This window comes from Streptomyces sp. NPDC033180 (genome assembly GCF_055577645.1).
Genome location: NZ_JBVIPU010000003.1, coordinates 341,555 through 442,506 on the forward strand (window position 1 = coordinate 341,555; position 100,952 = coordinate 442,506).

At 70.3% G+C, this 100,952-nt stretch carries 93 protein-coding genes, 1 tRNA gene and 5 pseudogenes; 50 read left to right on the forward strand and 49 right to left on the reverse strand.

The genetic code is table 11. The features are described 5' to 3' along the window. Positions 1–31: 31 nt before the first annotated feature. The gene (locus ACZ5WE_RS12285) at positions 32–1,339 is read left to right on the forward strand and encodes an MFS transporter (RefSeq protein WP_467685692.1); all 1,308 of its coding nucleotides are present in this window, start codon (positions 32–34) and stop codon (positions 1,337–1,339) included. A 20-nt stretch (positions 1,340–1,359) separates the two neighbouring features. Here the strand turns inward: ACZ5WE_RS12285 and ACZ5WE_RS12290 are convergent, their stop codons facing one another. After that, a complete protein-coding gene (locus ACZ5WE_RS12290; RefSeq protein ID WP_467685694.1) occupies positions 1,360–2,184 on the reverse strand; it encodes a maleylpyruvate isomerase family mycothiol-dependent enzyme in 825 nt (274 codons plus the stop codon). 136 nt (positions 2,185–2,320) lie between these two features. On the opposite strand from ACZ5WE_RS12290, the gene ACZ5WE_RS12295 reads away from it, so the two are divergent. After that, positions 2,321–3,124: a carbon-nitrogen family hydrolase gene (locus tag ACZ5WE_RS12295; RefSeq protein ID WP_467685696.1), complete on the forward strand. Its 804-nt coding sequence runs from the start codon at positions 2,321–2,323 to the stop codon at positions 3,122–3,124. Between the two features lie 107 nt (positions 3,125–3,231). On the opposite strand, the gene ACZ5WE_RS12300 is transcribed toward ACZ5WE_RS12295, so the two are convergent. The 6 genes from ACZ5WE_RS12300 to ACZ5WE_RS12325 form a co-directional block, all read right to left on the reverse strand. Further along, positions 3,232–3,726: an LURP-one-related/scramblase family protein gene (locus ACZ5WE_RS12300; RefSeq protein ID WP_467685698.1), complete on the reverse strand. Its 495-nt coding sequence runs from the start codon at positions 3,724–3,726 to the stop codon at positions 3,232–3,234. Positions 3,727–3,848: 122 nt separating this feature from the next. Next, the gene (locus ACZ5WE_RS12305) at positions 3,849–4,490 is read right to left on the reverse strand and encodes a DUF4232 domain-containing protein (protein WP_467685700.1); all 642 of its coding nucleotides are present in this window, start codon (positions 4,488–4,490) and stop codon (positions 3,849–3,851) included. Positions 4,491–4,604: 114 nt separating this feature from the next. After that, the gene (locus ACZ5WE_RS12310) at positions 4,605–6,773 is read right to left on the reverse strand and encodes an AfsR/SARP family transcriptional regulator (RefSeq protein WP_467685701.1); all 2,169 of its coding nucleotides are present in this window, start codon (positions 6,771–6,773) and stop codon (positions 4,605–4,607) included. A 155-nt stretch (positions 6,774–6,928) separates the two neighbouring features. Further along, complete coding sequence (locus tag ACZ5WE_RS12315) at positions 6,929–7,150, reverse strand: DUF6458 family protein (protein ID WP_367043799.1); 222 nt, start codon at positions 7,148–7,150, stop codon at positions 6,929–6,931. Positions 7,151–7,224: 74 nt separating this feature from the next. Next, entirely contained in the window at positions 7,225–8,529 is a 1,305-nt protein-coding gene (locus ACZ5WE_RS12320; protein WP_467685702.1) for a M18 family aminopeptidase, read from the reverse strand. Positions 8,530–9,301: 772 nt separating this feature from the next. After that, positions 9,302–11,128: an acyl-CoA dehydrogenase gene (locus tag ACZ5WE_RS12325; RefSeq protein WP_467685703.1), complete on the reverse strand. Its 1,827-nt coding sequence runs from the start codon at positions 11,126–11,128 to the stop codon at positions 9,302–9,304. A gap of 145 nt (positions 11,129–11,273) precedes the next feature. Here ACZ5WE_RS12325 and ACZ5WE_RS12330 point away from each other — a divergent pair, with 145 nt between their 5' ends. From ACZ5WE_RS12330 to ACZ5WE_RS12340, 3 genes are all read left to right on the forward strand, one after another. After that, entirely contained in the window at positions 11,274–11,762 is a 489-nt protein-coding gene (locus ACZ5WE_RS12330; protein WP_453396867.1) for an SseB family protein, read from the forward strand. 126 nt (positions 11,763–11,888) lie between these two features. Next, positions 11,889–12,845 carry a pirin family protein gene (locus ACZ5WE_RS12335; protein WP_467685705.1) on the forward strand — a complete coding sequence of 319 codons (957 nt, stop codon included), beginning with the start codon at positions 11,889–11,891 and terminating at the stop codon, positions 12,843–12,845. Positions 12,846–12,926: 81 nt separating this feature from the next. Further along, positions 12,927–14,012: an AI-2E family transporter gene (locus ACZ5WE_RS12340; protein WP_467685707.1), complete on the forward strand. Its 1,086-nt coding sequence runs from the start codon at positions 12,927–12,929 to the stop codon at positions 14,010–14,012. On the opposite strand, the gene ACZ5WE_RS12345 is transcribed toward ACZ5WE_RS12340, so the two are convergent. Beyond that, entirely contained in the window at positions 13,946–16,150 is a 2,205-nt protein-coding gene (locus ACZ5WE_RS12345; protein WP_467685709.1) for a SpoIIE family protein phosphatase, read from the reverse strand. The genes ACZ5WE_RS12340 and ACZ5WE_RS12345 overlap by 67 nt on opposite strands. A gap of 163 nt (positions 16,151–16,313) precedes the next feature. On the opposite strand from ACZ5WE_RS12345, the gene aspS reads away from it, so the two are divergent. Continuing rightward, complete coding sequence (gene aspS / locus ACZ5WE_RS12350) at positions 16,314–18,098, forward strand: aspartate--tRNA ligase (RefSeq protein ID WP_467685711.1); 1,785 nt, start codon at positions 16,314–16,316, stop codon at positions 18,096–18,098. A 154-nt stretch (positions 18,099–18,252) separates the two neighbouring features. After that, positions 18,253–19,173 (forward strand): intradiol ring-cleavage dioxygenase, encoded by a 921-nt coding sequence (locus ACZ5WE_RS12355; protein ID WP_467685713.1) that lies wholly within the window; start codon positions 18,253–18,255, stop codon positions 19,171–19,173. Between the two features lie 52 nt (positions 19,174–19,225). Here ACZ5WE_RS12355 and ACZ5WE_RS12360 read toward each other — a convergent pair whose 3' ends face one another. Beyond that, positions 19,226–19,567, reverse strand: a complete 342-nt coding sequence (locus tag ACZ5WE_RS12360) for a hypothetical protein (protein WP_467685715.1) — start codon at positions 19,565–19,567, stop codon at positions 19,226–19,228. 208 nt (positions 19,568–19,775) lie between these two features. Then, positions 19,776–20,477 carry a nitroreductase gene (locus tag ACZ5WE_RS12365; protein WP_467685717.1) on the reverse strand — a complete coding sequence of 234 codons (702 nt, stop codon included), beginning with the start codon at positions 20,475–20,477 and terminating at the stop codon, positions 19,776–19,778. Between the two features lie 100 nt (positions 20,478–20,577). Here ACZ5WE_RS12365 and ACZ5WE_RS12370 point away from each other — a divergent pair, with 100 nt between their 5' ends. Both ACZ5WE_RS12370 and ACZ5WE_RS12375 read left to right on the forward strand, forming a co-directional pair. After that, positions 20,578–21,171: a TetR/AcrR family transcriptional regulator gene (locus ACZ5WE_RS12370; protein ID WP_467685719.1), complete on the forward strand. Its 594-nt coding sequence runs from the start codon at positions 20,578–20,580 to the stop codon at positions 21,169–21,171. A 60-nt stretch (positions 21,172–21,231) separates the two neighbouring features. Continuing rightward, a pseudogene (locus ACZ5WE_RS12375) lies at positions 21,232–21,429 on the forward strand (PDDEXK family nuclease); the annotation flags it as partial. Between the two features lie 68 nt (positions 21,430–21,497). Here ACZ5WE_RS12375 and ACZ5WE_RS12380 read toward each other — a convergent pair. From ACZ5WE_RS12380 to ACZ5WE_RS12390, 3 genes and pseudogenes are all read right to left on the reverse strand, one after another. Next, on the reverse strand, positions 21,498–22,064 hold the full coding sequence (locus ACZ5WE_RS12380; protein WP_467685721.1) for a DinB family protein: 567 nt from the start codon (positions 22,062–22,064) through the stop codon (positions 21,498–21,500). Positions 22,065–22,100: 36 nt separating this feature from the next. Continuing rightward, positions 22,101–22,289, reverse strand: a pseudogene (locus ACZ5WE_RS12385) (MerR family transcriptional regulator); the annotation flags it as partial. 638 nt (positions 22,290–22,927) lie between these two features. Beyond that, positions 22,928–23,026, reverse strand: a complete 99-nt coding sequence (locus tag ACZ5WE_RS12390) for a hypothetical protein (protein WP_467685723.1) — start codon at positions 23,024–23,026, stop codon at positions 22,928–22,930. Between ACZ5WE_RS12390 and ACZ5WE_RS12395 the strand changes: the two genes are divergently transcribed. After that, positions 22,988–23,554, forward strand: coding sequence for an LmrA/YxaF family transcription factor (locus ACZ5WE_RS12395; protein ID WP_467685725.1), 567 nt, complete (start codon positions 22,988–22,990; stop codon positions 23,552–23,554). The genes ACZ5WE_RS12390 and ACZ5WE_RS12395 overlap by 39 nt on opposite strands. 27 nt (positions 23,555–23,581) lie before the next feature. Here the strand turns inward: ACZ5WE_RS12395 and ACZ5WE_RS12400 are convergent, their stop codons facing one another. The 3 genes from ACZ5WE_RS12400 to ACZ5WE_RS12410 form a co-directional block, all read right to left on the reverse strand. Further along, entirely contained in the window at positions 23,582–23,767 is a 186-nt protein-coding gene (locus ACZ5WE_RS12400; RefSeq protein ID WP_467685727.1) for a hypothetical protein, read from the reverse strand. 237 nt (positions 23,768–24,004) lie between these two features. Beyond that, entirely contained in the window at positions 24,005–25,639 is a 1,635-nt protein-coding gene (gene metG, locus ACZ5WE_RS12405) for a methionine--tRNA ligase (protein ID WP_467685729.1), read from the reverse strand. An 80-nt stretch (positions 25,640–25,719) separates the two neighbouring features. After that, complete coding sequence (locus tag ACZ5WE_RS12410; protein WP_467685731.1) at positions 25,720–26,448, reverse strand: VWA domain-containing protein; 729 nt, start codon at positions 26,446–26,448, stop codon at positions 25,720–25,722. 882 nt (positions 26,449–27,330) lie between these two features. On the opposite strand from ACZ5WE_RS12410, the gene ACZ5WE_RS12415 reads away from it, so the two are divergent. Next, positions 27,331–29,421 carry a PhoX family protein gene (locus ACZ5WE_RS12415; RefSeq protein WP_467685733.1) on the forward strand — a complete coding sequence of 697 codons (2,091 nt, stop codon included), beginning with the start codon at positions 27,331–27,333 and terminating at the stop codon, positions 29,419–29,421. Between the two features lie 68 nt (positions 29,422–29,489). Here the strand turns inward: ACZ5WE_RS12415 and ACZ5WE_RS12420 are convergent, their stop codons facing one another. Beyond that, positions 29,490–30,761, reverse strand: a complete 1,272-nt coding sequence (locus tag ACZ5WE_RS12420) for a hypothetical protein (RefSeq protein WP_467685735.1) — start codon at positions 30,759–30,761, stop codon at positions 29,490–29,492. Between the two features lie 259 nt (positions 30,762–31,020). Beyond that, positions 31,021–31,959 (reverse strand): LysR family transcriptional regulator, encoded by a 939-nt coding sequence (locus ACZ5WE_RS12425; protein ID WP_467685737.1) that lies wholly within the window; start codon positions 31,957–31,959, stop codon positions 31,021–31,023. A gap of 220 nt (positions 31,960–32,179) precedes the next feature. Between ACZ5WE_RS12425 and snpA the strand changes: the two genes are divergently transcribed. After that, positions 32,180–32,857 (forward strand): snapalysin, encoded by a 678-nt coding sequence (gene snpA / locus ACZ5WE_RS12430; RefSeq protein ID WP_467685738.1) that lies wholly within the window; start codon positions 32,180–32,182, stop codon positions 32,855–32,857. 98 nt (positions 32,858–32,955) lie between these two features. On the opposite strand, the gene ACZ5WE_RS12435 is transcribed toward snpA, so the two are convergent. Together ACZ5WE_RS12435 and ACZ5WE_RS12440 are read right to left on the reverse strand one after the other, a co-directional pair. Next, the gene (locus ACZ5WE_RS12435) at positions 32,956–33,348 is read right to left on the reverse strand and encodes a hypothetical protein (RefSeq protein WP_467685740.1); all 393 of its coding nucleotides are present in this window, start codon (positions 33,346–33,348) and stop codon (positions 32,956–32,958) included. Between the two features lie 108 nt (positions 33,349–33,456). Next, positions 33,457–33,900, reverse strand: a complete 444-nt coding sequence (locus ACZ5WE_RS12440; RefSeq protein ID WP_467685742.1) for an SH3 domain-containing protein — start codon at positions 33,898–33,900, stop codon at positions 33,457–33,459. Positions 33,901–34,053: 153 nt separating this feature from the next. Between ACZ5WE_RS12440 and ACZ5WE_RS12445 the strand changes: the two genes are divergently transcribed. From ACZ5WE_RS12445 to ACZ5WE_RS12475, 7 genes and pseudogenes are all read left to right on the forward strand, one after another. Next, positions 34,054–35,052, forward strand: coding sequence for an ATP-binding cassette domain-containing protein (locus ACZ5WE_RS12445; RefSeq protein ID WP_467685744.1), 999 nt, complete (start codon positions 34,054–34,056; stop codon positions 35,050–35,052). Next, positions 35,049–35,900 (forward strand): ABC transporter permease, encoded by an 852-nt coding sequence (locus ACZ5WE_RS12450; protein WP_467685746.1) that lies wholly within the window; start codon positions 35,049–35,051, stop codon positions 35,898–35,900. The genes ACZ5WE_RS12445 and ACZ5WE_RS12450 overlap by 4 nt, the downstream gene beginning before the upstream one ends. Positions 35,901–36,003: 103 nt before the next feature. Further along, positions 36,004–36,873 (forward strand): hypothetical protein, encoded by an 870-nt coding sequence (locus ACZ5WE_RS12455; protein WP_467685748.1) that lies wholly within the window; start codon positions 36,004–36,006, stop codon positions 36,871–36,873. A 179-nt stretch (positions 36,874–37,052) separates the two neighbouring features. Further along, positions 37,053–38,087 (forward strand): endonuclease/exonuclease/phosphatase family protein, encoded by a 1,035-nt coding sequence (locus ACZ5WE_RS12460; protein WP_467685749.1) that lies wholly within the window; start codon positions 37,053–37,055, stop codon positions 38,085–38,087. Positions 38,088–38,146: 59 nt separating this feature from the next. Beyond that, the gene (locus ACZ5WE_RS12465; protein WP_467685751.1) at positions 38,147–40,111 is read left to right on the forward strand and encodes an FUSC family protein; all 1,965 of its coding nucleotides are present in this window, start codon (positions 38,147–38,149) and stop codon (positions 40,109–40,111) included. A 106-nt stretch (positions 40,112–40,217) separates the two neighbouring features. Beyond that, positions 40,218–40,556, forward strand: a pseudogene (locus ACZ5WE_RS12470) (LysR substrate-binding domain-containing protein); the annotation flags it as partial. Positions 40,557–40,662: 106 nt separating this feature from the next. Next, positions 40,663–40,815: a hypothetical protein gene (locus ACZ5WE_RS12475; RefSeq protein WP_467686267.1), complete on the forward strand. Its 153-nt coding sequence runs from the start codon at positions 40,663–40,665 to the stop codon at positions 40,813–40,815. On the opposite strand, the gene ACZ5WE_RS12480 is transcribed toward ACZ5WE_RS12475, so the two are convergent. Both ACZ5WE_RS12480 and ACZ5WE_RS12485 read right to left on the reverse strand, forming a co-directional pair. Further along, on the reverse strand, positions 40,783–42,045 hold the full coding sequence (locus ACZ5WE_RS12480; protein ID WP_467685753.1) for an ion channel protein: 1,263 nt from the start codon (positions 42,043–42,045) through the stop codon (positions 40,783–40,785). The genes ACZ5WE_RS12475 and ACZ5WE_RS12480 overlap by 33 nt on opposite strands. Before the next feature lie 209 nt (positions 42,046–42,254). Further along, positions 42,255–42,650: pseudogene (locus ACZ5WE_RS12485) on the reverse strand (DUF7144 family membrane protein); the annotation flags it as partial. Positions 42,651–42,770: 120 nt separating this feature from the next. Between ACZ5WE_RS12485 and ACZ5WE_RS12490 the strand changes: the two are divergent. Beyond that, positions 42,771–43,620 (forward strand): annotated as a pseudogene (locus ACZ5WE_RS12490) (helix-turn-helix domain-containing protein). Then, the gene (locus ACZ5WE_RS12495) at positions 43,580–43,864 is read left to right on the forward strand and encodes a DUF397 domain-containing protein (RefSeq protein WP_467685755.1); all 285 of its coding nucleotides are present in this window, start codon (positions 43,580–43,582) and stop codon (positions 43,862–43,864) included. Before ACZ5WE_RS12490 ends, ACZ5WE_RS12495 begins: the two are co-directional and overlap by 41 nt. Before the next feature lie 103 nt (positions 43,865–43,967). Here the strand turns inward: ACZ5WE_RS12495 and ACZ5WE_RS12500 are convergent, their stop codons facing one another. After that, a complete protein-coding gene (locus tag ACZ5WE_RS12500) occupies positions 43,968–44,939 on the reverse strand; it encodes an SGNH/GDSL hydrolase family protein (RefSeq protein ID WP_467685757.1) in 972 nt (323 codons plus the stop codon). Between the two features lie 177 nt (positions 44,940–45,116). On the opposite strand from ACZ5WE_RS12500, the gene ACZ5WE_RS12505 reads away from it, so the two are divergent. Continuing rightward, positions 45,117–45,500 (forward strand): nuclear transport factor 2 family protein, encoded by a 384-nt coding sequence (locus ACZ5WE_RS12505; RefSeq protein ID WP_467685759.1) that lies wholly within the window; start codon positions 45,117–45,119, stop codon positions 45,498–45,500. A gap of 34 nt (positions 45,501–45,534) precedes the next feature. On the opposite strand, the gene ACZ5WE_RS12510 is transcribed toward ACZ5WE_RS12505, so the two are convergent. After that, positions 45,535–45,900 (reverse strand): PH domain-containing protein, encoded by a 366-nt coding sequence (locus ACZ5WE_RS12510; RefSeq protein WP_160506205.1) that lies wholly within the window; start codon positions 45,898–45,900, stop codon positions 45,535–45,537. 176 nt (positions 45,901–46,076) lie between these two features. On the opposite strand from ACZ5WE_RS12510, the gene ACZ5WE_RS12515 reads away from it, so the two are divergent. Both ACZ5WE_RS12515 and ACZ5WE_RS12520 read left to right on the forward strand, forming a co-directional pair. Next, positions 46,077–46,550 carry a carboxymuconolactone decarboxylase family protein gene (locus ACZ5WE_RS12515; RefSeq protein WP_467685761.1) on the forward strand — a complete coding sequence of 158 codons (474 nt, stop codon included), beginning with the start codon at positions 46,077–46,079 and terminating at the stop codon, positions 46,548–46,550. Between the two features lie 82 nt (positions 46,551–46,632). Continuing rightward, positions 46,633–47,298, forward strand: coding sequence for a TetR/AcrR family transcriptional regulator (locus ACZ5WE_RS12520; protein ID WP_467685763.1), 666 nt, complete (start codon positions 46,633–46,635; stop codon positions 47,296–47,298). Here ACZ5WE_RS12520 and ACZ5WE_RS12525 read toward each other — a convergent pair. Next, positions 47,295–47,594 (reverse strand): hypothetical protein, encoded by a 300-nt coding sequence (locus ACZ5WE_RS12525; RefSeq protein WP_467685765.1) that lies wholly within the window; start codon positions 47,592–47,594, stop codon positions 47,295–47,297. The genes ACZ5WE_RS12520 and ACZ5WE_RS12525 overlap by 4 nt on opposite strands. Positions 47,595–47,713: 119 nt before the next feature. Beyond that, positions 47,714–47,787, reverse strand: a tRNA-Gly gene (locus tag ACZ5WE_RS12530). 514 nt (positions 47,788–48,301) lie between these two features. Here ACZ5WE_RS12530 and dcd point away from each other — a divergent pair. Together dcd and ACZ5WE_RS12540 are read left to right on the forward strand one after the other, a co-directional pair. Beyond that, positions 48,302–48,877: a dCTP deaminase gene (gene dcd, locus ACZ5WE_RS12535; protein ID WP_467685767.1), complete on the forward strand. Its 576-nt coding sequence runs from the start codon at positions 48,302–48,304 to the stop codon at positions 48,875–48,877. A gap of 8 nt (positions 48,878–48,885) precedes the next feature. After that, a complete protein-coding gene (locus ACZ5WE_RS12540; protein WP_467685769.1) occupies positions 48,886–49,383 on the forward strand; it encodes a phosphoribosyltransferase in 498 nt (165 codons plus the stop codon). A 63-nt stretch (positions 49,384–49,446) separates the two neighbouring features. On the opposite strand, the gene ACZ5WE_RS12545 is transcribed toward ACZ5WE_RS12540, so the two are convergent. From ACZ5WE_RS12545 to ACZ5WE_RS12570, 6 genes are all read right to left on the reverse strand, one after another. After that, positions 49,447–50,427, reverse strand: a complete 981-nt coding sequence (locus ACZ5WE_RS12545) for a Yip1 family protein (RefSeq protein ID WP_467685771.1) — start codon at positions 50,425–50,427, stop codon at positions 49,447–49,449. A gap of 144 nt (positions 50,428–50,571) precedes the next feature. Next, the gene (locus ACZ5WE_RS12550) at positions 50,572–52,053 is read right to left on the reverse strand and encodes an FG-GAP repeat protein (protein ID WP_467685773.1); all 1,482 of its coding nucleotides are present in this window, start codon (positions 52,051–52,053) and stop codon (positions 50,572–50,574) included. A gap of 285 nt (positions 52,054–52,338) precedes the next feature. Continuing rightward, positions 52,339–53,808, reverse strand: coding sequence for a VCBS repeat-containing protein (locus tag ACZ5WE_RS12555; protein WP_467685775.1), 1,470 nt, complete (start codon positions 53,806–53,808; stop codon positions 52,339–52,341). 118 nt (positions 53,809–53,926) lie between these two features. Continuing rightward, positions 53,927–55,300 (reverse strand): FG-GAP-like repeat-containing protein, encoded by a 1,374-nt coding sequence (locus ACZ5WE_RS12560; protein WP_467685777.1) that lies wholly within the window; start codon positions 55,298–55,300, stop codon positions 53,927–53,929. Positions 55,301–55,461: 161 nt separating this feature from the next. Beyond that, positions 55,462–56,859, reverse strand: coding sequence for an FG-GAP repeat domain-containing protein (locus ACZ5WE_RS12565; RefSeq protein WP_467685779.1), 1,398 nt, complete (start codon positions 56,857–56,859; stop codon positions 55,462–55,464). Between the two features lie 126 nt (positions 56,860–56,985). Further along, the gene (locus tag ACZ5WE_RS12570) at positions 56,986–59,268 is read right to left on the reverse strand and encodes a (Fe-S)-binding protein (protein ID WP_467685781.1); all 2,283 of its coding nucleotides are present in this window, start codon (positions 59,266–59,268) and stop codon (positions 56,986–56,988) included. 344 nt (positions 59,269–59,612) lie between these two features. Between ACZ5WE_RS12570 and dnaK the strand changes: the two genes are divergently transcribed. From dnaK to ACZ5WE_RS12600, 6 genes are all read left to right on the forward strand, one after another. Beyond that, positions 59,613–61,481 carry a molecular chaperone DnaK gene (gene dnaK / locus ACZ5WE_RS12575; protein ID WP_467685783.1) on the forward strand — a complete coding sequence of 623 codons (1,869 nt, stop codon included), beginning with the start codon at positions 59,613–59,615 and terminating at the stop codon, positions 61,479–61,481. After that, a complete protein-coding gene (gene grpE / locus ACZ5WE_RS12580) occupies positions 61,478–62,203 on the forward strand; it encodes a nucleotide exchange factor GrpE (protein ID WP_467685785.1) in 726 nt (241 codons plus the stop codon). The genes dnaK and grpE overlap by 4 nt, the downstream gene beginning before the upstream one ends. A 41-nt stretch (positions 62,204–62,244) precedes the next feature. After that, entirely contained in the window at positions 62,245–63,450 is a 1,206-nt protein-coding gene (dnaJ, locus tag ACZ5WE_RS12585; RefSeq protein WP_467685787.1) for a molecular chaperone DnaJ, read from the forward strand. A gap of 1 nt (position 63,451) precedes the next feature. Then, positions 63,452–63,916 (forward strand): heat shock protein transcriptional repressor HspR, encoded by a 465-nt coding sequence (locus ACZ5WE_RS12590; RefSeq protein ID WP_367043844.1) that lies wholly within the window; start codon positions 63,452–63,454, stop codon positions 63,914–63,916. 90 nt (positions 63,917–64,006) lie between these two features. Further along, positions 64,007–64,510 carry a hypothetical protein gene (locus ACZ5WE_RS12595; RefSeq protein WP_467685789.1) on the forward strand — a complete coding sequence of 168 codons (504 nt, stop codon included), beginning with the start codon at positions 64,007–64,009 and terminating at the stop codon, positions 64,508–64,510. Next, positions 64,510–64,986 (forward strand): nucleoside deaminase, encoded by a 477-nt coding sequence (locus ACZ5WE_RS12600; protein ID WP_467686241.1) that lies wholly within the window; start codon positions 64,510–64,512, stop codon positions 64,984–64,986. Before ACZ5WE_RS12595 ends, ACZ5WE_RS12600 begins: the two co-directional genes overlap by 1 nt. 5 nt (positions 64,987–64,991) lie before the next feature. On the opposite strand, the gene ACZ5WE_RS12605 is transcribed toward ACZ5WE_RS12600, so the two are convergent. The 4 genes from ACZ5WE_RS12605 to ACZ5WE_RS12620 form a co-directional block, all read right to left on the reverse strand. Then, positions 64,992–65,174: a hypothetical protein gene (locus tag ACZ5WE_RS12605; protein ID WP_467685791.1), complete on the reverse strand. Its 183-nt coding sequence runs from the start codon at positions 65,172–65,174 to the stop codon at positions 64,992–64,994. Between the two features lie 331 nt (positions 65,175–65,505). Next, on the reverse strand, positions 65,506–65,727 hold the full coding sequence (locus ACZ5WE_RS12610; RefSeq protein ID WP_467685793.1) for a helix-turn-helix domain-containing protein: 222 nt from the start codon (positions 65,725–65,727) through the stop codon (positions 65,506–65,508). Positions 65,728–66,006: 279 nt separating this feature from the next. Then, positions 66,007–66,225 carry a hypothetical protein gene (locus ACZ5WE_RS12615; protein WP_467685795.1) on the reverse strand — a complete coding sequence of 73 codons (219 nt, stop codon included), beginning with the start codon at positions 66,223–66,225 and terminating at the stop codon, positions 66,007–66,009. An 82-nt stretch (positions 66,226–66,307) separates the two neighbouring features. Continuing rightward, complete coding sequence (locus tag ACZ5WE_RS12620; RefSeq protein WP_467685797.1) at positions 66,308–67,291, reverse strand: helix-turn-helix transcriptional regulator; 984 nt, start codon at positions 67,289–67,291, stop codon at positions 66,308–66,310. 310 nt (positions 67,292–67,601) lie between these two features. Here ACZ5WE_RS12620 and ACZ5WE_RS12625 point away from each other — a divergent pair, with 310 nt between their 5' ends. Beyond that, complete coding sequence (locus ACZ5WE_RS12625; protein ID WP_467685799.1) at positions 67,602–67,985, forward strand: hypothetical protein; 384 nt, start codon at positions 67,602–67,604, stop codon at positions 67,983–67,985. 122 nt (positions 67,986–68,107) lie between these two features. Here ACZ5WE_RS12625 and ACZ5WE_RS12630 read toward each other — a convergent pair whose 3' ends face one another. Next, the gene (locus ACZ5WE_RS12630) at positions 68,108–68,536 is read right to left on the reverse strand and encodes a pyridoxamine 5'-phosphate oxidase family protein (RefSeq protein ID WP_467685801.1); all 429 of its coding nucleotides are present in this window, start codon (positions 68,534–68,536) and stop codon (positions 68,108–68,110) included. A 169-nt stretch (positions 68,537–68,705) separates the two neighbouring features. On the opposite strand from ACZ5WE_RS12630, the gene clpB reads away from it, so the two are divergent. Next, on the forward strand, positions 68,706–71,303 hold the full coding sequence (clpB, locus tag ACZ5WE_RS12635; protein WP_467685803.1) for an ATP-dependent chaperone ClpB: 2,598 nt from the start codon (positions 68,706–68,708) through the stop codon (positions 71,301–71,303). 83 nt (positions 71,304–71,386) lie between these two features. Beyond that, positions 71,387–71,929, forward strand: a complete 543-nt coding sequence (locus tag ACZ5WE_RS12640) for a YbjN domain-containing protein (RefSeq protein WP_467685805.1) — start codon at positions 71,387–71,389, stop codon at positions 71,927–71,929. Positions 71,930–72,002: 73 nt separating this feature from the next. Here the strand turns inward: ACZ5WE_RS12640 and ACZ5WE_RS12645 are convergent, their stop codons facing one another. Beyond that, complete coding sequence (locus ACZ5WE_RS12645) at positions 72,003–73,211, reverse strand: pyridoxal phosphate-dependent aminotransferase (protein ID WP_467685807.1); 1,209 nt, start codon at positions 73,209–73,211, stop codon at positions 72,003–72,005. Between the two features lie 146 nt (positions 73,212–73,357). On the opposite strand from ACZ5WE_RS12645, the gene ACZ5WE_RS12650 reads away from it, so the two are divergent. From ACZ5WE_RS12650 to ACZ5WE_RS12700, 11 genes are all read left to right on the forward strand, one after another. Further along, positions 73,358–73,624: a hypothetical protein gene (locus ACZ5WE_RS12650; protein WP_467685809.1), complete on the forward strand. Its 267-nt coding sequence runs from the start codon at positions 73,358–73,360 to the stop codon at positions 73,622–73,624. 309 nt (positions 73,625–73,933) lie between these two features. Continuing rightward, positions 73,934–74,452: a DUF2617 family protein gene (locus tag ACZ5WE_RS12655; RefSeq protein WP_467685811.1), complete on the forward strand. Its 519-nt coding sequence runs from the start codon at positions 73,934–73,936 to the stop codon at positions 74,450–74,452. A 107-nt stretch (positions 74,453–74,559) separates the two neighbouring features. Further along, complete coding sequence (locus tag ACZ5WE_RS12660; RefSeq protein WP_467685813.1) at positions 74,560–76,128, forward strand: polyamine aminopropyltransferase; 1,569 nt, start codon at positions 74,560–74,562, stop codon at positions 76,126–76,128. 46 nt (positions 76,129–76,174) lie between these two features. Beyond that, a complete protein-coding gene (locus tag ACZ5WE_RS12665) occupies positions 76,175–76,936 on the forward strand; it encodes an SRPBCC family protein (protein ID WP_467685814.1) in 762 nt (253 codons plus the stop codon). A gap of 145 nt (positions 76,937–77,081) precedes the next feature. Continuing rightward, positions 77,082–77,870, forward strand: coding sequence for an aldose epimerase family protein (locus ACZ5WE_RS12670; RefSeq protein ID WP_467685816.1), 789 nt, complete (start codon positions 77,082–77,084; stop codon positions 77,868–77,870). A gap of 30 nt (positions 77,871–77,900) precedes the next feature. Then, the gene (gene pyrE / locus ACZ5WE_RS12675) at positions 77,901–78,455 is read left to right on the forward strand and encodes an orotate phosphoribosyltransferase (RefSeq protein WP_249588748.1); all 555 of its coding nucleotides are present in this window, start codon (positions 77,901–77,903) and stop codon (positions 78,453–78,455) included. Positions 78,456–78,569: 114 nt separating this feature from the next. Continuing rightward, on the forward strand, positions 78,570–79,601 hold the full coding sequence (gene fbaA / locus ACZ5WE_RS12680; protein WP_467685818.1) for a class II fructose-bisphosphate aldolase: 1,032 nt from the start codon (positions 78,570–78,572) through the stop codon (positions 79,599–79,601). Positions 79,602–79,677: 76 nt separating this feature from the next. Then, entirely contained in the window at positions 79,678–80,091 is a 414-nt protein-coding gene (locus tag ACZ5WE_RS12685; protein ID WP_467685820.1) for a DUF3151 domain-containing protein, read from the forward strand. 158 nt (positions 80,092–80,249) lie between these two features. Continuing rightward, the gene (locus ACZ5WE_RS12690) at positions 80,250–81,071 is read left to right on the forward strand and encodes a tryptophan 2,3-dioxygenase family protein (protein WP_467685822.1); all 822 of its coding nucleotides are present in this window, start codon (positions 80,250–80,252) and stop codon (positions 81,069–81,071) included. Beyond that, the gene (gene kynU, locus ACZ5WE_RS12695) at positions 81,064–82,314 is read left to right on the forward strand and encodes a kynureninase (RefSeq protein ID WP_467685824.1); all 1,251 of its coding nucleotides are present in this window, start codon (positions 81,064–81,066) and stop codon (positions 82,312–82,314) included. Before ACZ5WE_RS12690 ends, kynU begins: the two co-directional genes overlap by 8 nt. Before the next feature lie 150 nt (positions 82,315–82,464). Further along, positions 82,465–83,343, forward strand: coding sequence for an alpha/beta hydrolase (locus ACZ5WE_RS12700; protein WP_467685826.1), 879 nt, complete (start codon positions 82,465–82,467; stop codon positions 83,341–83,343). A 13-nt stretch (positions 83,344–83,356) separates the two neighbouring features. Here ACZ5WE_RS12700 and ACZ5WE_RS12705 read toward each other — a convergent pair whose 3' ends face one another. The 5 genes from ACZ5WE_RS12705 to ACZ5WE_RS12725 all read right to left on the reverse strand — a co-directional run bounded on the left by ACZ5WE_RS12705 (position 83,357) and on the right by ACZ5WE_RS12725 (position 89,836). Beyond that, positions 83,357–84,583 (reverse strand): cytochrome P450, encoded by a 1,227-nt coding sequence (locus ACZ5WE_RS12705; protein ID WP_467685828.1) that lies wholly within the window; start codon positions 84,581–84,583, stop codon positions 83,357–83,359. Between the two features lie 40 nt (positions 84,584–84,623). Then, positions 84,624–85,286, reverse strand: a complete 663-nt coding sequence (locus ACZ5WE_RS12710) for a response regulator (RefSeq protein WP_467685830.1) — start codon at positions 85,284–85,286, stop codon at positions 84,624–84,626. After that, positions 85,283–86,611 carry a sensor histidine kinase gene (locus ACZ5WE_RS12715; RefSeq protein ID WP_467685832.1) on the reverse strand — a complete coding sequence of 443 codons (1,329 nt, stop codon included), beginning with the start codon at positions 86,609–86,611 and terminating at the stop codon, positions 85,283–85,285. The genes ACZ5WE_RS12710 and ACZ5WE_RS12715 overlap by 4 nt, the downstream gene beginning before the upstream one ends. Before the next feature lie 685 nt (positions 86,612–87,296). Continuing rightward, positions 87,297–88,910, reverse strand: coding sequence for an ABC transporter permease (locus ACZ5WE_RS12720; RefSeq protein ID WP_467685834.1), 1,614 nt, complete (start codon positions 88,908–88,910; stop codon positions 87,297–87,299). After that, complete coding sequence (locus ACZ5WE_RS12725) at positions 88,907–89,836, reverse strand: ABC transporter ATP-binding protein (protein ID WP_467685836.1); 930 nt, start codon at positions 89,834–89,836, stop codon at positions 88,907–88,909. The genes ACZ5WE_RS12720 and ACZ5WE_RS12725 overlap by 4 nt, the downstream gene beginning before the upstream one ends. A gap of 124 nt (positions 89,837–89,960) precedes the next feature. Here ACZ5WE_RS12725 and ACZ5WE_RS12730 point away from each other — a divergent pair, with 124 nt between their 5' ends. Continuing rightward, complete coding sequence (locus tag ACZ5WE_RS12730) at positions 89,961–90,458, forward strand: GbsR/MarR family transcriptional regulator (protein WP_467685838.1); 498 nt, start codon at positions 89,961–89,963, stop codon at positions 90,456–90,458. A 21-nt stretch (positions 90,459–90,479) separates the two neighbouring features. On the opposite strand, the gene ACZ5WE_RS12735 is transcribed toward ACZ5WE_RS12730, so the two are convergent. Then, positions 90,480–91,361 (reverse strand): diacylglycerol kinase family protein, encoded by an 882-nt coding sequence (locus tag ACZ5WE_RS12735; protein ID WP_467685840.1) that lies wholly within the window; start codon positions 91,359–91,361, stop codon positions 90,480–90,482. A 131-nt stretch (positions 91,362–91,492) separates the two neighbouring features. Between ACZ5WE_RS12735 and ACZ5WE_RS12740 the strand changes: the two genes are divergently transcribed. Continuing rightward, entirely contained in the window at positions 91,493–92,776 is a 1,284-nt protein-coding gene (locus ACZ5WE_RS12740) for an adenylosuccinate synthase (RefSeq protein ID WP_249588735.1), read from the forward strand. A 34-nt stretch (positions 92,777–92,810) separates the two neighbouring features. On the opposite strand, the gene ACZ5WE_RS12745 is transcribed toward ACZ5WE_RS12740, so the two are convergent. The 4 genes from ACZ5WE_RS12745 to ACZ5WE_RS12760 all read right to left on the reverse strand — a co-directional run bounded on the left by ACZ5WE_RS12745 (position 92,811) and on the right by ACZ5WE_RS12760 (position 97,626). Continuing rightward, positions 92,811–94,358: a substrate-binding domain-containing protein gene (locus ACZ5WE_RS12745; protein WP_467685842.1), complete on the reverse strand. Its 1,548-nt coding sequence runs from the start codon at positions 94,356–94,358 to the stop codon at positions 92,811–92,813. 121 nt (positions 94,359–94,479) lie between these two features. After that, complete coding sequence (locus ACZ5WE_RS12750) at positions 94,480–96,450, reverse strand: serine/threonine-protein kinase (protein ID WP_467685844.1); 1,971 nt, start codon at positions 96,448–96,450, stop codon at positions 94,480–94,482. 79 nt (positions 96,451–96,529) lie between these two features. Further along, positions 96,530–97,033: a MarR family winged helix-turn-helix transcriptional regulator gene (locus ACZ5WE_RS12755; protein ID WP_467685846.1), complete on the reverse strand. Its 504-nt coding sequence runs from the start codon at positions 97,031–97,033 to the stop codon at positions 96,530–96,532. Next, complete coding sequence (locus ACZ5WE_RS12760; RefSeq protein WP_467685848.1) at positions 97,030–97,626, reverse strand: DJ-1/PfpI family protein; 597 nt, start codon at positions 97,624–97,626, stop codon at positions 97,030–97,032. Before ACZ5WE_RS12760 ends, ACZ5WE_RS12755 begins: the two co-directional genes overlap by 4 nt. A 150-nt stretch (positions 97,627–97,776) precedes the next feature. Between ACZ5WE_RS12760 and ACZ5WE_RS12765 the strand changes: the two genes are divergently transcribed. Then, the gene (locus tag ACZ5WE_RS12765; RefSeq protein WP_467685850.1) at positions 97,777–98,442 is read left to right on the forward strand and encodes a DUF4956 domain-containing protein; all 666 of its coding nucleotides are present in this window, start codon (positions 97,777–97,779) and stop codon (positions 98,440–98,442) included. Then, complete coding sequence (locus tag ACZ5WE_RS12770) at positions 98,439–99,257, forward strand: VTC domain-containing protein (protein ID WP_467685852.1); 819 nt, start codon at positions 98,439–98,441, stop codon at positions 99,255–99,257. Before ACZ5WE_RS12765 ends, ACZ5WE_RS12770 begins: the two co-directional genes overlap by 4 nt. On the opposite strand, the gene ACZ5WE_RS12775 is transcribed toward ACZ5WE_RS12770, so the two are convergent. Beyond that, complete coding sequence (locus ACZ5WE_RS12775) at positions 99,184–100,542, reverse strand: sensor histidine kinase (protein WP_467685854.1); 1,359 nt, start codon at positions 100,540–100,542, stop codon at positions 99,184–99,186. The two genes, ACZ5WE_RS12770 and ACZ5WE_RS12775, sit on opposite strands and share 74 nt — an antisense overlap. Positions 100,543–100,952: the final 410 nt, after the last annotated feature.

The following is a 100,952-nucleotide window of genomic DNA, read 5'->3' on the forward strand; positions in this document are numbered from 1 at the left end:
CCCTGCCACCCACCCGGCACCGGAGGTCCCGATGAGTTCCGCCTCCGCACCCCGCTCCCTCCCCGGCGATCCCCCCGGCGGCAGGAAGGCCATGCTCGTCTGGGGCATCGGCGTCGCCGTCTACTTCGTCGCCGTCATCTTCCGGACCTCCCTCGGCGTCGCCGGACTCGACGCCGCCGACCGGTTCCACGTCAACGCGTCCGCGCTCTCGACCTTCTCGATCCTCCAACTGCTCGTCTACGCGGGCATGCAGATACCCGTCGGCCTGATGGTCGACCGGCTCGGCACCAAGCGCGTGCTGACCATCGGAGTCGTGCTCTTCACGCTCGGCCAGCTCGGCTTCGCCTTCTCACCCTCGTACGGAATGGCGCTCGCGTCCCGCGCGCTGCTCGGCTGCGGTGACGCGCTGACCTTCATCAGCGTGCTGCGCCTGGGCACCCGCTGGTTCCCGGCCCGCCGCGGCCCGCTGGTCGCCCAGCTCGCCGGCCTGGTCGGCATGGCGGGCAACCTCGTCTCCACCCTCGTCATCGCCCGGCTGCTGCACTCCGTCGGCTGGACCGCGGCCTTCGCGGGCAGCGCGCTGTGCGGAGTCGTCGTCCTCGTACTGATGACGCTGTTCCTCAAGGACCACCCCGAGGGGCACGAGCCGGAGCCGGTGCGGCACACCGGTGGCGCCTTCGTGCGCAAGCAGATCGCCCTGAGCTGGCGCGAGCCCGGCACCCGGCTCGGTCTGTGGGTGCACTTCACCACGCAGTTCCCGGCGATGGTGTTCCTGCTCCTGTGGGGCCTGCCGTTCCTCGTCGAGGCGCAGGGGCTCTCGCGGGGGACGGCCGGGGCGCTGCTCACCCTCGTCGTGCTGTCCAACATGGTGGTGGGCCTGATCTACGGGCAGATCGTCGCCCGGCACCACGCGGCCCGCACACCGCTGGCCATCGGCACCGTGGCGGTGACGGCCGCGATGTGGGCGACCACGGTCCACTACCCCGGCGACCACGCCCCGATGGGGCTGCTCATCGCGCTGTGCGCCGTGCTCGGCGCCTGCGGCCCCGCGTCCATGATCGGCTTCGACTTCGCGCGGCCCGCGAACCCGCCGGAGCGGCAGGGCACCGCGTCCGGCATCGTGAACATGGGCGGCTTCGTCGCCTCCATGACGACCCTGCTCGCCATCGGCGTGCTCCTGGACGCGACCGGCGACAACTACCGCATCGCCTTCTCCGCCGTCTTCGTCCTCGAAGCGGTCGGCCTCAGCCAGATCCTGCGGCTGCGCACGCGCGCGGTGCGCAGGGAGAAGGAGCGCCTTGTCGCAAGCCGCGTCGAGGCGGTCCACGTCCCTGTCTGAGTCGGAAGTCGGCCCCAGGGCTACGGCGTGACCGCGAACTCCCGCAGGATCGCCTCGCCCAGACCGTGATCGCCCTCGACCTTGATCCGGTCGGCGACCGAGGCGTGCGACACACGGCCGCACGCCAGGCGGAAGTACGTCTCCCAGTCCAGGCTCAGCGTGGCGAGCGGGCCCAGCGAGGGGGTGCTGTCGACCGTGGCACGGCCGTCGGCGTCGACACGGACCGTGCGCAGGAACTCGACGGGGCCGCTCACGTCGAAGACGACCGCCGAATTCGCCGGAGCGGCGGCCTTCTTGGCGACGACCTTGGGCAGTCCGTGCAGCAGGAGGTCCCGCGCCACGAGCGCCCCCTGGGAGTCCAGGTTGCCGGGCTTCTTCAGCGTCGTACGCAGATCCTGCTCGTGCACCCAGACGTCGAACGCCCGCATGCGCGTGGCCAGTTCGAGTGTCTGCTCGGTGCCGAGCGGGCCGCGGATCTTGTGGGAGGGGTCGCGCGACTCGTTCCGCAGCTGCCGCGAGCGGCGGATGATCGTGTACTCCAGCTCGGAGGTCATCTCGGGCGCGGTGTGGTGGCGCCGGACGTCGACCTGCACCTCCATGTAGCGCTGACCCTCGGTCTGTACGTGGTACAGGTCGCGGGGCAGGGTGTGGATGGGGCGCGGGTCGCCCAGCATCTCGCAGTCCAGGCCTATGACGTGGGAGACGACATCCCGGACCGACCAGCCGGGGCAGGGCGTGGCCCAGTTCCACTCTCCCTCGGCGAGCGGTGACACCAGCTCGGATATGGCTGATACGGATTGGGTCCAGGCGTCGGCATAGGTTTGCAGGCTGGGATGGAGACTCACGGGACCCCTCGACGGTCGTACGCGGGCGGTGGGTGTCTGAGACGTTAAGTTACGCTGCCCGCAGGCACCCCGGCAGTGCTTTCGTGTGACGATCGTAGGCCTGCATTGACGGCTCGAATGCCAGGACGGTGGTAGTGTGCGCGCCTCCCTCATCCAGATCGCCGTAGACGAGGGCGAATCGGTCAATGCCCGCCGGTCGCGGGTCTCTTCGCTGGTACGTGAGGTAGCCGAGCGTGAGCGGCCGGATCTCGTCGTTCTTCCCGAACTGTGGACAACGGGTGCTTTCGCGTACCACTCGTTCGCGAGCGAGGCGGAGTCCGTCGACGGACCGACCCGCGAGGCGATGGCCAAGGCCGCGAGTGACGCGGGCGTCTGGCTGCACGCGGGGTCCATTGCGGAGCGGGACGCGTCGGGGGGCCTCTACAACACCTCGCTCGTCTTCTCGCCCGAGGGCGAACTCGCCGCCTCGTACCGGAAGATCCACCGGTTCGGCTTCGACAAGGGCGAGGCCGTGCTGATGGGCGCGGGCAGTGAGCTGGTCACGGTGCGCACGCCTTCCGCGGCGATCGGGCTCGCCACTTGCTACGACCTGCGCTTCCCCGAGCTTTTCCGGGGGCTCGTCGACGCGGGCGCCGAGATGTTCGTCGTCCCCGCGGGGTGGCCGGCGCGGCGGCGCGAGCACTGGACGCTGTTCGCCCGTGCGCGGGCCGTCGAGGATCAGGTGTACGTCCTCGCCTGTGGCACCGGCGGTACGCACGCCGGGGTGCCCCAGGCCGGGCACAGCGTCGTCGTCGACCCGTGGGGCGAGGTGCTCGCCGAGGCGGGGGACGGCGAGGAGGTCCTCACCGTCGACCTCGATCCTGCCAAGGTGGCAGCCACGCGGGAGCAGTTCCCAGCGTTGAAGGACCGGCTGCTTGGTATGGACACCCCGCGGCGCTGAGGGGGCGCGGCCTTGGTGGGCCCCTTGTTCCGCGGCGCCCCGCGGCGTTGGGCTGTGCCCGCCCGTTCCGCCCTGCGGAACGCCTGCCCACAGCGGGGGCGGCTCGCTCAGTCGTCGTCCCTCTCCTTCTCCGCGAGGCGGATCACGCAGACCGTGATGGCCAGGAGGAGTGCCGCGTCGGCGTCATCGCGGGTGACGTGCAGGCCGTACGTCTCGCGGACGCGGAACCAGCGGCGGGAGATGTCGGCCAGGAGTTCGCCGTCGTACTCGATGGCGAACTCGCGGTCCAGGATCTTGCCGCTCACGTCGAGCTCGGTGCCGTCGACCAGGTCCACGCGGTAGTGGTTGCGCAGGAGCGAGAGGCGTTTGCGCTTGACCGTGGCCAGCGTCTCGCCGTCCCGTTCGATCACCATCGTGTCGCGCAGCGCCAGCATCTTGGCGCGGATGTCGATGAGGACGCGGCCCTGCATGTCCTTGAGCTCGAAGGTCTCGCGCAGGCGCATCGCCTTGCCGTCGACGAGGAAGACCTTCTGACCCTGGTCGTCCTCGATCCAGTAGTCGTCACCGATGCCGAGCAGCCGGTCGCGTACGAGAAGTTTCATGGGCCGATGTCTACCCCGTGGCGCGCGTGACACAGCCGGCCCGTGCCACTTGGGGGAAGTGAGGACACGGACCGGCTGTGGATCGGGGGAGGACGCGCAGTCTTTACGACGTTGTGTCGTCGTTACGACATGGCGTCCTCGGGAGTGTGCTGCCAGTACGTGACCCGTGAGTCCGCGTTCAGCAGCAGGCCCGCGGCGCCGGGGGAGCCCACCGTGACCCGGCCGGCCGTGCCCTCGCCGTCCTTGGTGGCGAGCGTGACGCCGAGGGTCTTGGCGCGGTGGGTCCTGTCGGCGTCGATGCCCGCGAGGTTGATCGTGGCGTACGCGGCGTCGGCCGGCTCGACGCGGATGACCGACTGGGGGCGGGTGTTCTCGGCCACCGGGAGGTTCTTGCCCGCCGTCGGGTCGCTGACGAGGGGGGCGCCGAAGACCGAGCAGGCCTTGCCGCCGTTGTTGGTGATCTTGAGCAGGACGACGGTCGCGGTGCCGCCGGCCTCGTCGAGCGTGATCTTCGAGGAGGTCAGCGTGCAGTCACCACTGGCGGCCTTCGCCACGGGGTCCGACCCGGAATTCGCAACGGTGTCCGGGGCGGAGTCCGCGCCACCCGTCGCGGCGGCCGCCTTGCCGCCGTCGCTCCCGCCGTCTCCTTCGCCTCCGCCTCCGCCGTTGCAGGCGGTGAGTGAGAGGGAGAGCGCCGCGAGGGCCGCAACGGCGAGCGCCGCCTTCTCACGGGCGACGCGAGCGGTACGAGCGGTGGTGCGCATGGCGGTGACTCCCCCGTGAGCGGCGGTCGTTCGGGCTGTGCTCCGCTGAGCCTGCCGCTCACCACTGGCGTTCCGCTAACACCTGGCTAATGGCTCGTCAGCACTGGCCCGGGGTCACGTGGAGGAGTTCGGAACGGACCGCCGCAGCTCCTCGGGGCGGGGTCGGCGGAGCGTCGTGGTCACGGGTCCGTCCAGGACGCGGGCGAACAGCCGCACCAGATCGGGCAGGACGTAGCGCCCCGCCCCCTCCTCCTGGATCAGATGGACCGCGGCGAGGCGGTCGAGGCCCTCGCGTGCGGTGGACACGTTCATGCCCGCGAGTGCCGCCGCCGTGGGCGCGTCCACCTCCGGAGCGGTTGCCCGGGTCAGCGAGGAGAGCAACCAGGCGTCGCTGCCGGGAAGTTGGGCCACCGAAGTGCGCAGGGCGGCCGCGACGCCGGTGTCCTCGGCGGAGAGCAGGGCCAGCCTCTGCTCCTCGTCGGCGAGTTCCGCGGCGAGCCCGGCCACCGTCCGCTGGGGGCGCCCGATGAGCCTGGCGGCGGCGATGCGCAGGGCGAGCGGGAGGCCGTCGCAGAGGCGGGCGACCTGGCGTACGTCCTCGGGGTCGGTGGCGGCGTCGGCACTCTGCCCCAGGGCGCGCAGGAACAGTTCGGCGCCGTCGCTCTCACTGAGCGGGTCGATGTGCACCGGGCGTGCGCAGTCGGACGCGACGAGGCCGTCGAGACGGACGCGGCTGGTGATGAGGGTGGTGCAGCGGGTCGCGCCGGGCAGGAGGGGGCGGACCTGGGCGGAGTCGTGGGCGTTGTCGAGTACGACGAGGAGACGCCGCTCGGCGAGGAGCGAGCGGTACAGGGCCGACGCCGGTTCGATGCCGGCCGGCACGTCCTGTGACCGCACTCCCAGGGCGATGAGGAACTCGCGCAGGATGCGTTCGGGGTGGGCGGGGGCGCCGCCGCTGAAGCCGCGGAGGTCCGCGAAGAGGTGGCCCTCCGGGTGGAGGGCCGCGTGCTGGTGCGCCCAGTGCAGCGCGAGGGCGGTCTTTCCCACGCCCGCGGCGCCGGTGAGGACGACGATGGGCGCTTCCGTCTCCTCGGCGAGTACGGCTTCCAGGGCGGCGAGTTGTTCCTCGCGGGCGGCGAAGGCGCGGGGCGCTCTCGGCAGGAGGCGGGGGATTGTGGGGCCGTGGGCTGGTGCGGAGGCGGAGGCGGAGGCATCGGGAGCCCCGGGTGCTGCCGGCGAGGCGGGTGTGGTGGACGCGGCGGACATGGCGGGGGTGACGCCCTTGCCTTCGGCGCCCGGCACCGAGGGCCGCGCCTGCCCGCCGCCGGACTCGCTCTCCCCGGCCGGGGCAGCCCCCACCCGCTGCCGGCTTGCCTCGGGGCGTGCGGAGGGTGCGGCGGGTCCGGAGGGGGCCGCGGGGGCTCCGACCCCGGAGGGCGTCGCGGGTGCCGCGGGGGCAGCCTTCGCGCCGCCGAGGCCCAGGTCGTACTGCCCACGGGGGCGTGGCGCGGGAGCGCCCAGCATCGGGTGGGCTCCGGTGTCGGGTTCACCGGCGAGGATCTCCTCGTACGCCCGGCGCAGCTTCTTGCCGGGGTCCACGCCCAGCTCCTCGGCAAGGAGCTCGCGCGTCCGGTGGTAGTACTCCAGCGCTTCGGACTGCCGGCCGCACCGCTGCAGCGCCCGCATCAGGGCCGCCACCAGGGCTTCCCGCAACGGGTGTTGGACGGACTCCGCGCGCAGCAGGCCCACGGCCTGGCCGTGCGAGCCGAGCCGCCCGTACGCGTCGGCGAGCTGCTCGACGGTGACGAGGCGGCTCTCCTCCAGGCCACGCGCGGCGGCCAGCATCGGCTCCGTGGCGACCGTGCCGGTCAGCGCGGGCCCGTTCCACAGCGCGAGCGCCTCGCGCAGCATGAGTGCCGCGTCCGAGGCCTCCCGCTGCCGGCCGGCCAGTTTGACGAGGTCCTCGAAGCGGCTGACGTCGAGCAGGGACTCCGGGAACTGGAGGGCGTAGGCGCCGCCCTGCGTGGTGAGTTCCACGCCGTACGCGTCAAGGCCGGCCTCGACGAGCAGAGCGCGCAGCCGGGAGACGTGCCCCTGGATGACGGTGCGCGCGTGCAGCGGCGGTTCGCCGTCCCACAGGGTCTCGGTCAGGGCGTCCACCGAGACCGGCGTGCCCGCCCGCAGCAGCAGCGCAGCGAGCAGACTGCGGCGCTTGGCGGGGCCGAGGGGGACGGATCCGCTGCCTCCGGCGACGCTCACCGGTCCGAGCAGCTGGAACTCCACCTGGCCTCAACTCCTCTGCCGCGCCTGCGCCGCACACTTCGAATCACGCTTCGAACAAGGCCCAAGAGTATCGCCGGGCCAGGCAGCCACGGAGCTGGCTGCCTGGCCCGGCGATGAAAGCGGCTGAAACCGTACGCCCGTGAGCGGTCAGGACGTCAGTAGCGGTGGTGGTGGTCGTCTTCCGTCTCGACCACGGTAGCGCCCGGGGGTACGACCGTCTTGCGGCGTGCGTTGGTGAACGCGGCGACGCCGATCACGCCCACGGCCATCATGATCAGACCGGTGACTGTGAGGTTGATGCCTTCCATCTCCCAGTCGGTGGCGAACGCGAGGATGGCGCCCGCGGCGATCAATATGATGCATCCGCCCAGGCCCATGAGGACCGCCTCCCTAAGTCGTGGCAGAGCACCCGGGTACCCGGACCCGGCACGGCCACACGGAGAAGCGGAAATCAGCCTTCCAGGAACGCCACCAACGCGTTGGCCAGCAGGTGCGGGTCGTCCGCCCCGCACAGCTCGCGCACGCTGTGCATGGAGAGGATCGCGACGCCGATGTCGACCGTCTTGATGCCGTGCCGGGCCGCGGTGATCGGCCCGATCGTCGTGCCGCAGGGCATCGCGTTGTTCGAGACGAAGCTCTGGAAGGGCACGTCGGCCTTCTCGCACGCGGCGGCGAACACGGCACGTCCCGCGCCGTCCGTGGCGTATCGGTTGTTGACGTTGACCTTGAGGATCGGGCCGCCGTTGGCGCGCGGGTGGTGCGTCGGGTCGTGCCGCTCCGCGTAGTTGGGGTGCACGGCGTGGCCCGTGTCGGAGGAGAGGCAGACGGTGCCGGCGAAGGCGCGGGCCCTGTCCTCGTACGTGCCGCCGCGCGCGAAGACGGAGCGTTCGAGCACCGAGCCGAGGAGCGGGCCGTCCGCGCCCGTGTCGGACTGGGAGCCGTTCTCCTCGTGGTCGAAGGCGGCGAGCACCGGGATGTAGGGCAGAGAGCCGGCGTCGTCCGCGGTGGCGACGGCGGCGAGCGCTGCCGTACAGGCGTGCACGGACAGGAGGTTGTCCATCCGCGGGCCCGCGATGAGGTCGCGGTCGCGGCCGAGGTAGGAGGGCGCCTCGATGGGGTGCGTCATCAGGTCCCAGCCGGTGACGTCGCCGGGGGTGAGCCCCGACTCCTCCTCCAGGAAGCCGATGAGGTCGCCCTCGTGCACGTCGTCGCCGAGGCCCCAGATGGGCTGCATGTGTTTTTGCTTGTCGAGCTTGAGACCGTCGGCGACGACTCCGCGGTCCATGTGGATCGCCAGCTGCGGGACGCGCAGCAGCGCCCGGTCGATGTTCACCAGGCGGGTCGAGCCGTCCCGCAGCGAGAGCCGGCCCGCGAGGCCGAGGTCGCGGTCGAGCCAGGAGTTGAGCAGCGGCCCGCCGTAGATCTCGACGGCGACCTGCCGCCAGCCGTGCGCGCCCGCGTCCGGCTTCGGCTTGACGCGGAGGTTCGGGGAGTCGGTGTGGGCGCCGACGATGCGGTACGGGGCGTGTGCGGGGGCGCCTTCGGGGACGTACCAGGCGACGATCGCGCCGCCGCGCTGCACATATTTCCCGCCGGTCGACCCGTCCCAGGCGTCGGTCTCCTCGACCTGCCGGAATCCGGCCTTCTCCAGCCGCTGCGCGGCGCTCGCCACCGCGTGGTACGGCGAGGGGCTCGCCGCCAGGAAGGACATGAGGTCGTCGGAGTGGCCGCGGTCGAAGCGGGCAGCTGTGCTCATGGCTTCCAGCCTAGCTAGGGGGCGCCCCCTGACGCGGGCGGCCTTTTCCGGGAGGTTCTGTACCGGATGTGCCCGTATCCGGGGCCGGAGTACCGCGCTCCGCGCGGCTCCTCCCGTTCCGCCGCCGCGCGCTGCCCCTCCCGGCCCGGCCGTCGGTCGCCCGCGGCGCCGCCACCTGGCCCGGCCGTCGGTCGCCTGCGGCGCCGCCACCTGGCCCGGCCGTCGGTCGCCTGCGGCGCCGCCACCTGGCCCGGCCGTCGGTCGCCCGCGGCGCCGTCGCCACCTGGCCCGGCGCTCCGCGGCGGATGTTTCCCACCCACCCACCCGATCACCCGGCATCCGCCCTGTCAGGGGCCGGGGGAGAGAGATCGCGCAGGGGCGGGGCGGGGTGGGGGAGAGACTGCAGGGGTGGGGCAGGGTGGGAGAGACCGTGCAGGGGTGGGGCGGAGTGGGAGAGAGATCGCGCAGGAGCGGGGCAGGGTGGGAGAGACTGCGCAGGAGCGGGGCAGGGCGGGAAAGACTGCGCAGGAGCGGGGCAGGGGTGGGAGAGAGATCCCGCAGGGGTGGGAGAGACCGCGCAGGGGTGGGAGAGGCCGCGCAGGGGTGGGAGAGGCCGCGCAGGGGTGGGGAGAGACCGCGCAGGGGTGGGGAGAGACCGCACAGGGGTGGGCGAGATCGCGCAGGGGTGGGCGAGATCGCGCAGGGGTGGGAGAGACCGCAGCGGCCCGCCCCCCACCCGGGGAGCGGGCCGCCCTGGAAGTGCTCCGTCAGGCTAGAACGCAGCCTCGTCCAGCTCCATCAGGTCCAGGTCCACGCCCTCGGCGAGCTTCCGCTCGGCCGCGACGCCCGGCAGGACGTTCGTGGCGAAGAACTTGGCCGCGGCGATCTTGCCCTCGTAGAAGGCCTTGTCCTTGGCGGAAGCCGTCGGCAGCTTCTCCGCGGCGACAGCGGCGCCCCGAAGCAGCAGGTAACCGACGACCACGTCGCCCGAGACCATCAGGAGGCGGGTCGTGTTGAGGCCCACCTTGTAGATGGACTTGACGTCCGACTCCGTGGCCGCGAGGTCCGTCAGCATGACGCCGACGATGGCCTCCAGCTCGACCGCGGCCTTGGCCAGCTCCTCGCGGGCCCCGGCCAGGCTCTCGCCGCCCGTGCCGACCGCGAGGAACTTCTTGATCTCCTCGGCGAGGCCGTTCAGCGCGGCGCCCTGGTTGCGGACGATCTTCCGGAAGAAGTAGTCCTGGCCCTGGATCGCCGTCGTGCCCTCGTAGAGGGTGTCGATCTTGGCGTCACGGATGTACTGCTCGATGGGGTACTCCTGGAGGTACCCCGAGCCGCCGAACGTCTGGAGCGACTGCGCCAGCTGCTCGTACGACTTCTCCGAGCCGTAGCCCTTGACGATCGGCAGGAGCAGGTCGTTGAGCGCGATCAGCGCCGACGCGTCCTCGCCCGCCGCCTCCTTGACCTGGATGTCGTCCTGGACGGCCGCGGTGTGCAGGACCAGGGCGCGCATGCCCTCCGCGTACGCCTTCTGCGTCATCAGCGAGCGGCGTACGTCCGGGTGGTGCGTGATGGTGACCTTCGGCGCCGTCTTGTCCATGAACTGGGCCAGGTCCGGGCCCTGCACGCGCTCCTTGGCGTACTCCAGGGCGTTGAGGTAACCGGTGGAGAGCGTCGCGATGGCCTTCGTGCCGACCATCATGCGGGCGAACTCGATGATCATGAACATCTGGCGGATGCCGTCGTGCTTGTCGCCGATCAGCCAGCCCTTGGCGGGGTGCTGGTCGCCGAACGTCATCTCGCACGTGTTGGACGCCTTGAGGCCCATCTTGTGCTCGACGTTCGTCGCGTACACGCCGTTGCGCTCGCCGAGCTCGCCGGTCTCCCAGTCGAACTCGTACTTCGGGACCAGGAAGAGCGAGAGGCCCTTCGTGCCGGGGCCGTGGCCCTCGGGGCGGGCGAGGACGTAGTGGAGGATGTTCTCCGACATGTCGTGCTCACCGGACGTGATGAAGCGCTTCACGCCCTCGATGTGCCAGGAGCCGTCCTCCTGCAGAGTCGCCTTGGTGCGGCCGGCGCCGACGTCCGAACCGGCGTCGGGCTCGGTCAGGACCATCGTCGAGCCCCACTGCTTCTCGACGGCGATCGCGGCGACCTTCTTCTGCGCGTCGTTGCCCTCGTCGTGCAGGATGCCCGCGAACGCCGGACCGGAGGAGTACATCCACACGGCCGGGTTGGCGCCGAGCAGCAGCTCCGCGTAGCCCCAGATCAGGGAGCGGGGCGCGGTCGTGCCGCCGATGCCCTCGGGCAGGCCGAGGCGCCAGTACTCGGAGTCCATGAAGGCCTGGTAGCTCTTCTTGAAGGACGCCGGGACGGGCGCGGTGTTGGTGGCCGGGTCGAAGACCGGCGGGTTGCGGTCGGCGTCCTCGAAGGACTCGGCCAGCTCGTTCTCGGCGAGGCGGCGCAGCTCCTCGAGGATGCTCTTGGCGGTGTCGACGTCCATCTCCGCGAACGGGCCGGTGCCGTACAGCTTGTCGCGGCCGAGCACCTCGAAGAGGTTGAACTCGATGTCGCGGAGATTCGACTTGTAGTGCCCCATGGCGACGGCTCCGTAAGCAGAAAAGGGATCAACAGGATCAGTACCAGCTGGTAGCTACGATGATGCTACCCGCCAGTAATAAGAAGCAACCCCTAATAGGTCATCTGTGACTCAGTACTCTCCCGGGCTCAGTACGCTTGCGGGCATGTACGGCTACGACCAGAGCCCAGGCGCCCAGCAGCAGTACGCCCCACCCGGAGCCCAGCCGCCGCCGCAGCAGATGGCGGGCGGCGCGGGCGGGTACGCCCAGCAGCCTCCGCTCTACCCCGAGCCGTCGCCCCCGTCCCTGGCGGACGCGGTGCGCGCCTTCACCACGGGTTCGATGTCCGCCGAGGACTTCCAGCAGGCCTTCGCCACCTCGAAGGTCTACTGCCCGCGCGGCGACAACCCCGGCTTCCTCGCCCTGCACAACACCCAGCAGCCGGTGATCCCGATGTTCACCTCGCTCAAGGAGCTGCGCCGGTACGCGGGCAAGGAGTCCAAGTACTTCGTGATCACGGGCGCCGAGGTCATCGACCTCCTCCCCACCGGTTACGGCTTCGTCCTCGACATGGAGGGCGAGCACCGCATGGTCTTCGACGCCAAGGCCGTCGAACAGATGGTCGACTTCGCCATGCGCCGGATGTACGGCTAGCCGTACATCCGCGAAATCAGGCCACCCGGGACGCCCGGAGGGAATTCCCTCCGGGCGTCCCGCGTTCCTGGTGGCAAGAAGTTCTACGTTCAACTAAAGTGAGCGTACGAAGAAGGAGGCACCGACATGCCCGCTGTGACCGTCGAGAACCCGCTGACCCTGCCCCGTGTGGCCGCGTCCGCCGACGCCGTGGCCCGCCCCGTGCTCGCCGTGACGACCGCGCCGAGCGGTTTCGAGGGCGAGGGCTTCCCGGTGCGCCGGGCGTTCGCGGGGATCAACTACAAGTACCTCGACCCGTTCATCATGATGGACCAGATGGGCGAGGTGGAGTACGGCGCCGGGGAGCCCAAGGGCACGCCCTGGCACCCCCACCGCGGCTTCGAGACGGTCACGTACCTGATCGACGGGACGTTCGTGCACCAGGACTCGAACGGTGGTGGCGGCACCATCCAGAACGGCGACACGCAGTGGATGACCGCCGGCAGCGGCCTCCTGCACATCGAGGCGCCGCCGGAGTCCCTCGTCCAGTCCGGCGGCCTCTTCCACGGCCTCCAGCTGTGGGTGAACCTGCCCGCGCGGGACAAGATGATGGACCCCCGCTACCAGGACATCCGCGGCGGCCAGGTGCAGCTCCTGACCACCCCCGACGGCGGCGCGCTCCTGCGCGTCATCGCCGGTGAGCTCGACGGGCACGAAGGACCCGGCATCACGCACACGCCGATCACGATGATCCACGCGACGGTGCGCCCCGGCGCCGAGGTCACACTGCCCTGGCGCGAGGACTTCAACGGCCTCGCGTACGTCCTCGCCGGGCGCGGCACGGTCGGCGGTGAGCGCCGCCCGGTGCACATGGGCCAGACGGCCGTCTTCGGCGCGGGCTCCTCGCTGACCGTCCGCGCGGACGAGAAGCAGGACGGGAACACCCCCGATCTGGAGGTCGTGCTGCTCGGCGGCCGGCCGATCCGTGAGCCGATGGCGCACTACGGCCCGTTCGTGATGAACAGTCAGGCCGAGCTCCAGCAGGCGTTCGAGGACTTCCAGAAGGGCCTGCTCGGCAAGGTCCCGGCCGTGCACGGCATGTAGGCACTGGCTGTTCGGCGTACCCGGCGTGCTGTTCGGCGCACACGACGTGCGGGGCCGCGCGGCCCGTGCTCGGGTAGGAGGGTGAGCACCCTTCTGCCCGAGCCCGTACGTCGCGCCGCCGCCTGGTGCGTCGTCCTCCTGCTCGTCGCCGGCGTGGCCGCCGTGGCGATCTGGCTCTTCGTCACCTTCAAGACGGCCGTCACTCCGGTGCTCCTCGCGCTCCTCGGCACAGCGCTTCTCGGGCCCGTCTACCGCTGGCTCCTGAGGATGAAGGTGCAGCGGTCGCTGGCAGCCGGGCTCACCTGCGCGGTCATCGTCGCGGTCGTCGGCGGCGCCCTGTACATCGTGGTCAAGGCCCTGATCGACACCGGCGACCAGATCGTCGCCTCCCTGAAACAGGCCGCGGCCGACCTCACCGAGCACTTCGGTGCCGCGGGTACCTCCCTGGACGACATGGCGTCCAACGCCAAGGACCTGCTCGGCAAGTTCGGCGGCTCCGCCGCCTCCGGAGTGATCAGCGGGCTCAGCGTCGTCGGCGAGATGATCGCCATGGCCGTCCTCGCGCTGCTGCTCGTCTTCTTCTTCCTGCGCGACTCCGACCGGGCGCTCGGCTCCATGCGCTCGCTGGCGCCGCGCGGCACCGCCGACACCGTCGAGGCGATGGGCCGGCGCGCTTTCGGGGCCGTCGAGGGCTTCATGCGCGGCACCACGTTCATCGCCCTGATCGACGCCATCTGCATCACCGCAGGGCTGCTGATCCTGCGGGTGCCGGGGGCGTGGGGGCTCGGCGCGCTCGTGTTCATCGGCGCCTACATCCCCTACCTGGGCGCGTTCATCTCCGGCGCCGTCGCCGTCCTCGTCGCGCTCGCCGACCGGGGCTTCGTCATCGCGCTGTGGGCGCTGGGTGTCGTACTCGCCGTGCAGGTCCTTGAGGGGCACGTGCTCCAACCGGTGATCCAGTCGCGGACCGTGCAGATGCATCCGGCGGTCGTCATGCTGGCGATCACCGCCGGCGCGTCCGTGGCCGGAATCCTCGGGATGCTGCTCGCCGTGCCGGTGACGGCGGCGGCGTTCGGGGTGCTCTCCGAGCTGCGGAACGGCTATTCGGGCACGGGAACGGGCACGGGTACGGGCGCGGAATCACCGGGGTCCGCGGCCCCCTCGTAAAGCTCGAACCAGATGCTCTTGCCCTCGCCCCTGGGGTCCACCCCCCACTCGTCGGCGAGCAGCTCCATCAGGACCAACCCCCGCCCCGACGAGGCCAGTTCACCGGGGTGGCGCTTGTGCGGCAGGTCGTCGCTGCCGTCCGAGACCTCGGCCCGCAGCCGGCGCGAGCCCGGCTCCCCGATGACCTCGGCGACCAGCAGGGCGTCGCCGTCCGTGTGGACCAGTACGTTCGTGATCATCTCGGAGACCATCAGGACCGCCGAGTCGACCTGATCGGCCACGGCCCAGTCGTGCAGCAGCTCCCGCACATGGCGCCGCGCCCCCGCGATGCGCTCCGGCTCGGCCTGCGCGACCGTCAGGACGGTGCGGCGGGCGGGCGTGCGATGGGCGGGGTGGGCGGCCCTGCGCAGCAGCAGGACGGCTATGTCGTCCTCGCGGCGGTCCACGAGCGGACCCGTGTTCTGGTGCGACGAGGGCCCGTGCACGGCCTGCACGAGGGTGTCGGCCAGCTCTTCGAGGCCGTCGTCGCCACCGCCGCCATCCTCCTCCAGGATCTTGCGGATCCGCTTCCAGCCGCTGTCCAGGTCGTGGCCGCCGGTCTCGATGAGGCCGTCGGTGCAGACCAGCATGGTCTCGCCGGACTCCAGGACGAGGCGGGTCGTGGGGTAGTCCGCGTCCGGGTCGATGCCCAGCGGCAGGCCACCCGCCGTGGGGCGCAGCAGGACCGTCCCGTCGCTCATCCGTATCGCGGGCTCCGGGTGGCCCGCGCGGGCGATCTCCAGGACGCCGGTTGCCGGGTCGGCCTCCACGTAGAGGCAGGTCGCGAAGCGCGGGTCGGTGGGGTCACCGCCGGCGTCGCCGTCCGATCCGATCGTGATGCCGTCCGTGATCCCCGACAGGAAGCGGGTCGCCCGGGAGAGCACAGCGTCCGGCCGGTGGCCCTCGGACGCGTACGCGCGCAGGGCGATCCGCAGCTGCCCCATCAGGCCCGCGGCCCGTACGTCATGGCCCTGGACGTCGCCGATGACGAAGGCGATGCGGCCGTTGGGCAGCGGGATCATGTCGTACCAGTCGCCGCCCACCTGGAGCCCGCCGCCGGTCGGCACATACCGCGCGGCCACGCTCATCCCCGGGATGCGCGGCCCGAGCAGCGGCAGCATCGAGCGCTGCAGGCCCTCCGTCAACTCACGCTCCGACTCCGCGACCCCGGCCCGCGACAGGGCCTGGGCCAGCATCCGGGCCACCGTGGTCAGGACGGAGCGCTCGTCCGGCGTGAACGAGACGGGGTAGGCGAAGGCCGCGAGCCACGCGCCCATCGTGCGGCCCGCGACGGTCAGCGGCAGGAAGGCCCAGGACTGCCGGTCGAAGGGCTGGGCCAGCGGCCAGGTCGCGGGGTAGCGGCGGTGGTACTCCTCGGGCGAGGAGAGATAGACCGCGCGGCCCGTGCGGACCACCTCGGCGGCCGGATAGTCCGTGTCCAGGGTCATCGCCGAGAAGGGCAGGTCGTCCCCCGGCTGGTGCCCGTAATGCCCGATGACCTTGAGCCGGTCGCCCTCGACCCCGAAGACACCGAGCCCGTCCGGCGAGAACCCCGGCATGGAGAGCCCGCTGGCGACCCGGAGCACCTCCTCCGTCGACCGCGCCTCGGCGAGCGCGCGCCCCGCGTCGAGCAGGAACGCCTCGCGGGAGCGCCGCCAGTCACCGGTGACCGGGCTGCGGGCGGCGGCGCCCGGCGGGGGCTCGGTGACCTCTTGCAGGGTGCCGATGAGCTCGTACGAATGCGTGGCCTCGTCGACGATCGGCTTGGAGCGGCTGCGCACGATGCGCAGCACACGGCGGCCCTGTGCGTCCATGATCCGCAGCCGGGCCTCGGCGAGGGTGCCCTCGGCGACGGCGAGCTGGACGATGCCGTCGATCTCGTTCCAGTCGACGGGGTGGAAGCGGGAGCGCACGCCCGCCTCGGTGAGGGTCTGGGCGCGCGGGGGGAGCCCGAGGAGCCGGGCCGCCTCCGCGTCGAGGGTGACGGTGCCGGCTGAGTTGTCCCAGCGCCACAGGCCGGTGGCGATGGCGGCCAGGACGTCCCGTACGGGAGGCAGGGGTTCGTCCCCTGCCTGTTGCAAGGGATCGTCGGTGCGCATTGACCCACTTTAGGAAGATCGATGGACAAGTCGCCACCGCCGGGGGTGGCGATGAGCGCTCCGGAGTGATCCGCGAAGTAATCCGGAAAGCGATCTCCGCCCGGACGGTAGCCTTAAGGCTTGTCTGCTCTCTCCCCTATTCGCGAAGACTGGATGAACGAAGATGCATCGGTACAGGTCCCACACCTGCGGCGAGCTCCGCGCCTCTGACGTCGGCTCCGACGTCCGGCTGAGCGGCTGGCTGCACAATCGCCGAGACCTGGGCGGCATCCTCTTCATCGATCTGCGCGACCACTACGGCATCACGCAGCTGGTGGCCCGCCCCGGCACGGCCGCCGCCGAGACGCTCGACAAGCTCTCCAAGGAGACGGTCGTCCGTATCGACGGCAAGGTCGTCTCGCGCGGCGCGGAGAACGTCAACCCCGAGCTGCCCACCGGCGAGGTCGAGATCGAGGCCGCCGAGGTCGAGGTGCTCGGCGCGGCCCAGCAGATCCCGTTCACGATCAACGCGGACGACGGCGTGAACGAGGAGCGTCGCCTGGAGTACCGCTTCCTGGACCTGCGCCGCGAGCGCATGCACCGCAACATCATGCTGCGCTCGTCCGTCATCGCCTCCATCCGCTCGAAGATGGTGGCCCTCGGCTTCAACGAGATGGCGACGCCGATCCTCGCCGCGACGTCCCCCGAGGGCGCCCGCGACTTCGTCGTGCCGTCCCGCCTGAACCCGGGCAAGTTCTACGCGCTGCCGCAGGCCCCCCAGCAGTTCAAGCAGCTCCTGATGATCTCGGGCTTCGACCGCTACTTCCAGATCGCGCCGTGCTTCCGCGACGAGGACGCGCGCGCGGACCGCTCGCCGGGTGAGTTCTACCAGCTCGATGTCGAGATGAGCTTCGTGGAGCAGGAAGACGTCTTCCAGCCCATCGAGAAGCTGATGACGGAGATCTTCACCGAGTACGGGGGCGGCCGCGAGGTGACCTCCCCCTTCCCGCGCATCCCGTTCCGCGAGTCGATGCTGAAGTACGGCAACGACAAGCCGGACCTGCGCGCGAAGCTCGAACTGTCCGACATCACGGACATCTTCGCGGACTCCGAGTTCAAGGCGTTCGCGGGCAAGCACGTCCGCGCCCTCCCCGTCCCCGACACGGCGTCGCAGTCCCGCAAGTTCTTCGACGGCCTCGGTGACTACGCGGTCGAGCAGGGCGCGAAGGGCCTGGCCTGGGTGCGCGTGGCCGAGGACGGCTCGCTGACGGGCCCGATCGCGAAGTTCCTGACGGAGGCGAACGTAGAGGAGCTCACCAAGCGCCTCTCCCTGGCCCCCGGCCACGCGGTGTTCTTCGGCGCGGGCGAGTACGACGAGGTCTCGAAGATCATGTCCGCCGTCCGCGTCGAGGCGGCCAAGCGTGCGGGCCACTTCGAAGAGGGCGTCTTCCGCTTCTGCTGGATCGTCGACTTCCCGATGTACGAGAAGGACGAGGACACCGGGAAGATCGACTTCTCCCACAACCCCTTCTCGATGCCCCAGGGCGGCATGAAGGACCTTCAGGAGAAGGACCCCCTCGACATCCTCGCCTGGCAGTACGACATCGTCTGCAACGGCATCGAGCTGTCCTCCGGCGCCATCCGCAACCACGAGCCCGAGGTCATGCTCAAGGCCTTCGCGATCGCGGGCTACGAAGCGGAGACCGTGGAGCGGGAGTTCGCGGGCATGCTCCGTGCCTTCCGCCTCGGCGCCCCGCCGCACGGCGGCATCGCCCCCGGCGTCGACCGCATCGTCATGCTCCTCGCGGACGAGCCGAACATCCGCGAGACGATCGCGTTCCCGCTGAACGGCAACGCACAGGACCTGATGATGGGCGCCCCCTCCGAACTGGAGGAGTCCCGCCTGCGCGAACTGAACATCCAACTCCGCAAGCCGGTGGCCTCCGGCAAGGGTGACGCGGACAAGTAGCCCTGCGGCAGGACGAGTTGAGGGCCCGGAACTGAAAGGTTCCGGGCCCTTTCCCGTACTCGCGTACCCGTACCCGTACCCGTATTCCGTTCCTGTGCGGACACACAGCCGCCGCACACGTCCGTGACAGGTGAGGTCTCTAGCGTCCCGGCGCATGACAGAAAAGAACAACGAGCAGCCAACCGTCAGCCAACTCCCCCAACTCCCCTCCCCCAAACGGGACGTGACGCGGCGCAAGATGCTGCTGGCGGGCGGGGCCGCGGTGGCGGCGGTGGGGGTCGGCGGCACGGTGGCGACAACGGCTTCCGCGGAGGGAACGGACGCCGCGTCGTCCGGGGCTTCGTCCGCCGAGACGTGCTACCGCCTGACCGGCGAGACGACCGAGGGCCCGTACTACATAGACGCGGACAAGATCCGGAAGGGCATCACGGAGGACAGGGAGGGCATCCCCTTCACCCTGCGCCTCAAGGTGATCGACTCCGACACGTGCAAGCCCCTGAAGCGGGCGGCGGTGGACATCTGGCACTGCGACGCGCTGGGGATCTACTCGGGGTACGAGTCGATGGGCGACGGGGGCGGTGGCACCCCGCCGACCGGAGCACCCACCGGAACCCCGACCGGCACCCCACCCTCCGGAGGCCCCGGGGGCGGCGGCCACCAGGAGCCCACGGACGACGAGCGCTACCTGCGAGGCACGCAGCTGACGGACAAGCACGGCTACGTGGAGTTCAAGACGATCTTCCCCGGCTGGTACCAGGGCCGTGCCGTGCACATCCACACCAAGGTCCACGTGGACGGCAAGCTGACGGACGCCGGCTACGAGGGCGGCCACGCCTGCCACACGGGCCAGTTCTTCTTCGCGGAGACGGCGGTGCTCGCCTCGGCGGAGGTGACCCCGTACTCGACGAGCACGACGGAGCGTACGACGCTGGACGAGGACAGGATCTACGGCGGAGGCGGCACACAGGACGGCCTCCTGAAGCTGAGGTACCGCAAGGGCCACATCGCGAAAGGCGTCATCGGCTCGATCACGATGGGGGTGGACCCGGACGAGACGCGGGACGGGACGCGGTAGCGGGCCGAGCGAAGCGACGAGGCCCGGGACGTACCGGTCCCGGGCCCCTGCGTCAGCCCTCTTCCGGGACGAACAGGCACTCGGCGTCGGCGACGGTGACGGCCCGGACGAGCCAGTGGTCGAGCGTCTCCAGGTCGGTGCAGGCGTTGATCCGGTCGCGTGTGCTGTCCGGGTCCGGGATGCCGCGCACGTGCAGGAGGAGCAAGAGTGACTCAGCTTTCCCCTCGACCTTGCCCTCGGCTACACCCTGGGCCTTGCCCTCGGCTTCCCCCTGGGCCTTGCCTTCGAGGTACTTCTCCTCGGCGAGGGTTCCTTGACCGGGAAAGTGGATCGTCACGCCCATCACGTCCCTCCACATTGCTCTGGCCGGGGTCTTGTCGGGGCCTACGACCATCGGATGCACGCTGAGGGCGGTCCAGCCCGGTGCGAGGCCTCGTGTTGCGATGTGACCATGTGGGAAACCTAGGTGGATCAAGGCCCAGCGTTCCGGACAGCGGATGGCGATCACTCTTTCGAGTACGGACGAAACGTTCACGCCGCTTCAGTGAGCTCGCACCAGAGAACTTGCCGCTTCCGCGGGCCAGCATGGGCGCGCTCACGCGCTAACAGCGGAAGGTCGTGGTCGCGTCGAGGGCGGCCCTGTCGGTCGTGATGTGGTTGACCGGCGCGCTCGCGTCGGCGTAACCAAAGGAGATCCCTACCAGTAGCTTGCCGCGGTCCAAGCCGAGTTCGCCGCGAACGGTGTCGGCGTAGAAGCTCAGCAGTCCCTGCGGGCAGCTGGCCAAGCCGTACTCGGTCATGGCCAGGAGCAGCGTCTGGGTGTAGATCCCGACATCCGCGGCCACTCGTGCCCCGGCGTCTTTGGCGTCTTTGGCGGTGAAGAGGAACGCGACGTGCGGGGCGCCGTAGAAGCGCAGGCTCTGGGCGTCGAACGCCGCGCGGGCCTCGTGGTCGTTCCGGCCGATGCCCAGCGCGCCGTAGAGCACTGAGCCGAACGCGGCGCGTCGATGCTGCTGCGCCATCGAGTACATGTCCTCGCGGTAGGGGAAGTCGACCGTGGTGCGCTGCTCGGCGTGGGCCGACTGGAGCGCGTCGGCGAGACGGTCCCGAAGCGATCCGCTCACCACCTCGACCTGCCAGGGCTGCGTGTTCGAGCTGGACGGTGCGGCGCCGGCGAGTGCGAAGACCGCGCGCAAGGTCTCCTCGGGCACCGGGTCGGGCCGGAATGCGCGGGTCGCGCGGCGGCCTCGGATCAGCTTTTCCGCGTAGCTACTCAGCAGCTCGGTCGGGTGGGACGGGCTCATGGTGGTACTCCTCAGACACCTTAGGTAGACGAAGGCGTATACCTAAGCCCGACCGTAACAATGGCCCTGTCTAAAGTAAACGTCTGCGTATACTTGCGTCATGGATGCGACGACCACGAAGGCCCGACGCCGAGGGCGCGGTGGGCGTGAACGGATCCTGGGCGCAGCCGCCCTGCTGTTCGCGAACCAGGGGATCAACGCAACGGGTATGGAGCAGGTCGCGGGGGCGGCGCCGGTATCCAAACGCACGCTCTACTCGCATTTCCCGGCCAAGAGCGATTTGGTGATCGCCCACCTGCAGGAGCTGGCCGCATCCGGGCAAACCCTGGAGAGCGCGCTCACCCGCGAGGATCTCGACCCCCGGGAGCGGATTCTCCGGCTGTTCGACCTCCCGGCACCGGACGCGTCCCCGGTGCGCGGGTGCCCGTTCATCGACGCCGCGGCCGAGTTCCCCGACCCGCAAAGCGCGATCCACACGTACGCACGCGGGCAGAAGCTGCTGATGGCGCAGCTCGTCACCGAGCTGGCGGCGGAGCTGGGCGCTGCCGAGCCCGCCGCGCTCGCCGAGCAGCTGGTCACGCTCGCCGACGGCGCGGCCAGCCGCGCGATGGTGCTGGATCAGCCGGACTACGGTCGGCACGCGCGCGCCGCCGCGGAAATCCTCCTCGACCAGGCCCTCACGCCGATGAGTTGAGAAGGTTACGGGACCAGCCACGGCTTCCGTGGCGACGACCGTCCCGCGGATGACGCGTGTGCGGACTGGCCCGCACAGATCGCGCCGGCCGTGGTCGAGACCGTTGCCACCACCCGCACGGCCATCAAGCGCGACTACGAGGACAAGCGCGAGCGCTACGCCGGAGTCGGTATCCCGGTCTACCTGATCGTCGACCCGAACGACGCCCCGTGGCACCTCCTGGAACTCGACGGTCGGTGCTACGTCGAGACGGGCTAGGGCATCTTCGGTCATACCCGGCGGACAAGGCCCGCTAGCCCGGCGTCGGAGCCGTCCTGCTCCCTACATCACATCCCCGTCGCCCCGTCGATCCGCTCCCTCAGCAGATCCGCGTGCCCGTTGTGCCGCGCGTACTCCTCGATCATGTTGATCAGGACCCTGCGGAGAGAGATCGGGTCACCCGTGGATCTGCGGGTGCCCGTCACGTCCAGTGACTCCGCCGCCGCGACGATCCGGCGCGAGCGCTCGCACTCCTCGCGCCACACCGCGAACGCCTCATCCGCGTCGCCCGCCAGGTCGCCGAAGTCCTGGTCCGGGTCCTCGTCGGAGTAGTGCAGCAACGGGACGTCCTCGCCCGTCAGTTGGATGCGGAACCACCAGCGCTCGACCCCCGCCAAGTGGCGTACGAGGCCGTGCAGCGACATCCCGGACGGCTCCACCGAGCGCTCGGACAGCTGCTCCTGGGTCAGGCCCGCGCACTTGAGCTCGAAGGTCGACCGCTGCCAGTCCAGTGATGTCGTCAGCGCCTCCCGCTCGCCGCCTGTGTTCGGCGGGAGCTCGCGGGTGTCGTGGGCCCAACGGGGTGCGAAATGCCGCGGAGTTGGCGAGACCTGATCGCTTCCGGTGTCAGTCATGTGCGCGAGTCTGGCAGTCCGCACCGACAGTCGCCGTCAGCTCGCGGTGGTGGGGTGTGCCGGGCCGGCGGTGCGGCGGTCTTCGGCGTTGATCCGCTGGGCTTCCTCGAGCCGGTCTTCGAGGATGACGATGCGGCAGGCGGCGATGGGGGTGCCCTGGTCGACGAGTTCCCTGGCGCGGGCGGCGATGCGCAGCTGGTGGTGCGAGTAACGGTACGGATCTCCAGGGGGCCCTGGAGATCTCTACGGAACGCGTGGAGGGGCCCGGGTGCTGTGTGGCACCCGGGCCCCGAAGGAACTGCTACACCATCTGCCGGCCCTGACACTGCGCCGGCTTTCTGTTTCCGCTGACCCGGCCTGGAAGTCGCCGGGATTGCGGGGATCGCGGTTGCTTGACCGGAGACCACCTCACTATCGATGTCCTGCGGTACCCGGGCTCAAGACGTCCGCCCGGGCGATCCTGATGGCGTCTTCCTCCGCTCTTCCCTCTTGGATCACTTGCTCTCTTACGGGAACTGCGTACTGCACTTGCGTCGTACTGCGGTCCTGCTCGCGGCGCCCCTGATCACTGCGGGCCACCCGGTCCGGTCGTCAGTCCCGTCGCCGTCCTGCAACAGCCCTGGCTTCAGAACTCCACCACCGCACCGTCCTGCGAACTGCGCTTGCGGGTACTTCTGCCCGGCAGTTCGTCTCTGCCGGGCCCTGCTCGATCTCGGCTACGAGAGAAACCATAGCCACACCACGGGCCAATGTCTACTCCGGCCAACATAGATTTCCGCATGCTCGGCAGTGAGGTAGTCGACCTCCCACGCAGAGGACGGTCCACGTCGGTCCACGTGACGCCACGTCGCGGTGTCGAGGCGTCAGCTGTTGCGAGACGGCACACCCAGCAGCTCCACGATGCTGGAGAAGCTGTCCGTCGCGTGCCCCACGTCCATCCCGCGCCGGAACAGGTCGGCCACCGCCGACGGCAGAGCGGCGTCCACGCCCGCGTCCGTGTGGGTGCGCTCGGCTCCGTCTACCACTTCTTCCCCGGCGGGAAGGAGGCCGTCGCGGTGGCCGCGATCACCCACAGCGGCGAGGAGTTCGCCGTGGTGTTGAGCGACGCGCTGACCGCGGTCGACGACCCCGGCGCCGCGATCGAGGCCTGCGCGGCGGAACTGGCCGTGGGGCTGCGGGAGTCGGGCTGGATCGACGGCTGCCCCGTCACCGCCGCGGCCCTGGAGACGCTGGGCACGGACTCGGAGATCCAGCGGGTGTGCGCGGCCGCGCTGGGGAGTTGGGAGCGGCTGGTGGAGGAGAAGCTGCTCGGGTCCGGCTTCGCGGCGCGCGAGGCGCGGGAGTTGGCGACCACCGTGATCAGCGCCCTGGAGGGCGCGGAGGTGACCGCCCAGGTCAACCGCAGCGAGGAGCCGCTACGGGCCGTGGGGCGTCAACTGGCGCGGCTCGTGGGGTCGTACGAGACCGAATCGGTGACCCGGGGGCGGTAGTTCAGGCGGCTGGTTCGCGTCGTCCGTTCATACCGCCGGTGAAGGCGACGCCGCTGAAGCCGTCGCCTCGGCCCACTCCGCTACGAGCTTCTCGTACTCAAGGTGCTGCTCGGGACGGAGATAGCCGCCGGTGCGCAGCCAGAGCGCACGTATCTCCTCGTTCACCTCGGCCGCTGAGCGCGGCCGGTCGGGGGTGTCGGGAGTCGTGGTCATACAGTGAAGCGTACGTACGAAGATGTGAAGACGGCGTGAGTTCTGGTCGAATGTGATCGGTATCGCTATTGGACCCGCATAAATCAGCCAAGTTGGGCAAGAAGAAGGGGCCCGCGAGGTGAATCACGAGCCCCTTCACAGCAGTTCAGGACAGTTCGGGAGAGTTCCGAGCGGTCGGTCTGACCGGTTACAGCCGCTTGTGACTGCTTACGACTGCTTACGACTGCTTACGACTGGTTAGGACTGCTTCGGCTCCTCCAGGCGCGGGAACAGCACCGCGCCCTTCGTCACCGTCGTACCCACCGGCAGCTGCCCCCACGTACCCGCGTCCTGGACCTTCTGCTCGGCGAGCGCGCCCAGCGAGGCCTCCGCGCCGAGCGAGTCCCACAGCTTCTGCGAGGTCTCCGGCATGATCGAGTTCAGCAGGACCGCCACCGCGCGCAGCGAATCCGCCGCCGTGTAGAGGATCGTCGCCAGGCGGGCCCGGCCCTCATCGGACTCGTCCTTGGCCACCTTCCACGGCTCCTGCTCCGTGATGTAGCCGTTGACCTGCTTGACGAAGGCGAACACCGCCAGGATGCCGGCCTGGAAGTCCAGCTCCTCGCCGATCTTCAGGTCGGCCGTCGCGACGGCCTTGGCCAGACCTTCCTGGACCGCCTGCTCAGCGGCGCCGACCGCTGTCGCCTCGGGGAGCGCGCCGCCGAAGTACTTGCCGACCATGGCCGCCACGCGCGAGGCGAGGTTTCCGTAGTCGTTCGCGAGTTCGCTCGTGTAGCGGGCGGTGAAGTCCTCCCACGAGAACGAGCCGTCCTGGCCGAACGCGATGGCGCGAAGGAAGTACCAGCGGTACGCGTCCACACCGAAGTGGGAGGTGAGGTCCTGCGGCTTGATGCCCGTGAGGTTCGACTTCGACATCTTCTCGCCGCCGACCATCAGCCAGCCGTTCGCCGCGATGCGGCCCGGCAGCGGCAGACCCTGCGCCATCAGCATCGCGGGCCAGATGACCGCGTGGAAGCGGAGGATGTCCTTGCCGACGAGGTGCACGTCGGCGGGGAAGGTTGACTTGAACTTTTCCTCGTCCGCGCCGTAGCCGACGGCCGTGGCGTAGTTGAGGAGGGCGTCGACCCAGACGTAGATGACGTGCTTGTCGTCCCACGGGACCTTGACGCCCCAGTCGAACGTCGAGCGCGAGATGGAGAGGTCCTGGAGGCCCTGCTTGACGAAGTTCACGACTTCGTTGCGGGCCGACTCTGGCTGGATGAAGTCCGGGTTCGCCTCGTAGTGGGCGAGGAGCCTCGGGCCGTACTCGCTCAGCTTGAAGAAGTAGTTCTCCTCCTTGAGGAGCTCCACCGGCTTCTTGTGGATGGGGCAGAGCTTCTGCCCCGCGAACTCGCCGTCGTCGGCGCCGTCGACGAGGTCGCCGGGGAGCTTGTACTCCTCGCAGCCCACGCAGTACGGGCCCTCGTAGCCGCCCTTGTAGATCTCGCCCTTCTCGTAGAGATCCTGGACGAACTCCTGGACGCGGTCCGTGTGGCGCTTCTCCGTGGTGCGGATGAAGTCGTCGTTCCCGATGTTCAGGTGCTCCCAGAGAGGCCGCCAGGCCTCGTCCACGAGCTTGTCGCACCACGCCTGGGGCGTGACGTTGTTCGCCTCGGCAGTGCGCATGATCTTCTGACCGTGCTCGTCCGTGCCGGTGAGGTACCACACCTTCTCGCCGCGCTGACGGTGCCAGCGCGTGAGCACGTCCCCTGCAACGGTCGTGTAGGCGTGGCCCAGGTGAGGAGCGTCGTTTACGTAGTAGATAGGGGTCGAGACGTAGAACGCCTTCGCGTTCTCGCCCGCTCCCTGCTTCTCGGATCCAGTGGCCGCCATGGTCGAAATCCTAACGGCCCCGGAGCGGGCGGTTCACCTCGATTCCAGGGGGTGGACCCCGAAGGGCCCACCCCTTGGGGTTACGGGCGCCAGGCCGCCAGCAGGCCTTCGTACAGCTCCGCGTCCGTGAGCTCGCGGGGGGTGGGGCCCGCGTGGAAGAAGGCGGCGTTCTCCGCCTTCAGCTTGCGGAGGTAGTCGAAGCCCTTCGCCTCGTGCTCGCCGAACGCGACGAACTGGAAGAAGAGGGGGTGCTTGGCCGCGTCCGCGAGGGCCTGGTTGGCGGGGCCCTTCGCGTCCGGGGGGCCGTCCGTCTGGAACACGACGAGGGCGGGGCTGCCCTTGTGCTCCGACTTCTCGTAGTGGGACACGACCTCTTCGATCGCGGCGTGGTAGCTGGTGCGGCCCATGCGGCCCGCTGCCGCGTGCAGCTCGTCGATACGGCCCTCGTGCTCGGGGAGGGTGAGGGTGCCGGTGCCGTCGATCTCGGTCGAGAAGAGGACGACGTGTACGGAGGGGCCGGTGGCTTCGGGGTCGGTGTGCGCCGCGAGCGCGAGGACCTGTTCGCCCAGGCTCTGGGCGGAGCCGTCCTTGTAGTACGAGCGCATGGAGCCGGAGCGGTCCAGTACGAGGTACACGGGGGCGCGGACCCCCGTGAGCTCCCTCTTCTGGAGGGCTTCGGCGGCTGCCTTGTACGCGGCGGCGAGGGCTGGCTGCGCCAGGGCTTCGGCGGTTTCCCCGCCTCCCGAAGCTTCGGGCTCCGCCGGGGCGGGTTCCTCCACCACCGAAGCTTCGGGCTCCGCCGGGGTCACGTGTACTTCCGCCGCTTCATCGGCACCCGGCGTCAAGGGCTGTGCCCACCCGTCCCGCCCAGCGGGACGATTGCCCACAGCGGCGGACGACTCTTCCTGCTCGGCTTCGGGCGAGGCCTCCGTTTCCGCTGCCGGCTCAGGCTCTGTGGGGGTCGCCTGTTGTGGGCATTCGTCCCGCTGGGCGGGACGGGTGGGCACAACTGACGGTTCCTGTTCAGCGGCTTCAGCATCAGCTTCCGCCGGCTCCGGGGCCGTGGCCTCGGGCTCCGGAGCCAGGTCCGGTTCCGGCGAAGGTGAAGGTACCGACACCCGGTCGCGGTCGAACGCCGCGGCGACGAGATCGTCCACCGTCGACGGCGAAGGCTCGGACGAAGGCGCCGGAACCGTAGCCTTCGGCTCAGCCGCCGGAGGCACCCGCTCGGACGAGGGCGCCGGGACCGTCGCAGAGGTGGCAGAGGTGGCAGAGGCGGCAGCCTCCGGGGGCTCCGCGGACTCCGGGGCCTCTGGGAGCACCGCCTGAGGCTCCGGAGCCTGATCCCCCTTGCGTGACGACCGTCCGAACGCATTCCGCAGGACACTCAGAATGCCCATGGGTGCACCCCTTCGCGTGAGTTGATTCCCGATAACCCCTGGCCAGGGCGGACACGTAAGGTTAGCCGCCGCAATCCGTGATCTTCGTGAGGGTCGCCCAAGCATCCCTCCCCCGTCACCCTTACCGCGCACACGCAGCTCAACTGCCCTATGTGCGCTCCCGGTTCACCTCCCGTTCACTCTCAGGCCGTCGCCCTGCCGACCTCCGCGCCTAGCGTCTCGGCGGAATCAAGCCACGCCAGGCACACGCCAGACAACACGCCAGACACACGCCACACAACGGAGGAACCCGTGCGCAAGCTGCTGCCGATCATCACCTCGCACCAGGGGAGCGGCAACCGTTCCGCCCTGACCTGCCGGTTCCGTTGTGGTGACGCCTGCTTCCACGAGGTGCCCAACACCAGCGACAACGAGTACGTCGGCGACGTCATAGCGGGTGCCCTCAGCCGCCGTTCCATGATGCGAGCCGCCGCGGTCGTGACCGTGGCGACCGCCGCGGGCAGCGCCGTCGTCGCGGGCCCCGCAGCCCCGGAAGCGGCGGCCGCACCCCAGAAACCGGCGTCGCACAAAAGCAAAAAGGGGGCGCGCGGTCTCCGCTTCACGCCCGTCGCGCCCAACACCACCGACTCCGTGACGATCCCGGACGGCTACGCCCAGAACGTCGTCATCCGCTGGGGCGAGCCCATCCTCCGCGGCGCCCCGGCCTTCGACGCGGACAAGCAGACCGCGAAGGCGCAGGCCGGCCAGTTCGGCTACAACAACGACTTCCTCAGCCTCCTGCCGCTGCACCGCGAGCGCGGGCGTCAGGTCCTCGTGGCCAATCACGAGTACACCGACGAAGTCCTGATGTTCAAGGGATACGACGCCGCCAACCCCACCCGCGAGCAGGTGGAGATCGCCTGGGCCGCGCACGGTCTCTCCGTCGTGGTCGTCGAGGAGGAGCGCAGGAGCGGCAAGCTGTCCGCCGTCAGCCGCCACCAGCTCAACCGCCGCCTCACCGCCACCAGCGAGTTCCGGCTGACAGGGCCCGTCGCGGGCAGCGAGCACGTCCGTACGAAGGCCGACCCGCGCGGCACCAAGGTCCTCGGCACGCTCAACAACTGCGCGGGCGGCACCACCCCGTGGGGCACGACCCTGCACGGTGAGGAGAACTTCAACCAGTACTTCGCCAACGCCGAGAAGGTGACGGACCCGGCCGCCGCCGCGCGCCTCAAGCGTTACGGCGTCATCGGCGCCGCGTCCGAGCGCAAGTGGGAGCGGTTCGACGAGCGCTTCGACCTCGCCGAGGAGCCCAACGAGGCCAACCGCTTCGGCTGGGTCGTCGAACTCGACCCGTACGACCCCGACTCGACCCCGCGCAAGCGCACCGCGCTCGGCCGCTTCAAGCACGAGGCCGCGCAGCCCCGCCTCACGCACGACGGCCGCCCGGTGGTCTACATGGGCGACGACGAGAAGTTCGACTACTTCTACAAGTTCGTCAGCAGCAAGCGCGTCGCCAAGGGCAAGTCGCGGGCCGCGCACGAGCACAACCTCACGCTCCTCGACGAAGGCACGCTCTACGTCGCCAAGCTGACCGGCGACTCCCCCGCCGCTGACATCGACGGGACCGGCAAGCTGCCCGCCGACGGCGAGTTCGACGGCAGCGGCATCTGGATCCCGCTCGCCACCGCGGGCGCCAAGGGCCACGCCGTCTCGCACGTCGACGGCATGACCGCCGAGGAGGTGTACGTCTTCACGCGCCAGGCCGGTGACAAGGTCGGCGCCACCAAGATGGACCGCCCCGAGGACATCGAGCCGTCCCCGCACACCGGCAAGGTGTACGTGGCGCTCACGAACAACTCCGACCGCGGCAAGGCGGGCAAGGCCGGCGCCGACGAGGCCAACCCGCGCAACCTCAACAAGCACGGGCAGATCCTGGAGCTGACCGAGCGCCGGGGCCGGCCCGAGTCGACGACCTTCGCCTGGTCGCTCTTCCTCGTCGCGGGCGACCCCGAGGACCCGGCCACGTACTTCGCGGGCTTCCCGAAGGACAGGGTCAGCCCGATCTCCTGCCCGGACAACGTCGCCTTCGACCCGCACGGCAACCTGTGGATCTCGACGGACGGCAACCAACTCGGCTCGCACGACGGCCTGTTCGGTGTCGCGACCAAGGGCGACCGGCGCGGTGAGCTCAAGCAGTTCCTGACCATGCCGAAGGGCGCGGAGACCTGTGGACCGCTCGTCCAGGACCGCCGGGTGATCGTCTCCGTGCAGCACCCGGGCGAGATCGACGGCGCGTCCGTCGAGAAGCCCGCCAGCGTGTGGCCCGACGGCCCCGGGAAGATCGTCCGTCCTTCGGTCGTGTCCGTGTGGCGCAAGGACGGCTGCGACATCGGCGTCTGAGGTACGTACGCGATGGGGCACCCCGCGTCCCCGGGGTGCCCCATCGGTGTACCGCCGCTTGTGCGACGTCAGTTGTTCTGCTTGCGGCGGTACAGCGCGAAGCCGAGGCCCGCCGCGCCGAGCGCCGCCATGCCGCCGCCCGCCGCCATCAGCGGGGTGCTCTCGCCGGCCGGGGTAAGCCCCTCGGAGCCGGCCTTGACGCCGCCCTTCGGGACGACCTGGGATGTGCCGTTCTTCGGCTGGTTCTGCGTCTGCGGCTTCTGACCGTTGCTGTTGCTGTTGCTGTTGTTGCTGCTGCTATTGCCGTTGTTGTTGCTGTTGCCGCCGGTGTTGCTCTTGCCTTCGGTCCAGCCCTTCATGGTGCCGTCCGGGTTGAGCACGAAGTGTGAGCCGTTGTGCTGGCCGTACGCGGGCTTGTTGCCGGACTGCTTGAGGGTGTCCCAGACGATCTTCTTGCCGGTGTCGGGAGCCTTGGCGATCATGTCGGCCTCGTAGCCGGCCTTGGTCTTGTAGACCTTCGCGTCGAAGCCGCTGCCGCCGAGGTTCGTGTACTGGCGGACGAAGACGCGCTTGTGGTCGGGCTTGGGCTTCGGCGGGGTCGGCTTGGCGCCCGTCTTGGTGATGGTGCCGTCCGCGGTGAGCTTGAAGGTGCAGCCGTCGATCTTGGTGCTCGACGGGTTGATGTACGACTTCAGGGAGCCCTTGACGGCCTTGTGGAGGTAGATCTCCGCCTTGGCGCTGCGGGCGGACGCGTTCACGTCGACCTTGGCCGACCAGCCGTTGCCGAGGTCGGTGGTGCCCTTGGAGACCCAGCCGCCGGGGACGGGCTTGTCCTTGTCCTTGTCCTTGTCCTTGTCCACGAGCTTGGCGGTGACCTGGCCGTCGGGCGTCAGGGTGAAGGTGTTGCCGTCGATGGTGGTGCTCGCGGGCTTCTCGTACGCGGTCAGGGAGCCCTTGTCGGCGCCGTCGTGGGATATGGCCGCCTTGGCGGTGCGCGCGGACGCGTTGACCTCGACCTTCGCGGACCAGCCCTTGCCGAGATCGGTGGTGCCCTTGGAATCCCAGCTGCCGGGCTTCGGCGTCTCGTCGTCCTTCTGCTTGTCCTGCTGCTTTTCCTGGTCCTGGTCCTGACCGTCCTGGTCCTGGCTCTCCTGACCCTCCTGGTCCTTGGGCTTGTCCTGATCCGTCTGGTCCTTGCCGTTCTGGTCTCCCGGGGCAACCTGGCCCTGCGGGTTCGACGGGGTGTCGGCGGCGAAGGACGCTGTCGTCGGGACGGCGAGAGCGGCGATGGCTCCGGTGGCGATGGCGGCGGTGCGGAAGGTACGGCGGGTGGCGCGCATAGCGGATCCCTTGTGACTGGTCGGTCGAACTGTCCGTCTTTGTGCCTCTTTGCGGCGGCGACAGACATGAAGCTACGGGCGCCGTGTGTGCGTCATCCGTAGAGAACGTAACAACCGGCCGCATACGGTGACGCAGAGCCGTGAAACGGGCAAAAGTGCAGGTCAGGCGTGGTGAGGCCGAAGGTCACCGGTTCTCCGGGACCTAGGTCACGCCGACTTCTCCGGGACCTGGGTCACGCCGACTTCTCCGGGGCCTGGGTCACGCCGCCTTCGCCCGCCCCGCGAGCCACTCCCCGTATGCGGGCGCCTGGCGTGCCGCCTCCCAGTACGAGGCCTCCAGGTCCCCGTACACCGCGTCGAGCTCCCCCTCCGTACGGGCCGCCACGAGCAGCCGCACGCCGAGCGGGTCGCCGTGCAGCGGCCGGACCGCCATGTCGGGTCTCGCGTGCGAGGTCGGCTGGCAGACCGTGACGACCTCGCCGGTGGCGACCAGGGAGGACGCGGTGAGGTAATCGCCGTGCAGGACACGGGGGTTGAGACCGGCAGCGCGCAGCACCCTGAGCAGTCCGTCCCACTCGCCGTCCACCGTCGGGTCGACCATCCACCGGTCGGCGGCGAGGTCGGTGAGGCGGACGACGGGCTTGGCCGCCGCCGGATGGTCGGCCGCGAGGAAGACGAACTGCGGCTCACGCTCGACCAGTACGCGCCGCCGCAGCCCCTCCGGCATCCGCAGCGGACTCCCCTCCACCTCGTGCACGAAGGCCACGTCGAGCTGCCCGCCCGCGACCATGCGGAGCAGCGCGTTCGCGGAGACGTCCATCTGGAGCGAGGTCTCGGTGGCGGGCAGGCGCAGCCGCAGCCGCCGCAGCCAGCCCGGTATGGCACGGCTGGCCGTGGAGCCGATGCGCAGCTGCGGGCCCTCGGAGGTGCGGGCGGCGGCCGCTTTGGTCTCGCTGATCAGCGCGCGCATCTCGCTGACGAGGGGCCGGGCGCGGCTGAGGACGACGCGGCCGAGCGGGGTCGGGCGGCAGCCGGTGCGTTCGCGGGCGAAGAGCTGGCCGCCGATCTCCTGCTCGATGCGGCGCAGCTGGGTCGTCAACGAGGGCTGGCTCATGCCGAGTTGACGCGCCGCCTTGTGCAGGCTGCCGGTGTCGGCGATGGCGCACAGCGCGCGGAGGTGCCTCACCTCGAGCTCCATGGCTGTGAGCGTAGAGCGGTGGGCGGCGCGGCACCAGACTCACAAACCCCATGGGAACCGCCTGAGTTGGGCACGGTCGAGGTCCGCAGCGAAGTCGGCGGAGGACAGGCGATAGCCCGGCGCTATCGCCACTTGCCATCATCCCCAGACGCCCCTGGCTCCCCGACACTCCCGGTACCGAACCGTTCACCTTTCACAGAACGAGTAGGGAGCCCCCCACATGAACAAGCGTTACCTGTCCGCCGCTGCCGTCTTCGGCCTCGCGGCCGCCGGCCTCGGCACGACATCGGCGACGGCCGCGACCCCCACCGCGCCGGTTGCCCCGCAGTCGGTCACCTCCGGGTATGCGAACTACAACGGTTCCGGCGAGGAGGCCGCGGCCAACAAGGCGTTCTTCGAGGCCGTCCTGAAGTCGGTCGCCGAGAAGCGCGCCGCCAACCCGGGCGCGAAGCAGGTCACGGTGGTGTACGACGCCTCCGGTGCCCCCACCTTCGCGCAGCAGATATCCAGCAGTACCTCCATCTGGAACAGCGCGGTGTCCAATGTGAAGCTCCAGGAGGGGAGTGGCGGTGCGAGCTTCGAGTACCGCGAGGGGAACGACCCGCGTGGTTCGTACGCGAGCACGGACGGCCACGGCAACGGGTACATCTTCCTGGACTACGCGCAGAACCAGCAGTACGACTCGACCCGTGTGACGGCGCACGAGACGGGGCACGTCCTCGGCCTTCCGGACCACTACGAAGGCCCGTGCAGTGAGTTGATGTCCGGAGGCGGACCGGGCACCTCGTGCACCAACGCGCAGCCGGACGCGAACGAGCGGGCCAAGGTCAACCAGTTGTGGGCCAACGGTCTCGCGAAGGCGCTGGACAAGCTGGACAGAATGGAGAAGGTCGGCTGACCTTCCACCGCACCCGCAGCACCCGCAGCACCCACTGTGCCCATCGGCGCTCAAGCGCCGATGGGCACAGTGGCGTACGAAAGGGCAGTGCCCCTCGCTCACTCGTGCGTGTAGTACCGGTAGAACATCATCGCGAACACACCGCCCGTCACTCCGAGCGACATGAACACGGACCGCAGGATCGTCGCGTCGGTCAGGCTGTAGAGATAGCCGAACGCGATGCCGGCGAAAGCCGCCCAGGCCGCCGCACGCAGCTCGCGCGGCAGCCGCGGTGCGATCGTGCGCAGCCCCATGAACACCGCACCGACGACGATTCCCGCCACGATGCCGAGCAGCACGTTCCCGGTGGTGATGGGGCCCCCGTCCCGCGCGATGCCCGCCGCCCAGATGCCGTAGACGACGGCGAGGAGCGCGGTGGCCGTCGCGGCTCTTGAAGCCGCGGAGCCGCCGAGTACGCGGGGTCCTGCCGAAGTGGATGCCACGTGAGCCATGACGGGTTCCTCCAGACAGTCCGGAAAGGGCCGCCCCCGAGGCGGTGCGTCACGTCCGCCCCACCATCCAGGGCACACCCGTACGCGCCGCCCGGCAACTCGGCGGTCTCAGCGGTAGCGGTTGTAGCCGCCCTGACACGTGTCCCAGCACGGCTTGTACTCCTGGCACGGGTCCGATGTGGCGCAGCTGGGCACGTGCTGTCCGCCGGTGTCGACGTACGCGGCGCTGGCCCAGCCCTGCACCCCGCCCAGCCAGTACCAGGTCGAGTCGCCCCAGACGCTGGAGCCGCGCGTCTGGCACTCGACGCGGTCCTGGCTCTCCGCGGGAAGCTTCGCGACGATCGAGGCGCTGGTGGACGGCGCGTCCCGGATCTTCAGGTCGACGGGGGCGACGATCGTCCCCCAGACCACATCGTGGGTGTTGTGCGTGGGTGGCGCGGTGGCGGATGCTGGTGAAGCACCTCCGAGGGACAGTGCGCCCGCGGTCAGGAGCGCGGTGACGAGAGTTCCCAGGGCGGCCGGAGTGGCCCTCAGGGCCGGAGTGGTCCGCATGTTCGACCTCCTCTTTCCCCCCGTCCCCCCACCCCTCTTCCCTCCTCCAGCAAACACCCGTTCGGGCTAAGGCTCCACCGGACGATGAGTTTGCGCCTCGGCGAGGGTCTGCCCTCGTAACGGACGACGACCGACCTGGAGAGGGCGTACGACATGAACAGCGTGGCCATCGAGACCGCGGGCCTGGTGAAGACCTTCGGTGACAACCGCGCCGTCGACGGCGTGGACCTCACCATTCCGGCCGGCACGGTCTACGGCCTGCTCGGGCCGAACGGCGCGGGCAAGACCACCACCGTGAAGATGCTCGCCACCCTGCTGCGCCCGGACGGCGGCGACGCCCACGTCTTCGGCCACGACGTCGTGCGCGAGGCCGACGCCGTACGCAGCAGGGTCAGCCTCACCGGGCAGTACGCCTCGGTCGACGAGGACCTGACGGGCACCGAGAACCTCGTGCTCCTCGCCCGCCTCACCGGACACGGCAAGAAGGCGGCGTACGACAGGGCCGCACAGCTCCTGGAGGCCTTCGGCCTGAGCGCCGCGGCCACCCGCCAGGTGAAGAACTACTCGGGCGGCATGCGCCGCCGCATCGACGTCGCGGCGTCCATCCTCAACACCCCCGACCTGCTCTTCCTCGACGAGCCGACGACGGGCCTCGACCCGCGCAGCCGCAACCAGGTCTGGGACATCGTCAGGGCGGTCGTCGCGCACGGCACGACGGTCCTGCTGACCACGCAGTATCTGGACGAGGCCGACCACCTCGCCTCCCGCATCGCCGTCATCGACGACGGCAAGGTCATCGCCGAGGGCACCAAGGGCGAGTTGAAGGCGTCGGTCGGCGCGGGCTCGGTGCACGTCAGGCTCCGTGACGCGGAGCAGCGCGACGAGGCCGCGCGGGCGCTGCGGATCGCGCTCGACGCGGAAGTCCAGCTGGAGCCCGACCCGGTGGCCCTCACCGCCCGCGTCGGCAACGGCGGGGCGAACGGCTCCGGCGCCGCCGAGAAGGCCTCCCGCGCCCTGGCCGAACTGGCCCGCGCCGGCATCACCGTCGACAACTTCTCCCTCGGCCAGCCCAGCCTGGACGAGGTGTTCCTTGCCCTCACCGGCACCCCGCATCACGCAACGGACATGGCGGAGAAAGAGGCAAAGGCATGAGCACCGCGACCACCACATCCGAGGCCCAGGACCTGGCGCCCGTCAGCACCGAGTCCCTCGCCGAACTGCTCATCGCCGGCGAAAGGCCGCCGCGCCCCAGTGCGTTCTCCGCGTCCCTGACGTTCGGCTGGCGGGCCATGCTCAAGATCAAGCATGTGCCGGAGCAGCTCTTCGACGTGACGGCGTTCCCGATCATGATGGTGCTGATGTACACGTACCTCTTCGGTGGCGCGCTCGCCGGATCGCCGAGCGAGTACATCCAGTACCTGCTGCCCGGCATCCTCGTGATGTCCGTCGTCATGATCACGATGTACACGGGCGTCTCGGTGAACATCGACATCGAGAAGGGCGTCTTCGACCGCTTCCGCACGCTGCCGATCTGGCGCCCGTCGGTGATGGTCGGCTACCTGCTCGGCGACATGCTGCGCTACGCGATCGCGTCCCTGGTCATGCTGGCCGTCGGCATGATCATCGGCTTCCGCCCGGACGGCGGCGTCCTCGGCGTACTGGCCGGGGTGCTCCTGCTCCTGATCTTCTCCTTCGCCTTCTCGTGGGTGTGGACGATGTTCGGCCTCCTGCTGCGCACGGAGAAGTCGGTGATGGGCGTCAGCATGATGGTGCTCTTCCCGCTGACGTTCCTCAGCGACATCTTCGTGAAGCCCGAGACCATGCCGGGCTGGCTGCAGGCCTTCGTCAACAACAACCCGATCACCCATGTCGCGTCCGCGGTCCGCGATCTGATGGCGGGTACGTCACCGGGCTCGTCGCTCATCTGGGCGCTCGGCTGGGCGGTGCTGCTCGTCGCGGTCTTCGGCCCGGTCACGATGCGGCTCTACAACCGCAAGTAGGTACGCGGCTCTACCACCGCAAGTAGGAGTTTCTTGCCCCGTATGCACTCGTCCCGGTCGCGCCAGGCGCGGCCGGGACTTCTCGGGACGTCTCCTTGAAGACGTGTTCAGACGCCCGCTGTCCGCCGTCCTCCTCGTCATCGCCGTCCTCCTCGTGCCGCTCGGCGCGCTCTCCACCTGGGCGAAGTACGAGATCGAGGACGCCGACGCGTACGTCGCCACGATGGCTCCGCTCGCCTCCGACCCCGACGTGAGGGACGCGGTGGCCGGGGCGGTCAGCGAGTCGGTGATGAAGGAGATCGACGTGGGCCCGCTGCAGGGCACCGTCGAGTCGTTCGTACGGGACGCGGTGCGGTCCTTCACCGAGACGAAGGCGTTCAAGGCGGCCTGGAACGCGGCGAACCGTGCCGCGCACGACGCGGTGCAGGACGCGCTCAGCGACCGGACCGACGGCGGCGCGGTCACCATCGACCTGGCGCCGATCACCGAACAGGTCAAGCGCCAACTCGCCGCCGACGGCGTGCCGTTCGCGGACCGCATCCCCGTCAGGCACACCGAGGTGACCCTCATGGAGTCCTCGGACCTCGGCCCCTTCGGGAAGGGTTTCCACATGCTCCAGGTGGCGGGCCTCTGGCTCCCGGTCGCGGCGGTACTCCTCGCCGGGGCGGGCATCTTCCTGGCGGTGCGCCGCCGCCGCGCGGTCATCCGCACGGCGCTCGGCGCGGCCCTCGGCGGGGCCGTCCTTGGCGTCGCGGTCATGGTGGGCCGGGGCCTGACCCTGGACGACCTCCCGAAGGACGTCTCGCGGGCGGCGGCCGGGGCGGTCTACGACGCGTTGACGCTCACGCTGAGTGTGGCGGCGTGGCTGATTCTGGGGGTGGGGCTGTGCGTCGCGCTCGCCGCGTGGCTGCTTCGGCGCCGTCCATCACCGGCTTCGCCGAGTTCGTCCTCAAACGCCGGACGGGCTGAATGATCTCGGACGGGCTGGAAATTCCAGCCCGTCCGGCGATTGAGGACATCTTGTACGGGGGTCCAGGGGGCGGAGCCCTCTGGTTTCGGGAAGGGGCGGGATTGGGGAAATGCAACCCTCTCCCCACCTCCAGCCGTCTCTCAGGGAGGATTCGAGATCCCATCGGACGGAGAGGCCGGTCCTTGGACAGCGCAACGGCAGCTGAGACAGTCCCGCAAGGGGACTGGCCAGAGCCGCAGGCATGGCAGCGGAGGCCAAGGCACCGCCCCTCCGCCTGGCTTGCGGCCCTCCTCCTGGCCGGCGTCAGCACCATCCTCGGCCACCGGATCGCCGACTCCGACGGCCCCACCCCCGTACCGCAGATCCTCGCCTTCCTGCCCTGGCTCCTCGCCCCCACCGTCGCCGGCCTGCTGCTCGCGGCGCTCGCCCGCTGGCGCGTCGGCCTCGTCTGGGGCGTCGCCGCGCTCGGCGGCGTCGCCTGGTTCATGGAGCCGTACGGCAAGACGGACGATCCGGCAGGACCGGCCGTCGCCGAGCTCCGCGTCATGGCGTCGAACGTCGAGTTCGGCCAGGGCACCCCCGGCCTGCTCAAGGCGGTTCACGAGGAGAAACCCGACCTCCTCTTCGTCCCGGAGTGCGACTACACCTGCTCCGACACCCTGCGCGACGAACTGCCGCGCTCCGACTACCCCTACCGCACCGCGAGCGAGGCCGGCGGCGCCGAAGGGTCGGTGATCGTCAGCAAGCTGCCCCTGAAGAAGGCGAGCGGCCTCGCGGGCACCCTCGGCATGCCCGGCGCGGTGGCCGAGCTCAAAAGCGGCCACCAGGTCCGCATCCAGCTCGCCCACCCCATGCCGCCGCTGCCCAAGCAGCTCGGCACCTGGCGCACCGAACTCGCCGAACTCCGCGACTACGCCGCCGAGAGCAGCCGCGCGAACCGCTCCACCATCATCGCGGGGGACTTCAACGCCACCCAGGACCACGCGGCCTTCCGCGACATCCTGGACACCGGCGGCGTGCGCGACGCCGCACGCCTCGCGGGGTCCGCCCGCACCCCGAGCTGGCCCGCCGACCTGATGTCACCGCTCGGCACCCAGATCGACCACGTCCTGGCCAGCCCGGACTTCTCCGCGCGCGACGCCCGCTTCCTGGACATCGGCGGCACGGACCACCGGACCCTGGTGGTGGACCTGACGCTGCACGGGCAGAAGCGATGAACCGGTAAAACGCAGGTCAGGCCGGGCAGCGCGGCAACAGGGGTGGCGATAATGGCCGCATGCGCCCCCGCGAGTCACCCGCACCACCGGGCCCTCTGAGCGCCCTCGCCCCACCTCCCTGGCTGGTCAGGACACTCAAACCGCAGGCGGCGCCCATCCCGTGGGCCGCGGTGGCGCGCGCGTCAGTCGCCATGGCGCTGCCCCTCCTCATCGGCCTCGCGGCGGGGCAGCCCGCGTACGGCGCGCTCGCCTCCATGGGCGCCCTGTCCGGAGTCATCGGCGACACCGCCGACGCGTACCGCATGCGGATCTTCAACATCGCGGTGCCGCAGCTGTTCGGTGCCCTCGGCGTCACCATCGGCTCGCTCGTCTTCGGCCACGGCTGGGTCGCGGTCGGCGTGGTCACGCTCGTGGCGCTGGTCTCCGGGATGATGTCCACGATCGGCGCCGTGGCGTCCGTGTCCGGCCTGCTCCTGCTGCTCAACTCCGTGGTGGGGGCGGGACTTCCGATGCCGGGGGAATGGTGGCTGGCCCCGGCCCTCATGACGGGCGGCGGCCTCCTGGTCCTCGCCCTCGCGCTGCTCGCCTGGCCGCTCCGATCAGGCATCCCGGAGCGGGCCGCCGTCGCGGCGACCTACCGCAGCGTGGCCGCGCTGCTCGAAGCGGCGGGCACCGGGCGGTACGACGAGGCGCGCGCCGCGGTGACGACCTCGCTGAACCAGTCGTACGACCTGGTCCTCGCCCGCCGCACCCGCGCGCACGGCCGCAACCCGGACCTGGTCCGCCTGGTGGCCCAGCTGAACGCGATCACGCCGGTCATCGAGGCCGCGCCCGCCGCGCACCAGTGCGGGGTCCCGATGCCGCCGGAGTTCCCCGCGGAGGTGCGGCGCCTCGCGGACGCGGTGGCGGCCCCCGGGAAGACCCCGATCCCCGAACCCACTCTCCCCGCCCCACCGGACCCGTCGGCCGACGCGGTCGACCACGCCCTGCGGCACGTGACCGAACTCCTCAACGACTCCGACCCGCACGGCGCCGTCAACGTCGACGACCGCCTCGGCCGCCCCGCCGCCCTGCGCGTGCGGGCCCGCAGGGCGACCCGCAACGTCCTGCTGTCCAGCACGTCCTGGCGCTACGGCCTGCGCCTCGCACTCTGCATCGGTATCGCGCAGTCACTGGTGTCCCTGATCGACGTGCCCCGCTCGTACTGGGTGGCGCTCACCGTCACGTTCGTCCTCAAGCCCGACTTCGGCTCGGTCTTCTCACGGGCGGTGCTGCGGGCGCTGGGTACGGCGGCGGGCCTGGTGGTGGCGGCCGCGGTCCTGTCGGAGGTGCCGCGCGGCTGGTGGGACGTGCCGGTGATGTTCGCCCTCGCGGCGCTGATCCCGGCACTCACGACGCGGGGTTACGGCTACCAGACGGCCGCGATCACCCCGGTGATCCTGCTCCTGTCGGACGTCCTGAACCACCAGGGCTTCGGGCTCGTCGTGCCCCGCCTGGTGGACAGCCTGATCGGCTGCGGAATCTCGCTGGTCGCGGGGTACTTGCTGTGGCCGGAGAGCTGGCACACGCGGATCGGTGACCGTCTCGCGGACACGGTGGCCGATACGGCGTCGTACGTCGAGAGTGCGTTCGGCACGGCGGTGGATGTGGCCGAGCGGGCCCGCATGCGGCGCGGCCTGTACCGCGACCTGTCCGTCATCCGCACGGAGTTCCAGCGCGCCCTGACCGAGCCGCCCCCGATGGGGGCGCGGGCCGCGGCGTGGTGGCCCCTGGTGATCGCCGTCGAACGCATCGTGGACGCGACGACTGCTGCGCGGGTGCGGATCCGCCATGGGGCGGGGGAGCCGAGCCTCACGGAGGTGGGGGAGGTGGCTCGCCAACTTCGGGAGTTGGCGGAGGGGTTGCGGGGTTCGGAGACGCTGGAGGAAGTCCCTGCGGAGTTCTCCGGGCCGCAGGAGAGCGTCCTGGAACCACTCCGCCAGGAGGTGGTCGCTGCGCGTGCGATTGCGTCGCCGCGGGGGTGAGGGGGCGAGGGGGCGAGGGGGTGGGGGGGTGGGGGGGTGGGGGTTCAGGCGTTCCCTGCGGGGCTATCCCCAATCCCACGACGACCTGGCGCCCCTGCACCTGCGGATGGAGGCCGCTATCGCCCGGGCCAGGGACGTGGCGCGGGGCGTCGAGGGCGAGTTGACCGTCGCCTTTCTCGGGGCGGGCGCGGGCACGCTGACCTCCGCGATCCTGACGACGTTCCGCGAGCGCTGCCCGCGCTGCGACGTCCGGATGCGGGAGTCCCAGTTCGGGGACCCGCTCGGCGCACTCCGCGGCGGCGAGGCCGACGTGCTGTTCACCTGCCTTCCCGTCGAGGAGCCGGACCTCACGGTCGGGCCCGTCGTCGTCAACGAACCCCGCATGCTCGCCGTGCCGCTCGGCCACCGATTCGCCGGGCGTGCCGGCGTGCCCCTCGAAGAGTGCGCGGGCGAGACCTTCTTCGGCGTCGTGAACGGCGCTCCCGCCTACTGGTGGGCGCTCCACGGTCGTCGGCGCGTAGGTCGCTGTCATCGCCCTGGACCTGGTCTGTGTGGTCCTGCTCGCGCGCATCCTGCGCGGCACGCACCACGCGACGATCGAACTCCTCGGCAGGCTACTCGGCCTGCTGCTCGCGGCGGTCGGCGTGGACCCGGTCCTCGACGGGCTCGCGTCACTGGGCGTGCCCGGCCTGGACCGCACCTGAGTCGTCCTTCTTGATCAGCATCTCCGGGCGCCCCGTCACCAGCAGCCAGGCGGGCAGGGCCGCGACGCACAGGAGCGGCAGCACAGCGAGGTCCATCACCACGACCGCCGCCGTGAACAGGCTCAGCCAGCCCTGCCGCGTCGTGGCGAGCAGCACGCCGAGGATGGCGCAGGCGATCCCCAGGGCAGGCGGCACCGAGTCGACGAGAGCGTGCGCCAACATGCCGAGCGCCACGCCCACGAAGACCGCGGGAAAGATCCGCCCGCCCCGGAAGCCGCAGGTGGCGGCCGTGCAGAGCGCGAGCAGCTTGACCACGGCGAGCAGCAGCAGACTGCCCGCGTCGTGGTCGGCGGCGTGCGCGGTCAGCTCCTTCATCTCCTCCAGGCCCTTGAAGAGGGTGAGATGACCGCCGAGCGCGCCGAGAACGCCCAGCACGAGACCGCCCACCGTCAGCATCAGTACGGGGTTCCCGAGCTGGCGGAAAGCGCGGTGGAGGTGGGGGAAGGCGTACACGGCGCACAGTGCGACGGCCGCCGCCCCCGTACTGACGACCATCGCGGACAGGACGTCGCCCCAGTGCGGCCCCGTGTACGCCGGGACATCGATCTGGAACGTCGGGTGCGCGATGAGCACGGTGGTCAGCGCCCCCGCGCCCGCCGCGACCAGCGGCGCGAACAGCCGGTCCCACAGCGGTCGCGGGTCGGGCGCGACCATCGTCTCGGAGAGGATGAGCGCCGCCGCGACCGGCGTACCGAACAGGGCGCCGATCGTTCCCGCGGCGGCGAGAGCGACCCAGTCGGCCACCGGAGTCCGGGGCATGGCCTTCATGCCGAGCGCGTACGCGAGGGCGATGTTGATGGCCGTGATCGGGTTCTCCGGGCCGAGGCTGACGCCGCCCGCGAGCCCCACGACGACGGCGAGCGCGAGGCCGGGCAGCATCCGGACGGGCAGCGGCGGATCGACCAGGCCGAGCGTGGCGGGGTCGGGCCCGGCATGCCCCGGGACCTTCCACACGATCAGCCCGACGACGAACCCCGCCGCGGTCAGCACGCCGATGATCCACCCCGCCGACGTCCCGGAGACACCGACCGCGTCCGGCAACGCCTCCCACAGCAGATCCTGCAACCGCTCGGCCACCAGGCTGAGCAGCAGCAGGATCAGGCTGGACCCGACGCCGACGAGCAGCGCGGGCAGGACGAGCGGAAGCAGGGCACGTGCCTGCGGTGTCATGAGCCCTCCGGCGGCAGCCGCTGCCTCGCGTCCGGTCAGGTCGTGGGAGGCGGAGTGCGGTCGGAGCCGCGGGGCGGGCCGGGGTCGGCGCCACGGGCACCCTCGGCGAACGGGCCGGGCCCGCTGGAGGTGGCCCGGGGACCCCACCCACCCGCTGCCGCGTCGCCGCCCGGCGGGACACCACGGCCATGGCCATGTCCATCACGTGCCGAGTGGTCCGTGCACAGCGCCCAGATGACGAAGATGCCGATCGCGATCGCGATCAGCGCCCAGATCGGCTGGTACGGCAGCCACATGAAGTGCAGGACGACGGAGATCGAGGCGAGCGCGACACCGCACGCCTTGCCCCAGGTCGCGCCCTTGAGGATGCCGTAGCCGGTCACCGCGACCAGGATGCCGAGGATCAGATGGATCCAGCCCCACGTGGTGAGGTTGAACTTGTAGACGTAGTCCCCGATGCGTGCGTAGACGTCGTCCTTGGCGATGCCCGCGATGCCTTCGAGGATGCCGAGGATGCCGCTGACCAGCATCAGGACACCCGCGAACATCGTGCCGCCCGACGCCCATGGGCTCTCGCCCCGAGGCTTGCTCGCTCCGCTGCTCATGGGCTCCCTTTCTTGGTCGGTCAGGAGTTCACAGCGTGTGACAGCCCTGCGGGGGGCGCGAGCGGGCTTGGTCCGAATGATTCCGCTACCTCGGCGTCGCCGCCCGGTTACTCTGGGCTGATGGTCAACATCCGCGACCTCGACCCCAGCGCGTCACCGCTGGACTACTACGGCTCGGAACTCGCGGCGCCTGAGAGAGGCGGCGGATCTCAGCCAGGGCCAACTGGGGGGCTGCATTTTCTGTACGGGTTCGCTGGTGGGCCAGATCGAGACAGCGAAGAAGGTGCCGACGAGGGACTTCTCCGAGCGGGTGGATGCGGCGCTGGGGACTGATGGGGTGTTTTCGCGGTTGGTGGGGCTGGTTCTCAAGAGTCAGCTGCCGACGTGGTTCCAGGCTTATGCGGAGATGGAGGCGCGGGCGTCTTTCATCTCGACGTACCAAGCTCAGGTGGTTTACGGCTTGTTGCAGACGGAGTCGTACGCGAAGGCAGTGCTGGGAGCCGATCGCCCGGAGAACCTTGATGAGCTCGTGGCAGCGCGACTGGACCGTCAGCGCATCCTGGCGAAGGAACACCCTCCGGCCCTGTGGGTGATCCTTGACGAGGCGGTGCTGTACCGGGAGGTCGGAGGCCAGGAGGTCATGCGGAACCAACTCCGTCACATGTTGAGCTTCCGCGACCAGCGGTGGGCACAGGTCCAGGTTCTCCCCTTCACGGCGGGTGAACACTGTGCCACGCGTGGGTCGTTCAACCTCCTGCGGTTCGATGACGATCCAGATCTGTTCTACGCCGAGAGTTACGACATGGCGCATCAGACTGCCAATCCGCAAGTGATCAGGGAACGTTCGCTCGGTTACGCTCGCTTGCAGGCCGCTGCGCTCTCCGTAGAGGACACGGCGGTGATGATCGCCCGCGTATTGGAGGAGCGCTATGGAGATCAACCAGAGCCCGGCGAAGGCGCAGTGGCGTAAGTCGTCCTATAGCGGCAGTGGAGGAGGCGACTGCATCGAATGCGCCCCCCTCAACGGCGCGGCATGGCGCAAGTCGACGTACAGCGGCACCAGCGGCGGCGACTGCATCGAATTCGCCCAAGCCCAGTGCAACGGAACCGTCGCGATACGCGACAGCAAGGACCCCGAAGGCCCCGCCTTCACCACAACCCCCCGCGCCTTCGCCCGCTTCGTAGAAGCCGCGGGCAACGGCACCCTGAGGTAACCACTGCGCCCCGAAGGGGCGCGGGGAACTGCGCGCTCAGCCACGACGCACCCGCAGGCACCAGGCGGCGGCCCGCGCCCCCGCGAGCCGCTGCCCCGTACCGCTAACCCGCCCCGCCCACCGCCCGGGCAATCTCCGCGGTCATCCGGCGGATGCCCGGTGAACGGGCCGGGCAGGGGCGGGACTTGGCGGTGGTCGGAGCCAGGCAGAAGTGCAGGTAGTCGTCGCCGCGATGCAGGGCGGTACGACCGCTGCCCTGCTCCGTGCAGTACGCCGGGTTCTTCTTCTCGTACGCCGTGCACGGCAGCTTCTCCACCCACGTGTACCGCTCCGCCGCCGGAGCGACCGCGCGCCCCGCGTCGGCGACGATCCCGCCCGAGGCCCGCGCCTGCGCCTCGTAGATGCCGTTGACGCGCCGCACGCGATCGGGGGTGATCGGGTCGGGGCCCTGGAGGACCCACACGATCCGCGGCCGGTCCGCCCCGCCCGCGTCATGGATCTGCGAGGCGAGCGCCTTCGCGTCGGCGGCGTACCGGTCGAAGTACTTCTGCCGCTCCTTGTCGTACGTGATGCCGTCCATGCACGGCGTGTAGCCCCAGGCATTGCCCCAGAACTGGAGCACCACATAGTCCGGCCGCTGCTCGCGCACCAGCGCGGCGGCCTTGTCCTTGTCGGGGACGAGGGAGTCCTTGCCGGTGCCGTCGAGGTAGTCGCAGAGGGTGGTGCCGGAGTAGGGCGCGCTGCGGTAGCGGGCGCCCAGGTCGGCGCGGAGGAGATCGCCGAGGACGGTCTGGTTCTCCATTGCGAGAGAATCCCCGAGGTAGAGGACCTTCGGGGCTTTTGCATGGGATTTATCCGCGACGCGTTGGCGGGTCGTGGGGGAGGGGGAGGAGGGGGACGGAGGCGCGGACCGCGGCGGCGTGGAGGGCGTGGCGGGCGTGGAGGACTTGGAGGGGCCCGCGGCCGGCGGCGGCTTCGGAGCGGCCTCGTTCGACGTGCCCCCGGAGCCCGGGTCACCGCACGACCCGAGGAGCAGCACAGCGGCCAGCACCCCACCGATCCACGGCTTGCGCATACGCCAACTCCCGTCCAGGCAACCGAAAGAGCCCCTTAGGCAAGCACAGACGCCCTCGCGTGAGAAGACCGCATTACCTCGGACGTAATCGACCCCCGAAGGGCCGCACGGCAAGCTCAAGTCATCGGAAGAACAACCCCGTTGGCCGAACAGCCGGAGCCCCAGGAGGCACCCACCATGTCCGCACACACCACTTCCGCATACGAGACCGCTGTCGCCCGCTACTTCGAGGCCTGGAACGCCGAGGGCGCCGAGGACCTGGCCAAGGCCGTGGCCGCCGCCTGGAGCGAGGACGGCAGCTACACGGACCCGCTGGCCGACGTCTGTGGCCACGAGTCCCTCGCCGCCGTGATCGCGGGGGCCCACGAGCAGTTCCCGGGCTTCGAGTTCCGGCAGACGGGAGCGGTCGACGGCCACCACCACATCGCCCGCTTCGGCTGGGAGCTGGTGTCGGTCGCGGACGGCTCCGCTCCCGTCGCCGGTTTCGACGTGATCACACTCGCCGACGACGGTCGCATCCGTACGGTGCACGGATTCCTGGACCGCGTGCCCACGGCCTGACCGCGGGCACGGCCCGTCGACTACCGCTCGCCGCTCAGCGCGCCACGTACTGCGTGAGGATCGCCTGCACCTCGTAGATGTCGACGCCCTTGGTGAAGGTCTTCTGGATCGGTTCGGGGGTTCCGGAGATCCAGATCTTGAGCTCGGCGTCGAGGTCGAAGTGCCCGGCGGTCTCCACCGCGAAGTGCGTGATGCTGCGGTACGGCACCGAGTGGTACTCGACCTTCTTGCCGGTTATCCCCTGCTTGTCGACGAGGACGAGGCGACGATCGGTGAACAGCATGGTGTCGCGGATCAGCAGGAATGCGGCCTGCACCTGCTCGCCGTGGCCCAGCAGACGCGCGTAGTCCTGCTGCGCGGTCATCGGATCGATCGTGTGCGCGTTTCCGAACAGTGCCATGAGAGGCCCCCCATTTAGCTGAATTTGGTTGAACTCGTTGAACTCGCAGGAACATCCGACTGTAATGCCCGCCCTGCGAGAGGGGCCGCCGAACTTGATCCTGCTCCTTCTGTCACATCTTGCCGCGCGCCTCCGTCAGAGGAGTGAAAGCATCGGCAACGGCATAGGAGATCACCATGGACGCTCGTCTGAACCTCTTCGGCAGCCCGCTCGCGGGCAAGGTCCTGAAGCACATCAACTCGGCCGGCAGGGTCGTGGCGGACTCGACTCTGCCCGCCGCGACGCAGGAGCTTGTGAAGATCCGCGCGAGCCAGATCAACGGCTGCGGGTTCTGCACCGACATGCACACGAAGGACGCCACGCACGCGGGGGAGACCGCGACGCGCCTCAACCTCGTCGCCGCCTGGCGCGAGGCCCAGGTGTTCACCGACGCCGAGCGCGCCGCCCTGGAGCTCACGGAGCAGGGGACGCGCATCGCCGACGCGGCGGGCGGTGTCACGGACGAGGCCTGGGCGGACGCCGCCAAGCACTACGACGCGGACCAGCTGGCCGCCCTCATCTCACTCATCGCCCTCATCAACACCTACAACCGGGTGAACGTCATAGTCCAGCAGCCGGCGGGCGACTACCAGCCGGGCCAGTTCGGATAGCGCCTCCCGGGATCGCCCGGCGGTAGCATCCCTGCCGGGGACTGCTCCCCACTTGGCGCGAAGCCCGGCAGGGAGAGTGACGATGACCGGCGGCTCACACCGCGTGACGCCCCCACGGCGTCGCGACGCGCGGCGCAACTGGGACCTCCTGGTGGGAGCCGCCCGCGAGGTGTTCGCGGAGCAGGGTCTCGAGGCGCCACTGGACGTGATCGCGCGCCGGGCGGGCGTGGGGAACGCGACGCTCTACCGGAACTTCCCCACCCGCGCCGCCCTCGTCGACGCCGTCTTCCACGACCTCCTGACGGGCACGATGGCCGCGGGCGATCACGCCCGGACGGCCCCGGACGCCTGGGGGGCGCTGAACGAGTACCTCCGGGCCGTCTTCGTCACGCTGGCCGCCGACCGCGGCACCAACGACCTCATGACCACCCGTCTGGAGGGCGTCGAGGCGCTCCGGGCCGTGCACGCCCACAACCGCGAGACGATGGAGATCCTGCTGAGCCGCGGCCGCGACCAGGGCACGGTCCGCGCCGACGCGGCCACCGAGGACGTCCTCTTCGCGCTTGCCGCCCTGGGCCGCGCCATCCCGGCCCTGACCACGGCGACGACCCCCGACGCCTGGCGCCGCCCCCTGGCCCTGTTCCTGGACGGCCTGCGCGCCGCGCCGGCCACTCCGCCGCTCCCGGGCGCCGCTCTGACCGTCGACCAACTCGGCGCTGTCCTCCAGGAGTTGGGCCGACAACACTAGGTGTGGGTGCGTCGTGGCGGTCTGCGCGTCAGGTGGTACATGGCGTATGTCACAGCGATGATGAAGTCCGTCGCCAGCCAGACCGCGACGATCAGGCCGACACCGATCGTGGTGCCGACGGCGTCGGAGTCCTCGCACAGCTTCAGGGCGTCGCCCGTCAGGCCCGAGCAGGAATCCGGCGTTCCGCTGCCGCTGGCGGCACCTGCCACGACCCAGGCGAGAAAGACGACCTGGATCGCCAGAAAAACCCAGAAGAAGGCGTGATGCCCCTTCCTCGGGGAGTGGATCTCGCTCATGGCCTCGTCCTTCCAAGAGCCACTACTTCCCATTGTGCTCTTGTGATCGAGGCGGGATCGAGCGGGATCGAGGCCCGGGGCAGCAAAAAGGCCCAGGTCGCTGACCTGGGCCTCAACTGTGGAGCGGGTGACGAGAATCGAACTCGCACTCTCAGCTTGGGAAGCTGATGTTCTACCACTAAACTACACCCGCGAAAAACACCGTCTGTGGCGGTGTCGTAACGTCGCACACTCTACCTCATCCCAGGCCCCGGGCGCTTTTGCCGCGGGGCCCGCGTGCTGTCCGGGGCGCGGATGGCGCTTCGGGACGCGGGAGTTGGGGCGTACGGTGAGAGACCGGAGTGCCGCCTGGAGGGGCGCCCCTTTCGTCCCGTAATGTGGCCTTTCGTCGTCAGCTCGCGTACGAGCAGGTGCGGGACGCTGCGAGCTCAACTACGGCAATGGGGAAGGGACTCGAGGACCTGATGGAGCGCACCGTCGTCCGATGTGCCGAAGGGCACGTGTTCAGCACTGCTTCGTTCCCGATGCAGAAGGCCGACCGGCTCGGACCCGGCCGTCTCATCCGCTGTCCACGATGCGCCCGATTGCGGCATGCCGTGCCGGTCATGTCGCAGAAGCGCTAGCGAGGGCACAGGGGAAGCAGCGAACAACAGCGCGCGGGGCCGTCCGATTGGGGCGGGCCCGCGCGCTCTGCGTATCCTCGGTGCGTGCTTCTCTCAGACAAGGACATCCGGGCCGAGATCGACGCCGGACGAGTACGGATCGATCCGTACGACGAATCCATGGTGCAGCCCTCAAGCATCGATGTGCGGCTCGACCGCTACTTCCGGGTGTTCGAGAACCACCGCTACCCCCACATCGACCCCTCCGTGGAGCAGGCCGACCTGACGCGGCTCGTGGAGCCCGAGGGCGACGAGCCGTTCATCCTGCACCCCGGCGAGTTCGTGCTGGCCTCGACGTACGAGATCATCAGCCTGCCCGACGACCTCGCCAGCAGGCTGGAGGGGAAGTCGAGCCTGGGGCGGCTCGGCCTGGTGACACATTCGACGGCCGGCTTCATCGACCCCGGCTTCTCCGGGCACGTGACGCTCGAGCTCTCCAACCTCGCGACGCTGCCCATCAAGCTCTGGCCCGGCATGAAGATCGGCCAGCTGTGCATGTTCCGGATGACCTCGCCCTCCGAGTCGCCCTACGGGTCGGAGCGCTACGGGTCGCGTTACCAAGGGCAGCGCGGGCCGACCGCCTCCCGTTCCTTCCTCAATTTCCATCGGACCCAGGTGTGACATCCAGCATGAGTGACGTGCGCGAGAACCTTACGTACGAGAAGTTCGGCGGCGCGGTGCGCGAGCTCGCGCAGACCATCGCCGATGACGGCTACCGGCCCGATGTGGTGCTCTCGATCGCGCGTGGTGGCGTCTTCGTCGCGGGCGGGCTCGCGTACGCGCTCGACTGCAAGAACATCCACCTGGTCAATGTCGAGTTCTACACGGGCGTCGGGACGACCCTGGAAATGCCCGTCATGCTGGCGCCCGTGCCCAACGCCATCGACTTCACCGACAAGAAGGTGCTCATCGCCGACGATGTCGCCGACACCGGGAAGACGCTGAAGCTCGTGCACGACTTCTGCCTCGATCACGTGGCCGAGGTGCGCAGCGCGGTGATCTACGAGAAGTCGCAGTCGCTCGTGAAGTGCGAGTACGTGTGGAAGCGCACCGACGACTGGATCAACTTCCCCTGGAGCGTCGAGGCGCCCGTCGTGAAGCGTGCCGGTCAGGTGCTCGACGCCTGAGCAGCCGGAGAAGAGAAGGGCCCCGGCGGATCGCTCCGCCGGGGCCCTTCTCCGTCTCAAGTACTAGAACGTGCCCAGCTTGATGATCGCCAGCAGCGCGAGCAGCTGGATCGACGCCGCGCCCAGCGCCTTCGGCCACGGCAGGTCGTGCGACTTGCTCACCATCGCGGTGAGCAGCGCGCCCGCGGCGACCCAGGTCACCCAGCCGAGCAGCTGGACGAAGGGCTGGCCGCCGCCGAGGAACATCGCGACGACCACGCGGGGCGCGTCCGTGATGGACATGATCAGCATGGAGAGGCCGACCGTCGGCTGCCAGGCGCCGTCGCCGCCGAGCTGGCGGGCGAGGGTGTGCGTGACCACGCCCAGGATGAAGGCACTGATCGTGATCGCGACGGCCGTCGTCAGGACGTACGGGACGGCCGTGGAGAGCGTGGCGTTGATGGCGTCCTCGCGGGCGCCGTCGAAGCCGAAGATCGCCAGGAGGCCGTAGAGGAACGTCACGATGACGGCCGGGGCCCACATCGCGTAGTCCCGCATCTGGAGGAAGGTCGGCCCCGGGCGCAGCACGATGCCGCGCAGGAGGTCCTTCCAGTGCAGGCGGGGGCCCATCGGCGCAGGAGCCTGGCCCGCGCGGTAGGTGTCGCCCGAGGTGTACGGGTCCTCGCCCACGGAGAAGGCCTGGGTGTGACCGGGGTTGTTGGCGGCGTACGGATCGAAGCCGCCCTGGCCGCCTCTCTGGCCGCCGTGACCGGGATCACCCGGTCCGCCGAAGTACTCCGGCTCCCCGTGGTTGCCGTGGTTGCCGCCCGCCTGCGGCCATTGCTGCCCGCCGTATCCGCCCTGGCGGCCTTGGCCGCCGCCCTGGCCCTGGCCGTACGGGGGCTGCTGCCCGCCGTAGGGCTGCGAGGGCGACTGAGGGTAGCCGTACGGAGGCTGCTGGCCCTGGGGGGCCTGCTGTCCGTACGGCTCCTGCCGCGGTCGTTGTTGGGGTCGCGCTTGCGGGGTGCGGTTGTCCCGGCCGCGTCCGATCCTGAATCCAGCCACGAATCGAACGTACCTGGTCTGAAGGGCCCGGGTCGTCCCTCCCCGGGAGGAGAGAGGCTTTGCCGCTGACCTGTGACAACCCCTAGGGGGACCCTGAGGGGTTCTCCCCAGGGCCCCGGTGCCGCCGCTGTCGCCGGTGACCGGCTACTTCCCGAGCACCGCTCCGTACGCCAGCGGGTCCGAAGAGGCGGGCAGGCCGAGGGAGTTCGGGGTGACGACCGAACCGCCGGCCTTGGCGCCCGGCAGGTCCCAGACGCCGCCCGCGGCGGAGTTCTCGCCGGGCGCGGCGACGGACAGGTCCCAGACGCCGTCGCCGTTGTGGTCGCCGAAGGCGAGCGCCCCGCCGAAGAGATCGCCCGCCTGGGCGACGCCCAGGATGTCGGGGGAGTTCTGCTGGTAGGCGACCGTGCCCGGGTTCGCCGCGCCCGCCGGGTCGAGCAGGCCCATCTCGCCGCCCTTCAGGACGGTGACGCTGCCCGCCTTCGCCGCGCTGCCGATGGCTTCGCCCGGGGCGCCCGCGATCAGGTCGTCATGGCCGTCGGCGTCGATGTCCGCCGCGGTGAGGGCGTCACCGAAGCCGTCGCCGGTCTCGGCGACTCCGGGCATGCCCGCGGTGTCCTGGTTGAACGTCTGCTGCTCCCAGCCGAAGCTGCCGTTCGGGCCGCCGAAGCGGATGTGGATGCCGCCGCCCTTGGTGAGCTCCTCGGGGCCGCACGGGTCGTCGATGTTCTCGTCGGCGATCTCGCGGCAGTTGCCGATGGCGAGGTCGTCGTAGTTGTCGCCGTCGAAGTCGCCGGAGACGAGGGCGTTCGCGGCGCCGTTGGAGTTGTTCCAGAAGTTGCCCATGGTGCCCTCGTCCTTGTTCCAGCCGTAGAGGCGCAGGTGGGACTGGGTGTAGGGCTGGTTCTTCGTGTAGTAGGCGAGGGCCAGGTCGGGCAGACCGTCGGTGTCGAAGTCGCCGGTCGTCAGGAGGGGGGCGCGGCCGCCCATGCGGTCGCCCATGACCGGCTCGGTGCGGGCGGCGAGCGGGTTGAGGTTGGCGACGACCTGGTCCTTGCCGCCGATGGCGAGGTCGACGTCCGTGTCACCGGTGAAGTCGGCGGCGGCCAGGGCGTTTCCGTACGCGTCGCCGGACTTCGCGCCCCGGGCCGCGGTGTTGGCCAGGGCGAAGCCGTCGCCGGTGCCGTACAGGACGGTGACCGAACCGGCGTCGCTGTGGGCTTCGATGTCCTCGCCGGGGGCGCCGATCACCAGGTCGGCGTACTTGTCGTCGTCCACGTGCGCGGCCACGACGGACCCCCCGAACCGGTCACCGGCCTCCGGGGTGCCGGGCACCTCGACGGTGGCCTGCGTGATCCGCCGGACCCCGTGCGGGCCGGGCCCGTACTCACCACCGAACACGACGCTCACATACCCGGCCTTGGCCTTGCCGCCGACGGTGCCGCTGGGCACGCCGACGAAGAGGTCGTCGTAGCCGTCACCGTTGAAGTCACTGGTGAGGGGCGCGGCGGCGGGCGCGGGCGCGGCGGCGGCGGTGGCCGCGAAGGGGAGGGCGAGACCGGTGGCGGCGAGGGCGGTGGCGGCGGCCAGGGCGACGGTTCGGGCGCGCAGGGGCACAGTGGGCACGGTGGGCTCCAACTTGTTCATGGGCACGGAGAGTTGGCGGAGAGCCAGGCGTGATGACCCGGCTGCACAGCTGCGCAGCCGCACTGGTTCACCTGTGTGACACGCGGAGTTGGGCAAGGGTTGCCCCCGGGATGCGCCCGGAGGGGAGAGCCGGGCCCGCACGGAGGGGTGCGGGCCCGGGGTTCGGCGGGGGGCGAAGGGGAGCGGGGGTCCGTCGGCGAAGTTGGTGCCGAAGCGGGGCGTGCCCGTGGATGAGCGGCAGGCCGGGAAATCTCAGCTCGCCCGCTATCGGCTCAGCACTGCCCCATAGCCACTGGCGCCGGAGAGCCCCAGCTTCCCGGGGGTCACCGAGGTCATCTCCGGGCCGGGGTCGTTCGTGGGCGTCTTCGCGTACCAGACGCCGCCCGACTTCGCGTCCTCGCCGGGCGTGCCCACGGCGAAGTCCGGCAGCCTGTCGCCGTTGTAGTCGCCCGCGGTGACCGCGGCGCCGAAGCGGTCGCCCGCCTCCGCCGTGCCCGGCACTCCCGCGGAGTTCTGGCTGAAGGCGGGTCCCGCGAGGTCCGTACCCGTGCCGGTCGCGGTGAGGAACCAGTACGTGCCCGCGTTCTCGGCGGTACCGACCGCCTCCGTCTCGGAGCCGGCGATCAGCTCGTCGCGGCCGTCCTGGTCGGTGTCGGTGGACGCGAGCCGCGCCCCGAAGTTGTCCCCCGCCTCCGGGCTGCCGCCGACCTGCGGGCCGCTCTGCGTGGTGCAGGAGGACGGGCCGCCCAGCGTGGAGCCCTTCTTGCCGTACACGGTGAGGATCGCGCCGCCGAGACGGTCCTCGCAACTCGTGCTCTCCGACTCGGGGTTGGGCTGGACGTTGCCGATCGCCAGATCCGCCGTGTCGTCCCCGTCGAAGTCACCGGTGGCGAGCCCGGTGTCGGTGCTGTCGCCCGTGGACCACGTCGTCTTCCACTCGCCCGTGCCCGCGTCGCGGCTCTTCACCGTCGTACCGCTGACCTCCATGCCGTCGTGACTGAACGCGAGGTCGTCCGCGCCGTCCCCGTCGAAGTCACCGGCGACCAGCGCGCGGGGCCCCGCGAAGTGCCAGCCCTCGACCCGGGACAGGTCGGCGGGAGAGCCCGCGGTGAAGGGGCCGGGGCGCACCGAGACCGAACTGGTCTCGTCGAAGTGGGTGTTGAGGGCGATGTCCTTGTCGCCGTCCTTGTCGAAGTCGCCACTCGCGAGCAGCTCGCCGTAACTGCCGTCGCTGACCTGGCCGTTGGCCGCGGTGAAGCCACCCTTGAAGCCGCCCGCCGCGCCCCATACGACGGCGACGGTGCCCGCGGAGATGCCCGCGTCGTTGTCCTCGTCGGGTGTGCCGACAATGAGGTCGCTGTAGCCGTCGCCGTTCATGTCGTTCGAGTCGACGGCCGTGCCGAACGCGTCGCCCGCCTCCGCCGTGCCGGGCACGCCCGCCGTGGCCTGGCTGACGGTGGTCGAGCCGTGCTTGCCGAGGCCGGACGCGCCGCCCCACACCACGTTGACGTAACCGGCCTTGGCCTTGCCGCCGACCGTCGCGCCCGGCACGCCGACCGCGAGGTCCGCGTAACCGTCGTTGTTGTAGTCGGCGGTCGGAACGGCGGGCTCGGCGGCGACAGCGCCGCCCGCGGTCAGGCCCGCGACGCCGAGCACGGTGGCGGCGCAGAGCGCGCTCGCCGCGAGGATCTTGTTGCGTGCGGGCTTTCGCGCGCGGTCAGCTCTTGAGGTCACCAGATGTCTCCAACTCACGTAATCAGAAGGGAAAGGGGGGGGCAGGGCGGAGGGAAAGGCCCGCCGCTCAGCGCAGCGTCCTGCTCAGCGCAGCGTCCTGCTCAGCGCAGCGTCCTGCTCAGCGCAGCGTCTCGCCGAAGCTGGTGGCGCCGAGCCCGAAGTCCGAACCGTTGAACGAGGCCGCGTACGACGACGTCAGGCCCGTCGCCGTGCCGCGCAGGACCCACACGGCGCCGACGTCCCGCGTCGTGCCGATGTCCTCGCCGGTCGCGCCGGTCGCCAGGTCCGCCTTGCCGTTCTTGTTGATGTCCTTGAGGCGCACGGACGCACCGAAGCTGTCGCCCGCCTCGGCTACGCCGGGTACGCCCGCGGTCTCCTGGTGCCAGGCCTCGCCCGAGGTGAACTTGCCCGCGGTGGACTTCAGGAGCGTCACGCTGCCGGTGCCGTCCACTGTGCCGACCTCCTCGCCGGGCGTGCCCACCGCGAGGTCCGCGAGGCCGTCGCCCGTGACGTCGCCCGCGGCCACGGACCAGCCGAAGCCGTCGTCCGCCTCGTCGGCGCCGGGGATGCCCGTACTGGCCTGGTCGTACGTCACGGGCGCACCGAACCTGCCGTTGCCGCCGAACCACACGGTGACCGAACCGCCCTTGGCATCACGGGGGTTGCCGGTGACCAGGTCGGCGTAGCCGTCGCCGTTGACATCACCGGTGGTGGCGGCGGAGCGCGTGGCCGTCGGGTCGGCGCCCTCGCCGAGGACCTCGGCCTGGTAGCCGTAGTCGCCGGCGCCGCCGTTCATGTGCGCGGTCCAGGCGCCGCCGTCCGCGCGCTCGCCGTACAGGACGAGGCCGATGCCGTCCTTGCGCTTGAAGTTGCCCGCGACCATGCCGTCCAGGTGAGCGTCCTCGGGGATGAAGTCGACCTCCAGGCCGAACGCCTGGCCCCCCGCGCCGGAGTAGTACCACCAGTTGTCGCCGCTGATCACGGCCAGCTGGGGTGAACCGTCGTCGTCGAAGTCGGCCCAGGTGGTGGCCTCGCCGAAGCGGCCCGCGGTGTCGGCGGGGGCGTTCACGACGTGGCCGCCGGAGGTGAAGGCGTTCCTGCCGCCCTTGATCACGGTGACCGAGCCGGACGGCTTGCCCTCGACCTGCTCGCCGGGGGAGCCCACGATCAGGTCGGCGTAGCCGTCACCGTTCGTGTCGCCGCTGGTGACGTTCTCGCCGAACTCGTCCTCGTCCTCCAGGACTCCGGGCACTCCGGCCGTGTCCTGGGTGACGGTGACGGAGCGGCCCCCGGATACCCCGGAGGCCGAACCGAACGTCACGGTCACGGAGTTGGAGCGGGGGGTCCCGACGGCCAGGTCGCGGTAGCCGTCCCCGTTGTAGTCGTCCTTGAGCGTGGACGCGGCGCTCGCCGTGCCCGCGAGGGGCAGTGTCAGACCGGCGGCGGCAAGGGCCGCCACACTCGCGGCGATGGCCAGATTACGTACACGCACGTGGGACTCCCGGGAGTGGGGAAATGCTTCCGGGGGTGTGACTTGTGGGGCGTACGAATGGTTGTGCGACGGGGGAGTTGGGGTGACTTCCAGATGAACCAGGGGGGGGGCGCCCCCGCCCCCTGCGCCCTGTTCCTACGCCCTGTCCCTACCCCTGTCCCCTACGCCCCGTCCCCGAGGGCGAGGAACTCCTGCGTCGAGAACGTGAGCCCAGGCTTGCGCGCCACCAGCTCGCCCTTCACTCCGGGGTACACCCCCACGGTGTCCTTGCCCTCTCCCCGGTAGGTCCGCAGGACGAGATCGGCCCGCTTGTCACCGTCGAAGTCCGCGATGCTCAGCACCTGCGTGGTCCCCTCCGCGGCCGGGACAACCGTCGCCGTCGCGTTGGCCGAAAGGCCACCCGTCCGCCCCCGGAAGACCCGCACCTCACCCGCGTCGCCGCCACTCCCGCTGCCGCCCCCGCTCAGGACGAGCTCGCTCAGGCCGTCCCCGTCGAAGTCGCCCGCGTCCACGGCCACGTCCTTCGCCTCAAGGGTGGAGCGCAGGGTGCCGGGCACGTCGTAGCGCAGCGCGACCCCGGCCGGGCCCGCGACGGCCGCGTCCATGCCCTTGCCCTTGCCGAAGCGCCCGAACGCGGTGTCCGTCCCGGACGGGAAGAGCACCCCGGTCTCGGCGGGACCCTTCGGGCCGCCCAGGACGAGGGCTCCGGCCGCGGCGCCGGACGCGTTCGCCGCCTTGCGGACGAGGAGGTCGTCGTAGCCGTCGCGGTCGACGTCCGTGGCCCTGCCGGTGACGAGGTCGTTGCCGGGCGCGGCCAGTGGCTTGCCCGCGGCGCGCGGGGCGCCGGTCCGCTTGAAGGGGCCGCGCAGGAAGGTGAGCCGGGCGCCGCTCGCGTGCAGGACGAGGTCGCTCGCGCCGTCACCGTCGAAGTCGCCGCACACCGGCTGGTCGGACCAGTCGTTGCCGATGCGGGACTGCTTGGGCACCTGCACCTTCACGGCCTTGCCCGTCAGGCCCCGAGCCGAGCCGAAGAGGATCTGCAGCGGCACGGGCGGCTGGCCGATGCCGTCATAGGGCGGGTCGGTGGAGACGAGCAGGTCGGTGAACCCGTCCTTGTCGAGGTCGCAGGCGGCCTCCGACTCGAAGGCGGCGGGCAACTCGCCCTTCGTACGCGCTCCGTTGGCCTGGGCGCTCAGCAACTGCCGTGCCCCGGGGCGCAGTCCGCTCTTCGACCCGTAGACGACACCGATGCCCGCGTCGTCGCCGTGGCCGCTGTGCACCAGATTGTCGAGTACGAGATCGGGGGCGCCGTCACCGTTGAAGTCGTCGTCGACCTTGCTGCCCTTGCCCTGGGGGACGGGCTGCTGGGGTGCGCCCTTGCCCGCCATGCTGACGGGCTTGTGCCGGGCGTCCGGCTTGGCCGCGTCGTCGTTGCCGCCGCCGCACCCGGTGAGCAGCAGCGCGCAGCTGACGACGGCTGCCGTGCCCATGACACCCATGCGCCGCGCGGCGCCCTCGCGTCTGACACCACGTACGCCACGTATCCCGGCACTCCGCATGCCCATCTCCCGCCCCGACCGCCCCAACCGACAACAACCAGCACATGATGCTCCCCTATGTGTCACAAACGAAAGGCCGGTCCCGCCCGAGGGGCGGAACCGGCCTGAAAGCCGCGAGGCAGGGGGCTACTTGACCGGCTCGGGCGCCGGCTCGTCCGCGGTCTCGGCCTCACCGGCGGGGTCCACCGGCGTCTTCACGGAGTCGAGCAGCAGCTGCGCGACGTCCACGACCTGGAGGGACTCCTGGGCCTTGCCGTCGTTCTTCTTGCCGTTGACCGAGTCGGTGAGCATCACCAGGCAGAACGGGCAGGCGGTCGACACGATGTCGGGGTTGAGGCTGAGCGCCTCGTCGACCCGCTCCGTGTTGATGCGCTTGCCGATCCGCTCCTCCATCCACATCCGCGCGCCACCCGCGCCGCAGCAGAAGCCGCGCTCCTTGTGGCGGTGCATCTCCTGCTGGCGCAGGCCCGGGACGGCGGACATGATCTCGCGCGGGGGCGTGTAGATCTTGTTGTGCCGGCCGAGGTAGCACGGGTCGTGGTAGGTGATGAGGCCCTCGACGGGCGTCACCGGGATCAGCTTGCCCTCGTCGATGAGGTGCTGGAGCAGCTGCGTGTGGTGGATGACCTCGTAGTCGCCGCCGAGCTGCGGGTACTCGTTGCCGAGCGTGTTGAGGCAGTGCGGGCAGGTCGCGACGATCTTCTTCGCGGTCTTCGGCTTGGCCGAATCGGGCGTGACCTTGCCGTCGTCGTCGAGCTCCTCGCCGAACGCCATGTTCAGCGCCATCACGTTCTCCTGGCCGAGCTGCTGGAACAGCGGCTCGTTGCCCAGGCGGCGAGCGGAGTCACCCGTGCACTTCTCGTCGCCGCCCATGATCGCGAACTTGACGCCCGCCATGTTGAGCAGCTCGGCGAAGGCCTTGGTGGTCTTCTTCGCCCGGTCCTCGAGGGAGCCGGCGCAACCGACCCAGTAGAGGTACTCGACCTCGGTGAGGTCCTCGATGTCCTTGCCGACGACCGGCACCTCGAAGTCGAGCTCCTTGAGCCACTCAAGGCGCTGCTTCTTGGCCAGACCCCAGGGGTTGCCCTTCTTCTCCAGGTTCTTGAGCATCGTCCCGGCCTCGGACGGGAACGCGCTCTCGATCATCACCTGGTAGCGGCGCATGTCGACGATGTGGTCGATGTGCTCGATGTCCACCGGGCACTGCTCGACGCAGGCGCCGCAGCTGGTGCAGGACCACAGGACGTCGGGGTCGATGACGCCGTTCACCTCGGCGGTGCCGACGAGGGGGCGCTCGGCCTCGGCGAGAGCGGCGGCGGGAACGTCCTTGAGCTGCTCCTCCGTCGCCTTCTCGTTGCCCTCCATGTCCTTGCCGCCGCCCGCGAGGAGGTACGGGGCCTTGGCGTGCGCGTGGTCGCGCAGCGACATGATCAGGAGCTTCGGCGAGAGCGGCTTGCCGGTGTTCCACGCGGGGCACTGCGACTGGCAGCGGCCGCACTCGGTGCACGTACTGAAGTCGAGGAGGCCCTTCCAGGAGAACTGCTCGACCTGGCTGACACCGAAGACGGCGTCCTCCGCCGGGTCCTCCCAGTCGATCGGCTTGCCGCCGGACGTCATGGGCTGGAGCTCGCCGAGGGTCGTGGAGCCGTCCGCGTCGCGCTTGAACCAGATGTTCGGGAAGGCGAGGAAGCGGTGCCAGGCGACGCCCATGTTCGTGTTGAGCGCGACGGTGATCATCCAGATGAAGGACGTCGCGATCTTCACCATGGCGAAGAAGTACGTGAGGTTCTGCAGCGTGGAGAGATCCATGCCGCCGAACCACGAGACGAACGGGTACGAGATGAAGAACGACGCCTCGTAGCTGTCCACGTGGTGCTGGGCGCCCTCAAGGGCGTGCAGCGTGAAGATGCAGACGCCGACGATGAGGATGACGGCCTCGACGAAGTACGCCTGGCCCTTCTTGGAGCCCGCGAAGCGGGACTTGCGGCCCGGCTTGTCGGGGTTGCTCAGCTGCCGGATGACGATCAGCGTCAGGATGCCGACCACCGTCATGGTGCCGATGAACTCGACGAACATGTTGTACGGGGCCCACTCGCCGATGATCGGCAGCATCCAGTCGGCCTTGAAGAGCTGGCCGATGGCGTTGACGATGGTCAGGAGCAGCGAGAAGAAGCCCACCGCCACGAACCAGTGCGCGACGCCGACGACGCCCCAGCGGTTCATGCGGGTGTGGCCGAGGAACTCCCTGGCCACGGTGACGGTGCGCTGCACGGGCTGATCGGTGCGGGTACCTGCGGGGACCGGCTGTCCGAGCCGCATGTACTGGTAGATCTGCACGATGGCACGGCCGAACAGCGCGACGCCGACCGCGATTAGGACCAGCGACACGATGATCGCGGCGAGTTGCATTTGGGGGCTCCTCGGGCCTGCGAGGCGAACTATTACTAAGCGGTAACTTATGCAGTCCGTCTGAGACTACCCACTTACTCAGCCGCACTGTAGCCAGCAGGGCGGTGATCTGCGTCGCTCAGGTCACCCTTGCCGAGTCGCGCCCCGCAGGGGCGCGGGGAACTGCGCGCCCAGCCCGCGACGGACCCGCGGACGCATGCATGGAGGCTCGGTGCCGGGGCGCGGGTTGCGCGTAAGCCCGGGATAAGAGTTGAGTCCCCCAGGCTCAGCTCTGTTGACGCCAGCGCAGCGGTCATGCATTGTTGAGTCAGATCCACTCAAGAGTTACATCTGGAGGAACTGAAATGGCACGTGCGGTCGGCATCGACCTGGGCACGACTAACTCTGTCGTCAGCGTTCTTGAAGGCGGCGAGCCCACCGTCATCACCAACGCCGAGGGCGCCAGGACCACGCCGTCCGTCGTCGCCTTCGCGAAGAACGGCGAGGTGCTTGTCGGCGAGGTCGCCAAGCGCCAGGCGGTCACGAACGTCGACAGGACCATCCGTTCGGTCAAGCGCCACATGGGCACTGACTGGAAGGTGGACATCGACGACAAGGGGTTCAACCCCCAGCAGATCTCGGCGTTCATCCTGCAGAAGCTGAAGCGCGACGCGGAGTCGTACCTGGGCGAGAAGGTGGCCGACGCGGTCATCACCGTCCCGGCGTACTTCAACGACTCGGAGCGCCAGGCCACCAAGGAGGCCGGCGAGATCGCGGGCCTGAACGTCCTGCGCATCGTCAACGAGCCGACGGCCGCCGCTCTCGCGTACGGCCTCGACAAGGACGACCAGACGATCCTCGTCTTCGACCTCGGTGGCGGCACCTTCGACGTGTCCCTCCTGGAGATCGGCGACGGCGTCGTCGAGGTGAAGGCCACGAACGGCGACAACCACCTCGGTGGTGACGACTGGGACCAGCGCGTCGTCGACTACCTGGTCAAGCAGTTCAACAACGGCCACGGCGTGGACCTCTCCAAGGACAAGATGGCGCTCCAGCGCCTGCGCGAGGCGGCCGAGAAGGCCAAGATCGAGTTGTCCTCCTCCACGGAGACCACGATCAACCTGCCCTACATCACGGCGTCCGCCGAGGGCCCGCTGCACCTGGACGAGAAGCTCACGCGCGCCCAGTTCCAGCAGCTCACGTCCGACCTTCTGGAGCGCTGCAAGACGCCGTTCCACAACGTCATCAAGGACGCGGGCATCCAGCTCTCCGAGATCGACCACGTCGTTCTCGTCGGTGGCTCGACCCGTATGCCCGCCGTCGCGGAGCTCGTCAAGGAGCTGACCGGCGGCCAGGACGCCAACAAGGGCGTGAACCCGGACGAGGTCGTCGCCATCGGCGCCGCCCTCCAGGCCGGTGTCCTCAAGGGCGAGGTCAAGGACGTCCTGCTCCTCGACGTCACCCCGCTGTCCCTCGGCATCGAGACCAAGGGAGGGATCATGACCAAGCTCATCGAGCGCAACACCACGATCCCGACCAAGCGCTCCGAGATCTTCACGACGGCCGAGGACAACCAGCCGTCCGTCCAGATCCAGGTCTACCAGGGCGAGCGCGAGATCGCGGCGTACAACAAGAAGCTCGGAATGTTCGAGCTCACGGGCCTGCCGCCGGCCCCGCGCGGTGTCCCGCAGATCGAGGTCGCCTTCGACATCGACGCCAACGGCATCATGCACGTGACGGCCAAGGACCTCGGCACCGGCAAGGAGCAGAAGATGACCGTCACCGGCGGCTCCTCGCTGCCGAAGGACGAGGTCGACCGCATGCGCCAGGAGGCCGAGCAGTACGCGGACGAGGACCACAAGCGCCGCGAGGCCGCCGAGTCCCGCAACCAGGGCGAGCAGCTCGTCTACCAGACGGAGAAGTTCCTCACCGACAACGCGGACAAGGTCCCCGGTGACGTGAAGACCGAGGTCGAGTCGGCCGTCGAAGAGCTGAAGGAGAAGCTCAAGGGCGACGACACGGCGGAGATCCGCACGGCCACCGAGAAGGTCGCGGCCGTCTCGCAGAAGCTCGGCCAGGCCATGTACGCGGACGCGCAGGCCGCCGGTGCCGAGGGCGCTGCCCCGGGTGCCGAGGGCGAAGAGGCCCCGAACATGTCCAAGGACGACGACGTGGTCGACGCCGAGATCGTCGACGACGAGAAGCCGAACGACTCGAAGGGCGGCGCCGCATGACCGAGGAGACTCCGGGCTTCGGCGACAACGCCGAGAAGCCTGACGTCCCCTCCGGCGCCACCCCTGATGACGCGGCGCCGCAGGCCGCCGAGCCCTCCACCGAGGAGGGCCCGGCGGCCCCGGCCGGGGACGCAGCAAGCAGCACGACGGCTCAGTCCGCCCAGGATGTGGGTCTGATCGCACAGCTGGACCAGGTGCGTACGGCGCTCGGCGAGCGCACGGCGGACCTCCAGCGGCTCCAGGCGGAGTACCAGAACTACCGCCGCCGGGTGGAGCGGGACAAGGTGACGGTCAAGGAGATCGCCGCGGCGAACCTCCTGTCCGAACTCCTCCCGACCCTCGACGACGTCGGCCGCGCCCGTGAACACGGCGAGCTGGTCGGCGGGTTCAAGTCGGTGGCGGAGGCGCTGGAGACGGTGGTCGCCAAGATGGGCCTCCAGCAGTTCGGCAAGGAGGGCGAGCCCTTCGACCCGACGATCCACGAAGCCCTGATGCACTCGTACGCGCCCGACGTCACCGAGACGACGTGCGTCGCGATCCTGCAGCCGGGGTACCGCATCGGTGAGCGCACCATCCGCCCCGCGCGGGTGGCCGTGGCCGAGCCGCAGCCGGGCGCGCAGACGGTCAAGGGGGCCGCGGAGGACGATGCGACCGCCGCTCCCACGGACTCCGCCGACAAGGCGGAGGACAAGGAGACCGGTGGCGGCCCGGACGAGGGCTGACGTATCGGAGTTGTTGTGAAGCGAGAGGAGGGACGTCGGGGATGAGCACCAAGGACTTCATCGAGAAGGACTACTACAAGGTCCTCGGCGTCCCCAAGGACGCCACCGAGGCCGAGATCAAGAAGGCGTACCGGAAACTCGCACGCGAGAACCACCCGGACGCCAACAAGGGCAACACCAAGGCGGAAGAGCGCTTCAAGGAGATCTCCGAGGCGAACGACATCCTCGGTGACCCCAAGAAGCGCAAGGAGTACGACGAAGCGCGTGCTCTCTTCGGCAACGGCGGCTTCCGGGCGGGTCCCGGAGGCGGCGGTGCCGGAGGCTCCTTCAACTTCGACCTGGGCGACCTCTTCGGAGGCGGCGCCCCGGGCGGTGGAGCGGGCGGCGCCGGCGGTGGCTTCGGGGGCGGTCTGGGTGACGTCTTCGGGGGCCTGTTCAACCGAGGCGGCACGGGCGCGGGCGGCGCGGGCACGCGTACGCAGCCCCGGCGCGGCCAGGACGTCGAGTCCGAGGTCACGCTGAGCTTCACGGAGGCGGTGGACGGGGCCACGGTCCCGCTCCGGATGTCCTCCCAGGCTCCCTGCAAGGCTTGTTCCGGCACCGGCGACAAGAACGGCACACCGCGCGTGTGCCCGACCTGCGTCGGCACGGGACAGGTCACGCGGGGAGGCGGCGGCGGATTTTCGTTGACCGACCCCTGCGTGGACTGCAAGGGCCGTGGGCTCATCGCCCAGGACCCGTGCGAGGTCTGCAAGGGCTCGGGCCGCGCGAAGTCGTCGCGCACGATGCAGGTGCGGATCCCGGCCGGGGTCAGTGACGGCCAGCGCATCCGCCTGCGCGGCAAGGGCGGCCCCGGTGAACGGGGCGGCCCTGCGGGCGACCTGTACGTGGTCGTGCACGTCGACACCCACCCGGTCTTCGGCCGCAAGGGCGACAACCTCACGGTGACGGTGCCGGTGACGTTCGCCGAGGCGGCACTGGGCGGCGAGGTGAAGGTCCCCACCCTGGGCGGCCCGCCGGTCACCCTGAAGCTGCCTCCGGGCACCCCCAACGGTCGTACGATGCGGGCGCGGGGCAAGGGCGCGGTCCGCAAGGACGGTTCGCGGGGCGATCTGCTGGTGACGGTGGAGGTATCGGTCCCGACGTCGTTGTCGGACTCCGCGAAGGAAGCCCTGGAGACCTACCGCGAGGCGACTGCGGACGACGATCCGCGGGCAGAACTGTTCCAGGCCGCGAAGGGAGCATGAGATGGACGGCCGTCGTCGACAGTCCAATTTCGGGCGGGCGTACCAACTGACCGACGAGACGCCGGTCTACGTCATCTCAGTGGCCGCCCAGCTTTCCGGCCTGCATCCGCAGACCCTGCGCCAGTACGACCGCCTCGGTCTGGTCTCCCCGGACCGCACGGCGGGCCGTGGCCGGCGCTATTCGGCCCGCGACATCGAACTGCTGCGCACGGTGCAGCAGTTGTCGCAGGAAGAGGGCATCAACCTCGCCGGCATCAAGCGCATCATCGAGCTGGAGAACCAGGTCGCGGCGCTGCAGGCGAGGGTGGTCGAACTGTCCTCCGCCGTGGAGGGCGCTGCCGCGGCGATGCAGCAGCGCGAGGCGGCGGTGCACGCGTCGTACCGCCGCGACCTGGTTCCGTACCAGGACGTGCAGCAGGCGAGCGCGCTGGTGGTGTGGCGGCCCAAGAGGTCGTCGGAGCAGTAGATTTCGTACGCTCTTGTCGGGGCCGGGAGGTGTCAACCTCCCGGCCCCGACGTCTTGCTGTCTGTTGCCGGGGGAAGTGGAGGACTCACCATGGCCATGGTGGGACTGTTCTGGATCGCCGAGGGTGATGTGTACGTGGGCGCGAAGCCGTCGGGGCTCGCGGCGGGGGTGCGGCTGACGCCGGAGGGCGTGGTGGCCCTGGGCGAAAAGCAGGACGGCCTGTGGCCCTGGGAGGACGTCCACGCGCTGGCGGCGCGGGACGTCCCCGTGAAGTCCCTCAAGCGCAACGTGGGCGTGCTGGTGGGCCTGGCGCTGACGGTGGGCCTCGGTGGGGGCGACGAGGCGCCGACGATGACGCTGCGCGTCTCGGACGCCGACGGAGACACGGACCTCACGGTGTACACGGCGGCGGCGACGGGTTACTCCCGGGCGGAGTACGAACTCTCCCGCGAGCTCCTGTCCCGCCTGACGCAGGGCGCGGGCACGCTGCTGACGACGCTGGCGGCGATGGCGGAGTGGGGCAGGCGCCACGAGGGCGGGACGCCGAGGGCGGCGGAACGCGAGGACCTACTACGAACGTGGACGGAATCCTGATGGACGAACGGGACCTGAAGCATCTGCGCCGCTGCGTGGAACTGGCGCGGGAGGCCCTGGAGGCGGGCGACGAACCCTTCGGCTCACTCCTGGCATCGGCGGCCGGCGAGGTCCTGAAGGAGGACCGCAACCGAGTGGCGGACGGGGACCACACCCGCCACCCGGAGTTCGAACTGGCCCGCTGGTCGGCGCAGCACCTGACCCCCGAGGACCGCGCGAAGGCAACGGTCTACACGTCGGGCGAACACTGCCCCATGTGCGCGGCGGCCCACGGCTGGGTGGGCCTGGGCCGAATCGTGTACGCGGCGTCGTCGGAGCAACTGTCCCGGTGGCTGAAGGAACTGGGCGCCCCACCGCCCCCGGTGAACTCACTCCCGATCGGTGAGATCGCACCGGGGGTGAGGGTGGAGGGACCGGCCCCAGAACTGACCTCGCAGATCAGGGAGTTGCATCGGCGGTTGCATGCGGGGGGCTGAGGGCTTCAGTGGGCGCCGCCGCGGGCCCCGCGGAAAAAGGTCTTCCTTCGCCAGGGAGTTGCCGCGGTCGCGGTGACTCCGAGACCCAGAGCGATCGCGGCAGCAGCCCAGCTGAACAGGTCACCGGGCGGGTTGGCCGTCCAGTCCCACCAGTAGTGGGGGAACCACACCAGAAAGAGAACCGACACCGGCGGGATGGCCCAGCCGAGCTGCTGCCCCAGTACACGGGCCGCCAGCAGCGGCGAGGCCCAGCCAGATCAGGGTGGACCGGACGAACACGCTCCCGGAGCCGAAGCCGTTGACGAAGGCCTCGGCACCGAACGAGAAGGCGCAGACCGTCGCTGTGAGCGCGATGCAGTAGGCGACACGCAATCGGTGCATCGCGGACCCGCCCATTGCTCGACGCCGTGCGGTATGTGCTCTACGGACATGTCGTGCCCCCGTCCTGCTTTGTTGAAGCGACGCGATTCTACGTAGCGGCAGTTGCGTCACGGGCAGGATCGATGTGTGGGTGGCGTGTCACTTCCCCTGGTCCAGGATTCCCGAACGGCCGATGAGGTAGCCGAGTTGGGCTCTGCTGCGGCTTTCGAGGGCGGCGGCGAGCTTGGCGATATGGACGCGGGTCGTGCGCACGTTCATACCGAGGCGAGCCGAGATCTCCGAGTCTGTGAGCCCCTCGACGAGGAGGGCGGCTATGGCTTGCTGTCGGGTGGTGACGCCGTTACCCGCAGGTAGCTGCATCGAATGCGGGTACATAGGGGTGGCCAGGCCCCACAAGCAATCGAAGGCGGCGGCGAGGTGCTCGACGAGGACGGGGAGACGGATCGCCCCGCGCGTCTGCCAGGGACTGGGCCAGCGCCTCAGGAGGTCGGTATCCACCAGGTTGGATGGACAGCAGCTCTTGGCTGGAGTCGGCCAGTGCCCGTGCCACCGCCTCCTGGATCTGGGGGAGGCCACGCAGACGGTGACGGCGGAACGGTCCGAGGGTGCGGCCTGGCGGGGGGCGTCGGCCATGAGCGACTAGAACGCGTTGGCCAGCTTGGTGCCGCGATGCCGCTGATGGACGATGCCTTCCTCGATGGGCTCGAGCAATCGGGGGAGAGCTACGGCGGGAGCAGTGGGCCGCAGCCACCCCGCGTCCTCGGTGTCGGCGTGCAGGAGGCCGAATGCGATCAGGCAGGGCGTTGCTTCGGCCTCCTCCCTTCGGATGCGGCCCTCCGACAGAGCGCGTGTGTACAAGGAAAGGCCCGTCTCGCACGGTTCATCGGACCCGTGGGCATGGGGCTCATCCGTCACGTATCGCTCGCTCCCCTCACCTAGGTCAGTGCTCTTTGTCCAGGATCCCGGACTGTGCGATCAGATAGCCGAGTTGAGCTCGGCTTCCACTGCCCAGGGCTGCGGCGATCTTAGCGATGTGGGATCGGCAGGTGCGGACGTTCATGCCGAGGCGGCGGGCGATCGCTTCGTCCACGTGGCCCTCGATGAGGAGCCTGGCTATGGTGCGCTGGACGCCGGTGATGCCGTCGGTGGCGGGGGCGTAGGGGGTCTCTTCGAGGAGGGGAGCTGCACGTTGCCAGAGTTGCTCGAAGACGTTCGCCAGGTACTCGACGAGCCCCGGGTGCCTGAGTTCCAGGGCTACTTGGCGATCGTCCCGCGCGGGTATGAAGGCGACTGTGCGGTCGAAGATCATCAGCCGTTCGATGAGTTCCTCTAGGGTCCGCACCTCCACCTTGCCTTGTTTCATGTACTCGGCATAGGCAATCGTGCCCTGGCTGTGCCGAGCGGTGTGCTGGTAGAGGGTCCGCATGGTGATGCCGCGCTCGATGATGCCCTGGCTTCGCTCCACGGCCTCGGTGAGGATGGCCTCGCTCCGCCCGCCGCCCGGTTGAACCGTGAGGATCTCGGACTGGCACTCGGCTGTGGCGACTCCTATGGCCTCGTTGATCCGCTTGACGCCCTCCAGAACCGTTATCGCATGGACCGGCGTCCGGTCTTGAGCGGTGATGGCCATAAATGGCTCGAAGGTTTCGGTCAGTTCGACTGCGCGGGACCTACGTTCCTGGATCTCACGCTCAAGAGGCCGCAGGCGCTGAGCTAGCACGGCCGTCGGCGGAAGAGGACGTAGCCAGCCGGCGTCATCGGGATCGGGGTGCAGGAGGGCGAACTCCACCAGGCAAGGAGCCAGTGCGACTTCAGTGCGCGCTATGCGCCCTGAGCGCAGAGCGCTGGCGTAGAGCCTCTTCCCTTCGTCGCACAGGTCAGCCATGGAATGAGGATGTGCCCGAATTGGGCTGTTTATTGTCATATCTCCATCCCCCAGGGTCCTGAACGTGCAGGAACATGATGCATCGCTCCTGTGGTGTTCGCATGGCTGAATGAGCCATCGTCTTGGAAGGCCGGGGGAGAGTCGCTATGGAAGTGAGGACGAAGCGCGCTATGTGCAAGGGAATGCTTCGCTCGGTACTTGTCGGTGCCTTCTCCATTGGGTTGGCCATCAGTGCGTGGAGTGCTCTCGACACGCTTGGGAGTTCCGAGCCCGCGGCCACTCATATGTCGGCGCCCAATGCGGTGCCCCCGGACATCATTTGGAACACAGCCCCGGCGGGAGCGGGCGCATGAGTACTCCCCCCGACGACCGCACCTTCCGCCGAGAAATGGCCACCGCCTACCGCTCCGGTTGGCACTTCATCGATCTCGCCACCGCGATACCCCACGCCGGCGACTCGTTGATGGTCACGCTCCTCGGTGAGCCAGTAGTCGTCACCCGTGACGACGAGGAGGAGATCCGGGCCTACCGGTGCCTCCGCAAGCCGCGTGGCGCCCCCCAGCCCGTGCGGTGTGCCATTCGGTACGGGATGGTCTTCGTCAATCTCGACCGGCGTGACCACCAGCTGGTCGGTGAGCCGGGGCAGCCTGGGCAGCCGGGCGGCCGGGAGCAGCAGGACCAGCAGAGTTCCACCACTACAAGAGCCATTACAGCCACCCCCCGCAGCGCCTGACGCGATCCCCCGTCGTTGTACATCGCGCAGGTGCTTCCCCCAGCAGCGGCGCCACCGTGGACCTGAACACGGTGGCGCCGCTGTGGTGTGTGCCGGTACCGGTACCGGCCGGCCGCGGCGAACTACGCGTCGCCCAGTGATCGCGTGCCCATCGCCCGGGTCAGCGTGATCTCGATCAGCGCCCGGTGCGGATTCGGCCTCGGCGGCCGCCCGTACCGCTCCTCGTAGCGACGCTCGCCCTCCGCGATCTCCGCCGCCTCCATGCGCACGCGCGCGTGCCCCTCCAGCGTCGCCCAGCGACGCCCGTCGACCTGGCAGACCGCCACCCGCGCCCCCGTCCCGTCCGCCCCCTCCGCCGCCAGGATGTGGCGCACCTTCGCGCTCGACCTGCTCGCGAGCACGCGGGCCACACCCGCCTCCGGGTCGTACGTCACGCAGACCGGCACGACGTGCGGGGAGCCGTCGGGGCGCGGCGTCGTCAGTGTGCACAGGTGCCGTTCACGCCAGAAGCTGAGGTAGGCGGGGGTCGGGTGGTGTGGATCCATGGCCATGAACTGGAATTTAGCCGCTCGAACGTCTCGCGCTTTCCTTGAGTGGAATAGACTCAACTTTATGTACGCTGTTTAAGTCAGGTGGGTTCGCGGAACCCGCCGACCCGTACGTCACCCGCCGACCCGTACGTCTTACGGATCGCACGGACGCAAGGAGGAGACGACACCCGTGGACGCCGAGCTGACCAACAGGAGCCGGGACGCGATCAACGCGGCCAGCAGCCTTGCCGTAAAGGACGGGCATCCGGATCTGACCCCCGCGCATCTGCTGCTCGCGCTGCTGGAGGGGCAGGACAACGAGAACATCACCGACCTGCTCGCCGCGGTCGACGCCGACCAGGCGGCCGTCCGTGCCGACGCCGAGCGGGCACTGAGCGGCCTGCCCAGCGTCACGGGTTCGACCGTCGCGCCGCCCCAGCCCAACCGCGACCTGCTCGCGGTCATCGCCGACGCCTCGAAGCGGGCGAAGGAGCTGGGCGATGATTACCTCTCCACCGAGCATCTGCTGATCGGTATCGCCGCCAAGGGCGGCTCCGCCGCGGAGGTCCTGAGCCAGCACGGGGCCACCGCCAAGAAACTGCTCGACGCGTTCGAGAAAGCAAGGGGAGGACGCCGGGTGACCACACCGGACCCGGAGGGTCAGTACAAGGCCCTGGAGAAGTTCGGGACGGACTTCACCGCCGCTGCCAGGGAGGGGAAGCTCGATCCCGTCATCGGGCGGGATCAGGAGATCCGGCGTGTGGTGCAGGTCCTGTCCCGCCGCACGAAGAACAACCCCGTCCTCATCGGTGAACCCGGAGTCGGCAAGACCGCCGTCGTCGAAGGGCTCGCGCAGCGCATCGTGAAGGGGGACGTTCCCGAGTCCCTGAAGAACAAGCGGCTCGTCTCCCTCGACCTGGGGGCCATGGTCGCGGGTGCGAAGTACCGCGGCGAGTTCGAGGAGCGGCTCAAGACCGTCCTCTCCGAGATCAAGGAGAGCGACGGGCAGATCGTCACCTTCATTGATGAACTGCACACCGTCGTGGGCGCCGGGGCCGGGGGCGACTCCGCCATGGACGCCGGCAACATGCTCAAGCCCATGCTCGCCCGCGGTGAGCTGCGGATGGTCGGCGCGACCACCCTCGACGAGTATCGGGAGCGGATCGAGAAGGATCCTGCCCTGGAGCGCCGCTTCCAGCAGGTGCTCGTCGACGAGCCGTCCGTCGAGGACTCGATCGCCATCCTCCGTGGGCTCAAGGGGCGCTACGAGGCCCATCACAAGGTCCAGATCGCCGACAGCGCGCTCGTCGCCGCCGCCGCGCTCTCCGACCGGTACATCACCTCCCGCTTCCTGCCCGACAAGGCCATCGACCTCGTCGACGAGGCGGCCTCCCGGCTGCGCATGGAAATCGACTCCTCCCCCCTCGAGATCGACGAACTCCAGCGTTCCGTCGACCGGTTGAAGATGGAAGAGCTCGCCCTCAGCAAGGAGACCGACCCGGCGAGCAAGGAGCGCCTCGAAAGGCTGCGGCGCGACCTCGCCGACAAGGAGGAGGAGCTGCGCGGGCTCAACGCCCGCTGGGACAAGGAGAAGCAGTCCCTCAACCGCGTCGGTGAGCTGAAGGAGAAGCTCGACGAGCTGCGCGGCCAGGCCGAACGCGCCCAGCGCGACGGCGACTTCGACACCGCGAGCAAGCTGCTCTACGGCGAGATCCCCACCCTCGAACACGACCTGGAGGTCGCATCCGAGGCCGAGGAGGAGGTCTCCAAGGACACCATGGTCAAGGACGAGGTCGGGCCCGACGACATCGCCGACGTGGTCGGCGCCTGGACGGGTATTCCGGCCGGGCGGCTCCTCGAGGGCGAGACGCAGAAGCTGCTCCGCATGGAGGACGAGATCGGCAAGCGGCTGATCGGCCAGACCGAGGCCGTGCAGGCCGTCTCCGACGCCGTGCGCCGCACGCGGGCCGGGATCGCCGACCCCGACCGCCCCACCGGGTCCTTCCTCTTCCTCGGGCCGACCGGTGTCGGCAAGACCGAGCTGGCGAAGGCCCTCGCGGACTTCCTCTTCGACGACGAGCGCGCCATGGTCCGCATCGACATGAGCGAGTACGGCGAGAAGCACAGCGTGGCCAGGCTGGTCGGTGCCCCGCCCGGCTACGTCGGCTACGAGGAGGGTGGCCAGCTCACCGAGGCCGTACGCAGGCGCCCGTACAGCGTGGTGCTGCTCGACGAGGTCGAGAAGGCGCACCCGGAAGTCTTCGACGTGCTGCTCCAGGTCCTCGACGACGGACGCCTCACCGACGGACAGGGCCGGACGGTGGACTTCCGCAACACCATCCTCGTCCTGACCTCGAACCTCGGCAGTCAGTACCTGGTCGAGCCGCTGACCTCCGAGGAGGAGAAGAAGCAGCAGGTCCTGGAAGTCGTACGGGCCTCTTTCAAGCCGGAGTTCCTGAACCGGCTCGACGACCTCGTCGTCTTCTCCGCGCTCGGCAAGGACGAGCTGGCGCACATCGCCCGACTGCAGATCGACCGTCTGGCCGCCCGGCTCGCCGAGCGCCGGCTCACGCTGGAGGTCTCGCCCGACGCGCTGGCCTGGCTGGCGGACGAGGGCAACGACCCGGCGTACGGTGCCCGGCCGCTGCGGCGCCTCATCCAGACGTCCATCGGCGACCGGCTCGCCAAGGAGATCCTCTCGGGCGAGGTGAAGGACGGGGACACGGTCCGCGTGGACACCTTCGAGGATGGCCTGATCGTCGGCCCGGCGACGGCCGGGAGGGCATAACCCGGTCACATCGGGGGCGGGGGTTGCGGGCCCCCGCCCGACATGGGGCAGGATGGCGGAATCCGTACGAAGGGACTAAGCACGTGAGCATCGACCCGTCCTCGATTCCGAATTTCGGGGGACAGCCCGAACCGCAGCAGGGCGATGGACCGGCGGGCCCCGTTGTCCCCGACCAGGACCTGGTCAAGCAGCTCCTGGACCAGATGGAGCTCAAGCACGTCGTCGACGAAGAGGGTGACCTCGCGGCGCCGTGGGAGGAGTTCCGCACGTACTTCATGTTCCGTGGCGAGGGAGACCAGCAGGTCTTCTCGGTGCGGACGTTCTACGACCGCGCGCACGGGATCGAAGAGAAGCCCCAGCTTCTCGAGGCGATCGACGACTGGAACCGCCGCACGCTGTGGCCGAAGGTCTACACGCACACCCACGACGACGGCACCGTCCGCCTCATCGGCGAGGCGCAGATGCTGATCGGCACGGGCGTCGCGCTCGAGCACTTCGTGTCGTCGACGGTCAGCTGGGTGCGGGCCGCGATCGAGTTCGACCGCTGGCTCGTCGAGCAGCTCGGCCTCGAGGCCGAGGTCGACGGCACCGAGGGTGAAGAGAAGCCCGGCGACGAGCAGGCCTGAGCCACGTCGCGGAGCGGCGAGAGCCCGGCCGGGGCACCCACCACGCGGTGGGCGCCCCGGCCGGGCTTCCGCGTCACAGCGACTTCAGCCGGGAGACCGCTTCCGCGAGGACTTCGTCCTTCTTGCAGAACGCGAACCGCACGAACGGCGCCCCGGCGTCCCGGTGGTCGTAGAAGACCGCGTTCGGAATGGCGACCACGCCGACGCGCTCGGGCAGGGCCCGGCAGAACGCGAAGCCGTCGGACTCACCCAGGCGGCGGATGTCGGTCGTGACGAAGTACGTGCCCGCCGGGCGGTAGACATCGAAGCCCGCGGCCGTCAAGCCCTCGCTCAGGAGATCCCGCTTGGCGCGCATGCCCTCGGCGAAGTCCGTGAAGTACGAGTCGGGCAGGGCCAGGGCCTCCGCGATCGCGTACTGGAACGGGCCCGACGACACGTAGGTGAGGAACTGCTTGGCCGAGCGGACCGCCGTCACCAGCTCCGGCGACGACGTGATCCAGCCGACCTTCCAGCCGGTGTACGAGAACGTCTTGCCCGCCGAGCCGATCGTCACCGTGCGCTCGCGCATGCCGGGGAAGGAGGCGAGGGGGATGTGCGCCGTGCCGTCGCCGTCGTCGAAGACCAGGTGCTCGTACACCTCGTCCGTGACCACCAGGAGGTCCCGCTCGACCGCGAGCTTCGCGATCTCGGTGAGCTCCGCGCGGGTCAGGACCGTGCCGGTCGGGTTGTGCGGGGTGTTCAGGAGCAGCAGCCGGGTGTGCGGCGTGATCGCGTCGCGCAGCTCGTCCAGGTCGAGACGGAAGCGGCCCTCCGCCGCGTCCGGGCGCAGCGTCACGGGGACCCGCTTGCCGCCGGCGAGGGCGATCGACGCCGCGTACGAGTCGTAGTACGGCTCCAGGGCGATGACCTCGTCGCCCGGCTCGACCAGGGCGAGCAGGGACGCGGCGATCGCCTCGGTGGCGCCCGCCGTGACCAGGACCTCGCGGTCGGGGTCGTACGCGAGGCCGTACCTGCGCCGCTGGTGCGCGACGATGGCCGCGCGGAGCTCGGGGACACCGGGCCCCGGCGGGTACTGGTTGCCGCGGCCGTCGCGCAGGGCGCGGACCGCGGCTTCCCGGATCTCCTCGGGACCGTCCGTGTCCGGGAAGCCCTGGCCGAGGTTGATGGCGCCCGTTTTCACGGCAAGCGCGGACATCTCGGCGAAAATCGTCGTACCGAACTCGGCGAGGCGGCGGTTGAGCAGCGGGCGCCCGCTCCCGGATGTGGAGGTCATGGCCGCCATCCTGCGCCGAACCTCTGGACTTCCTCAACTCTGCTTTGGGTCGGCATGCGCGGGGGCATTCCCCTTTCACACAAGAACAACATGCAAGAACAACATGAGAGAACGCGGACCCACGGGGGGCCTGCTTCGGGGGAACGGAAAGGGGCGTGGAGATCATGACTGGGGTCTTCGTGTTTGTCGGTCTGGTCGTACTTGTCGTCGCACTCGCCACCAAGGGCGGTCGTGGGCGCGGCAGCCGCTCTCGCTCCGGTGGGGCCGGCGCGGCGGGTTCCGGCGGCAGTTGGTGGGTCGGCGGTGGGGACAGCGGTGGTCACCACGGCGGTGGCTCCTGTGGTGGCGGTTCGTCCTGCGGCGGCAGCTCTTCGTGCGGCGGCGGCGGCGGTGGCGGTTGTGGCGGTGGCGGAGGCAGCTGACACGGGGCAGCTGGTCCGTCCATCTGTTGAAGTGCCCGGCAGGAGGCAACTCCTGCCGGGCACTTCGTCGTTGAGCCATTGAACAGTTGAACTGTGCAGCCCCCGCGGGGGTGGAAACCCTCCGAAGTTGGGTAAAAGCGCAGTGGCAGTGCAGCAGTCCATGATTCCCTCTTAACCGTCAGCACCGCCCTCGGACGGACGACTTGGACATCAAGGACGTTCTCGTGGGCACGAGCCGGCATTCCGACCTCCCGGTCTCCGACCGGGTGCGCCGGCACCACCTCCATTGCGTGTTAGCGGAGCCGACCCATGCTCACGACCCTGAAGACTGTCTATACCGACACGTGCGCCGCGGACCTCGCCTGGACCCTGGGGCGCGAGCCGCTTCCCGCACTCGCCACTCTCGAACTGGAGCTTGTCGACGCGAAAATGGAGCTGAGGCTTCTCGGGGCATCGCACCAGGTGCTCCTCGAAGAGGAGCAGGGCACCTGTTCCGAGACCGTCGCCTGCATCCCCGGCAGCAGTACGCCCCTTCCGCTCGGCGTCTCCAAGCGCCTCGGCGACTGGGAGTACGAGTTCGCGGCGCGCGTCGAGACCCTCTCGCGTGGTCAGTTCGCGGGCCGCGCACAGGAACTGCTCGCGCTGGTGGCCGAGCACCCGCATGGCCTGGCCGGGGTCTTCCCGGGCAGTCCGCACGCGTTCACGGCCATGCTGGCGCAGCGGCACGAAGGCGCGGTGCAATGGCGCACCTGGCACGCCTACCCGCAGGACGGGCAACTCGTGGCGACCCGCACCCGGGTGGGAGTGCGCATGCCGGCAGTGCTCTGAGCGCCGCCAACTGCTACTGACCACTGCGCCCCATATACACCTCTGGCGCCGAGTTGCACCCTTGTGGGTGACCGGATGTGTGTGTTCGGTGACGTAGCGTTCCCAGGATGATGGAGCCGTCAACGCACTTACCGGTGACGCCCCGGACAGGACGGTTCTTCGTCCTGGCGGGCGTCTTCATCTGCGCGGCCTGCGGTCTGGTGTATGAACTCGAACTCGTCGCCCTCGCCTCGTACTTGATCGGTGACTCGGTCACGCAGGCGTCGGTGGTCCTCTCGGTGATGGTCTTCGCCATGGGCCTCGGCTCCCTGCTCGCCAAGCGTCTGCGACGCCGGGCCGCGGCCGGTTTCGGCCTGGTCGAGGCGGCACTCGCGCTGGTCGGCGGGCTGAGCGCGATGGCGTTGTACGCGGCGTTCGCCTGGACCGGCGATCGGGGTGAGGTCTGGGCGGGCGGCTCGCGCTATCTCCTGGTCGCCTTCTCGCTCGCCATCGGCCTGCTCATCGGCGCCGAAGTACCGCTGCTCATGGTGCTCATCCAGCGGATCAGACGGCAGGACCCCAGCGGCGCCGTGTCGGACCTCTTCGCCGCGGACTACGTGGGCGCGCTGGTGGGCGGCCTCGCCTTTCCCTTCCTTCTGCTCCCCCTGCTCGGGCAGCTGACCGGGGCGCTGATCACCGGCGCGGTCAACGCGGTCGCGGGCGGCGCGCTCGTCTTCGGCCTGTTCCGGCACGACTTGAGCGTGCGCGCCCGCTGGGCCCTGCTCGTCGCGAACGTCACCGTCCTCGGACTGCTCGCGTCGGCCGCCGTCCTCGTCGGCGACTTCGAGGCGGCCGCGCGCCGGGCGGTGTACGGCAAGGACGTGCGGGTCGCCGTGCAGACCGACGTCCAGGAAGTGGTCCTCACCGGCGGCAGGCACGATTCTCTGGACCTCTACCTCGACGGGCGCCTGCGGGCCAGCGGCCGTGACGAGCACCGCTACCACCGGGCGCTCGTCGGCCCCGCGATGGCCGGACGCCACGCGCGCGTGCTGATCCTCGGCGGCGGCGACGGCCTCGCGGCGCGCGAGGTGCTTCGGCACCCGGGGGTGCGGCGGGTGGACGTCGTCGAACTCGACCCGGGGGTGGTCCGGTTGGCACGCCGCGACCCGGCGCTGAGCGAGCTGAACGAACAGGTCTACAGCGACCGCCGGGTGCGGGTGGTGCACGCCGACGCGTTCCACTGGCTGCGCTCGCCCCCTCGTACGTACGACGTGGTGATCTCCGATCTGCCCGACCCCGGCATCACCGCGAGCACCAAGCTGTACTCCCAGGAGTTCTACGGCCTTGCGTCGCAGGCCCTGGCCGAAGGTGGGCGCCTGGCCGTGCACGCCGGGCCGATGGCCGCGAGGCCCCGCGTCTTTTGGACGGTGGAGGCGACGCTCCGGGCGGCGGGGCTCCTGACCGAGCCGTACGGCGTGGGCGGCAGGCTCTCCGGGTTCGCGGCGGGCCCCGACCGGACGGCGGGCGGCTCTTCCTCGCCGCGCGACTGGGGCTTCGTCCTCGCGGCCCGATCCCGCCCGTTCCTCGATCCGCCCGGGAAGGCGGCGCTGCTGCGGGTGGGCGTGGCCTCCGCCGAACGGGCACGGATGAGGGGTCTGATCCCCTCCACACTGGTGCATCCGCGGTACGCGAACTGACGAACTGACGTACATGTTCTCGGCCACGTGGGTAGGCTCGACTGCCATGGAGCATGAGGTGTTCGTTCCGGTTCCCGCCGACCGTCTTCAGCAGGTGCTGAGCGATCCCGAGCAGGTCGCTGGGGCGGTGCCCGGACTTCAGCGCGACGCGGACGACTCCGCGTCGCCGCTCTCCGGCCGTCTCAAGGTGCGGGTCGGCGGTCACACCATCACGTACCGAGGCGCGGCGCGGGTCGCCCCGCGCGGCGACGGTTCGTTCGCGATCGAGGGTGAGGGCGTGGAGGTGCGGGGCGGTGGCTCCGTGAAGCTCTCGCTGACGGTGCGGCTCGATCCCGCCGAGGGCGGTGCGGGGACTCAGGTGGTGTTCTCCGGGACGGGTGCGGGGGAGGGGCGCGTCACGGAGGCTTCTCCACAGGCTGTGGAGGGGGCGGTGCGAAGGCTCCTGGAGCGGTTCGCGGAGGGGTTCGGCCGGGCGGCTGAGCCGGAGCCCGTGACGCCCGAACCCGAGCCCGTCGAGGCGGCGACCGTCTTCGAGACGGAGGTGCCGCCGTCGTCGTTCGAGGAGACCGCCGAGGATGTCGTGGACGAGGTCGTGGTGCCTCCCGCGGAGGCCGCGCATGCCCGGCGGACGATGATCGGCCGGAGCGCCGAGGAGGTCGACCACGCGCCGCCCCGGGGTCGGTACGCCCCCGCTCCGGCGGCCGAGTCAATGTCCACCTCCGCCACCTTGCGCTGGGCGGCGCCTGCCGCCGCGGTGGTGCTGGCCTCGGCGATCGTCGCGGGACGTGTGCTGCGGCGTAGGCGCTGAGAACGGGCCACCCCGAAGCCTTGCGTGCCGTCATCACCGGCTCCGCCGGGCTGGGGGCGGGGCCCCCTGCGCGGCGAAGCCGCCAACAGATGCAGCCGGGAAGGGGCGGGGTCGGGGAACTGTCCCTGCCCGTAGGGTCACATCCGTGAGTATCGAAGACGTGACACTGACCGCAGGCGACGCGGAAGTCGTCGTGCAGCCGGGCAACGGCTGCCGAGTGGGGAGCCTCAAGCTCGGCGGCCTTGAGCTGCTGAGGCAAGGTGCCAGATACGGCTGCTTCCCCATGGCCCCCTGGGCCGGCCGCATCCGCGAAGGCAGGTTCCGCAACGGCGGCACGACCCACCAGATGCCCCTCAACTCCCCACCCCACGCCATTCACGGCTTCGCCAGGGACGCCGCGTGGCGCACCGCCCGCGCCGGCAAGAGCGAGGCCGCGTTCACGTACGACCTCACCGACCCCTGGCCCTACGAAGGCCGCGTCACGCAGATCGTCGCGCTCACCGAGGACTCCCTGACCCTCACCCTCGGCATCGAGACGTACGGCGACTCCTTCCCGGCCCAGGCGGGCTGGCACCCGTGGTTCAACCGCAGCCTCGGGGGCGAGAACGTGCAGGTGGACTTCAGCCCCGCCTGGCAGGAGGAGCGCGGCGAGGACCACCTCCCCACCGGCCACCGCATCGCCCCCACCCCCGGCCCCTGGGACGACTGCTTCGGGATGCCGGACGGCGTCGACGTCACCCTCACCTGGCCGGAGCGGATCGAGCTCACGGTGAAGAGCCGCGAGCAGTGGGTCGTCGTCTACGACGAGCAGGAAGCCGCCGTGTGCGTCGAGCCGCAGACCGGGCCGCCGGACGGCCTCAACACCCTGCCCCGCCTGGTCACCCCCATCGACCCCCTGGAGACGTCGACGACCTGGACCTGGACGCGGCTCTGAGCTCCTGGACGCGGCTTTAAGCTGACAGGCATGACTGACGACGTACGTGGCGCGCTGCTGCAGCAGATCAAGGACAAGGCCGTGGTGCACGGCAAGGTGACCCTCTCCTCGGGTCTCGAAGCCGACTACTACATCGACCTGCGCCGCATCACCCTCGACGGCGAGGCCGCCCCCCTGGTCGGCCAGGTCCTTCTCGACCTCACCGCCGACCTCGACTTCGACGCCGTCGGCGGCCTCACCATGGGCGCCGACCCCGTCGCCGGCGCGATGCTGCACGCCTCCGCGGCGCGCGGCAAGCGCCTCGACGCCTTCGTCGTGCGCAAGGCCGCCAAGGCGCACGGCATGCAGCGCCGCGTCGAGGGCCCGGACATCAAGGGGCGCCGCGTTCTCGTCGTCGAGGACACCTCCACCACCGGCGGCTCCCCGCTCACCGCCGTCGAGGCCGTGCGCGAGGCCGGGGCCGAGGTGGTCGGCGTCGCGACCATCGTGGACCGTGCCACCGGGGCCGGCGAGAAGATCACCGAGGGCGCCGGGGTGCCGTATCTCTTCGCTTATTCCAAGGACGACCTCGGCCTTTCCGACTGAGGATCCACGTCCGGCCGGAGCCGCCCGGCGAGTCTGGAAAGATGGGGGCGACGATGACGTCGCCCCCTTAGGTCAGGGCCAAGCACACACCCGCACATCACAAGGAGCGGACACATGCCCATCGCAACCCCCGAGGTCTACGCCGAGATGCTGGACCGGGCGAAGGCAGGCAAGTTCGCCTACCCGGCCATCAACGTGACCTCCTCGCAGACGCTGCACGCCGCACTGCGCGGCTTCGCGGAGGCCGAGAGCGACGGCATCATCCAGATCTCCACCGGTGGTGCGGAGTTCCTGGGCGGCCAGCACAACAAGGACATGGTGACGGGCGCCGTGGCCCTCGCCGAGTTCGCGCACATCGTCGCCGCGAAGTACGACATCACCGTCGCGCTGCACACCGACCACTGCCCCAAGGACAAGCTGGACACCTACGTCCGTCCGCTGATCGACGTCTCCGCCGAGCGCGTCAAGGCCGGCCGTAACCCGCTCTTCCAGTCGCACATGTGGGACGGCTCCGCCGAGACCCTCGCCGACAACCTGGCCATCGGCCAGGAGCTGCTCGCGAAGGCCGCCGCGGCGAAGATCATCCTCGAGGTGGAGATCACCCCGACCGGCGGTGAGGAGGACGGCGTCACGCACGAGATCAACGACGAGCTCTACACGACCGTCGACGACGCGCTGCGTACGGCCGAGGCCCTCGGTCTGGGCGACAAGGGCCGCTACCTCCTGGCCGCGTCCTTCGGCAACGTCCACGGCGTCTACAAGCCGGGCAACGTCGTCCTGCGCCCCGAGCTCCTCAAGGACCTCCAGGAGGGCGTCGCCGCCAAGCACGGCAAGGCAGCGGGCGCGCAGCCGTTCGACTTCGTCTTCCACGGCGGCTCCGGCTCGACGGCCGAGGAGATCGCGACCGCCCTGGAGAACGGCGTCGTGAAGATGAACCTCGACACGGACACGCAGTACGCCTTCACGCGTCCCGTCGCCGACCACATGTTCAAGAACTACGACGGCGTCCTGAAGGTCGACGGCGAGGTCGGCTCGAAGAAGACGTACGACCCCCGCACCTGGGGCAAGGCCGCCGAGGCGGGCATGGCCAAGCGCGTCACCGAGGCCTGCGCGAACCTGCGCTCCACGGGCACGAAGCTGAAGTAGCCGCTCCGGCTCCGTACGGGCCCGGCACCCTTCCCTGGGTGCCGGGCCCGTACGCGTATGGAGCAGACTGGAACCCATGGCCATTCACAAGGATCTGCTCGGGGGACCGCCCCCGACCCACCTGCCCGACGACCCGGAGCCGCGCGAGCTCCTCGCGAACGGCGCGGCGCCCGCCGACGTCGCCGCGAAGTACCCCACCTCCTCGCTCGCCTGGGCGCAGCTCGCCGACGAGGCGTTCGAGCGGGGCAGCGTCGTCGAGTCGTACGCGTACGCCCGCACCGGCTACCACCGCGGCCTCGACTCGCTGCGCCGCAGCGGCTGGAAGGGCCACGGCCCGGTGCCGTGGGAGCACGAGCCGAACCGCGGCTTCCTGCGGGCCCTGCACGGCCTCGCCCGCGCCGCGCAGTCGATCGGCGAGCAGGAGGAGTACGAGCGCTGCGCCGGCTTCCTGCGGGACTCCTCCGAGACGGCGGCAGAGACCCTGGGCTAGCCCCCGAGTACGTACGTGACCTGCCTGGACGCCGCTGTGACCAGGCAGGTCTTGCCGTTTTGTGGGATGTTGCGGAGGATGCCGGTGGGGACCGGGGCCCCCGTGTCGGTAACGGCAGGGGCGGACCGCTACCCGGAGTACGTATCAAGGAGATCGCGATGTCCCAAGAGGCGGACACCCCGAACCTCGACTTCGCAGGAACCACCCCTTACGAGGACTACGTCCAGGCGGACGTCCTCACCCACCTCCAGCACCTGCGCTCCGACGATCCCGGAGAGATGGTCTTCCTGGTCACCACCCAGGTGATGGAGCTGTGGTTCACGGTCATCGTGCACGAGTGGGAGACCGCGTCGCACGCCCTGCGCCGCGACGACGTCCCGACCGCCGTGGCCGCGCTCAAGCGCAGCCTCCGCGAGCTGGAGGCGCTGAACGCCTCCTGGCGCCCGCTCGCCCAGCTGACCCCCGCGCAGTTCAACTCCTACCGTTCCGCGCTCGGCGAGGGATCCGGATTCCAGTCCGCGATGTACCGCCGCATGGAGTTCCTGCTCGGCGACAAGTCCGCGTCCATGCTGGTGCCGCACCGGGGCGCCCCGCGCGTCCACGCGGAGCTGGAGAAGGCGCTCGGGGAGCCGAGCCTGTACGACGAGGTCCTCGCCCTGCTCGCCCGCCGCGGCCATGCCGTCCCGGCCGCCGTGCTCCAGCGCGACCTGACGCAGAGGTACGAGCCCTCGCCCGAGGTCGAGAAGGTGTGGACCGACCTCTACTCCGGTGACGAGAGCGATGAACTCGCCCGCCTGGGCGAGGTGATGACGGATGTCGCCGAGCTGGTGTGGCGATGGCGCAACGACCACCTGGTGGCGACCCGGCGCGCGATGGGCTCCAAGACGGGCACGGGCGGCTCGGCGGGCGTGGCCTGGCTGGAGAAGCGTGCGACGAAGAACGTGTTCCCCGAGCTGTGGACTGCGAGGAGTCATGTCTGAGGCCGACTTCAAGGAACAGGCGGCGAAGAAGGACGTCGGTGACGAACTGCGCGCCAAACGCGCGGAGTTCGTCCTGGACGACACCGTATATCTGGACGGGAACTCGCTGGGCGCCCTGCCCGCCGTCGTCCAGGAGCGGGTCGCGGACGTCATCTCACGGCAGTGGGGGCAGCTGCGCATCCGCTCCTGGGACGAGAGCGGCTGGTGGACCGCCCCCGAGCGCATCGGTGACCGCATAGCACCCCTCGTGGGCGCGGCCCCCGGCCAGATAGTCGTCGGCGACTCCACGAGCGTGAACGTCTTCAAGGCCCTGGTGGCCGCCGTGCGCATGGTCCGTGACTCGGGCGAGGGGCGGGACGAGATCGTCGTTGACGCGACGACGTTCCCCACGGACGGGTACATCGCCCAGTCCGCGGCGCGGATGACGGACTGCCGTCTGGTGCCGGTCGCCCCGGGCGAGGTGCGCGACGTCCTCGGCCCGCGCACGGCCGTGGTCCTGCTCAACCACGCCGACTACCGCACCGGGCGCCTGCACGATCTGCCCGGCCTGACGGCGGCCGTGCACGACGCGGGCGCGCTGATGGTGTGGGACCTGTGCCACACCGCGGGTGCGCTGCCGGTGGGGCTCGACGCGCACGGCGTCGACCTCGCGGTCGGGTGCACCTACAAGTACCTGAACGGGGGGCCGGGCTCACCTGCCTACATCTACGTACGGGCGGATCTGCAGTCCCGCTTCGACTCGCCGCTGCCCGGCTGGAACTCGCACGCCGAGCCCTTCGGGATGCGGCCGGACTACGAGGCGGCCCAGGGTGCCGTGCGGGGGCGGGTCGGTACGCCCGACATCCTGTCGATGCTGGCCCTGGACGCCGCACTCGACGTCTGGGACGGCGTGTCCATCGAGGCCGTACGGGCCAAGTCCCTCGCCCTGACGGACTTCTTCGTCGAGTGCGTGGCGGCCTACGTCCCCGAGGGCCGGGTCGAGGTGATCACCCCGGCCGCCCACGAGGAGCGCGCCAGCCAGGTCGCCCTGCGGTGCTCCCCCAAGCTCTCAACTTCGTTCGAGCAGGGAGGTACCCCCATCGCGGGTGACGTGATGCGGCGCCTCGTCGAGCGGGGCGTGGTCGGCGACTTCCGGGCGCCGGACGTCCTGCGGTTCGGCTTCACGCCGTTGTACGTCGGCTTCGCCGATGTGGAGCGGGCGGCGGGGGTGTTGGCGCGGACGTTGGGCGAGGCCACCGACTGACCGGTCTCCGGCGACCCTGTCCTGGATCCCGCCCCTTGCCGGAGCGGGATCCGGGGCGGATCCCCGGTATCGAGCAGGGGCGGGGTAGGGGAAGATCAAACGAGCACCCACCCGCAGCAGCCCCACCCCCCCCGCAGAGAGGTTGTCGCAATGCCGGACGACGCCGCCGCCGTGGCCCGCGATGCCGCAGAGGCCGAGGCCGCCTTCTCGCACCCCGCGGTGACGCCCGACGCCACCGCCGCGTACGGCGCGCACCCCGACCAGGTGATCGACTTCTTCGCGCCCCGGACCACGACGGAGGCCCCCGCCCCCTTCGTCGTCGCCCTGCACGGCGGGGCCTGGCGTGCCCCGTACGACCGGCAGCACCTCACGCCCTTCGCGGACTTCCTGGCCAGACGTGGCTTCGCGGTGGCCAACGTCGAGTACCGCCGGGGCAGTTCCATCCCCGCCCAGGGGGAGGGGCCCGTCGCGGGCCGCTGGCCCGAGACCTTCGACGACATCGCCGCCGCCTTCGACGCGCTGCCCGCGCTCGCGGCAAAGCTCCTGCCGTCGGCCGACCTGCGCCGTACCGTCGTCACCGGGCACTCGGCCGGCGGCCACCTCGCCCTCTGGGCCGCCGCCCGTCATGTGCTGCCCACCGGGTCCCCCTGGCGCACCGACCGGCCGGCCCCCTTCCGGGGCGTTGTCGCCCTCGCGCCCCTCGCCGACCTCCGTGTGGCGCAGGAGCTCGGCGTCTGCTCGGATGCGCCTGTGCAACTCCTCGGTGGCAAGGGGCAGTTCGAGCAGCGACTGCCGCACGCGGACCCGGCGGCCCTGCTGCCGACCGGCATCGCGACGACCGTCGTCCAGGGACGTACGGACATCGTCGTGCCGCAGGCGGTCGCCGAGGCGTACGCCGACGCGGCGGCGAAGGCGGGCGAGGTGGTGGGGGTGACCCTCCTGGAGGACGTGGGCCACTTCCCGCTCATCGACCCGGCGGCCGACGCGTGCGCGGTGGTGGCGGAGGAGATCGCACAGCTGGCGTTCTGAGGCTCTGCCAGGCTCAGACCTCCACGAGCAGCTCCCGCAGCCCCCGGATCACGAAGCCCGGCCTGCGTTCGGGCTCCGCCGCGAGCCGTAGGTCCGGGGCTCGTCGCAGCAACGCCCCGAGCGACGCCGCAAGTTCGATGCGGGCCAGGGGTGCGCCGATGCAGTAGTGGATGCCCGCGCTGAAGGAGATGTGCGGGTTCTCGGCGCGGGCCAGGTCCAGTTCCGCGGGGGCGGTGAACACCGCGGGGTCGTGGTTCGCCGATCCGAAGAGGAGGGCGACCTCGCTGCCGCGCGGGATCACGGTGCCGTCGATCTCGATGTCGTCGAGGACCCACCGCTCGAAGAGCTGGAGCGGGGTGTCGTACCGCATCAACTCCTCCACGGCTGTGGGGGCAAGACGTCCCGGATCCGCGCGCAGGGCGGCCAGTTGCGCGGGGTTGCGGAAGAGCGCGTACCAGCCGTTGACGGTGGCGTTGACCGTCGCCTCGTGCCCCGCGTTGAGCAGCAGTACGCAGGTGGAGATCATCTCCTGCTCGCTGAGGGACTCCCCTTCGTCGTGTGCGGCGATGAGCCCCGAGATCAGATCATCACCGGGCTTCTCGCGGCGCGCGGCGATGAGTTCGCGCAGATACGCGGAGAATTCGAGCGAGGCCCTGACGGCACGCCCCGCGGTCTCCTCGGAGGGGTTCAGCTCGTACATCCCGCAGATGTCGGCAGACCAGGGCCGCAGCCGGTCCCGGTCGGCCTCCGGGATGCCGAGCATCTGCGCGATCACCGCGACCGGCAGCGGCTCGGCGACGCGGGCGGCGAGGTCCCCGCCCCCGTCATCCACGAGCCCGCGCACAAGCCGATCGGCCAACTCCTCGACGTAAACCCTGAGTTGCTCAACGGTGCGCGGTGTGAAGGCTTTCGACACCAGGCGCCGGATGCGGGTGTGGGTGGGCGCCTCCAGGTCGAGCATGCCGTTGTCGTTCAGGATGTGGAACGGCTCGTGTTCGGGCGGTGGTGCCTGCCGTCCGAACTCCTCGTGCGTGAACCGGTGCAGATAGGTCCGCCCGAGCCGCCGGTCCCGCAGCAGCGCGGACACGTCCGCGTGGTGCGGGATCAGCCACTGGTCGGTGGCCCCGAAGTAGTGCACCCGCCCGGCGGCCCGTAGCTGTGCGTAGGCCGGGTAGGGGTCGGCGATGAAGTCCGGGGCCCAAGGGGCGAAGTGCGCGGTCGGGCTGCTGGGGGCGTCCATGGAGGGACGCTAGTCGCAGGCCTGCCCGCCCCGGAAGAGGTCAGCCCGGCGTGACCAGCCTTGCCTCGTACGCGAAGACCGCCGCCTGCGTACGGTCCCGCAGCCCCAGTTTCACCAGGATGCGGCTCACGTGCGTCTTGATGGTCGACTCGGCGACGACGAGACGCGAGGCGATCTCCCCGTTGGACAGACCCTGGGCGATGAGGACGAGCACCTCCGTCTCGCGCTCGGTGAGCTCGCCGTACTGCTGCGCCGTCGCCGAGAGGCGCGGTGTCTCGCCGAGCTTGGAGAACTCGGTGATGAGGCGGCGCGTGACGGACGGCGCGAGGAGGGCTTCGCCCGCCGCCACGACCCGTACACCGTCGGCGAGTTGACGCGCGGACGCGTCCTTCAGAAGGAAGCCGGAGGCACCCGCCCGCAACGCCTGATAAACGTACTCGTCGAGGTCGAACGTGGTGAGGACGAGGACCTTCGACGTGACGTCCGCCGCGACGATCTCACGGGTCGCCTCGATGCCGTTCAGGACGGGCATGCGGATGTCCATCAGGACGACGTCCGGGGTGAGCTCGCGGACGCGGTCGACCGCCTCGCGGCCGTTGACCGCCTCGCCCACGACCTCGATGTCCGGCATGGCGTTGAGCAGGACGGAGAAACCTTCGCGGACCATCATCTGGTCGTCGGCGATCAGTACGCGGATCGTCATTCCTGGCCTCCGGTGGGTTCCGACGCGGACGCGACCGGCAGGAACACGGTGACTTCGTAGCCGCCGTCGGCGGTCTCCTCGGTCGTCATCTCGCCGTCCAGCATCGTGACACGCTCCCGCATGCCGGTGAGGCCGTGTCCCGCTCCGGGGGAGGGCTTGACCAGGCCGGTCGCGGGCCCGTTGACGATGCGCAGCCCCAATCCACCCAGCACATAACCGACCTCGACACGGGCCGTGGCGCCGGGGGCGTGGCGCAGGGTGTTGCTCAGCGCCTCCTGGACGATGCGGTACGCGGAGAGCTCGACGCCCTGCGGGAGTTCGCGGACGGCTCCGGTGACGACCTTCTCGACGTCGAGGCCGGTCTCGCGGACGTTCGCGATGAGCCGGTCGAGGTCGCCGAGCGTGGGCTGCGGGGCGTCCGGCGCCTCGTAGTCCTCCGCGCGTACGACACCAAGGACGCGGCGCAGCTCCGTGAGCGCGGCCACGGCGTTCTCGCGGATCGTGACGAACGCCTGCTCGAGCTCCGGGGGCGGGTTCTCGACGCGGTAGGGCGCGGCTTCCGCCTGGATGGCGACGACCGACATGTGGTGCGCGACCACGTCGTGCAGTTCGCGCGCGATGTTCGTCCGCTCCTCCAGGAGGGTGCGCTTGCCGCGCTCCATGGCGGTGACCGTCCGCTGGACGCTGACCTCGCGCTGGGCCTCGCGTCGGATGTGTACGAGGGATGCGGCGAGGAGGGCGAGCGCGGAGAGGAAGAGCATCTCCGGGAGGTTCGTCGAGTACCCCGGGCTGAGGAAGACCTCGGCGGTGATGCCGTACGCCGCCGTGGCCACCCACATCCACGCGGCGGTGCGGGGGCGGGTCCGCAGGGTGATCACCGTCATCACGGTGATGTGCGCGAAGAAGACGCTGTCGGCCCACGGATAGCTGCTGTCCCAGTGGCTGCCGATGGCGGCGGAGAACGGGGTGGTCGCGAGCAGGATCCACCAGGCGGCGACGGGCCTGAGGAGGGTCATGGCGACGGCGGCGGCCGGGACGAGACCGGTGAGGACGTAGTCGAGGCCGCCGGTGTCGTCCGCGTAGGCGATGAGGAAGGTGAAGAAGGCCGCGGCGATGACCGCCGCGTGCGGGGCCCAGCCGGCGTACTGGCGTATGCGGGCGGGGAGGCGCCGGGTCAGCGGGCCGTCCGTACGTTTCGCTTGCAGCGGGCGGTAGGCGAAGGCGTCCCGGAAGAGGTCCTGCCGAAGCCCTCCGATCGCACCCGCGGCCAGACGGAACTCCGGGCTGCGGTTGCTGCTGGGGGCATTCTTGGTCGCGTCAGTCACGCTTACGAAGGTACGGGGCGGCTTGACCGGGGTCGTCCCGCCAGGGAGGGGTCCTCGGGGGTCCGTCCCAGGTACTACACGGGGGCCCTTGCCTGAACGGAACCCCGGCCGACCCGCCACCCTACGCCGGACTCCTCCCGTTCGGGCTTCCCCCGCCCACCCGCCCGGCGCCCTGCATCCGCCGTTGCCCGGACGGGCTTTTCCCGCCCACCCGCCCGGCGCCCTGCATCCGCGTTGTGCGGACGAGCTTTTCCCACCCACCGCCCAGCGCCCTGCATCCGCCCTCGCCCGGACGGGCTTTCCCGCCCGCCCGGCACCTTGCGTCCGGCTTCTCCGCGGACGGGTTTTCCACCCGCCGGCCCGGCACCCTGCATCTGATCTTTCCGGGACGGGTCTCCCTCCCCCCAGCCCGCCCGGCCCCCTGCATCCGACCTCTCCCACCCACCGGCCCGGCACCCCGCGTCCGCCCTTGCCTGGAGTGGCCTTTCCCGCCCGCCCGGAACCCTGCACCGCCCCACCCCGCACGAGCTTTTCCCACCTACTCGCCCGATTACCCCCGGGGTTTCGGGTGGGTGGGTGGGAAAAGCTTGTTCGGGGTGGTCGGGTGGCTGGGCGGGAGAGCCGTTCGGGCCGCGGGCGAGGGGTGGGTGGGGGGAGAGGGCGGGCGGCGGGGGCGGGTGCCGGGTTATGTCGTCAGGTCCCTGCGGCGCAGGCCCGTCAGGCCCGCAGTGGACAACGCCGCCGCGATGGCGAGGAGCGTCACCACCGGCCCCCAAGCCATCGCAGAGCCCGGCACCTTCGGAAGGTGGCCGAAAGGAGAGACGTCCATCGCCACCTGCGGGAGGTCCAGGGCCGGGCCGATCCAGCCGAGCGCCAGGCAGACACCGGCCACACCCCAGGCAAGCACCGCCGCCCGAGGGAAGGCCCCCACCAGCAGCACCGCGACCCCGCCCAGCGCCCACACCGCCGCGACCTGCACCAGGCACGCCCCCAGGATCGGCCCGAGGTCCTTCCCGTACCCGAGAGCGAGACCGAGCCCGCCCACCAGCATCAGCAGCACCGCACCACCGAAGGCGATGACCAGGTGGCCGCCGGCCCAGCGGAGCCGTCCCACCGCGCCCGCGAGGACCGGCTCCGCCCGCTGTGAGGTCTCCTCGCCGTGCAGCCGCAGCACCGAAGCGACGACGTACAGCGAGGCGACCATCCCGAGCAGGCCGACCATCGTGGCGAGGAAGGCGTCCGTGAGGCCGGACTGGCCGCCCATCCGCTCGATGATCTCCCGGGTGTCGGCGTTGTCGCCGACGATGTCCGCCGCCCCCTCGACCATCCCGCCGAAGACCACGCCGGACGCCAGGAAGCCGAGCGTCCAGCCCAGCACGCTCCCGCGCTGCAGCCGCCACGCGAGGCCGCCCGCCGTGGCGAGCCCGCCCTTCGCCGGTCCCGGCCGGGTCGGCAGGAAGCTCATCCCCACGTCGCGCCGCCCCGCCAGGCCGTACGCGACAGCCCCCTGCGCCACGATCGCGGCGGCGATCAGGACCAGCACCCACCACCGCTCATCGGCGTAGGCGCGGAGGTTCTCCGTCCAGCCGAGCGGTGAGGCCCAGGTCAGCACGGACTGCCCGCGCTCACTCCCGGCGTCACCCGCGGCCTTGAGCACGTACGCGGCCCCCAGCACCCCGGACGTAAGACCCTTGGCGAGCCGCGCGCTCTCCGTGAGCTGGGCGACGATCGCCGCCATGGTGGCGAAGAGCATGCCGGTGCCCGCCACGCCGAGCCCGAGCGCGAGGGCACCGGCCGAGCCCTGCCCGGCCATCCCGCCGGCGATGAGCAGGCCCACGGCCGCGTCGGCCACGAACGCGGCGAGCAGCGCGGCGGTCAGCGGCGCGCGCCGCCCCACCATCGCGGCGGAGATCATCTCCTGGCGTCCGGTCTCCTCCTCCTCGCGCGTGTGCCGTACGACGATGATCAGGCTCATCACGGCCGCGAGGATCGCGGCGTAGACGCCGATGCGCCAGGCGGAGAGCGCGCCGACCGAGTCCCCGAAGACCGGCGAATACAGCGCCCGCATCGAGGAGTTGGCGTTCATCGACCGCATGGCGTCGGCCCGCTCGGCAGCCGTGCCGTACGTCTGCTCCAGGGAGCCCGGCATCGCGAGGACCATGCCGGCGACGACGAGGACCCAGACCGGCATCATGACGCGGTCACGCCGCAGAGCGAGCCTCAACAGAACGCCCGTACCGGCGAGTTGGCGTGATCCTCCGGTGCGCGTCTCGAACCGCGTCGTGGCCACGGCGGTCATCGCGACACCCTCTCGTCGGTCCGGACGTCGTCCTGGTAGTGCCGCAGGAAAAGCTCTTCGAGGGTGGGCGGCGTGGACAGGAGCGACCGGATCCCGGAGTCGGCGAGCGAGCGAAGGACCGCGTCCAGCTTGTCGGACTCGACCTGGAGCTTGACGCGATGCCCGGATGCGTCCCCCTGTCCGGATACGTCGACGTCGTGCACGCCGGGCAGCCGCGCGAGCCCGTTGGGCGGCCCCGCAAGCTCGGCGGTGACGCTGGTCCGCGTCAGATGGCGCAGGTCGGCGAGCGATCCGCTCTCGGCGGTCTGCCCCTTCCTGATGATGCTGACGCGGTCGCAGAGCGTCTCCACCTCGCTGAGGATGTGCGAGGACAGGAGGATGGTGCGGCCCCGGCCCCGCTCCTCCTCGACGCACGCCTGGAAGACCTCCTCCATGAGCGGGTCGAGCCCGGAGGTGGGCTCGTCGAGGATCAGCACGTCGACGTCCGACGCGAAGGCGGCGACGAGGGCGACCTTCTGCCGGTTGCCCTTGGAGTACGTGCGCCCCTTCTTCGTCGGGTCGAGTTCGTACCGCTCGACGAGGTCGGCCCTGCGTGCCCGGTCGAGGCCGCCGCGCAGCTTCCCGTACAGATCGATGACCTCGCCGCCGGAGAGGTTCCGCCACAGGGTGACGTCACCCGGTACGTACGCCACGCGCCGGTGCAGTTCCACCGCGTCGCTCCACGGGTCCTTGCCGAGGAGCTGGGCGGCGCCGGAGTCCGCGCGGAGCAGGCCGAGCAGGACCCGGATGGTCGTGGACTTCCCGGAGCCGTTGGGGCCGAGGAAGCCGTGCACCTCGCCGGCCTCGACGTCGAGGTCGAGGCCGTCCAGCGCGTGCGTCCGTCCGAACGACTTGTGCAGTCCGGAGACGCTGATTGCCTTCGTCATGTTTCGGAACCTACGCTAGTTTCACAAACTTGTGAAGTTAAGGAAGCGTATAAACTCGAAGAGCCACGCAGGGCCACGCAGGGCCACGAACGGCCACGACAGCACAAGGGGAGATGATCAGCGCATGCCCAAGGAGTCCGCACCGCTGCCGCGCGACGGCGAGCTCGTCGGCCGTTTCGTCGAGCAGTTCGCCGCGCAGCTGGTCGAGGCGGGCATGCCGAGGATGCCCGCCAGGATCTTCGCGGCGCTCCTCGCCTCCGACTCGGGCGCGCTGACCTCGGCGGAGCTGGGAGAACAGCTCCAGGTGAGCCCGGCGGCGGTCTCGGGGGCAGTCCGCTACCTCACGCAGCAGCACATGGTCGCCCGGGAGCGCGAGCCCGGCTCCCGGCGCGACCTCTTCCGGGTGCACAGCAACCAGTGGTACGAGGCGCTCGCCAACCGTGACGGGGTCCTCAAGCGCTGGGAGTCGGCCCTGCGCGACGGCGTCACGAGCCTCGGCGCCGACACCCCGGCGGGCCGCCGCATGGCCGAGACGCTCGCCTTCTTCGAGTTCGTCGAGCACGAGATCGCGGGAATGCTGGAGCGGTGGCGGGAGCACCGGGAGAGCCTGTTCGGCAAGTAGGGCGGTCCGCCCACCCGCTCCTCACCGAGGCAGCATCAAGCCCCAGGCACTGGCCCGCACCGACCATGTCCGCGTCCGCACAGGCCCCCCGACCACCGCATCCGCCCGGTAGCGGAAATCCGCCCCGGACACGGTGATCGTCCGCGCCCGCACCCGCAGGGCCTCGGCCGCCGCGCCCACCGAGGACGGCCGCACCTCGACCTCCGCGAGACCGTCGGCCCCCGGACGCACGGAGACGCCCTCCACCGGCTGGTCCAGATCCACCACGAGCACCCCGTCCGCCTCCACCCGCAGCCGCGCGGGAGCGGGGCCCGGCGCGGACGCCACGCGCGAGGGGCGCGCGAGGGTGCGTACCAAGGACTGGCAGGTGCGCAGCCACGGGTGGCCGTCCACCGCCGTGCTGCCGCTCCCGGAGGCCGCCGTGCTCCCGGAGCCCGCCGAGACGACGGGCGGGATCCGCAGCGTCCCGAGCACCACACCGTCGCTGTCGTCGACGAGCAGATCCAGCCGCCGCTCGGCACCTTCGAGCACCGCACGGGCCGCCGCGACGGCCCCGAGCGGCACTCCGAGCGCCCGGGAAAGTACTTGGGAGGCCCCCACAGGGACGACCGAGACCAGGCACGAACTGAGCTCGCGCTCGCGGTGCAGGGCCGCGACCATACGCAGCAGCGCCCGGTCGTCCCCGATCACCACGGGACGCCGCGCACCCCTTCTGGCCAGGGCTTTCGCGAAGTCCTCGGGCCCTTCCGGCAGGCAGATCCGGATGGCCGCACCCGCGCCGAGTACGTCCTTCGCGATCCGTACCGACTCACCGTCCGTGCGCCGGGCGACCGGGTCGATGACGACTAGCAGCTGGTCGCGAGCCGACAACGTGCGCCCCTTTTCTGAGTCCTCGGGTAGCATCTTTGTGCAAGAGCCCCTTGCGCTATTGCGCCAGGGGCTTCGTCTATTCCGGGGCAGCATCCAAGGCACACCCATATGGCGGCTACGGCCCCTGACCTTGGACATGCCCCGCCCGGAAGGGGTGTACGCCTGTGCCCGCACTTGTGCTGCTCGGTGCTCAGTGGGGTGACGAAGGCAAGGGAAAGGCCACCGACCTGCTCGGTGGCTCCGTGGACTATGTAGTGCGATACCAGGGCGGCAACAACGCCGGCCACACGGTCGTCGTAGGCGACCAGAAGTACGCGCTGCATCTCCTCCCTTCCGGGATTCTCTCCCCGGACTGCGTGCCAGTCATCGGCAACGGAGTCGTCGTCGACCCGTCGGTCCTGCTCTCCGAGCTGAGCGGTCTGAACGAGCGCGGCGTCGACACGTCGAAGCTGCTGATCAGCGGTAACGCGCACATCATCACGCCGTACAACGTGACCGTCGACAAGGTGACGGAACGCTTCCTCGGCAAGCGCAAGATCGGCACGACCGGCCGCGGCATCGGCCCGACGTACGCCGACAAGATCAACCGCACCGGCATCCGCGTCCAGGACCTCTACGACCAGTCGATCCTGGAGCAGAAGGTCGAGGCGGCCCTCGAGGTCAAGAACCAGCTCCTCACCAAGCTCTACAACCGCCGCGCCATCGAGGTCGGCCAGATCGTCGAGCAGCTCCTGGAGCACGGCGAGAACATCAAGCAGTACGTCGCCGACACCACCCTGATCCTCAACAACGCGCTCGACGAGGACAAGGTCGTCCTCTTCGAGGGCGGTCAGGGCACGCTCCTGGACGTGGACCACGGCACGTATCCCTTCGTCACCTCCTCGAACCCGACCGCGGGCGGCGCCTGCACGGGTACGGGCGTCGGCCCGACGAAGATCAGCCGCGTCATCGGCATCCTGAAGGCGTACACGACCCGCGTCGGCGCGGGCCCGTTCCCGACGGAGCTCTTCGACCAGGACGGCGAGGACCTGCGCCGCATCGGCGGCGAGCGCGGTGTCACCACCGGCCGTGACCGCCGCTGCGGCTGGTTCGACGCACCGATCGCGCGCTACGCGACCCGCGTGAACGGCCTGACGGACTTCTTCCTCACGAAGCTGGACGTCCTGACGGGCTGGGAGCAGATCCCGGTCTGCGTCGCGTACGAGATCGACGGCAAGCGCGTCGAGGAGCTCCCGTACAACCAGACCGACTTCCACCACGCGAAGCCGGTCTACGAGTACCTCCCCGGCTGGTCCGAGGACATCACCAAGGCCCAGACCTTCTCCGACCTGCCGAAGAACGCGCAGGGTTACGTGAAGGCCCTGGAGGAGATGTCCGGCGCCCCGATCTCCGCGATCGGCGTGGGCCCGGGCCGCACGGAGACGATCGAGATCAACTCGTTCATCTAGCGGACCTCATCTAGCGGACCTCAGCCGGCGGACCTCAGCCGGCGGATCGGTCCTCCCCGCACATCCGCAGTCCCACGGGCGTCTGGCACGGCAGGTGCCCGTGGGTGCGGACCACGTCCTGGCCGTTTCCGCGGATCGCGTACGCGAGGAAGCTCGACGCCAGGGAGTCGGCGGGCGGGCTGCCGTAGGTGTAGGCGTACTCGATCTCGCGGTAGGGGTAGCCGCTGGACTGGATGTGGTCGATGGACGGCGCGTGGCCGTCCAGGTTCAGGCGGTGCATGCCCCCCAGCGTGGTCGCGTTGCGCAGCTCGCTGTAGCCGATCGCGCCCGGGGTGGCGGCGACGGTGTCCAGAACCTGGTCCGTGGAGTCGAGTTCGCAGCGGATCACCGGCGCCCGGGGGCCGATGTCCTTGGTCAGGCAGTCGCTCGAGGACTCCTGGATCTCCGGGGTGCCCTTGAGGACCCGCTGCTGGAGGGTGACCCGCGTGCCGGAGCTCGACCCCCGGCTGACCAGGACGACCGGCAGATCGGGGCCGCCGCGCAGCTCCTTCCAGTTGCGGATCTCGCCGGTGAAGAGGCGGCGTACGTCCGTCGTGGAGAGGTTCTTGACCGGCACCCTGTCGTTCAGGACGAGGGCGAACAGGGACACCGCCACCCTCGTCTCGCTCAGCTGCGAGTAGCTGCCCGGGCGCGGCCCGTCGGAGAAGGCGATCACCGGCGGTGAGCCCTCGCCGGGTTCGGCGTCCGTCGCGGCCAACTCCCTTACGCCGCCCCGGCTTCCGTGCGCGCTCACCTCGATGTCCGAGCCCTCGCAGTCCTTCATGTACTTGTCCGCGAGCTCGGTGGCCACCGGCTCGAACGCGGTCGAACCCGTCAGGGTGAGGCCGCCCTTCTCGCAGTACGAGGGCGGCGGCTGCGTGTCGGGGCGCAGGATGAGGCCCGCGAGGCCGAGGATCACCAGGCTCAGCGCGATGGCCGTCCGCTGCGAGAGCCTGCTGAACACCGGCGGCTTCTCGTCGGGCGCCGCGCTGTGGTTCTCGTGGGTCTCGCCGCCCTGGATGCCGCCGATGACGGTGTAGCCGCTGTCGACGGGGCCGCCGGTCAGCAGGACCAGGAGCTTGTAGTACTCACCTCGGTTGAGCGGCACGCGCGGGATGTGCAGCCGGCCCGACTCGTAGCCGAGGCCCGTGCCGGGGGCGAAGTGCTCCATCAGGTGGTCGGCTTCGGGCGGCAGTGTCACCGCCACGGCGCGGATCGTGCGGTTCTCGAAGACCGCCGTCAGACCGTGCGGCGAGCGGCCCGTGTAGTCGGCGACGTCGATCGGCAGTGAGCCGTCGTTCTCGACGCGCAGCAGCACCAGCGTCGCGTCCGACATCTCGGGGGCCTCGTCGAAGAGGCCGAGGCGCGCGTTCGCGTCTCCCGTACGGACGTTGTCGCCTATCGCCGTGTCCATCTGCTTGCGGTAGCCGATGCGCTTGCGGCGCGGCACCCGGCGTTCGAGCAGCACGGGGACGAACGCGCCGGCGATGCCGACCAGGATGGCGAGCACGGCGATGATGTTCTCGGTGCCCAACCAGTTCATGGGCGGCACGGTAGGCGGCGGAGAGTGCCATCGGGCGGCCCTTGTCCGTACGGACAGGATCTGTTCGCCGGGGGTTCAACCAGCGGCGTACGGCGGCTGGTTCGGTGCCTCTGTCGCGGGCTCAGCCTTCCTTCTCGTACGTAAGACCCTTGTCCGTGCCCGTGTTCTCCCGGTGCAGCCTGCCGTTCGAGAGCAGCGTCACCGTGCTCGGCTGACCCGGCTTGCAGGAGCTCGCGGGCTGGCCGACGATCACGTCAGTCGGTCCGATGCGCAGGGTGTTGCCGCTCGTCGACTCCAACTTGCCCTGGAACACGCAGTGATACGTGCCGCCCGTGTCGGTCGGGCCGTCTGCCGTGATCGACACGACGGTGTCGCCGACTTCGCCCTGCTGGAGGACCAGGCGCCGTGTGTTCTGGCCCAGGTTGTTCTGGATGGATCCCTTCCAGGTGCCGAGGAACCTGTCCGGGATGGTGCCCTCCTTGTCCTCCTTGTCCTCCTTGGACGCGGGGGAGGTGGGTGTGGTCCCGGGTTCCGACGATCCGTCCTCGGTCGGCGTGCCGGGCGTCGAAGGGGCGTTGCTGGACGGCGACTTGGAGTTCGTGCCGCCCGCCTTCGTGGTGCCGTCGCCCTTCATCACCGCGTACACCGTGCCGCCCGCTCCTATGGCCACTATGACGGCCACCGCGATGAGCGCGGCGGTGGACCGCCCGCTGCGGCGCGGGGGTTCGCCCTGGGGGTGGGCGAGGGGGCCGTACGGAGGCGTGGGGCCGTACGGGCCTTGCTGGGGGTAGCCGTAGCCGTGCGGTGGTTGCTGGGGGTGCTGTTGGGGCTGGGGCTGGGGGTGTTGTTGCGGGTGTTGCTGGGGGTAGCCGTACGCCGGGCCCGGTGGGGGAGTGGGCGGCGCTGTCTGGCCGGTGATCATCGTGGGGAGGTGGTCCAAGGGGGCCGCCTCGCCCGGTTTGCCGGGCGGCGGCGGGGTGTCGCCCGCTGCGGGGGCGGGCCTCGCCCCGTTGCCCTCAGCGGAGGCGGAGGGAGCGGCAGCGGGATCGGGTTCGGGAGCCGCAGCGGCCCCAGCTCCGGCCCCAGCCCCGGCGGCTGCCCCAGCTCCGGCGGCGGCTGCAGCCCCGGCATCCGCCCCGGCGGCCTTGGGTGCGCCACCCACGCCCTCGTCCGGATTCTCCGTGTCGAGCAACTGAACGGCATGACGGCCGAGTTGGGCCACGAGCCCGCCCGGAAGCCAAGGGTCCCGCGTCCGGCCGCCGTCGCCGAGTGTGTCCTCCGCCCCCGTCCGCTCGAGGACCTGCTCCAGCGAAGGCCGGTCGGCGGGGTTCTTGCGCAGGCAGTCGCCGACCAGCTCGGCCAGCTCTTCCGGCAGCCCCTCCAGGTTCGGCTCCTCCTGCGCGATACGGAACATGAGCGCGTGCACGCCGCTGTTGGCCGTGCCGAAGGGCAGCGCGCCCGAAGCCGCGTACGCCAGGACCGAACCCAGGCAGAACACGTCGCAGGCGGGAGTGATCCGGTCGCCCCGCACCTGCTCGGGCGCCATGAAGCCGGGCGAACCGACGAGCGCGCCGGTGCGGGTCAGGCCGCCGTCGGTGACCGTTTCGAGCGCGCGGGCGATGCCGAAGTCGATGACGCGGGGGCCGTCGATCGTCACGAGCACGTTCGACGGTTTGAGGTCGCGGTGGATGAGGCCCGCCGCGTGGATGTCCTTGAGGGCGTTGGCGAGCCCGGCCGCCAGTATCTTCACGGACCGTTCGGGCAGCGGCCCGTGGTCGTGCGAGATGACGCTCTGGAGGGAGGGGCCCGCGACATACCCCGTGGCCAGCCAGGGGATCGTCGCCTCGGTGTCCGCGTCGAGCACCGGCGCGGTCCACGCGCCGCCGACCCGCCGCGCCGCCTGCACCTCCTGCCGGAAGCGGTTCCTGAACTCCTCCTGTTCGGCGAGCTCTTCACGCACCAGCTTCACCGCGACCGTACGTCCCCGGTCGGATCGCGCGAGATAGACGTGCCCCATGCCGCCCGCGCCGAGTCGCGCGAGCAGCCGATAGGCGCCTATTCGCTGTGGATCCCCGGGCCCCAGCTTCTCCATCGCCGCGCCGACCTCCCCCGTTGGTGTGCAACAGATCGAGGATAGTGGGGAGGTAGGACATCGGGGCACGGACTGCCTGCTACGGCTCCGTAACGGGTTGTTCCGTATCCGCTTCCAGATTTTTCATGATTACGGAGAGCCGCTCCAACACCCGCACCGTTTCGGCCAATTCCTCCTCGCCGAGCGCGTCCGCGAGCCGGGCGGCCACGTTCGCGTGGCCGGGGCTGATCCGCCGGACGGCGGCCAGGCCCTCGTCCGTGGGGCGCAGCAACTTGGCGCGGCGGTGGGCCGGGTTCGGCACGTACTCGGCGAGACCCCGCCGCACGAGGAGATCGGCGATGCGCTGCACGCTCTGCCGGGTGATACCCATCGCGCGGGCGATCCCCGCGACCGGCAGCGGCTCGCTCAGAACGGCGCCGAGCACCTGCCACCAGGCGGCGGTAAGGCCGCCGGGCTTGGCCAACTCCTCGGCCACCGACAGGAATTGGCCGTTGAGCCGGAACACTCCGATGGCCGTGCGGGAGAACAGATCCTGCTGCTCCCGCACCTTCTCCTCGTGTGCCTGGTTCGGGTCGGCGCTCACGATTCCAGCACCTCGTACGCGGACGCGTCCGAGTCGTGGAACAGGCGGTACCAGGCGTCGAGCTTCCCGCCCTCGAAGGCGCCGAGCCGCCCGAGGATCTCGCGGGCGAAGGCCACCGGCTCGGTGGGCCCTGCTGTGGTCAGACCGCCGTCGGTGACGGCGTCCACGTCGACGTACCGCTCGCCGCCCTTGTATCCGGTGGCCGCGAGGTAGAACGACACCGCGCTGGTGTGTGCGCGCTCGTCGAGCAGCCCCTCCCTGGCGAGCCCGGCGGTGGCCCCGCAGATCGCGGCGACCGGCACGTCCGCGTCGAGGAAGGCGCGGGCCGCGCGGCCGAAGGGGGCGAGGTCGTCGCCCGTGTCCCACAGGTCGGCGCCCGGCAGGATCAGCAGCGCGCTGTCCTCGGGCCGCAGCTCGGCGAGGGTCAGGTCGGGCTGGACGCGCATGCCGCCCACGGTGGTGACGGGGTCGAGCGAGTCCGCGGCGACGGTGCGGATCTCGTACCCGGCGCGGGCGAGGAACGCGGTGGCGTGTCCGGGCTCCCAGTCGGCGAGCGTGTCGTAAACGGCGAGGTGCACGGGCTTGCGGGTCATGACTGCCTCCACTGGGTGCGCTGCCGAGGTGTGTATGTAAGTATGTTGTCAAATCGACAGCATGCTGTCAATAGTCTTTCTGGCGGGGGCCCGGGTTCGTTAACTCCCACCGGGGGCGGGCTTAACCCGCCGGTCCCTAGCGTCCTGGCCATGGACAGCGCAGAGAACCTCGGACAGATGGCCGCCCACCTCGGCCTCGACCTGGTGGCCGTGACCCTGCTGACCTTCGGGGTCTTCTATCCACGCCACCGCAGAAGGGAGTTGGTCCCCGCCTACCTCGCCCTGAACGTCGCGCTCTTCGCGGTCGTCTCCGCCCTGGCGAGCGCCGGCGGCAACGGCGGGCTCGCGCTCGGCTTCGGGCTCTTCGGGGTGCTCTCGATCGTGCGGCTCCGCTCGGACGCGGTGCAGCACCAGGAAGTCGCGTACTACTTCATCACCCTCGTCCTCGGCCTCCTCTGCGGCCTTCCGGGCCTCGACCTGCCGGTGGCCGCCGGGCTCGCGGCCGTGCTGCTCCTGGTGATGTACGGGGCCGACCACCCCCGCCTCTTCGCCGGTGACCGGCGTGCCGTCATCACCCTGGACGCCGTGTACCGCGAGGAGAGCGCGCTCCGTGCCGAGCTTGCGCGGCGCCTGGGAGAGCCGCTCGGCTGGACCGTCCAGGAGGTCGACTACGTACGCGACCTGATGGTTCTGGAAGTCCGCTTCCGACAGCCGGAACCTTCCGAGCGCCCCGGGGAGTTCGTACGTACAGCACCACGACGCCGCACGACCCGGTCACGCACGCCTGCCGTCCCCCACCAGAAGGAGACCGTGTGAACCCCGCCGTACGCGCCATCGGACGGGCCGCGCTCGCCGCGCACCCCATCTCGCTCGACGAGGTCAACGCGCGCGCCGAGCTGCTCGCCCGCTACGACAACAGCTATCTCGTGCCGGTCGAGATCTTCGACGACCTGGCGGCGCTCCTGACCGATCCGCGTCGCGCGTCGGGGCCCTTCCGGGCGCTGAGCATCGGCGGAAAGCGCTGGTTCAGCTACCACTCGACGTACTACGACACCCCCGAGCTGCTGACCTACCACCACCACCGGCAGGGCAGACGGCTGCGCTACCGCATCCGGGAGCGGGTCTACCAGGACAGCGGTGAGCGGCAGTTCGAGATCAAGCTGAAGAGCGGCCGGGGCGAGACGGTCAAGCATCGGCAGCGGCTCGACGGCGACGCCCGCGTGCTCGACGCCGAGCGGCAGGGGTTCCTCGCGGGGGTGCTCAGGGGCTCGTACGGGATCGAGGCGCCCGGCGGGCTGACCAGGGCGCTGGTCACCGAGTACCAGCGGGCGACCTTCGTCGCCGACGGCCAGCGGATCACGTGTGACGCGGGGCTCGTGGTGCGGGACGTGGCCACGGGCCGCTCGGTGGCGGCGGACTCCGGGCTCGTCCTGGTGGAGACCAAGACGCAGGGGCATCTGACGGAGGCGGACCGTGTCCTTCACCGGTACGGGGTGCGGGCCGCGGAGTTCACGAAGTACTGCGGCGGGTTCGCGGCGCTGCGGCCCGAGTTGGGGGTCAATCGGTGGGCTCGGGCGGTCCGGGTCGCGTTTCCGAGGGCCGCGGGGGCCGGGGCGCCTGCGGGAAGGTGAGGGTCACCCGGGTGCCGCGGGTCGCGTCGGACGTGATGGCGAAGGCGCCGCCCGCGTCCTCCGCCGTCCGGCGTGCGATGTCGAGGCCGAGTCCCGTGGAGCCGCCGCCGCTGGTGCCCCGTTGTGCCGCGTAGGTCGGCGGGAGGCCGGGGCCTTCGTCGGCGACGGTGAGTTCGGCCTTGCCCTCCGGGGTGGTGCGGACGGCGATGCGGAAGGGGGTGCCCTGGGGGGTGTGGTCCAGAACATTCCCGATGAGGGCGTCGATGGCGGCGGTGAGGTCGTCCTCGGGGACGGGCACGGGGGCCGATTCCTGCGGGGCCGACGTCTCCGTCGTACGCCCCTGATCCTCCGCCAACGGCAGCCAGAACGTGGCGCGTTCGCGGGCCACGGCGGCCAGGTCGGCGTACGGGGCGTCGCGGAAGGGCCGACGGGCCTTGCGGATCACGTCGTCGACACTCCGCTCCAAGGCGGCGACGTCCGCGGCGATGCGGTGCGCGTCCTCCGTGTCGCGGAGGGTCTCGGCGTCCAGGCGGAGGGCGGCGACGGGGGTGCGCAGGCGGTGGGCGAGGTCGGCGGCGTTCTCGCGTTCGGCGGTGAGGAGTTCCTCGATGCGGGTGGCGAGGTGGTTCAGCTGGCCCGCGACCAGGCGGAGTTCGGGCGGGCCCTCGGGTGTGGCGCGGGCGGTGAGGTCCCCGGCGGCGAGGCGGTCCGCGGTGCCGGCGAGCCGTCGGGTGGCGCCGACAAGCCGGGCGCCGAGCCGGTCGGCCAGCAGCAGCCCGATGAGAACGAGACCGACCCCGATCCCGGCGAGGACGAGCCAGGAGGTCATGGTCCCGGCGTACAACTGCCGCTCGGTGACGCTGACTTGCACGACGGCGGTGCCACCGGCCGCGCCCTGCACGGGGACGAGGACCTGCCGTCCGCCGGTTGAGGGCTCGTAGGTGAAGGCACGTCCGGTACGGGCAAGCCGGATGGCGTCCGTGACGCGGGCCTCGGCCCGGCGCCCGGGGTCCGGCCCGATGACGGACCCGTCCCCGAGCACGAGCGAAGTAACCGGCAGATTCCGCGCGTTGACGCTCTCCACGGTCTGCTCGGCGGTCTCACGCTCGTCCGGTGTGGCAAGAGCGGGCCCAAGGGCGTGCGCCACCCACTGGGCCCGGGCGGTGGCTTCGGCGGTGGTGCGGTCGGCGGCGTGGGTGCGGGTGAGGAGGGTGAGAGGGACGAGAAGGGCGGTCAGTACGAGGGCGGTGGTGGCGGCGGTGAGGAGAAGCAGACTGCGCCGCATCAGCTGTCCCCTGGGCGTTGGCTGGACCACTCGCTGCGGCTGCTGGCCCCTGGGCGTTGGCTGGCCCCTGGGCCTTGAGTAGACCACTCACAGTTGGCCCCTGGGCCTTGACTGGACAACTCGCTGCGGCTGCCGGCCCCTGGGCCTTGACTGGACAACTCGCTGCGGCTGCTGGCCTCTGGGCCTTGAGCAGAGCACTCACAGCTGGCCCCTGGGCCTTGGCCGGACCCCTCGCTGCGGCTGGTGGCCCCTGGGTCTTGACTGGACCATTCACAGCTGGCCCCTGGGTCTTGACTGGACCACTCGCTGCGGCTGCTGGCCCCTGGGCCTTGGCCGGACCCCTCGCTGCGGCTGGTGGCCCCTGGGTCTTGACTGGACCATTCACAGCTGGCCCCTGGGTCTTGACTGGA

What these genes read in the sequence shown, in the direction of transcription:
- ACZ5WE_RS12750 (WP_467685844.1), bottom strand. Translation starts at nt 96,450, where the DNA reads ATGGAGAAGCTGGGGCCCGGGGATCCACAGCGAATAGGCGCCTATCGG.
- ACZ5WE_RS12540 (WP_467685769.1), top strand. Translation starts at nt 48,886, where the DNA reads ATGAGTGACGTGCGCGAGAACCTTACGTACGAGAAGTTCGGCGGCGCG.
- ACZ5WE_RS12285 (WP_467685692.1), top strand. Translation starts at nt 32, where the DNA reads ATGAGTTCCGCCTCCGCACCCCGCTCCCTCCCCGGCGATCCCCCCGGC.
- ACZ5WE_RS12300 (WP_467685698.1), bottom strand. Translation starts at nt 3,726, where the DNA reads ATGAAACTTCTCGTACGCGACCGGCTGCTCGGCATCGGTGACGACTAC.
- ACZ5WE_RS12630 (WP_467685801.1), bottom strand. Translation starts at nt 68,536, where the DNA reads ATGGCCATGGATCCACACCACCCGACCCCCGCCTACCTCAGCTTCTGG.
- ACZ5WE_RS12345 (WP_467685709.1), bottom strand. Translation starts at nt 16,150, where the DNA reads ATGCGCACCGACGATCCCTTGCAACAGGCAGGGGACGAACCCCTGCCT.
- ACZ5WE_RS12380 (WP_467685721.1), bottom strand. Translation starts at nt 22,064, where the DNA reads ATGACTGACACCGGAAGCGATCAGGTCTCGCCAACTCCGCGGCATTTC.
- ACZ5WE_RS12775 (WP_467685854.1), bottom strand. Translation starts at nt 100,542, where the DNA reads ATGCGGCGCAGTCTGCTTCTCCTCACCGCCGCCACCACCGCCCTCGTA.
- ACZ5WE_RS12335 (WP_467685705.1), top strand. Translation starts at nt 11,889, where the DNA reads ATGCCCGCTGTGACCGTCGAGAACCCGCTGACCCTGCCCCGTGTGGCC.
- ACZ5WE_RS12525 (WP_467685765.1), bottom strand. Translation starts at nt 47,594, where the DNA reads ATGAGCGAGATCCACTCCCCGAGGAAGGGGCATCACGCCTTCTTCTGG.
- ACZ5WE_RS12425 (WP_467685737.1), bottom strand. Translation starts at nt 31,959, where the DNA reads ATGGAGCTCGAGGTGAGGCACCTCCGCGCGCTGTGCGCCATCGCCGAC.
- pyrE (WP_249588748.1), top strand. Translation starts at nt 77,901, where the DNA reads ATGACTGACGACGTACGTGGCGCGCTGCTGCAGCAGATCAAGGACAAG.
- ACZ5WE_RS12725 (WP_467685836.1), bottom strand. Translation starts at nt 89,836, where the DNA reads ATGACGAAGGCAATCAGCGTCTCCGGACTGCACAAGTCGTTCGGACGG.
- dnaJ (WP_467685787.1), top strand. Translation starts at nt 62,245, where the DNA reads ATGAGCACCAAGGACTTCATCGAGAAGGACTACTACAAGGTCCTCGGC.
- ACZ5WE_RS12420 (WP_467685735.1), bottom strand. Translation starts at nt 30,761, where the DNA reads ATGCGCGCCACCCGCCGTACCTTCCGCACCGCCGCCATCGCCACCGGA.
- ACZ5WE_RS12510 (WP_160506205.1), bottom strand. Translation starts at nt 45,900, where the DNA reads ATGGCACTGTTCGGAAACGCGCACACGATCGATCCGATGACCGCGCAG.
- dnaK (WP_467685783.1), top strand. Translation starts at nt 59,613, where the DNA reads ATGGCACGTGCGGTCGGCATCGACCTGGGCACGACTAACTCTGTCGTC.
- ACZ5WE_RS12600 (WP_467686241.1), top strand. Translation starts at nt 64,510, where the DNA reads ATGGACGAACGGGACCTGAAGCATCTGCGCCGCTGCGTGGAACTGGCG.
- ACZ5WE_RS12745 (WP_467685842.1), bottom strand. Translation starts at nt 94,358, where the DNA reads ATGAACTGGTTGGGCACCGAGAACATCATCGCCGTGCTCGCCATCCTG.
- ACZ5WE_RS12620 (WP_467685797.1), bottom strand. Translation starts at nt 67,291, where the DNA reads ATGACAATAAACAGCCCAATTCGGGCACATCCTCATTCCATGGCTGAC.
- ACZ5WE_RS12320 (WP_467685702.1), bottom strand. Translation starts at nt 8,529, where the DNA reads ATGAGCACAGCTGCCCGCTTCGACCGCGGCCACTCCGACGACCTCATG.
- ACZ5WE_RS12445 (WP_467685744.1), top strand. Translation starts at nt 34,054, where the DNA reads ATGAACAGCGTGGCCATCGAGACCGCGGGCCTGGTGAAGACCTTCGGT.
- ACZ5WE_RS12690 (WP_467685822.1), top strand. Translation starts at nt 80,250, where the DNA reads ATGTCCCAAGAGGCGGACACCCCGAACCTCGACTTCGCAGGAACCACC.
- fbaA (WP_467685818.1), top strand. Translation starts at nt 78,570, where the DNA reads ATGCCCATCGCAACCCCCGAGGTCTACGCCGAGATGCTGGACCGGGCG.
- ACZ5WE_RS12515 (WP_467685761.1), top strand. Translation starts at nt 46,077, where the DNA reads ATGGACGCTCGTCTGAACCTCTTCGGCAGCCCGCTCGCGGGCAAGGTC.
- ACZ5WE_RS12710 (WP_467685830.1), bottom strand. Translation starts at nt 85,286, where the DNA reads ATGACGATCCGCGTACTGATCGCCGACGACCAGATGATGGTCCGCGAA.
- ACZ5WE_RS12480 (WP_467685753.1), bottom strand. Translation starts at nt 42,045, where the DNA reads ATGACACCGCAGGCACGTGCCCTGCTTCCGCTCGTCCTGCCCGCGCTG.
- ACZ5WE_RS12645 (WP_467685807.1), bottom strand. Translation starts at nt 73,211, where the DNA reads ATGGCGGCCATGACCTCCACATCCGGGAGCGGGCGCCCGCTGCTCAAC.
- ACZ5WE_RS12440 (WP_467685742.1), bottom strand. Translation starts at nt 33,900, where the DNA reads ATGCGGACCACTCCGGCCCTGAGGGCCACTCCGGCCGCCCTGGGAACT.
- aspS (WP_467685711.1), top strand. Translation starts at nt 16,314, where the DNA reads ATGCATCGGTACAGGTCCCACACCTGCGGCGAGCTCCGCGCCTCTGAC.
- ACZ5WE_RS12570 (WP_467685781.1), bottom strand. Translation starts at nt 59,268, where the DNA reads ATGCAACTCGCCGCGATCATCGTGTCGCTGGTCCTAATCGCGGTCGGC.
- ACZ5WE_RS12450 (WP_467685746.1), top strand. Translation starts at nt 35,049, where the DNA reads ATGAGCACCGCGACCACCACATCCGAGGCCCAGGACCTGGCGCCCGTC.
- ACZ5WE_RS12735 (WP_467685840.1), bottom strand. Translation starts at nt 91,361, where the DNA reads ATGCTACCCGAGGACTCAGAAAAGGGGCGCACGTTGTCGGCTCGCGAC.
- ACZ5WE_RS12610 (WP_467685793.1), bottom strand. Translation starts at nt 65,727, where the DNA reads ATGCAGCTACCTGCGGGTAACGGCGTCACCACCCGACAGCAAGCCATA.
- ACZ5WE_RS12760 (WP_467685848.1), bottom strand. Translation starts at nt 97,626, where the DNA reads ATGACCCGCAAGCCCGTGCACCTCGCCGTTTACGACACGCTCGCCGAC.
- ACZ5WE_RS12365 (WP_467685717.1), bottom strand. Translation starts at nt 20,477, where the DNA reads ATGAGCCCGTCCCACCCGACCGAGCTGCTGAGTAGCTACGCGGAAAAG.
- ACZ5WE_RS12765 (WP_467685850.1), top strand. Translation starts at nt 97,777, where the DNA reads ATGGACAGCGCAGAGAACCTCGGACAGATGGCCGCCCACCTCGGCCTC.
- ACZ5WE_RS12625 (WP_467685799.1), top strand. Translation starts at nt 67,602, where the DNA reads ATGAGTACTCCCCCCGACGACCGCACCTTCCGCCGAGAAATGGCCACC.
- ACZ5WE_RS12700 (WP_467685826.1), top strand. Translation starts at nt 82,465, where the DNA reads ATGCCGGACGACGCCGCCGCCGTGGCCCGCGATGCCGCAGAGGCCGAG.
- ACZ5WE_RS12400 (WP_467685727.1), bottom strand. Translation starts at nt 23,767, where the DNA reads ATGACCACGACTCCCGACACCCCCGACCGGCCGCGCTCAGCGGCCGAG.
- ACZ5WE_RS12305 (WP_467685700.1), bottom strand. Translation starts at nt 4,490, where the DNA reads ATGCGCACCACCGCTCGTACCGCTCGCGTCGCCCGTGAGAAGGCGGCG.
- ACZ5WE_RS12660 (WP_467685813.1), top strand. Translation starts at nt 74,560, where the DNA reads ATGATGGAGCCGTCAACGCACTTACCGGTGACGCCCCGGACAGGACGG.
- ACZ5WE_RS12665 (WP_467685814.1), top strand. Translation starts at nt 76,175, where the DNA reads ATGGAGCATGAGGTGTTCGTTCCGGTTCCCGCCGACCGTCTTCAGCAG.
- ACZ5WE_RS12370 (WP_467685719.1), top strand. Translation starts at nt 20,578, where the DNA reads ATGGATGCGACGACCACGAAGGCCCGACGCCGAGGGCGCGGTGGGCGT.
- ACZ5WE_RS12655 (WP_467685811.1), top strand. Translation starts at nt 73,934, where the DNA reads ATGCTCACGACCCTGAAGACTGTCTATACCGACACGTGCGCCGCGGAC.
- ACZ5WE_RS12730 (WP_467685838.1), top strand. Translation starts at nt 89,961, where the DNA reads ATGCCCAAGGAGTCCGCACCGCTGCCGCGCGACGGCGAGCTCGTCGGC.
- ACZ5WE_RS12520 (WP_467685763.1), top strand. Translation starts at nt 46,633, where the DNA reads ATGACCGGCGGCTCACACCGCGTGACGCCCCCACGGCGTCGCGACGCG.
- ACZ5WE_RS12465 (WP_467685751.1), top strand. Translation starts at nt 38,147, where the DNA reads ATGCGCCCCCGCGAGTCACCCGCACCACCGGGCCCTCTGAGCGCCCTC.
- ACZ5WE_RS12685 (WP_467685820.1), top strand. Translation starts at nt 79,678, where the DNA reads ATGGCCATTCACAAGGATCTGCTCGGGGGACCGCCCCCGACCCACCTG.
- ACZ5WE_RS12595 (WP_467685789.1), top strand. Translation starts at nt 64,007, where the DNA reads ATGGCCATGGTGGGACTGTTCTGGATCGCCGAGGGTGATGTGTACGTG.
- ACZ5WE_RS12705 (WP_467685828.1), bottom strand. Translation starts at nt 84,583, where the DNA reads ATGGACGCCCCCAGCAGCCCGACCGCGCACTTCGCCCCTTGGGCCCCG.
- ACZ5WE_RS12325 (WP_467685703.1), bottom strand. Translation starts at nt 11,128, where the DNA reads ATGGGGCACTACAAGTCGAATCTCCGCGACATCGAGTTCAACCTCTTC.
- kynU (WP_467685824.1), top strand. Translation starts at nt 81,064, where the DNA reads ATGTCTGAGGCCGACTTCAAGGAACAGGCGGCGAAGAAGGACGTCGGT.
- ACZ5WE_RS12590 (WP_367043844.1), top strand. Translation starts at nt 63,452, where the DNA reads ATGGACGGCCGTCGTCGACAGTCCAATTTCGGGCGGGCGTACCAACTG.
- ACZ5WE_RS12435 (WP_467685740.1), bottom strand. Translation starts at nt 33,348, where the DNA reads ATGGCTCACGTGGCATCCACTTCGGCAGGACCCCGCGTACTCGGCGGC.
- ACZ5WE_RS12330 (WP_453396867.1), top strand. Translation starts at nt 11,274, where the DNA reads ATGTACGGCTACGACCAGAGCCCAGGCGCCCAGCAGCAGTACGCCCCA.
- ACZ5WE_RS12720 (WP_467685834.1), bottom strand. Translation starts at nt 88,910, where the DNA reads ATGACCGCCGTGGCCACGACGCGGTTCGAGACGCGCACCGGAGGATCA.
- ACZ5WE_RS12505 (WP_467685759.1), top strand. Translation starts at nt 45,117, where the DNA reads ATGTCCGCACACACCACTTCCGCATACGAGACCGCTGTCGCCCGCTAC.
- ACZ5WE_RS12360 (WP_467685715.1), bottom strand. Translation starts at nt 19,567, where the DNA reads ATGGTCGTAGGCCCCGACAAGACCCCGGCCAGAGCAATGTGGAGGGAC.
- ACZ5WE_RS12315 (WP_367043799.1), bottom strand. Translation starts at nt 7,150, where the DNA reads ATGGGCCTGGGCGGATGCATCATATTGATCGCCGCGGGCGCCATCCTC.
- grpE (WP_467685785.1), top strand. Translation starts at nt 61,478, where the DNA reads ATGACCGAGGAGACTCCGGGCTTCGGCGACAACGCCGAGAAGCCTGAC.
- snpA (WP_467685738.1), top strand. Translation starts at nt 32,180, where the DNA reads ATGAACAAGCGTTACCTGTCCGCCGCTGCCGTCTTCGGCCTCGCGGCC.
- ACZ5WE_RS12495 (WP_467685755.1), top strand. Translation starts at nt 43,580, where the DNA reads ATGGAGATCAACCAGAGCCCGGCGAAGGCGCAGTGGCGTAAGTCGTCC.
- ACZ5WE_RS12565 (WP_467685779.1), bottom strand. Translation starts at nt 56,859, where the DNA reads ATGCGGAGTGCCGGGATACGTGGCGTACGTGGTGTCAGACGCGAGGGC.
- ACZ5WE_RS12500 (WP_467685757.1), bottom strand. Translation starts at nt 44,939, where the DNA reads ATGCGCAAGCCGTGGATCGGTGGGGTGCTGGCCGCTGTGCTGCTCCTC.
- ACZ5WE_RS12355 (WP_467685713.1), top strand. Translation starts at nt 18,253, where the DNA reads ATGACAGAAAAGAACAACGAGCAGCCAACCGTCAGCCAACTCCCCCAA.
- metG (WP_467685729.1), bottom strand. Translation starts at nt 25,639, where the DNA reads ATGGCGGCCACTGGATCCGAGAAGCAGGGAGCGGGCGAGAACGCGAAG.